The sequence below is a fragment of the Verminephrobacter eiseniae EF01-2 genome (genome assembly GCF_000015565.1).
Taxonomy (GTDB): Bacteria; Pseudomonadota; Gammaproteobacteria; order Burkholderiales; family Burkholderiaceae_C; genus Acidovorax; species Acidovorax eiseniae.
The window spans coordinates 2,384,619-2,497,672 of the sequence record NC_008786.1 but is presented as its reverse complement, the minus strand read 5'-3'; the positions used below and the strand labels follow the sequence as shown (position 1 = coordinate 2,497,672).

The window sequence follows — 113,054 nt, the reverse complement described above, 5'->3', positions numbered from 1 at the left end:
CAATCATGTCCATCAATGCCAACAAAGGAACTATTTTCGACACCGGAATGAAAATAGCCAAGACTGGAGTGGCAATCAGGGCAGTGCCGAAACCGACCATGCCAAAAACAACATACGCAACAGTGACTACTAAAAAAATTAAGATTAGCTGTTGCCATGTCATATTAAAAATCTCATGCATAAGTCAGGTACTCCTCATCAAGCAACGTTTGCTGGTTTTGCGCAGCCCCATCCATGATAGCAATGATGCGTCCATGATCCATATCTGCGTTTGCATGTTCACTAGTCTCAAGAAAAGTTTTGAATTCACGGGGGAAATAAACGTGGTCGTACAAGACTGTGGGGATGTGGTCGAAGGCTGGCGCCATGGACAACTCTGCGAGTTGTCCATGGCGTCGGTCGGTGCGCGTAGCGCATCGTCCACATGTCACAGCCTGGGCTCGACCCGGTTGGTTTAGCGGGGGGCGTGCAGCCCGATGTCTCCTTGTTTCTTCGATGAGGCAGTGTAGCCACTCTATGTAACTTGTGAAAGAATTATTTTTTCATGTGACTAGAGCATATTTGACTTAAAACCAAACAATTCATGATATGATGCGGCGTCTTTTTTCTGAAGGAGTATGCAATGCAAGCGTATTCGCAGGATTTGCGAGATAGGGTGCTGAAGGCGATAGAACAAGGAGATCGTCCTACCGATATTGCCAAGCGTTTTGAAGTCAGTCGAGTATGGGTGTACCAAGTCAAGACGCGTCTTGAAGAAGGTATTCGACATAGTTTCCAGATTGGCGGGCATCGGAAATCTTGCCTTGCTCCAGTGGAGCCTATGTTGCGGGAATGGATTAAAGACAGAGCGGATTTGACACTGCGCGAGATGTGCGAACGGCTGGCCGAGCATGGGATAACGATCAAAGCCCCAGCCCTATGGCACCAACTGAATAAATGGGGTTTGAGCTTTAAAAAAAACTCTGCACGCCAGCGAGCAAGAGCGTAAGGATGTGCAAGCGGATCGGGTTGCATGGAAGGAAAGCCAGCCAGCACTTGACGCAACAAAGCTTGTGTTCCTTGATGAGACGGGCACATCCACCAACATGACCCGCACACGAGGCCGTTCGCCGAAGGGACAGCGTTGCATAGCCAGTGTTCCACATGGTCACCGGAAAATCACCACCTTCATTGCCGGCTTGCGGGTAAACGCCGTGACCGCCCCAATGGTCTTGGATGGCCCTATGGATGGCGAAGCATTCCTGGCCTATATACAGCAATTTCTGTGTCCTACGCTGCACCCTGGTGATATCGTGATCGCTGATAATTTGTCCAGCCATAAAGTCTCTGGTGTGCGTGAGGCCATTGAGGGGGTTGGTGCAACATTGCGTTATCTTCCGCCTTGCTCACCAGATTTGAACCCTATCGAAAAATTCTTTTCCAAACTGAAAGCCCTGCTCAGGCAAGCTGAACAGCGTACTGTCGATGGACTTTGGAATACCATCGGGCACCTGCTTGATTGTTTTACACCACAGGAATTGTCCAACTACTTTTCATCTTCTGGATATGTTTCTACTTAAATCAAAAATGCTCTAATTGTTTTTTCTGGTGACGGCTCGGTTCCCCGAGTCCACCCCCGCCAGGGGTGCCCATGCGCAGGATCAGGGCGGATCGAGCACCTCGAACCTTGCATGGCTGACCCGGGTTTCCGTGTGCGAGCCAGACTTCAGCGTGGCCTGCACCGTCCACACATACTTGCCCGGTAGCTCGGGGGCCAGGATGATGCTGGGCAAGGTGGTGGATGTGCTGGTGCTGTTCGGGCCGAACAACGGTGTTTCCAGGCGCTGCCCAGATTTGCGCGGGCACTTCTGTTCAGGGCAGTTGCGCGCTGTCCATCCGCGCCACGATCGCGCGCGTGCGCCGGGCCAGATACGCCGACGCCGGCGCTTTCTCGAAGCGCTTGGGCGCGGGCAGCATCACGGCCAGCCGGGCGGCCTCGGCGGGGGTGAGTTGGCGCGCGCTTTTGCCAAAGTAATGCTGCGCTGCGGCTTGCGCGCCAAACACGCCTTCGCCCCATTCCACGCTGTTGAGGTAGATCTCCAGGATGCGCCGCTTGCTGAGCAACTGTTCTAGCAGCAGCGCCAGCAGCAATTCCTGCCCCTTGCGCAACATGCTGCGCTCGCCAGAGAGCAGCAGGTTCTTGGCCAACTGCTGGGTGATGGTGGAGCCGCCACGGATGCCGGGCGCGCGGCTGTGCGCCTGCCGGGCGGCCTTGGCATTGCGCTCCCAAGCCTGCCCGATGGCGTTCCATTGCACGCCGTCATGCAGGACGAAGCCGTCGTCTTCGGCCGCGATCACTGCGCGTTTGAGCGGCTCTGACAGCTCAGCGTAGGGCACCCATTGCTGGCGCCAGCGCAACCGGCCCGTGCCGGCGATCTGCGCCCAGGCCTCGGAGCGCTGAAACGTGCTCGACTCGGGATCGATCACCGCCATGGCGGCAATGCGCAGCGCAAAAAACAGTTGCAGCGCCGCCAAGGCCAGCACCAGCAGGGCCAGCCAGCGCATCAGGGCTTTCATCGGACGGCTGGTCCATCCTGGCCAGGAAGCGGCGCGCACTCGGGCGGGCATGGTGCTGCCAGGCGTTGCCGGGCCACAGTCGCGGCAAAGGCCATGGTGAGGGTTACGGCAAGGGCCACGGCAGAAATCACGACGCAATCATGCAGGCGGCTGCACGCCGGATATGCATGGGTTTGAATGCGATGGGCAGGTGTATCGAATCGATCGGGATCGGCGCATGCCGGGTTTCCGGGTTCAGGCCACAGGCCACCGCAGGCCGCCGGCTTGGGCCGGCATCATGCATCACCGGTCGGCTCCGGAGGCCGGCTTGGCTGCCGCCTCTTGCAGTTCGGCCAGCACCTGGGCCGAGGGGGGGCGCAGGCCGCGCCAGAGCCAAAAGGCTTCAGCCGCCTGCTCGACCAGCATGCCCAGGCCGTCGCGTGGCCTGGCGCCATGGCGGCGGGCCCAGTCGAGAAAACCCTGGGCGGCAGGGCCGTACATCATGTCGTAGGCCAGGCTGGCCGGGCGCAGCACGCTGGCGGGCACCGGCACATCGGCACCGGCCAGGCTGCTGGCGCTGGCGTTGATGATGATGTCGAAATCGGCCAGAGGCGCCTGCAGGCCGCACGCTTTGAGCTGTGTTTTCCGTAGCGCCGCCAATGCGCTGTGCGATTGCACCAGGGCCTGCGCCTTGGCCAGGGTGCGGTTGGCCACGGTGATGTGGCGCACGCCGGCGTGCAGCAGCGGCCCGAGCACGCCAGCGGCGGCGCCGCCTGCGCCCACCAGCAGCACATCGCAGCCGGCCAGCGCAATGCCTGCATTGCGCGTGATGTCGGCCACCAGGCCCAGGCCGTCGGTGTTGTCGGCGCTGATGCTGCCGTCCGCGTGCAAGCTCAGCGTGTTGGCGGCGCCCGCCAGTTGCGCGCGTTCACTGCAAGCGGTGGCGCAGCGCAGCGCCTCGGTCTTGAATGGCACGGTGACGCTACAGCCGCGCCCGCCCTGGGCGGCAAAGTCGCGCAGGCCCCGGGCAAAGCCGTCGATGGGCAGCAGGCGGCGCTCGTAGCGGATGCGCTCACCGGTGAGTTCGGCAAAGCGGGCGTGGATGGCGGGCGAGCGGCTGTGCGCTATCGGGTTGCCCAGCACGCAGTACAGGTCGGCGGTTTGGCGCATGGTGCCGCACTATCTGGCGCTGGTTTCCAGCGTCTGCTCACGGGTGAATTTGAAGCGCGCCACCATCGCGATCTGATCGGCCTTTTTGCGCATCTGCGCGTCAAAGGCGCCAAACGGGCCGGCGGCGCGCGCAATGGCCTGGGCGCGGCGGTCGAGCGTGGCGTTGCCCGAGCCTTGCACGACTTCGGTGGCCAGCACCTGGCCGTCGTAGTTGACGGTGACGATCATCGTCAACTCGCCATACAGCTTGTGGCCACCCTGCTCGGGGAAGTTCTCGGTGCCCTTGTCTTCTACCTTGCGGCGCAGCGCGTCGTAGTACACGGCGTAGACTTCTTCGCGGGTGGCGGGGCTGATGTAGCGCTTTTTCGGGCGGGCGTTTTCTTCGTTGATGCGCTTTTCGATCTCGGCCAGCAGTTTGACGAACTGCTGGCGCTTGGCCGGCTCGTCGACCGGCGCGCCGGCCTGTTCGTCGCTCTGGCGTGGATCGGTGGCGGGCAGGCTTGCCAACTGCTGGCGCAACTGGGCCAGCAGTTGCGCCTGTTGCTGCTGCAGCGCGTCCACCTTGCGCTGCGTTTGCTCGAAATCGTCGCCGACGGCCGTCAGCGCCGAATAGGGCAACGGGCTGCTGGCCCGGCCCTGGTCGGCAGCGCCGCCGCCGGCCAATGCGGTCTGCGCAATCGCCTGGGCCTTGTCGGGGCGTTCGTTGGACTTGGCGTTGACCAGGATGACTTCCAGCGGCAGGTCCTGGAACATGCGGCTGACGCCCTCGGGGTCGATGAAGCGCACCGAGAGCAGCGCCGCATGCACGGTCACCGAGATACCGAGCGCCAGTTGCAATGTGCTGCAGGTGCGAAGGAAGGCGGGTAGTTTCACGGGGGCTGATTATCGGTCTTCCCGGCCGCTGGCGGATGGGCCGGGGTCGGGTCCGGGGTCGATATCAGGCTCGTCGACCTGCACCGCAATTGCGATCGGGCCGGCGACGGGGGTCTCGTCCTGCGCGTCCTCGGCCTCTGCCAGCGGGCCGTCATCGCTGCGCTGCGCCGGGTCGTCCAGGCGTTCGAGGACGGTGCCATGGAGGTCCAGCGTGATCTCGTCGATCGCACCAAGCCGAACCTTCAAGCGCGCGCCGCGCGGCAGTTGCTGCGCGCCCAGCACCGGAAAGACCAGCGGGAGCTCGTCCGCCCGCACCAGCGGGCTGCCGCCCTGGCCTTCCTTGATCACCGTGGCATTGATTTCGGCGATGCCGTTTTGCGCCAGGTATTTCAGCGTCCAGAAGCGCTCCATGCTGGCCTGGTGGCCGTTGTAGGCGCTGTAGGCGGCGTCGAAGCGGGTAATGATGGACAGCAACTCGACATCCCTGGGCTTGAAGGGTGCGGCCAGCGCGGCCATTTTGCCGTTGCGCGCGCAGGCAATGATCTGCCACTGGTTGACCAGATCGGTGTAGCGGCGCAGCGGCGAGGTGGCCCAGGAATACGCAGCGACCCCGATGCCCGCATGGGGCAGCGCCTTGGTGCCCATGCGCACCTTCACGCCGGGCGCCATGCTGGCCTGGCTGCGGTAGATGCCGGGCACGCCCAGTTCGGCCATCCAGCGGCCCCAACTGCTGTTGGCCACGATCATGGCCTCGGCCACGATCAGATCGAGCGGCGCTGCGCGCTGGCGCACGCTGATTTGCACCTGCTCGTTGCCGCCAGGCTCGGCGCCTCGTTTGCCGAGCAGGCGAAACAGGTAGTCCGGCCGGTTGAAGTTCTCGGGCTTGCCGCGCACCAGTTCGCGGCGGGCCTTCATGTGCTTCGCCAGACGGTATAAAAATGATAGCTCCGCACGCAGACCGGACACGCACTGCGGGGTCTGTGGGTGCTGAAAGCCGGGGTCGGTCAGCCAGGCCTCGGTGACCACGGTGTCGAGTTGGTCGTGGCGCAGGTTGGCCGCTATGTGCACGCGGTCGAGCCGGGTCTCGGAGTCTTTGAATTCCAGCGTCGCCTCGTCGATGCCGATGTACAGCGACACGGCCGGGCTGGCCCGGCCGGCGTCCAGCGTGCAGGCTTGCACCACCTCGTCGGGCAGCATGGTGATCTTGTGGCCCGGCATGTACACCGTGGACAGGCGTGCGCGGCCGATCTGGTCGATCGCACTGCCCGGCGCGATGGCCAGGCCCGGCGCGGCAATGTGGATGCCCAGCACCACGCTGCCCGTGCCCAGGCCCTGCAGCGACAGCGCGTCGTCGATCTCGGTGGTCTGCGAGTCGTCGATCGAGTAGGCCTGCGCGGACGACAGCGGCAGCGCGTCGGTCATGGCCGCCATGGCCGGCACCGCCGCAAAGCCCGTGCCCTTGGGGAAATGCTCGAACAGGAAGCGCTTGTAGTGGAACTGGTAGGCCGAGTCGATCGCGCCGGCCTTTTGCAGCAAATCCAGCGGCGCGCGGTGCGTGGCGCAACTGGCCTGGACCACGGCCTTGTACTCGGGCGCGTTCTTGTCCGGCTTGAACAAAATTTTGTACAACTGCTCGCGGATCTCTGGCGGGCATTCGGCCCGGCCCAGGGCGGCGGCCCAGTCGCCGATCTGTTGCTGCACCGCCTTTTTCTTCTCGATCGCCGCCAGGGCCTGGCGCAGGATGTCGGCGGTGGCCTTTCTGAAGCGGCCCTTGCCGGCGCGGCGGAAATAATGCGGCGCGTCGTACAGGCACAGCAACGCGCCGGCCTGCTGGGCCAGCGTGGCCTTGGCCGAGAAATAGTCGCGCGCCAGGTCGGCAAAGCCGAATTCGTCGTCGGGGGCGAATTCCCACGCCAGGTCCAACTCGATCGATTCGGCCACCGCCCGGGCCTGGGCCAGCAGTTCGGCCGGGGCCGGTTGCTCGAATTGCAACAAGATGCTGGCGGCCTTGACCTTGACCCGCTTGCCCGAATCGAGCTCGACATGGGCCGAGCCCCCGGCTTCGGACAGGATGCGGCCGGCCATGAACTTGCCGGCTTCTTCAAACAATGCGTGCATGGCGCGGATTGTCCCATGGCAAGCGGACGCGCACGGATATCATCCGCAGCGCCTCTTGGCCGCCTTGGGCCGCCTTGCCCCTGCACGCCCCCGCACGCCACTGCACGCCCATTTCTGCGCCGACATGCCCTTTGCCGCCATTGCCACACCGCCGCGATTGCCGGGATTGCTGACCGTGCTGGCCGTGGCGTCGCCGTTCCTGTTTTGTTTCACGCAGGATCCGATGAGCAACTTCTGGCCGCTGCTCTTTTCCTGGGGCTGTGCCGCGCTGCTGGTTTTGCAGGCCCTAGTGTCGCGTCACCGATCATCTGTCGATCTGCGCTGGCCATCGAAGCGCATCGCGGCGTTGCATCGCTTGCCAATACAGCTCGGTATGGGCAAGCGATGCGCCTTGCGCTGCGCTCCGATGGCTGCGCGCAGCCTACGACATCTGATCGGTGACGCGACACTAGCGCGCCGGCCTGCCGTGGCCACACCCGAAGCCAGGCCCGAGGCCGGATCTGCCTGGGCCATCGTTGCCGCCGGACCGCTGGCGACCGGCTTGCTGTGCGCCGCGCTGCTGGCGAGCGTCATCGGGCTGCTGCAATACTTCCTGGGGGACACCCATATCCCCGGCTTGCAGCCATCGACGCCCGGGCAGGCCATCGGCAACCTGCGCCAGCGCAACCAGCAGGCCTCCCTGATCAGCATGGGCCTGTGGGCCTTGCTATGGCTATTGGAGCACCGGTTCCCGGCGCCGATGGCATGCCGCCGGGTGGCACGGTGGGGGTGCCATGGGTTTGGCGTCGCCGCGCTGGCGCTGCTGGCTGCGGCCAGCGCGGCCACCGCGTCCCGCACCGGGGGGCTGCAGTGGCTGCTCGTGCTGGGCGCATGCGCGCTATGGCCCGGGGCGCAGGGCTGCCGGGGCTTGGCCCGGGGCTGGGCGCCGCTGGCGCTGGCGTCGTATGTCCTGGCCGCATGGGCCATGCCGGTTGTGCTGCTGGCTTGCTGCGGGGCAGTCACCGAAGGGCTGTTCACGCGCCTGATTGCCGCGCCAACCGGTTGCAACAGCCGCAGCGTGCTGTGGTCCAACATGCTCCACCTGATCGCGCAAAAGCCCTGGACCGGATGGGGCTGGGGCGAACTGGACTACGCCCACTACGTCACCCTGTTCCCGGGAGAACGCTTTTGTGCGCTGCTGGACAACGCCCACAACCTGCCCCTGCACCTGGCCGTGGAACTGGGGCTGCCTGCCGCCTTGCTGCTGTGCGGCCTGGTGCTGGCCTGGGTGCTGCGCAGCCGGCCCTGGCGCGAACGCGATCCGGCCCGGCAGTTGGCCTGGGGCCTGCTGGCCATCATCGGCGTGCACAGCATGCTGGAATTTCCGCTGTGGTACGGGCCGTTCCAACTGGCCACCCTGCTGGCCGTAATGCTGCTGTGCCCGTGGCCGCTGCCCCGCCGGGCCTGCGCCTCGGCCCTGCGGCCCGGTGCCGCCCTGATCACGGCGGCCGCCGTGGCGCTGGGCGCCTATATGGGCCGGGACTATTACCGCATCAGCCAGCTCTACATGCCGCTGGCCGAGCGCGATCCGGCGCTGCGCCACGACACCGTCCGCAAGGTCGGTGCCACGCCGTTCTTTACCAACCAGGTCGATTTTGCGCTGCTGACGACCCTTACACCGACACGGCAGAACGCGGGGCAGGTGTTTGCGGTCGCCAATAAACTGCTGCACTTCTCGCCCGAACCGCGCGTGATCCGGCCGCTGATCGAAAGCGCGATGCTGCTGGGCCTCGACGATGAGGCGGCCTTTCACATGCAGCGCTACCAGGCCGCTTTTCCGGCAGATTTTGCGCGCTGGCAGGCGCCCGCTCGGCGCGTTACGGCGCCGCGCTGAAAGCGCTCTGGCCAGTGCAAGATGCGCAGCGATGCATGCCCCCACGGGTGCATGGGAAAGGAGGCGGGCGGTTTTGCTTCAAGCATATCCTTGCCGGCGATATGGCTTCAACCGGATCGCCGGGTGCTCCAGCATGTGCCAAGACAGGTATGCCAACAACAAAGTCACGGCATAAGACATGGAAAACAGCAGCGCATAGCTTGTCGCTGCTCCGATGGCAAACACCATTGCCTGCTGAATCGGGAATGCGTACAAATACAGGCCATAGGAAAAATCGCCATATTTGCCAAAACTCCTCAGGCATGGCGTGCTGCTGCTGCCGAACAGCACCACGGCATACGGCAAGAATATCCAGACCGCCAGGCCGGTCAGTCCGATGGCATGGTATACGATGGCCAATGAGGACACGAGCGCCAGGACCAGTTTCTTGTGCGGCATCCAGTGCATCCTGCCGGCCGACAGGCATACTCCGTAGCAAAAATACAGACCGAATTCGACATACGAAAAAATCTCTTTGGTCAGGATGTGCAGATTGAATGCCAGCGCTATCACGGCGATATGCAATACGACGAACAGGCCGCCGAACCGCGTCATTCCGAGGCTGCCGATGATTACCAGGAAAACATACCAGAACACTTCGATAGGGATGGTCCACAGCGAGCCATTGACAGTCACCGGGTACGGATTTTTTTCAAAAACACCCGGCAAGCCATAAACAATTTTCAGCCACAGGATTTTGAAGTATCGGAGAAAACCCGGATCCGTGTAATACGCTTGCGCATCCATGCTGCTGACCATGGGGCCAATCACCAGCGCGGCAAATATCGTCACCGCCGCCAGTCCGGGCCAGATCCTCAAGAACCTCTTGATGGCAAATCTGAAAACGTTCGGGTCCCTGCGCCAGCTTTCGGCAGTCAAATAGCCGCTGATCGAAAAGAATATATAGACGCCCAATTTCCCGGAACTTCCCACGAAACTCAATTCAACCTCCCCTCGGCCCGCAAGCACCGATTGGTGGCTGATGAAAACCAGGAAGGCGGCCAGCCATCTCAGGAAGTCGAAGTTGTTGCCTTGGTCATTTTTCATTGCGTTGGACATGAATGCCTTGTCTACCCGATCTGCGCCATTTGCCACGGGCTCATGCATGAGCCGCACCATGCCGGCGCCTCCAGCCGGATACTTTTTCATGAATGGTTTTCTCCACGAAGACATGCCAGAGATACGACAAGGCAATGATCGCGGGAATGGTGGCCATCGTGTATGCCGCAAGCAGCGCCTCGGTTTCAAGGGACAGTGCCTCGGTGCCAATGTATCTTGCGCGAATACTGCCAAACACATCCAGCAGGAATGGATGAATCAAATACAGGCTGAAGGAGGCATCGCCAATGGCCACGAGAATGCGCGGCGCCTTGACCGCCAGGGCATTGAGCAACAAAAACACCAGCAATGCCGACAGGCCAAAAATGCCGAAAGTTGCGGCCCTCAGGATTTCGACCCTGTCATGCAACGGCGACATGGTTCCGACGGTGTATGCCAGAACTCCGGTCACAAAGCACAGGAATGCCCCCAATCCTGCCGACCGGGGGCTGATCTTTTTTTCATCAAAGACCATCGCGACAAACACACCAAACAAAAACTCTACGCCCATGCCGGTCAGCGGATAGCGCAGTGGCTGCATGCCGGCAACCACGGTGTCGTATCTTTCTTTCACATAGAAAACATTCCATGCCAACAGCACGAGCATGATCGCTATATAATAGCCTTCCGCATTCCTGAAAAACCGCAAACCCAGCACCACCCAGGCATAGAACCATAGCTCCAAAGCCAGCGACCATGCGGTCGGCATCATGTTGTCCGTCATGACGGGCGACAACAGGAAAAGGTTTTGCAGCACCAGCGACAGCATCAGTGGCTGTTTGCCGGTCAGCCAACCCGGAATCAGGTACAGCAACAAAAAAGCCGGCCAGTATCCGCCGAAAATCCTGATCAGACGGTTCGCGGTAAAATCAGCCACAGACCCCGCCCTTGCGGCCGAGTGGTAAATCACGAAACCGCTCAGCACAAAGAAGATATCGACGCCGCAAAAGAAGAAATCAAACATGCCGGCATGCTGCCTGAGCCAACTGCTGGTCTCGATATGGGGACGGGCGTGAAACAGCAGAACCATTATCGATGCAACCGCCCGCAATACCTGAAGCCAGGAGTTTTTCGTATTCATTGCGATCCTTCCAAATCGGCTGCGCCGCATCGATTCATTATTGTTTGCAATTCATTGCCGGGAATGGCCTGAAACCCCTGCCCTGGGCGTAGCATAGCGGCCCGGCGGCGCCCCTTGGCCGATGAGGGCCATGCAGACGCCCACGCTGCGGGCGGCCCATGCGGGCGGGATGTGCAGAAACTGGGGCCGCCGGGGCCTGGAGCGCCGGCGCCACCGGACGGGTGACAGCATGACAGCATGGCAGCGTGGCAATCGCCGGATAATCGGGCATATGGCCGTCGTTCTCGAAAAACCCACGCTGTCCCGGCGTTTGCAGCCTTTGCTGCGCGGGATGGACCTGCCGCTGGTGCTGCTGGTGTCTCTGCTGGCCTGCGCCGGCTTGCTGGCCATGTATTCCTCGGGCCACGACCACGGCACGCGCTTTGCAGACCATGGGCGCAACATGCTGATCGCCGGCGCCATCTTGTTCGTCGTGGCCCAGGTGCCGCCGCAAAAGATCATGGCCTGTTCCGTGCCGCTGTATGTGCTGGGCGTGCTGCTGCTGGTGGCGGTGGCGCTGTTCGGCATCACCAAGAAGGGGGCGCAGCGCTGGATCGATCTGGGCATCGTGATACAGCCGAGCGAGATTTTGAAGATCGCCACGCCGCTGATGCTGGCCTGGTGGTTCCAAAAGCGCGAGGGCAGCCTGCATCCGCTGGATTTTGCCGCAGCGGGGCTGCTGCTGGCGCTTCCGGTCGGGCTGGTGATGAAGCAGCCCGATCTCGGTACCGCGCTGCTGGTGCTGGCAGCGGGTCTGTCGGTGATCTTTTTTGCCGGCCTGTCGTGGAAGCTGATCCTGCCGCCGGTGCTGCTGGGCGGGGCGGGCATTTTGGCCCTGGTGCTGCTGGCCGACCCGTTGTGCGCCGATGGCGCGCGCTGGGTGCTGCTGCACGACTACCAGCAGCAGCGCATCTGCACGCTGCTGGACCCGACCCGCGACCCGCTGGGCAAGGGGTTCCACATCATCCAGGGCATGATCGCGATCGGCTCCGGCGGCATCTGGGGCAAGGGGTTCATGGCGGGCACGCAGACGCACCTGGAGTTCATCCCCGAGCGCACCACCGACTTCATCTTTGCCGCTTTCTCCGAGGAGTTCGGGCTGGCGGGCAACCTGTTCCTGATCGCCTGCTTCGTGCTGCTGGTCTGGCGCGGTCTGGCCATTGCCGCCGGCGCTGCCAGCCTGTTCGGGCGCCTGATGGCGGCGGCGGTGGCCATGATCTTCTTTACCTACGCTTTCGTGAACATGGGCATGGTCAGCGGCATTTTGCCGGTGGTCGGGGTGCCGCTGCCGTTCATCAGCTATGGCGGCACGGCCATGGTCACCCTCGGGCTGGCGCTGGGCATTTTGATGTCGGTGGCGCGGGCGCAAAAGCCCGGGCCGCAGACCCCGCGTCCGGCGCTGCCCGAAGGCGACGGGCGGGGGCCCCGGTCGGCGGCATCTAGAATGCCGCCATGACTTTGCGCCCCACCACTGCCCTTGCTGCGCCCCGGCGTGCGGCCACCAGCGAGCGCATCGATGTCGCCCGCGCCCTGCTGCTGACCCCTTTCGGGCTTGACGAGGGCCATCTGGCCCGCGCGCTGGCCGAGATCCGCAGCCACCGGGTCGATGACGCAGACCTGTATTTCCAGTACACGCGCAGCGAGGGCTGGAGCCTGGAAGAGGGCATCGTCAAGACCGGCTCTTTCAGCATCGACCAGGGGGTGGGGGTGCGCGCGGTCAGCGGCGAGAGGACGGCGTTTGCCTATTCCGACGACATCAGCGCCGCCTCGCTGCTCGACGCGGCCCGCACCGTGCGCTCGATCTCGTCGCAGGCGCAGGCAGGCAGATTGCGCGTTGCCAGCAAAAAGATAGCTGCCGGGCGCAGCCTCTATCCGGGCCTGGACCCGATCGCCTCGCTGGACAGCAGCGCCAAGGTGGCCCTGCTGGAAAAGATCGAACGGCGCGCCCGCGCCAAGGACCGGCGCGTGGTGCAGGTGATGGCGGGTCTGGCCAGCGAGTACGACGTGGTGCTGGTGGCCCGGGCCGATGGCACGCTGGCGGCCGACCTGCGGCCGTTGGTGCGGCTGTCGGTGACGGTGATCGTCGAGCGCCATGGCCGCCGTGAAATGGGCACGGCCGGCGGTGGCGGGCGCTTTGACCTGGCCCGGTTCGACGACGCGCAAATGGACCGCTATGTCGACGAGGCGGTGCATGCGGCCCTGGTGAATCTGCGGTCGCGCGCTGCCCCGGCGGGCGAGATGACCGTGGTGCTCGGCCCCGGCTGGCCTGGCATCTTGCTGCACGAGGCCATCGGACATGGCCTGGAGGGCGACTTCAACCGCAAGGGCGCGAGCGCCTTCAGCGGCCGGATCGGCCAGCGCGTGGCGGCCAAGGGCGTCACGGTGCTGGACGACGGCACCATCGCCGAGCGCCGCGGCTCGCTCAACATCGATGACGAGGGCCATGCCAGCCAGCGCAATGTGCTGATCGAGGACGGCATCCTCAGGGCCTACATCCAGGATTCGCTCAATGCCCGCCTGATGGGCTGCGCGCCCACGGGCAACGGCCGGCGCGAAAGCTATGCCCACATTCCGATGCCGCGCATGACCAACACCTACATGCTCGGCGGCGACAAGGAGCCTGCCGAGATCATCGCCAGCATCAAAAAGGGCTTGTATGCGCGCAACTTCGGCGGCGGGCAGGTCGACATCACCTCGGGCAAGTTCGTGTTCTCGGCCAGCCAAGCCTACTGGGTGGAAAACGGCAAGATCCAGTACCCGGTCAAGGGCGCCACCATCATCGGCAGCGGCCCCGAAGCGCTCAAGAAGGTCACGCTGATCGGCAACGACATGCGCCTCGATAGCGGCGTAGGCACCTGCGGCAAGGCCGGCCAGAGCGTGCCCGTGGGCGTGGGGCAGCCCACGCTGCGCATCGAGGGCCTGACGGTGGGCGGAACCGCATGACGCCGCGCGGCTGTGCTACATTGGCGGCCATGCAAGTGCTCCGCGCGTTTTATTTCCGGTTCTTTATCTCGCTTCCCGGCGGATGACGAGCGCGTGCACAGCCGATAGCAGGCTCCCCGCAGCAACCGCCGACGCTCCCAAAGCCCGGCGGTTTTTTTCATCCCGCCCGTTTTCCACCCACCACCAGCCACTCCACGAGGATGCAAGCATGACGGCCCACACCACCCCTGCCAGCGATGCCTGGTACCGCAGCGTCGAGAAAACCAGCCAAACCGACGACGAACGTATCAAGGACATCACCGTGTTGCCCCCTCCAGAGCATCTGATCCGCTTTTTCCCGATCCGTGGCACGCCGGTCGAGACGCTGATCACCCAGACCCGCAAGAACATCCACCAGATCATGACCGGCAAGGACGATCGCCTGCTGATGGTGATCGGCCCCTGCTCGATCCACGACCCGGCGGCCGCCGTCGAGTACGCGCGCCGCCTGATGGCCGCCCGCACCCGCTACGCCGGCACCCTGGAAATCGTGATGCGCGTGTACTTCGAGAAGCCGCGCACCACGGTCGGCTGGAAAGGGCTGATCAACGACCCCTACCTGGACGAGAGCTACCGCATCGACGAGGGGCTGCGCATCGCGCGCCAACTGCTGATCGAAATCAACCGCCTGGGCATGCCCGCCGGCAGCGAGTTTCTCGACGTGATCTCGCCCCAGTACATCGGCGACCTGATCAGTTGGGGCGCCATCGGTGCCCGCACCACCGAAAGCCAGGTGCACCGCGAGCTGGCCTCGGGCATTTCGGCGCCGATAGGCTTCAAGAACGGCACCGACGGCAACATCCGCATCGCCACCGACGCCATACAGTCGGCCAGCCGGGGCCATCACTTCCTGTCGGTGCACAAAAATGGCCAGGTCGCCGTCGTCAACACCAAGGGCAACAAGGATTGCCACGTCATCCTGCGCGGCGGCAAAACGCCCAACTACGACGCCGCCAGCGTCGCCGCCGCCTGCCAAGACCTGCAAGCGGCCAAACTGCCCGCGCTGCTGATGGTCGATTGCAGCCATGCCAACAGTTGCAAGCAGCACGAAAAGCAGCTCGACGTGGCCCGCGATGTCGCGGCGCAACTGGCCGCCGGCTCGCGCAGCATCTTCGGCCTGATGATCGAAAGCCATCTGCACGCAGGCGCCCAGAAGTTCACGCCCGGCAAGGACCAGCCCGGCGCGCTCGAATACGGCAAGAGCATCACCGATCCCTGCCTGGGCTGGGACGATTCGCTGCAAGCGCTGGCAGAGTTGTCCGCCGCCGTGCAGGCGCGCAGGTAAGGCGCCAGCCCCGGATCGCCTGCGGCGCCGGCCCACGGCAACGCCGGCCATGCCGGCCTGTGCCGTGGGGTAGCCGAAACCCGCCCGGCCCTGCCTGCCGCAGATGTTCGAGCAGCCGGGCTGCCGCATCGATGGCGGCCCGCTGGTGCGGCTGCAACCCTTGCTGGCCCCAGCAAGAGGCATCTGCCTGCCACGGATCTTCGACGTCAGCACGCCGGGGTTGTCGTAGAAAATCGCCTGCGTTCCATTGCCGCGACGCCATGGGCCGCCCGTCGTGTCACATATGCCGTGCCATCAGGCGCTCGAAGTTGCCCTTGAGGATCACGCCGGCATAGTACACATGCTCGCGCATCAGTTGCTCGGCGCGTGCGGCATCGCGCTCGTCGATGGCATCGACGATGCGGTGGTGGTCGCCATGCGAGCGCAGGATCACCGGGTGTTCGTCCCACAGCACGATGCGGCCGGACGCATAGGGAATGCGCTGCGCCTGCTCGGCAAAGCGGTCCAGCCAGGGATTGTGCGCGGCCTCGATCAGCGTGTTGTGCAGCGCCACGTTGATCTTTTGGTAGGGCTGGTGATCCTCGGGCTGCAGGCCCCCTTTGGACAGTATGCGGTCGCCATCGGCCAGGCAGTCCCTGAGCCGTTGCAACTGCTGCCCGGACAGCCCGCGCTGCGCCGCGCTGCGACAGGCCAGCCCTTCGAGCACCGCGCGCACCTCGTAGGCGGCCAGGATGTCGGCCAGCGCAAACTCCTTGACCAGATAGCCCCGCTTGGGCTGGTGATCGATCAGCCCTTCGCTGGCCAAGGTGGCCAGCGCCGCGCGCACCGGTGTGCGCGATACCCCCATGGTGAGCGCCAGCGGCACCTCCTCGATGCGTTCGCCGGGCTTCAAACGCCCGTGCAGCAGCCAGTCGCGCAAGGTTTCGGTGAGGTTTTGGGACAGTGTCTGCATGCCGCGTGGTGGGTCTGGTCAAAAGGTCTTCGTCTGCTCAGTGCATTGTCGTTCATGTATACGTGCATGCGATAAAAAGCGCATTCATGGTAAATACCGAGTCGATAAAGCCCATCATGTGTACATGATCGGGTCATCGGTCGATCCAGACCCGTTTCAACTTCCAGGAATCGGCATGACTTTCGCGGCAAGCCCGGCGCGTGTGGCTCTGGTGACAGGCGCAGGCAGGGGCATCGGCGCGGCCTTGTGTATCCATCTGGCCCGCAACGGGTTTCATGTGGTGCCGGCCGACATCGATGCGGCCAACGCCGACAAGGTGGCGGCCAGCCTGGGTGACGGGCACCTGGCGCGCGCCGTCGATGTGGCCGACGAAGCGGCCGTGACGGCACTGTTCGATGATGTCGAGACCCGCATCGGCCCGGTCGGGGTGCTGATCTGCGCAGCCGGCCTGCTGCTCCTGCCCGGTGGCGCGCGGCCGCTGATAGCGGATCTGCAGCTCGATACCTGGGAGCGCAGTTTTGCGGTCAACGCCCGTGGCGCCTTTTTGTGCAGCCGTGAATGGCTGCGGCGGCGCAACGCGCTGCCGGTCGAGCATGGCCGCGCGGTGTTCTTCGGCTCGGTCGCGGCGCAGTTGGGCGGCTACCGCTCCAGCGCGGCCTACATTGCTGCCAAGGCGGCGGTGATGGGTTACGCGAAAGCCTTCGCCCGCGAGGCTGCGCCGCTGGGCATGACCGCGAACGTGATCGCCCCCGGTTTGATCGATACCGAGATGCTGCGCAGCACGGTCACGGGCAGTGGCGCGCTGGCCGTCGCCGCGCAGAGCATCCCGCTGGGGCGCATCGGCACGGTGCAGGATGTGGTCGCAGCGGTCAGCTACCTGCTGTCGCCGGCGGCGGCCTACATCACCGGCAGCGTCATCGATGTCAACGGCGGCTACCGGATGCAATGAGTGGAACGCCCGTCACCCGCCGCCTGGCAGCGCCCGTGCCGCGCCCATTCCATGCGTCCCCTCATGCGTCGTTCCATGCGCCCCCTCATGCGCCGTCTCATGCGCCATGGCCTCTGATCTGAAGCGTTCACTGGAGCACCTTCGCCTTCGGGCGGCCGTGCGGCGCTCCTGCGCCACCCTGGCCGGCTGGCTGGCCCATGGCGCCGGCCTGTCGCTGGTCCTGATGATGCTGCATGTCACGCTGGACGTGCTGCTCAAGTACTTCTTCAAACTGCCGATTCCCGGGACGGCCGAGGTGGTGGCCGCTTATTACATGATCGGCGTCGTCTTCCTACCGCTGGCCTACATCGAGGTGCATGGCCGACCGATCATGGTCGAGTTGTTCTACGACCGCCTGCCGCAGCGCCTGCAAGCACCGCTGGATGTGCTGGGCAGCGCGCTGTCCCTGGGTTTTTATGCGTTTCTTGCCTGGCAAAGCACCAAGATGGCATGCGCCGCGCTGGAAAGCGGCGAGTACATCGATGGCTTATGGCAGGTCGTGGTCTGGCCCAGCCGCTTTCTGATTCCGTCGGGCCTGCTGCTGGCCTGCGCCGCCATGCTGCTGCGCCTTGCGGTTTTGCTCCAGGGCGGTCGCGCCGGGCATGGCGGCGACTGCGCCGAACCCCTCTGATGGCCGCCCATGGAACGCAGCGTCATCGGAGCCATTGGCGTTGGTCTGGCGCTGCTGCTGATTTTTCTGCGTGTGCCGATCGGCGTGGCCATGGGCCTGGTGGGGCTGGGCGGCATCGCCGCGCTCAGTTCCTGGAATGCCGCTTTCGGCATTGCCAAAACCATTCCCTACGAGCTCATCGGCGACTGGAACCTGTCGGCCGTGCCGATGTTTCTTCTGATGGGCTATGTGGCCTCGGCCACCGGCCTGACCCATGGACTGTTCGCCTCGGCGCGCATCTTCCTCGGTCATGTGCCAGGCTCGCTGGCCTCGGCCACCGTGCTGGCCAGCGCCTTTTTCGCATCGGCTTCAGGCTCCAGCGTGGCCACGGCGGCAGCCTTTTCGCGCATCTCCGTGCCCGAGATGCTCAAGGCGAAGTACGACCCGGCGCTGGCCACCGGCTGCGTGGCCTCGGCCGGCACGCTGGGCTCGCTGATCCCGCCTTCGATCCTGATGATCATCTTCGGCATCATGGCCGATGTCTCGATCTCGCGCCTGTTCATGGCCGGCGTCGTGCCCGGCATCCTGTCGGCGCTGGTCTTCATCGGCTGCATCACCATCGGCTGCATGCTCAACCCCCGGCTCGCCCCGCCGGTGCATGCGCTCTACAGCCGCGCGCAGAAGCGGGCGGCGGCGCAGGATGTCTGGCCGCTGCCGCTGCTCATCGTCGGCGTGCTCGGCGGCATCTTCTGCGGCGCGTTCACGGCCACCGAGGCCGGCGCGATCGGCGCCGCCAGCGCCTGCGCCATCGCCGGGTTGCGCCGCTCGCTGAACAAAGACAGCTTGCGCAAGGCCCTCGTCGATACCGCCGAAGGCACTTCGGCGATCTTCATCATCGTCGTCGGGGCGGCCATCTTCTCGCGCTACATGTCCTACAGCCAGTTGCCCACGGCCATGTCGCAGTGGCTGCTGGGCAGCCTCGACAGCCAACTGACCATGGTGCTGGCGATTGCCGTGATCTACCTGATCCTGGGCTGCGTGCTCGAAAGCGTCTCGATCATGCTGCTGACCATGCCCTTGCTGCTGCCGCTGCTCACGCAGATGAACGTCGACCTGGTGTGGTTCGGCATCCTGGTGATCAAGCTGCTCGAGATCGGCCTGTGCACGCCGCCCGTGGGCATGAACGTCTACGTCGTCAAGAGCGCGCTGGGCGAGCGCGTGCCGCTGGGCACCATCTTTCGCGGGGTCGCATGGTTCATCGCCGCCGACCTGTCGACGCTGGGCCTGCTGATTGCCTTCCCGCAGATCAGCCTCTGGCTTCCCGATCTGCTGTCCAGGTGAATCCCGGTTTCGTTTCCCTGACCACCCTCTGTCCGAGGTCCCGCGCATGAAACTCCCGAACGACACCCCGATCGCCGCCGCCATCACCACCGCCATCGCTGCCACCGTCATCACCGCTTGCGCACTGCCCTGCGCCGCCCGGCAGCCAAAGCCCCACATGGCCACGAACTGGCTGGCGCCGGGGCATGTGCTGAACGACGCCAGCTATCAGCGATGGTCGGCCGACGTAGCCCGCAGCAGCCACGGTGCGCTCAGGTTCGAGGTGCACTCCAACGGTTCGCTGCTCCCGGCCAAGTCCACGATGCAGGGCATCCGCGACCGTGTGGCGGTGGTCGGTATCGTCTATCCGGGCTACACGCCGGCCGAGTTTCCGCTGAACAACGTGATCAATGACCTGGTCTTCGTCGCCGACGATGACATCGCAGCCGCCTTTGCCTACACCGAGTTGGCGCTGACCCACCCCAAGTTGCAGGCCGAGTGGAAGAAAAATGCCGGCGTTTTCGGCAGCGGCTACTCCACCCCGGTCTATCACTTTGTCTGTGGCAAGGCGATTCGCAAGCTCGGTGACGCCAAGGGTCTGAAAATCCGCACGGCCGGCGGCGCGCAGTCCGAATGGATCAAGGCCATCGGTGCAGTGCCGGTGTCGGTGCCCTCCCCCGACATCTACACCGGCATCGAGCGCGGCTCGATCGACTGCACGCTGAGCGACCCGTCGATGCTGGACAAGGGCGCCAAGCTGTGGGAGGTGGCCAAGTCGGTGACGCTGCTGCCGATGGGCGTGGTGGTCGGCGCCAGCCATGTCTACAACCCCGATTTCTGGCAGAGCCTCCAGCCCGCAGAGCGCCGCATTCTGCTCGATGCCATGGCCCGCGCCACCGCACGGGCGCAGGTGGCCTACCACCTGAGCGTGCAGGCGGCGCTCGACGGCGCGCGCAAGCGCGGCATCGAGTTGCTGGCACCGTCGGACGACCTCAAAGCCAGCCTGGCCGCTTTCAACAAGGCCAGCATCGCCAACCTGCCCAAAGCGGCGATGGCGGCGCGCAAAATCGCCGACCCGAGCGACCTGATCCGCGCCTACCTTGGGCTTGAAGCCAAGTGGAAGGGGCTGCTCGAGGGGGTGGACCGTGGCGATGAGGACGCGGTCTTCAAAGTGCTCGACGACAACCTCTACCGCCAGATCGACGCCAGCCGGTTCGGCCTGTGAATGATGGCCAACAAACCCCTCGCACTCGTCACCGGCGGCGCCAGCGGCATGGGCCTGGCCACGGTGGAACGCCTGGCGCGCGATGGTTTCCGTCTGGCGCTGATCGACCGCGACCGCGCCCTGGCCGACAAGGAGACCGCGCGCCTGCACGCGCTGGGCCTGGATGTCGCCTGCCATGTGCTGGACCTGACCGACGAGGCCGCCGTGCGCGCGCTGGTCCAGGCGCTGCCGCCGATCACGGCCTTGGTGAACAACGCCGGCGCCTTCGACGAGCGCCCGTTCCTTGAAGTCAGCAGCGCCGACTTCCGCCGCGCCTACGAGATCAACCTGATCGCCGTGGCCACGCTGACGCAGGCAAGCGTCCAGCGGATGCCGGGCGGCGGACGCATCGTCAACATCGCCTCGCGCGCCTACCTGGGCGCCAGAAACCACCCGCACTACGTGGCCTCCAAGGCTGCGCTGGTGGGCTACACCCGCGCCAGCGCACTGGAACTGGCGCCGCGCGGCATCCTGGTCAACGCCATTGCGCCGGGCCTGATCGCCACGCCGATGCTGCGCGCACTCAGTCCCGCGCGCCTGCGCGCGCAACTGGCGCTGCAGCCCACCGGCCAGGCCGGCCGGCCCGAGGACATCGCGCAGGCCGTGTCCTTTCTGGCCGCGCCGCAGACCGGCTTCATCACCGGCCAGGTGCTGCTCGTCGATGGCGGCAAATCCCTTGGCGGCATCGCCGCATGACAGCGATGCCATCGCTGCACGACGAGCATGAATACGATGTGGTGGTGGCCGGCTCGGGCGCCGGCGGCATGTCGGCGGCGATCACGGCGGCAGCCGCCGGCTTGCAGGTGCTGCTGATCGAAAAGACCGGCCGCATCGGCGGTTCGACCGCCATATCGGGCGGCGCCTTGTGGCTCCCGCTGAACGCGCAGAGCCAGCCATCAGGCCACCCCGACACCATGGACCAGGTGCAGCGCTACATGCGCAATGTGGTCGGTGACGCGGCTGCGCAGCCTATGCAGCAGGCTTTTCTCGACGCGGCTGCGGCGATGCTCGACTGGTTCGAGGCCCACACCGCCGTCAGGCTGGCCGGGCGCAGCTACTCGCCCGACTACTACCCCGACCGCGCGGGTGCCGCGCTCGGCGGGCGTTCGATGGACCCGGTGATGTTCGATGGCCGCCTGCTGGGAGCGCATTTTTGCCACCTGCGCGACCCGCTGCCCGAGTTCATGGTGCTCGGCGGCATGATGGTCACGATGGCCGATGCCCAGCACCTGTTGTCGGTCACGAAGTCGTTCCAGTCCTGGCGCGCAGGCATGAAACTGGTGCTGCGCCATGCGGCCGACCGCCTGCGCGGCTACCACCGCGGCACGCGCCTGGTGCTGGGCAACGCGCTGGCCGCGCGCCTGTTCAAGAGCCTGATCGAGCGCCGCGTGCCGTACTGGCTGAACGCGCCGCTGGAGCAGATACATGTGGCCGCCGGCAGCGCGCCGGGCGTGACGGGCGTGACGGGCGTGACGGACGTGACGGGCGTGACGGGCGTGACGGTGCTGCGCGCTGGCAAGCCGGTCCGGGTGCGCGCGCGCCGCGCCGTCGTGCTCGCCACCGGGGGCTTTCCCTGGAGCGAAAAGCTGCGCGCCGAACTCTACCCCCGGCCGACCGGGCCATGGTCGATGGCGCCGCAGGGCAACAGCGGCGATGGCATCAGGCTGGCGCTCGCGCTGGGCGCCACGCTGGGCACCGGCCACGCCCATCCGGCCTTCTGGGCGCCGGTGTCGATACTCCGGCAGCCCGATGGCACCGAACTGCGCTACCCCCATTTGGTCTGGGAGCGCGCCAAGCCCGGCTTGATGGCGGTCAACCGCGCGGCGCAGCGCTTCGTCAACGAATCGGCTTCGTACCACGAGTTCGTTCTGGCCATGTACCGCTCGCACCAAGGCGTTCCCGGCATTCCCGCTTACCTGGTGTGCGACGCGCCGTTCATCGAGCGCTGGGGCCTGGGCCTGGCCCTGCCGGGCGGGCGCGCGCGGGCGCGGGCGCGGCTGGTGCGCGCCGGCTATCTGCACCGGGCCGACACCCTGCGGGGCCTGGCGCAGTTGCTCGGGCTCGACCCCGACGCGCTGGAGCGCAGCGCCGAGCGCTTCAGCGGCTTTGCCGCCAGCGGCGAAGACCCCGATTTCGGCAAGGGCGGCAACGCCTACAACCGCTACCTGGGCGCTGCCGACCAGACCCCGAACCCTTGCCTGGGGCCGCTGCAAACCGGGCCTTTTTACGCCGTGAAGGTGTATCCCGGCGATATCGGCACCGCCGTCGGCCTGCGCTGCAACGAAAATGCCCAGGTGCTCGGCGCCGGAGACCGGCCCATCACGGGTTTGTATGCCGTCGGCAACGATCTGCATTCCGTGATGGGCGGCCAGTATCCGGCGCCCGGGATCACACTCGGACCGGCCATGACTTTTGGCTGGATTGCGGCGCGCCACATCGCCCGCCAACCCGCTCGATACGAGACGACAGCATGAAAATCCTCTTTTCGCCCACCTCGCCCTATGTCCGCAAATGCCTGGTGACGGGCCTGGAGCTCGGTTTGAACGAGCGCATCGCGCTGCTGCCGTCCCAGGCCCACCCGATCCAGCGCGACCGCGCGATCATTGCCCACAACCCGCTGGGCAAGGTGCCGACCTTCTTCACCGACGATGGCCAGGTGCTCTACGACAGCCGGGTGATCTGCGAGTATCTGAACGACCTGGCCGGGGGCGGGCTGTTCCCGGCGCCCGGGCCGGCGCGCTGGGCGGCGCTGACGCTGCAAGCGCTGGGCGACGGCATGCTCGACGCCGCGCTGCTGGCGCGCTATGAAGATGCGGCCCGGCCCGAGCCGCTGCGCTGGGAGGACTGGAAAACGGCCCAACTCGACAAGATCGAGACCGCACTGGCGGCTCTGGACGCCGCGCCCGGCCAATTGACGGGCGGGGCCGGTCGGGCCGATATCGGCAGCATCGCCGTCGGCTGCGCACTGTGGTATCTGGACCTGCGGTTTGCCGACCTCGGCTGGCGCGACCGCTATCGGCAGGTCGGCGCCTGGTACGCCGGCTACGGCCAGCGGCCGGCGATGCAGGCCCGTTGGAGCCTGTGATCAGACCCATCAGACCCATCAGACCAGTTGGTTGCGGATGGCATAGACGGTGAGCTCGGCGTTGTTCGTCAGCTTCAATTTCTCCAGCACCCGCGAGCGGTACACGCTGACGGTTTTCGGGCTGAGCATCAGTTCTTCGGCAATGTCCGACAGCCTGCGGCCCGAGGCGATCTTGAGCAAGGTCTGCAGCTCCCGTTCGGACAACGCGCTGTGCGGGGCCTGCGGCTCGGGCTGCGCCAGGCTGTCTGCCAGCAACTGCGCCACTTCTGCGGTCAGGTATTTGCGGCCCTGCATCACGGTGCGCACGGCGGCGATCAGTTCCAGCGGATCGCCCGCCTTGTTGGCATAGCCCTGCGCGCCGGCCTTCAGGCAGCGCAATGCGTACTGGTCTTCCTGGTACATCGACAGCACCAGCACCTTGATGTCGCCATGGGTTTCCCGCAGGCTGGCCAACACGTCCAGGCCGCTGCGGCCAGGCATGCTCAGGTCCAGCAGCAGCACGTCGCAGGCGGCGCTCCTGAGCACCTCGCGCAGTTCGCAGGAATTGCCCGCCTCTGCGGTGACTTCGATCTCGGGCGCCTCTGCCAGGGTGTCGCGTATCCCGCGCCGCAGGACGGCATGGTCATCGCACAAGACCACATGAATCATTGCCTGGCTCCCGGGATGGTTGGTGGCAGCGATGGTAGCGGGATCGACAAGGTGACGCAGCTACCATGGCCGGGCCGGCTGCTGATGTCCAGCCAGCCGCCGACGGTTCGGGCGCGTTCCTGCAGCCCCTTGAGCCCGAAAGCCTGGGGTTTGTCCAGCATCCCGGGGGCGATGCCGAGTCCGTCGTCGGCCACTTCCAATGTCAGCATCCCTTTCTTGTCGGACAGTTCGATCTCCACCCGGCCGGCCTGTGCATGTTTTGACACATTGGTCAGCGCTTCCTGGGCCGTGCGGTAGGCGACCAGGCGGATGTCCGGCGAGGTCTGGATGGCCTCGCCGCTGCTGCGCACGCGGGTGGCTACGCCGGTGCGGCGCTCGAACCCGGCGGCCAGCCATTGGATGGCCGCCACCAGTCCTTGTTCGAGGATCGGCGGGCGCAGGTTCATCATGATGCGCTGGCTCGCCCCGATCGCGTGCTGCAGCATCTCGGCGGCAGAGCGCGCATGTTCGAGCAGCGCCGGGTCGCTGCCGTGGCGGCCGATCCAGGCCACGGCAACGCGCACGGCCGTCAGGGCGCCGCCGATGTCGTCGTGGATTTCGCGCGCAATCGCTGCGCGTTCCTGCTCGATCGATGTTTGCAGGTGCTCTGCCAGCTCTGCCAGCCGGCGCTCGGAGATGGCCAGTTCGGCCACCGCCCGTTCGCGCGCCCGGCGCGCTTCGTGCACCTCGATGGCGCGCGCGATCACCTGGGGCAGGCGCGGCATTGCGTCTTTGAGCAGGTAGTCCGCCACGCCAAGGCGCATCGCGTCGACGGCGGCGGCCTCGCCGATGGCGCCGGTCAGCAAAATGAACGGCGGGTGCTGCGGCTTTTGCGCTACATGCGCCCAGGCATCGAGTGCCGTGAATCCGGGCAATCGGTAATCTGCCAGGATGATGTCGAACGACCCGGCGTCGGTCAGCCGTTGAAATTCGGGCAGGCGGTCGACCTGCCGCAGTTGGCAAGCGACGCCGGATCGGCGCAGTGTCAGCGCCACCAATTCATGGTCCACCGGTGAATCTTCCAGGTGCAGTATCTCCAGGGGCTGATCGCTCGTTGCGCTGACCATCGAAGTGCTCTCGCAAAAATACAAAAGGGAACAAACTGGAACAAACAAGAGCGCTTGCCGGTGGCCGCGTCGGTGTCCAATGGGCGCGGGCGTCGTGGTTTGCACGATGGCCGCAAAAAATCCTGATCCCCTATCGTAATCCTGTGTTTTGCGTGCCGTGCGGCCCCCTTGTGACGGAGAAACGATGCCATCTACGCCAACGACATCCACCGGGCCTGCGGTGCAGGTTCCCGTCATGGTGGCGGCGGAACTGCAGGATTCGCTGCTGGTCGTGATGCATGACCTGCAGCGCCTGGAGGGGCTGCTCAACCATGCCACCGACAATTTGCTGGAGTGCTTCGGTGCGGCCAACGCCTCGTTGACGGATGGCGTGGTCGGCACTTGGCCCGAACTGCGGGCGGCCCGGTCGGCGCTGCGCAACGCCGTGACCGAGTTGCAGTTTCAGGACATGGCCTCGCAACTGATCTGGCACACCACCAAGGTGCTGCAGGGCTGCGCCTTTCGCCTGGCCTCGGACGCGATGGGCCATGAGGAGGGCGAAGACGCGGCGCCCTTTGCCGAGATGGCGCCGGACCGGCCCAACCCGGTCACGCAAAGCGAGATGGACGCAGGTTCCGTCGACCTGTTTTGATGTCTCCCCCTGCAAACCCGTTGGAGCCCTACATGCCATCGATTCTTGCCGTAGATGATTCACCTTCGATGCGGAAAATGGTGGCGTTCACCCTGACCGGCGCCGGCTATCACGTCGTGGAGGCCGTGGACGGGCAAGATGCCCTGGAAAAGGCCGAGACCCACCGCATCGATCTGGTGCTGGCAGACCAGAACATGCCACGGCTCGACGGCCTGGGCCTGACCCGCAAGCTGCGCGAGCTGCCCAAATTCAAGACCATCCCGATCCTGATCCTGACCACCGAATCGAGTGACCAGATGAAACAGGCCGGCCGCACGGCGGGCGCGACGGGCTGGCTGGTCAAGCCCTTCGATCCCCATCGCCTGATCGAGGTGATTCAGAAAGTGATCCGTTGAAGCCCGATGGATCGAAACCAGCGCAGACACAGGAGAGCACCATGGAGCAAACCCGCCAGGAAGTATCGGGTGCAGGCGCCGATTTCGACCTGGGCCAGTTCTATCAAATCTTCTTCGAGGAGGCCAGCGAGAACCTCGACCTGATGGAGCAGATGCTGCTGGAACTGGACCTGCGCAGCGCCAATGACGAGGAACTCAACGGCATCTTCCGCTGCGCCCACTCGATCAAGGGCGGCTCGGCCACCTTCGGCTTCGCGGATGTGGCCGAACTGACGCACCAGATGGAGTCGCTGCTGGACCGCTTGCGCCGCCACGAGGTGCAAGCCGTTGCGCAGATGGTGGACGTGCTGCTGGAGTCTGCCGACGCAGCGCGCCATCTGTTGGCCCGCCATCAGGCCGGCGGCCAGGGCCAGGCCGTGTCCACCACAGCGCTGCTGCGCCGAATCGCTGATCTGGCCGCCGGGCTGCTGCCCGATGATGCGGCGGCTGCGGCTGCGGCTGCGGCTTCTGCTACTGCGGCGGCGACGCCAGCCCCGGCGCAGACCGCCCCGAAGGCGCTGGCGCCGGCGTTTGCCGGGCAGGCCCGGGCGCTGGAAATCCGGATCGGCCCGCTGGAGCGGCCGGAGCAGGCCGACGCGATCAGGGAACTGTTCCGCGACATTCCCGGCCTGGGCAGCATCCGCGACCTTGCCGGCGCACCGGCCAATGCCCGTTGGTTTGCGGTGCAGACGGCGGCCAGCAATGAGGAGCTGCTCGATCTTTTGGCGTTTCATGTCGCCAAGGAGCAAGTGCAGTTGCGTGACGCCGCTGCGGCCCCGGTCGCTCCAAGCGCCGCCAGCCAGGCCCCTTACGAGTTTTTCACCGGCGCGCCCGGCGCGCCGCCCACCGCGCCGGTGGCCCCGGTGCCGGCGCCCGAGGCGGGCGCCGAGATCAAGGCCGATGCCGAGCCGAAGGGCGCCGAGCCGAAAGCGGGCGCTGAGCCCAAGGCCGCAGCGCAGGCGCAGGTGGAGTCAACGACCATTCGTGTCGATGTGAAAAAGGTGGATCAGTTGATCAACCTGGTCGGCGAGTTGGTGATTACCCAGGCCATGCTGGCGCAAAACAGCCGTGGGCTGGACGCCAGCGCTTATCAGCAGTTGCTGGCCGGTCTGGCCGACCTGGACCGCAACACCCGCGATCTGCAGGAGTCGGTGATGTCGATCCGCATGATCCCGATGTCCATCGTTTTCAACCGCTTCCCGCGCATGTTGCGCGATCTGGCCAACAAACTGGGCAAGAAGGTCGAACTGGTGACCTTGGGCGAAGCCACCGAGTTGGACAAGGGGCTGGTGGAAAAAATCATCGACCCGCTGACGCACCTGGTGCGCAATAGCTGCGACCATGGCATCGAACTGCCCGCCGACCGCCTGGCCATGGGCAAGCCCGAGCAGGGCACGATCACGCTGTCAGCGGCCCACCAGGGCGGCTCCATCGTCATTGAAGTGCGTGACGACGGCCGGGGCCTGGCGCGCCGGAAGATTCTGCGCAAAGCGCGCGAGCGCGGGCTGGAGGTCTCCGAGCAGATGGCGGACGCGGATGTCTGGCAACTGATCTTCGCTCCGGGCTTTTCCACCGCCGACCAGGTCACCGATGTGTCCGGGCGCGGTGTGGGCATGGATGTGGTCAAGCGCAATATTGCGGCGCTCAACGGATCGGTCGAAGTCGATTCCGCCGAAGGCTACGGCATGAAGGTCTCGGTGCGCCTGCCGCTGACGCTGGCCATCATGGACGGCATGTCGGTGGGGGTGGGCGAGGAGGTCTACATCCTGCCGCTGTCTTGCGTGGTCGAGTCGTTCCAGGTCGATACCGACGCGGTCAGCACGGTGGCGCAAGGGTCGCAGTTGGTGAAGGTGCGCGACGAATACATGCCGGTGATCGCGCTGGAGAAGATTTTCCAGGTGCCGCGCTTCGACCTGGACAAGTCCAGTTGCATCATGGTGGTGGTCGAAGATGACGGCAGCCGCGTTGCGCTGCTCGTCGATGAACTGCTCGGCCAGCACCAGGTGGTCGTGAAGAATCTGGAGTCGAACTACCGCAAGGTTCCGAATGTGTCGGGCGCCACCATTCTCGGCGACGGTACGGTGGCCTTGATTCTGGACACGGGGGGCCTGGTGCGCCGGGCGCGGCATTGATATGCCATCCCCGGCCCATCGAGGGGCGGCGCCGGCGGCCTGGCGCAGGCGCAGGCCCGCTTCATGCGCGATGAAAAACCGTGATTCCCAAGGAGAAGCCCCATGACTGTGATCGCCAAGACTGCCGATGCCGCGCCGGCGGGCGCGCGCGAGTATCTGACCTTCCGCCTGGACCAAGAGGAATACGGCATCGACATTCTGAAGGTGCAGGAAATCCGCGGCTATGAGCCGCCGACGCGGATTGCCAATGCCCCCGATTTCATCAAGGGCGTGGTCAATCTGCGGGGCACCATCGTTCCCATTGTCGACATGCGCCTGAAGTTCCACTGTGCGCAGGCGGACTACAACAGCTTTACCGTGGTCATCATTTTGAATTTGCGCAGCCGGGTGGTCGGCATCGTGGTCGATTCGGTCAGCGATGTGATGGGACTGACGCCCGACAGCATTCACCCGGCGCCCGATGTGGACAGCGCCATCGACAACGGTTGCATCCTCGGACTGGGCTCGGTCGGCGAGCGGATGCTGATTTTGCTGGACATCGAAAAACTCATGGCCAGCGCGGACATGGGGCTGGCGGCCGCCAACGAATAGCCTTCGGGCGTCAACCACCCGGGCGCCTCACCCCCCCCCTGACCCACACCCACCTGCGGCCGGACCCGTAGCACCATGCCCGAGAGCACCTGCGCCGCCCCATTGCCGATACGGCCTGCGCCCCCCTCGGGACCGCTGGAGCAGGGGCGCGAATTTGCCTGGACCCAGGCCGACTTTGCGCGGGTGCAGGCGCTGATCCATCAGCGCGCCGGGATCAACCTGCATGACGGCAAGCACGCGATGGTGTACAGCCGCCTCTCGCGGCGCTTGCGCGATACCGGGCACCGCAGTTTTCACGACTACCTGGCCTGGCTGCAAACGCACGACGGGCCGGAGTGGCAGGAGTTCGTGAATGCGCTGACCACCAACCTGACGGCCTTCTTTCGCGAGCAGCATCACTTCGGGATATTGGCTGCGCATTTGCGCGCCAAGTCGGCGGCCGCATCGGCGCCAGCGCCGAATTGGCGGCTGTGGTGCAGCGCCGCCTCCACCGGGGAGGAGCCTTACTCGATCGCGATGACGGTGCTGGAGACCCTCGGCGCCCATGCGGCTTTCACGCTCGTCGCCAGTGATATCGACTCGCGCGTGCTGGCCACGGCCGCGCAGGGGGTGTATCGGCTCGATGGCTTGAAGCGGCTTGGCGCCGAGCGTTTGCAGCGGTTCTTTCTTCGCGGCAAGGGTGGCAACGCCGGGATGGTGCGGGTCAAGCCCGAACTGCGCCAGCACATCGACTTCATCAGCGTGAACCTGATCCACGATGACTGGCCTTTCCAGGAGCCTTTCGACATGGTCTTTTGCCGCAATGTGATGATTTATTTCGACGCGCCGACGCAGCAGCGGGTGCTCGCGCGCATCCACCGGGTGCTCAAGCCCGGGGGCCTGCTGTTTGTCGGCCATGCCGAGAACTTCAGCGAGTCGCGCACGCTGTTCGCGCTGCGCGGCAAGACGGTGTATGAGCGCCGCTGACCGGTTCACTGCCCATGTCGTTTTGCCCGGCACACCCATGACCAATCCCCCGCCAGGCCGGCCCGAGCGGCGCCGCGCGCCGCGCATCGCACCGCTGAGCGCCGACATCTACGCGCCGGGCAGCACGGCCGCGCGCGCGTCATCGTTGCAGGAGCTCAAGGCGCGCAGCGGCAAGCCGGGAGAGGCTTCCTTTTTCTATCTGGACCCGCATTTCCAGCACAACGCGGTGAAGATTTTGCCCGGGGAGTATTTCGTCTCCAACGAGAGCATGGTCATCATGACCGTGCTCGGGTCTTGCATCGCCGCCTGCCTGTGGGACAGCCGCGCGCAGGTGGGCGGCATGAACCATTTCATGCTGCCCGATGGCGACCCGGCAGAAGCCCCGGGCCGCTATGGCTCGTATGCGATGGAGCTGTTGATCAACGAGATGCTCAAGCTCGGCGCCCGGCGCGAGACCATGCAGGCGAAGATTTTTGGCGGCGCCCAGGTGATGCACAACTTCGCGACGATGAACGTTGGCGAGCGCAACACCGATTTCGTTTTGAACTACCTGCACACCGAGCGCATTCCGATCGTCTCCGAGGATGTGCTGGACATCTATCCGCGCAAGGTGGTTTTCTTTCCGGTGACCGGCAAAGCCATGGTCAAGCGCCTGGTGCATGCCCATCCGGAAACGCTGGTGGCGCAGGAAATACGCGATGCCGCCGCCGTGGCCAGCAGCAACGCGGGCGGGTCGGTGGATCTGTTTTGAGGAAGGCCCGATGCGATGAGCACGATGGGCAGGAAAATCCGGGTGCTCGTGGTCGACGATTCGGCCTTGGTGCGCAGTCTGCTGACCGGGATCATCAACCGCCAGCATGACATGGCGTGCGTCGGCACGGCCAATGACCCGTTGGTGGCGCGCGAGTTGATCCGCGAGCTCGATCCGGACGTGCTCACGCTGGACGTGGAAATGCCGCGCATGGATGGCATCGATTTCCTCGGGCGCCTGATGCGCCTGCGGCCCATGCCGGTGGTGATGATCTCCACGCTGACCGAGCGCGGCGCAGAGGTCACGCTCAAGGCGCTGGAGCTGGGCGCGGTCGATTTCGTGGCCAAGCCGCGCGTCGGCCTGGCCAGCGGCCTCGACGAGTTGGCCGCGCAGATCGTCGACAAGGTGCGGGTCGCAGCGGTGGCACAGGTGCGCCGGGCCGTTGCGCCCGCTGGCGCTCCCGGCGTGCCAGGTGCACCTGGTGCAGCGGGCGGCGCGGCCCCCGCCCTTCTCGGGCGCCTGTCCACGGAAAAGCTGATCTGCATCGGCGCCTCTACCGGCGGCACCGAGGCGATCAGGAAAGTCCTGCTGCCGATGCCGGCAGATATGCCCGGCATCTGCATCACCCAGCATATGCCGCCGGGCTTTACCACCAGTTTTGCGGCCCGCTTGAACGGGCTGTGCCAGATCACGGTCAAGGAAGCGGTCAACGCCGAGCGCATCTTGCCCGGCCATGCCTACATCGCGCCGGGCGGGACGCAGTTTCATCTCGCCCGCAGCGGCGCCAACTATGTCGCCGTGGTCGATGACGGCCCCCCGGTGAACCGCCACAAGCCCTCTGTCGCGGTGCTGTTCCAGTCGGCGGCAACGGTGCTCGGGCCGAATGCGCTGGGCATCATGCTCACCGGCATGGGCAGCGATGGCGCCGCCGCGATGCGGCAGATGAAGGACGCGGGCAGCTACAACTATGTGCAGGACGAGGCCAGTTGCATCGTCTTCGGCATGCCACGCGAAGCCATTGCCCACGGCGCCGCAGACGAGGTCTTGCCGTTGGGCCAGATTGCGCCGGCCCTGATCGCGCGCCTGCGCGCAGAGACCGGGCGCGGGCACCACCGCATCTGATTTTTTGCTCAGCGGCGCTGCCCGTCGGACAACGCCGTCCAACGCTCCAGCGCCGCCATCAGTTCCTCATCGATGGCCGCGACCCGGCTCGTCAGCGCGACGGCAGCGGCAGGGTCGGTGCGGAAAAGCAGTCCATCGGCCAAGGCCCGCTGCAATCCCTGCTGCTCGGTCTCCAGCGCCGTGATCTGCGCCGGCAGTTGCTCCAGCGCGCGCTGCTCCTTGTAGCTCAGCTTGGCGGGCTGGACCGGCATCTTCGCGCGCTGCGGCGCCTGCGTGGTTGCCGTGGTTGCCGTGGTTGCTGCGGTTGCGGTGGTTGCCATGGCTGCGGGCCTGGCGGCGACGGCCGCAGCACCGGCCGCCCGGCTGCGCCCGGCTTGCAGCAGCCAGTCCTGCACGCCGCCGGCGTATTCGCGCCAGAGTCCGTCGCCCTCGAACGCGATGATGCTGCCGACCACGTTGTCCAGAAAGGTCCGGTCGTGGCTGACCAGAAACACCGTGCCGGCGTAGTTCTCCAGCAGTTCTTCGAGCAGCTCCAGCGTGTCCATGTCCAGATCGTTGGTCGGCTCGTCGAGCACCAGCACATTCGCCGGGCGCGCGAACAAGCGCGCCAGCAGCAGCCGGCTGCGCTCGCCGCCGGACAGCGAGCGGACCGGCGAACGCGCCCGGGCAGGGGAAAACAGGAAGTCGCCCAGATAGCTTCTGACATGCTTGCGCTGCTGGCCGATCTCTATCCATTCGCTGCCCGGGCTGATGAAGTCCTCCAGCGTCGCGTCGAGCGCGATGGTCTCGCGCAGTTGGTCAAAGTACGCCACCTGCAGGTTTGCGCCTTGGCGCACCCGCCCCTGGTCGGGCGGCAGTTCGCCCAGGATCATTTTCAGCAGGCTGGTCTTGCCGGCGCCATTGGGGCCTGTCAAGCCCACCTTGTCGCCGCGCAGTATCGTGCTGCTGAAGTCGCGCACGATGGTCTTGGCGCCAAAGGACTTGCCGACCCCGGTCAGCTCGGCCACGATCTTGCCCTGATAGCCGGCGCCGGCGGCCCCCGCTGTCGCCACCTCCATGCGCACGCTGCCGATGACTTCACGGCGCGCCTGCCGCTGCGCCCGCAACCGCTCCAGGCGGCTGATGCGGCTTTCGCTGCGGGTGCGGCGCGCCTGCACGCCGCGCCGTATCCAGACCTCCTCTTGCGCCAAGAGCTTGTCGGCCTTGGCCGCGCTGCCGGCCTCCTGCGCCAGTTGCTCGTCCTTGTGGCGCAGGTACTGCGCAAAGTTGCCCGGGTAAGAGCGCAGTTGCCCCCGGTCGAGTTCGACGATGCGCGTGGCAACGCGGTCCAGGAACGAGCGGTCGTGGGTGATGGTGACCACGCTGCCGGAAAAGGCCAGCAGCAGGTCTTCGAGCCATTCGATCGCCTCCAGGTCCAGGTGGTTGGTCGGCTCGTCCAGCAGCAACACATCCGGGCGAGCGACCAGGGCTTGCGCCAAGGCCACGCGCTTGCGGGTGCCGCCCGACAAACTGCCCACCAGCGCATCCGGCGGCAGATGCAGCCGCTGCAGCGTTTCTTGCACGCGCTGCTCCCAGTTCCAGGCGTCATGGGCTTCGATCTCGGACTGCAAGGCATCGAGGTCCAGACCAGCGGCGCCGCCCAGGTACTGGTCACGGATCGCAATCACCCGCTGCAAGCCCTCGGACGCGGCCCGGAAAACGCTGGCGCAGGGGTCGAGCACCGGCTCCTGCGCCACCAGGGCAATGCGCAGCCCCGGGGACGAATGCAATGCGCCGTCATCGGCCGGGGCCAGGCCGGCCAGAATCTTCAGCAGCGAAGACTTGCCCGCGCCATTGCGGCCAATCAGGCCGACGCGCTCGGCGCTTTCCAGCACGAAGTCGGCATGGTCCAGCAATGCCACATGGCCATAGGCGAGTTGGGCGTCGAGCAAGGTGATGAGTGCCATAGGGGCGCGATTATCGGTGCTGCACCTGCTACTTTGCGCCTACCCCTGCGCTGCGCTGTGGCGTACAGTGCGGATACGCCAGCGGCAGGCAGCCCTGGCGCTACCCACCCACCAATGGAGGCCCCATGGTCAAGAAACCGCAAAAATCCGACACCGACAAGAAAAAGGGCAAGGCCCAGTTCGCCAGCACCGTCAAAAACTCGGCCCAGCAGATCTGGCTGGCGGGCCTGGGTGCTTTCTCCAAGGCGCAGCAAGAAGGTGGCAAAGTATTTGAAGCCTTGGTCAAGGAGGGCCTGACCATTCAGCGCAAGACCCAGGCCGTGGCCGAAGAAAAGCTCTCCGATGCCAGCCATAGCATGAGCTCGATGGCCAGCGACATCGGCACCAAGGCCCAGGGCCAATGGGACAGGTTCGGCAGCAAGATCGAAAGCATCGTCGAAAACAGCGTGACCAAGGCCCTGTCCAAACTGGGCGTGCCATCGGCGCGCGACCTGGACGCGCTGAACGCCCGCGTGGATGCCCTGGCCCAGGGCGGCGCCAAGGCCCCCGCCAGGAAGACCGCCACCAGGCGGCGTGCCCCCGCCGAGCAGGTCGTCGCCAGCAAAACGACACGCAGGAGAAGGTCTGCTGCCGCAGCGGACCCGGCCAACTACGACGGCACCACCCCATCGGCCTGAAGTGCTTGGCCGGCTCTGCCTGGTGTCGCGTCACCGATCAGATGTCGTAGGCTGCGCGCAGCCCATACCGAGCGTATTGGCAAGCGATGCAACGCCGCGATGCGCTTCGATGGCCAGCGCAGACCGACAGATGATCGGTGACGCGACACCAGTCACATCCCTGACGGGGTGAGGCCGGCGACGCTGGTTTGACGGGCGGCTGCCAGCGTGGCTGGCCCGAAGGGCGACGCTGGCTCGTCGGCGCGCCGGTTTCGTCGCTCGCGGGTGGCGCGCGACGGGGCAATGCTACGCAGCGGCCAGGCGGCGCATCGCGATCTCCAGCAGGCCATCGAAGATCAGGTTTTCCAACAGTTCGAACGGTCGCGTCATGCTCGGCGCCACCTTCCAGCCCGCGCCGCCGGTCATCAGGCAGATCGGCTCTGTGCCGCAGTGCGCAATGACATGCTGCACCATGCGCTCGACCGCGCCGGCAATCGCATAGGTGCCGCCGCTGGTCAGCGCGTCGCTGGTATTGGTGGGAAACAGGCGCACTTCGCCCGTGGGCACATGCAGGCCGGCCGTGCCTGACTCGAGCGCGCGCAGCATGATCCCGTGGCCCGGCAGGATCAGACCACCGATGAAGCGGCCCTGCGCGTCTACGCATTCGACCGTGACCGCCGTGCCCACCATCACCAGCACCAGCGGCCGCGCCGGCCCCCGGGCCAGCACATGCTGGCGCGCGCCGATCATCGCCACCCAGCGGTCGGCGCCCAGGCGCGACGGATGGTCGTAGCCATTGCTCAGGCCCGCCTCCTGCGCCGACGCGACCACCCAGGAGGGCGTCACATCCCAGATTTCCATCTGCTCTTGCACCCGGCGCTTGACCGCATCGCCGGCCACCACGCAGCCGAGCATATGCCCGGGCGGCGGCAACCGCGCCCAACTGCCTTCGGCCAGCCGGTCGATATGGTCCAGGAACTCGACGCCATGCGCGCGCAACGCGGCCCCGGCACGCGGGGCGTCGTACAACGCCCATTTGAGGCGGGTGTTACCGACGTCGATGGCCAGAAAAGTCATGCGGCGGATTATCCCGGGTTTTGCCCGCCGCGCCGCCCGCTCATTCCATTTCCAAACCGTTCGTGAACGCGCAGGCGTAGCGCAGACAGCACGGATGCACGGCAAGCGAAGCCGGCGACGTGCACGGATGATTCAGCAATGGAATCAGCCCTGCCGCCAAGGCAGGCCGCGAAAGCGCCAGCCGCCCCGGTGGCCGCGCTGGCCCTGGGCATCGGCGTCGCCCTCGAAGCCTTCCAGGATGTTGTACGCGCTGATGCCCAAAGCGGTGGCGCGGCGCGCGGCAGCGATCGAGCGCACGCCGCTGCGGCACAGCAGCACGGCACGGCCGCCTGCAGGCACGGCGGCGCGCAGTTGCGCGTCGAAATCCGCGTTCAGCGCCATGCCGGGCCACTGCTTCCAGGCCACGGCCACGGCGCCCGGCACCTGCCCGACCCATTCGCGCTCGGCGTCGCTGCGCACATCCACCAGCACCGCCTGGCCGCTTTGCAGCCACTGCCAGGCCAGTTCGGGCGTGACATCGCCGGCATAGCCATCGGCCGGGCGCGGCATGGCGGCCGAGGCCGAGGCCGAGGCTGGGGTTGGGGTTGTGTGTTCGGTGGTCATCGGCGTCGTTTCCTCGGGCATCGGTTTTCCATCATGCCACGCGATGCATGCAGCGGGCGCGCTCGCGACGGACTCGGCGGCGCCGGCCGGAGCCTGGCCGCTGGCCTGGCCCCGTCGAGGGGGGATGGGTCGTGCGATCACTCCCAGAGCGGCGCAGGCGCGTCGCGCAGATGGCCGCGCAGCCGGGCGTAGTCGGGCACCACGCTGGCCACCGTGTCCCAGAAACGCGGGCTGTGGTCCATCACGCGCAAATGGGCCAGTTCATGCGCCACCACATAGTCGATGATGGCCGGGCGGTAGTGCAGCAAGCGCCAGTTCAGGCGGATCGAGCCGTCGGCCTTGGCACTGCCCCAGCGGGTCTGCGCGCTCGACAGGCGCAGGCGGGACCAGCGCACGCCCAGCAGCGGGGCAAAGTGATCGAGCCGGGCGCTGAAGTGGCGGCGCGCGGCGCGCATCAGCCAAGCCTGCACGGCATCGCGGATCTGCGCCGCCGTCGCGCTGTGGGGCAGGGCTATCTGCAGGCGCGGCGCATCCCCGGATCCGGCGCACGCCAGCAGCACCGCGCCCGGGTCGGAAAAACCATGGCCCGGATCGAGCACCAGTTGCAGCGGCTCGCCCAGGTAGGGCAGCAGCGCGCCATCGGCCCAGACGATGCGCGCGCTTTCCAGGCGCTGCTGACGCTGCCGCGCTTCGGACAGCTTGCGCAGTATCCAGTCGGCCTTCTCGCGCAAGGCCGCATCCACCGCGCCCAGCGTGACCCAGCCCGGCGCGCGCACCGAGAGGCCATCCGGCCCCACGGTAAACCCTATGCTGCGGCGGCGCACGCGCTGCAACGCATAGGCCACCACGGCATCGCCCAAGCGCAGTTCGCGACTGGCCCGGGGGTGGCGAAATTCGACCGGGGCCAGCAGCGAGGCCGGCGCGGTGGCTGCTGGCGCCGTTGGCTTGGCCCTCGTTTTGCCCGCCATGGGCGCATGTCCGGCCTGCGCCGGCGCAATCACGGGCTGCCTGTCGCCGGCCCTTGGAGCGGGGCCGGGCGGCAGCTCGAACAGCGCCAACTGCTGCGACATGGCCGCTTCAGTGGCCGATGGTGTCGGCCCCGGCGCTGGTGCTGCCAGCAACCCCTGCGGCGCTGGCGCTGGCCGCTGCGGTGCCGGCCCCGGCAGGGTAGGCATCGGGGTCCAGGCGGCGCATCTCGGCTTCGATCCAGGTCTGCACCTCGCGCATCAGTTCATCGCTCCGGCGGCCGGTGCTGGCGATGGGTTTGCCGATCGATACCTGCACCACGCCGGGGCGCTTGATGAAGGCCCGGGGCGGCCAGACCCGGGCCGAGGTCACGGCAATCGGCACCACCGGCACGCCGGTGTCTATCGCCAGGCGTGCGCCGCCGGTCTGGTAGACGCCCGTTTGGCCGCGTTCGATGCGCGTGCCTTCGGGGAACATGATGATCCAGATGCCCTCGGCCAGCAGTTGCCGGCCTTGCTGCACCAGTTTGTGGAAGGCGCGCAGGCGCTGCTTGCGGTCGATGTGGATCATCTGGAGCCGGCCAATGGCCCAGCCGAAGAACGGCAGTTGCAGCAGTTCCTTCTTGAACACATAGGCCAGCGGGTGCGGCATGATCGTCGGCAGCAGCAAGGTCTCGTAGGCCGACTGGTGCTTGACCAGCAAGACGGCCCCCTGGCGCGCGCCCTGCGGCAGGTTCTCCAGGCCCGTCACCTCGGTGCGAATGCCCAGGATCACGCGGGCGCTGCTGATGCACAGCGACAGCCAGGCGGCGGCGATGCGGTACAGCCAGGCCGCCCGCAGCCCGAGCAGCGCGCCGAGCAGGATGGCCAGCGCGTAGGGCACCACGGTCAGGCCCATCCACAGCAGGTGAATGACGGAGCGGATCGCGGCCACGGGGTGGGTCTTTCTGCGCACGGGCGCCATCAAATCATGCGCTGTCGGGCCATCGGTCCAACGGACAGGGCAACACTGAAGCCGGCACCGGGTGCAGCGGGCGCCGCAAGCAGCAGGCGGTCGACGAAATCGCCCAGGCTGGCATGCACCTGCGTGCCTGGCGCCAGCCCTGCGGGCACAGGCCCGCCCGGCACCAGAGCGGCCGAGTGGCCGGTGCACACCAGGTGCAGTTGCGCGCCCAGCGCCGCGCCGGCCTGCAAATGGGCCGCGCAGTTGCCCACCACCTGCACGTCGTGCGGCTCGACGCCATAGCGCTCGCAGATCTGTTCGAGCAAACCGGGCGCGGGTTTGCGGCAGTTGCAGTCTTCATCGAGCGCGTGCGGGCAGTAGAACACCGCGTCGATGCGCCCGCCCAGCGCCGCCTGCTGCCGGTGCATCTTGGCGTGGATGGCATGCAGCGCCACCACGTCGAACAGGCCCCGGCCCAGCCCCGGCTGGTTGGTCGCCACCACCACATGCCAGCCCGCATGGTTGAGCCGCGCAATGGCTTCGAGCGCGCCCGGCACGGCCGTCCACTCGTCGGCCGAGGTGATGTAGTCATCCCCGAGCGGGTTCAGGGTGCCGTCGCGGTCCAGGATGGCCAGTTTCATGGTGTGCTTTTAGTGTCCGTGTGTCACGGCCGCCAGCCTATCAGTTTTCCACGCCGGATGAAGCGGACCCGGCCCACGCCAGGGTCGCCGCCTCGAAGGGCCAAAGCCACGGGCTGCCACCCCGGGGCGGGCGCCGCAGACGAGATGGGGGGCGCTTCACGCCATCGCCGGGGTCATGCCGCCAGCCGCGACAGATCGGCCACGCGGTTCATGGCCTGGTGCAGGCTCTTGAGCAGGCCCAGGCGGTTCAGGCGCAGGTCCATCTGCTCGACGTTGACCAGCACATCGTCGAAGAACGCATCCACCGGCGCGCGCAGCACGGCCAGGGTTTGCAGGCTGAGGCTGTAGTCGCCGGCGTCGAACTGCGCATCCGCCTCGGGCACGAAGCGCTGCAATGCGGCGTACAGGTCTTGCTCGGCCTGCTCCCGCAACAACCCGGGGTTGACATGCGGGTCGACGGCATCGGCCTTTTTCAGGATGTTGGCCACGCGCTTGTTGGCGGCGGCCAGCGCGGGGCTTTCGGGCAACGCGGCAAAGGCGCGCACGGCGGCGAGCCGCTTTTCCACCAGCGCCAGGCGCTGCGGGCGCTGTGCCAGCACGGCATCGACTTCCCGGGCGCCATAGCCCTGCTCGCGCAGGCTGCCGGCCAGGCGCTCGTAGATGAAGTCGGTCAGCGCGGACAGGTCCTGGCCGATCTTGTCGCCAAACACGGACCAGGCGCCGGCCAGCAGCGCATGCAGTTCCAGCGGCACCTCCTTTTCGACCAACATGCGGATCAGGCCCAGTGCATGGCGGCGCAGCGCAAACGGATCGCGCTCGCCGGTGGGCAGGTTGCCGGTGCCGAACATGCCCACCAGGGTTTCGAGCTTGTCGGCCAGCGCCAGCACCACGCCGACCCGGTTGCGCGGCAGGCTGTCGCCGGCAAAACGGGGCTTGTAATGGTCTTCGATGGCGTCGGCAATCACCTCGCCCAGGCCGTCGTTGAGCGCGTAGTAGCGGCCCATCGTGCCTTGCAATTCGGGAAACTCGCCCACCATGCCGGTCACCAGGTCGGCCTTGGCCAGCAGCGCGGCCTGGTCGGCCTGCTGCGCCAGCGCGGCGTCGGCCCATGGCCCGGCCGTGGTTTCGGCCATGGTCCTGGCAATCAGCGCCGCGATCGCGCGCACGCGCTGCACGCGCTCGGCCTGCGTGCCCAACTGGTGGTGGTAGACCACCTTGCAGAGCGCATCGACGCGCGCGGCCAGCGGTTTCCTGCGGTCCTGGTCGAAGAAGAACTGGGCATCGGCCAGCCGTGGGCGCACCACGCGCTGGTTGCCATCGATCACCCAATGGGGGTCTTCGGGGCTGATGTTGCTGACCACCAGGAACTGGTGCGTCAGCCGGCCTGCGGCATCGAGCAGCGGGAAGTATTTCTGGTGCGCCTTCATCGTCAGGATCAGGCATTCCTGCGGGATGTCGAGAAAGCGGGACTCGAACTCGCAGACCAGCACCCGGGGGCGCTCGACCAGCCCCGTCACCTCGTCGAGCAGCGCCTGGTCTTCGATCACGCGCACGGCGCGGCCCAGGCTGGCGGCCGCTGCGGCCAACTGGTGCGCAATCTCGGCCCTGCGCTCGGCAAAACTGGCGATCACGGCACCGTCGCTGCGCAGCGTGGCGGCATAGCCGTCGGCATCGGACAGCAGCACCGGCGACACCACGGCCTCGAAGCGATGGCCCTGCGTGCAGTTGCCTGCGGTCAGGCCCAGCGCCTTTACCGGCACCACGGTGCTGCCGTGCAGCGCCACCAGGCCCTGCGCGGGGCGCACGAAGTTCACGCTGCTCCAGCCGGGCAGCGCGCAGTCGGTCTCGAGCTGGTAGCTCATCACCTTCGGGATGGGCAGCTTGGCAATGGCCTCGTCGAGCGCCTGCTGCAGGCCCGCCGCGAGCGTGGCGCCGGGCACGATGCGGTCGTAGAACAGCGCCTGGCCCTTGCCGTCCTGCGCGCGCCGCAGCGCAGCCACGGCGGCGGCCGGGTCGCAGATATCGGCCCCCAGCGCCTGCAGTTTCTTGAGCAGCGCCGGACTGGGCTGGCCAGCGGCATCCAGCCCCACGGCGACGGGCATCAGCTTTTGCTGCACCGCCCGGTCGGGCGCCCGCTCGGCCACGGCGCTGACATGGGCGGCCAGGCGGCGCGGCGAGGCATAAGGCGTCACCACCGACGCCGTGCTGGCCAGGCCCAGGGCCAGCAACTGCTCGCCGAGCACGGCGGCGAAAGCCTCGCCCAATTTTTGCAGCGCCTTCGGGGGCAGTTCCTGCACCAGCAGTTCGACCAGAAGATTGCGGCTCGTCATTTTTCAGAGGCTCCGATCAAGCGACCTTGCTGGCCATTTGTCATTTGTATTTGTTCCACCCAGGCACGCGGCGCCATCGGAAAGCCCAGGCGCTCGCGGCTCTCGTAGTAGCTTTGCGCCACGGCGCGGGCCAGGTTGCGGATGCGCGCGACGTAAGCGGCCCGCTCGGTCACGCTGATGGCGCCGCGCGCGTCGAGCAGGTTGAAGCTGTGCGCAGCCTTGAGCACCTGCTCGTAGGCCGGCAGGGCCAGTTGCTGCCCGATCAGGTGCCGGGCCTGCTTTTCATGCGCGCCAAAGGCGGTGAACAAAAAGTCCGCATCGCTGTGCTCGAAGTTGTAGCGCGACTGCTCGACCTCGTTTTGCAGGTACACATCGCCATAGCTGAGCCGGGCGTCGCCTTCGGTCCAGGTCAGGTCGTAGACCCGGTCCACGCCCTGCAAGTACATCGCCAGACGCTCCAGGCCATAGGTGATCTCACCGGTGACGGGCCGGCAATCGATGCCGCCGACCTGCTGGAAATAGGTCAGTTGCGTCACCTCCATGCCGTTGAGCCAGACCTCCCAGCCCAGACCCCAGGCGCCCAGCGTGGGGTTCTCCCAATCGTCTTCGACAAAGCGGATGTCGTTGCGCTGCAAATCCAGGCCCAGCGCCTGCAGCGAGCCCAGGTACAGATCCAGAATGCCAGCGGGTGCGGGCTTCAAGACCACCTGGAACTGGTAGTAATGCTGCAAGCGGTTCGGATTTTCGCCATGGCGCCCGTCCTTGGGCCGGCGGCTCGGCTGCACATAGGCGGCCTTCCAAGGCTCCGGCCCAATGGCGCGCAGAAAGGTCGCGGTGTGCGAGGTGCCTGCGCCCACCTCCATGTCATAAGGCTGCAAAAGCGCGCAGCCCTGTGCGTCCCAGTAGGACTGCAACTGCAAAATGATCTGCTGGAATGTCAACATGGCATCGGTGGCGCCGACCCGCCAGGGCCGGGCAAGCAAGGGGGAAGGAAGGCGGACTTTGCGTGCCCGCCGTCGAACAGGCAACGGATGACGGGTGTCCCGGGCGCACGCCAGCCGATGATTTTACGGTGCAGCGGCAGGCGCCCCGCAAAGAGCACACCGCCCGGCCGCTGCATGAAAAACCGGCGCCGGGCCACCCGCAGTCGCACCGGGAACGAGGAAACCCAAGGAGCCGCCCTCAGGGGGACTCGGCCAGCACGATCCGAACGCTATCGGTTCCGGGGGCACCGAACTCGACGACCCAGGCCTGTTGGATCGATGCCTGTTTCGGTCTCTCGGGCACACGCGGTGACTCGCCAGGTTGGAATTGCGACCCAAATTTGACGTGCTTCCAAAGCACTCTTTTCAAGAACTCCGTTTCCATGTTGATCCGCTTCCTTGCAATGACAAGGCGTTCCTTTTGGTCGATCACAGTTTTCTCGTTGAACGGGTTGACCGCGTGCAAATGCTGACCCGCTGTGTCGAGAATATTTTTGAACCGATCACGCAACTCTTTTGCAGTGCAACCCCCCTCGCCTTCCTCGAAGTGCGTGGTTCCATCCGCCTGAGACACGGTGGCGCCCAGTGGCTTCGGCAGGCAACGGAGGCTGATCTCTGGCAAGTGATTGAGTATCTTGCCCGGCTTTCTGTCACATCGGTAGTCAACGCTCTGATCTTGGCGGAACGCAGCGTACCGTTCTTTATCGGCAGCGATCGCTGAGTACGTCACGAGCTCAACGATCTGACGCAACTGCAGCCACATGAATTCATCGTCAAACTCGGCCGTCAAGGTTATTGGCTCCTTGGCGCCCAGTATTCGATCAATCGCTCTGAATCGACGCTTTACCTCAACCATGTGACTATGGTACAGGCGGTACGGGACGAGATTCATAGCGACCTACATCCAGGTAACAGCGCAACGATGACCAGGCTACGGAACTTTTCGACCCGGGTGCTCAACGCATTCACGGCGACCGTGTCTGCCTGCATTACCGGTGGTTTAGTCCGTGATTTTTGGTGTTTCATCTGATACTTTCATGAATCCAGCCATGTATATCGCAAGAATCGGCATTATCACCAAAATCAGACAATCGGCCACTCGATTTCTGACTTCTGAACTCTCATTTTGTGATTTTTCATTGAAGCGGTTAATGACTTTTTTGCGCATCGGTATCTCCATCTGATTTGATATTTTTTGGCGCTTGACGGGCAAGTCGAGTCAGTGGTTCGGTATTTTTCATCTGCACTGCATTGATCTGGTTGTCAATTCGCATTTAATGATCGAAATCCACTCCCGACTCACGCGCCGCAGTTCGTCAAGCTGTGCCACCGATGTCACCGGCCCGAAGCGGGGCCCGTGTCAAGCGCAATAGATGACGCAAGGTGGGGCCGCTCGACGAAATCAACACCCATGCGTCCCACGCGCCCACTGCACGGCCTGATCGACATCCGGCGATACAGCAAGGTTCCAGCGCACGGTGTATTCATGCAAGCCCTGCCTACGCGCCGTGCGGCGCGGCGGGTTCCCAGCGGCGCAGCACCAGGCTGGCGTTGGTGCCGCCAAAACCGAAGCTGTTGGACAGCGCCGTGCGGATCGGCGCGTCGCGCGTGGCGCGCACCAGGGGCATGCCCTCGGCTTCGGGTTCCAGCGTTTCGATGTTGGCCGATCCGGCGATGAAGCCCTGGCGCAGCATCAGCAGGCAGTAGATGGCCTCTTGCACGCCGGTGGCTCCGAGCGAGTGGCCGGTCAGCGACTTGGTTGACGAAAACGGCGGTATCGCCGCGCCAAACACGGTGCGGATGGCGCGCAACTCGGGCACATCGCCGACGGGGGTGGAGGTGCCGTGGGTGTTGATGTAGTCGATCGGCTCTTGGACCGTGGCGATGGCCTGGCGCATGCAGGCCACGGCGCCGTCGCCCGATGGGGCCACCATGTCGGCGCCGTCGGAGGTGGCGCCAAAGCCGATCAACTCGCCCAGGATGGTGGCGCCGCGCGCCTGGGCATGCTCCAGGCTTTCGAGCACCACGGCGCCGCCGCCGCCCGAGAGCACGAAGCCGTCGCGCCGGGCGTCGTAGGCGCGCGATGCCTTCTCGGGCGTGGCGTTGTAGGCGCTGGACATCGCGCCCATGGCGTCGAACAGCAGGCCCATGCCCCAGGTGACTTCCTCGCCGCCGCCGGCAAACATCACGTCCTGCATGCCCCAGGCAATCTGCTGGGCCGCCGCGCCTATGCAATGCGCCGAGGTGCTGCAGGCCGAGGTGATGGAGTAGTTGATGCCCTTGATGCCGAAGTGGGTCGACAGGCAGGCCGACACCGTCGAGCCCATGCAGCGCGTGACCTGGTACGGCCCGACGCGGCGGATGCCCTTGCTGCGCAGGATGTCGGCGGCCTCGATCTGGTTGGCCGGCGAGCCGCCGCCCGAGCCCATGATCAGGCCGGTGCGCGGGTGCGACACCTGCCCGGGGGCCAGGCCCGATTCGGCCACCGCGCGGGCCAGCGCAATATGCGCGTAGGCCGCTGCATCGCCCATGAAGCGCAGTTGCTTGCGGTCGATCTGCGCTTCCAGGTCGATCTGCGGCACGCCCGCCACCTGGCTGCGCATGCCCAACTCGCTGAACTGGGGCATGGCGCGGATGCCCGAGCGGCCAGCACGCAGCGACTGCGTGACCGTGGCCATGTCGTTGCCTATGCACGAGACGATGCCCGTGCCGGTGATCACCACACGTTTCATGCTGCGGCTCCTTGTGCTGCGCCGTCTGACCCATGTTTGAACAGGCCCACACGCAGGTCGCTGGCCAGATAGATTTCCTTGCCATCGGCCAGCAGGCGGGCATCGCCAATGGCCATCACCAATTTGCGCCGGATGACGCGCTTGATGTCGATGTCGTAGCTCAGCCGCTGCACGCCGGGGCCTACCTCGCCGGTGAACTTGACCTCGCCCGCCCCCAGCGCGCGGCCGCGACCGGGCAGTTGCAGCCAGGTCAGGTAAAAGCCGATCAACTGCCACATGGCGTCAAGCCCCAGGCAGCCGGGCATCACCGGGTCGCCCTGAAAATGGCAGGCAAAAAACCACAGGTCAGGGCGCAGATCGAGCTCGGCACGGATCTTTCCCAGCCCGTGCGCGCCACCATCGCTGTCGATATGCGTGATGCGGTCGAACATCAGCATCGGCGGCAACGGCAGACGCCCGCTGTCGGCGCCGAACAATCGGCCCTCGCCCGAGGCGATCAGTTGCTCGTAGGAAAAGGAATCTGCCATTTTCAGTTGTGCTCCAAAGCAGCGGTGGCCCCGCCGCAAATCATCGTGGCCGCGCCCCGCCCGCGCAGGCGGGGCTCCATTATCAAGGCATGGCGCGGGCCACGGCCGGTGCCGGCCCGCCGGGCGCCGCCGCCACGGCGCAAGGGCTGATCCCGATCAAGCGCCACGCGCCCTGCGCATCCGCTGCGCGCGCATGGCCCAGGCCAGTGCCAGCGCCGCCAACGCCCACAGCGGCCACAGGCCCCAGCGGGCGACCCACCAGGCGTAGGGCGTGATCGCCCAGCCGCTGTGCGCATCCAGCCCCCGGCCATGCACCTGGCCCCGGAGCACGCCACGGGTGTGGCGCGCCAACTGGTGCGTCACCTGGCCCCGGTGGTCGATGATCGCCGTGGCCCCGGTGTTGGTGGCGCGCACCATCGGGCGCTCGAATTCCAGCGCCCGCATGCGGCTGATCTGCAAATGCTGGTCGATGGCGATGGTGTTGCCAAACCAGCCGATGTTGCTCAGGTTGACGAACACCGTCGGCGCCTGCGCGGGGTCGATGAAGCGGGCGCCCAACTCTTCGCCGAACAGGTCTTCATAGCAGATGTTCGGCGCAAGGCGCTGGCCGGCCCAGGCGAACGAAGCCTGGCCCACCCCTGCCCGGTTGAAGTTGCCGAGCGGTATCTGCATCCGTGCCGTGAACCATTTGAAAAATGGCGGGACGAACTCGCCGAACGGCACCAGGTGGTGCTTGTCGTAACGGTAAGGCATCGCCCCGGTCGCGGGGCTCAGACCCAGCACCGAGTTGGTATAGCCCGTGGCCTGGTCGCCCCAGGGGATGCCGAGCAACGCGGCCTGCGGGCCTTGGGCGTAGTGCCGTGCCAAGCCTTCGAGGTAGCCGGGCATGAGTTGCTGCGGCAGCAGCGGTAGCGCGGTTTCTGGCGCCACCACCAGTTGCGCCCGGGCCGTGCGCAGCGCCTGCCCGTACCACTGGAGCGCCAGCGCCACGCCGCTGCCCGGGCGGAATTTCTCATCCTGCGCGATATTGCCTTGCAGCAGTTCGACGCTCAAGGTCGGGTCCCGACGCCAGGGCGGCGGTGTGTCGCACAGATCGATCGCGCAAGTGCGCTGCACGGCGGCCAGCGCCAGCGCCGCAGCACCGGCCAACAGCAGCAGCCACATCGGCCAATGGCGCAGATCCGCGCGCCGCCATTGCACGCACAGCAGCGCCAGCAGCGCCGCCACGGCACCGATGCCGTACACGCCGACATAGCGCGCCAGCACCCGCAACGGGCCATCGGCATGCGCATATCCGCCGGCCCCCCAGGGGAAGCCTGTCCACAGGCTGCCCCGCGCCAGTTCTGCCAGCAGCCAACAGGCGCCGAAAAGCAGGGCTGCCCCGGCTCTGTGGAGCGGCGCCAACCGGCAAAACAGCCCCATTGCGGCCGCGTAGTAGCTGGCCAAAAAAGCCGCCAGCACCAGCACCGCCGCCGCTGCCAGCGGCGCGGGCAGAGCGCCATAGCGGTGCATGGAGATGAACAGCCACCAGAACGTGCTGGCCAGCCAGGCGGTGGCAAATACGCCGCCGATCAGCGCCGCCCGGTGCCATGCAACGGCCCGATCGGCCCCGGGTCGCAGCAACCACGCCAGCATGGCCATGGATGCCAGTTGCAACCACCACAGCGGCTCGCCGCCCCAGGGCCAGGCCAGCGAGGCGGCCTGCGCCAGCCCCGCGACCAGGGCCCACGGCAACTGCCAGGCCAACGACGGACAGGCCCGTGCCATCAGTCGCCGGCGCCGGTCTCTTCGACCCGGGACACTTTGAACCACCGCACCGCACCGCCCTTGGCGTGCAGCACGACGAAGTGCAGGCCAGCGAGTTGCAACTGATCGCCCCGCGTGGGCACATGGCCGATTTGATGGGCGATCAGGCCGCCAATGGTGTCAAAGCGCGCGTCCGGGTCGCTGCCCAGGATGTTGACGGCAAAAGCCTGCGCCACGCGCTCGATCGGCGTGTCGCCGCTGACACGGTAGCTGTGGTCGGCCAGGCTGAAGATGTCGCCCTCGTCTTCGGGGATGTCGAACTCGTCCTCGATCTCGCCCACGATCTGCTCGAGCACATCCTCGATGGTGATCAGTCCGGCCACACGGCCAAACTCGTCGATGACGATGGCCAGGTGGTTGCGGTTGCTCCTGAATTCGCGCAGCAAATCGTTCAGCCTCTTGCTCTCGGGCACGAACCAGGTCGGCCGCAGCAGCGCACGGATGTTCAGTTCCGGAGCCCGTTGCAGCTTGAGCAGATCCTTGGCCAGCAGGATGCCGATGATGTTCTCGCGCGCCCCCTGGTACACCGGAAACCGCGAATGCGCGGTGCCGATGACCTGTTCCAGCAGCGCATCGGGCGACGCATCGATGTGGATCAGGTCCATGCGGGGCGCCGCCACCATCACATCACCGGCCGTCATGTCGTCCATGCGGATGACGCGCTCGATCATCACGCGCGCGTCGGCACCAATGACCTGGTTGTTTTCAGCCTCGGCCAGGGTGGCGCTGAGTTCCTCCATGGAATCCGGCCCGGGATGGATGAACTCGACCACTTTCTGCAAGAAACTGCGCTTGCCCTCCCTCTCGGGCCAGCGCGCGGGATGCGGGTCAGACACTTCGTGTGTGCGTGCACTGCATGCAATGAGTGGGACAGGCCATCAGGATAACGGATTGTGCTGGCCGCCGGCCGGCGCGCCGGCGCGCACGGCGGCCTGGAACGCATCCGTGGACGGTGTTTGCGTCCAGCGGTATCTAAGCGATGTCGTCGAAGTCGTCGTACCCGGCAAGACCTGCTTTCCACCGGGCCTCGAAAAACCCCGCCTTCTGCCATTTTTTTCCAGTGTGTTCAATATGCTGGCGCGAGCAAAGCAGTCATCACTCACAGGGCCTGCGTAACGGCCCGCAAAAACTGTTGCGTGCGCTCGTGCTGTGGCGCGGAGAAGAATTGCTGCGGCGCTGCCTGCTCGATGACCTTGCCTTGCGAGAAGAAGCACACGCGATCGGCAAACTCCTTCGCAAAACCCATCTGGTGCGTGACCATCAGCATGGTCAGGTTGTGCTCGCTGCCGAGCTTGCGGATGACGTTCAACACTTCGCCGCACAATTCGGGGTCGAGCGCAGAAGTCACTTCGTCAAAGAGCATGATTTTCGGACGCATGGCGAGTGCGCGCGCGATGGCTACGCGCTGCTGCTGGCCACCCGACAACTGTGACGGGTAGTGATGGCATTTGTCGGCCAGACCAACCATGGAAAGAAGCTCGCGGCCGCGCTCGCTGGCCTCCTTCTTCGACATGCCAAGCACGCGCAATGGCGCTTCTATCGTGTTCTCGATGGCGGTCATGTGCGCAAACAGGTTGAAGCTCTGGAACACCATGCCGATCTTGCTGCGCACCTGCCGCACATGGCGTTTGGAAGCTGTGACGAGCTCGCCGCTGCGCCACATGTGCGTGAGCGGTTCGCCGTCCACTTCGATCACGCCATCGGTGAGCGGGTCTAACGTCATCAGCACGCGCAGCAAGGTGGATTTGCCCGAGCCGCTCGGCCCGATGATCGCAAGTTTCTCGTTGCGGGCGACATCGAGATGGAGTGCATCGATCACGGTGAGCGCGCCATAGCGCTTGGTGGCGCCCTTGAAGCGCACCATCGGGGTGGCTGACGCATCTGGTGCAGGCTCTGGTTGCATTTGCTTCTCCCGGTGTTCCATCAGCGTGCCGCGTCGCGGCCCGGATGGGTGCTGCGCGACGATGGCGGACCCGTGTTCATGGCAGCCTCACGCGGTGTTCGAGCTGGCGCAGGCAGGAGGCGCATGTCACGCTGATCAACAGAAAGAATAGTCCGGCCAGCGTGATCGGTTCGAGAAAGCGGAAGGTCTCGGAGCCGATGTTCTTCGCCTGCTGCATCAGTTCGACCACGGTGATGGCGGAGAGCACCGGCGTGTCCTTGAACATCGCCACGAAGTAGTTGCCAAGCGCGGGGAGAATGGGGCGGATGGCCTGCGGCAAGATGATGCCGCTATAGGTGCGCCACGGCGAGAGCGACAGCGCGCAGGCGGCTTCCCATTGCCCGCGCGCCACGCCATTCAAGCCGGCGCGATAGACCTCCGACACGTAACAGGCGTAATGCACGGCGATGCCGAGCGTGCCTGCGGTGAGCGCCGACATCGTGATGCCATACAGTGGCGCGACGTAGAACAGCATATACACCTGAATCAACAGCGGCGTGCTGCGGATGAATTCGATGAAAAATGCGGTCGGCTTCGCGATGAATCGGGTCTCGCTGCGCCGCATGATGGCGAGCATCAGGCCCAGCACGAGCGCGATGGCAAAGCCGGCCAGGGTGATGCCGATGGTGTGCACCGATGCGCGCAACAGTTCCGGCAGGATGCGCAGCGCGTACTGCATGTCGAAGAAGTGCGTCGTCATTTGCCGGGGGCGGCGCCGTGGCCGCTGATGTGTTTGCCCAGGCGCCGCTCGACGTGGCGCATGGCATACGAGATGGTCTGCGCCAGCACGAAGTAGATCACCAGCGTCAGCGAGAAGATTTCGGCGGTCCTGAAGGTGGATTCGTCGAGCTGGCGCGCGCGGAAGGTGAGGTCAGAGAGCGTGATCAGCGAGACTAACGAGGTGCCCTTGAGCAATTCGATCATCAGGTTGGTCGCCGGCGGCAGCGCGTTGAGAAGCGCCTGCGGCAGCACGATGCGGCGCATGCGTGTGGCGGCGCTCATATTGAGTGCGAGCGCTGCTTCGTATTGCCCATTCGGCACCGAGTGCAGCGCGCCGCGCAGAAGTTCCGAGCCATATGCCCCGTAGTGCAGCCCCAGGCCGACGATGGCGACGGTAAAGGGCGTCAGTTCAATATTGAAGGGCGCCAGCGGCAGCACAAAGAAGAACCAGAACAACTGCACCAGCAGGGAAGTGCCGCGGAACACCTCGACATAAATATTGCCGGTCCAGCGCACCACGCGCAGCGGCGCAGTGCGCAGCGCAGTGGCGAGGCCCGCCATCACAATCGCCAGCAGGATGCTGTAGAGGGCGATCTCGATGGTGACGAGGGTGCCCTTCATCAACAGGGGCATGAGTTCACGCATGGCTATTCCTGTCCTGGCTCGAACGGCGGGAGGCGGCGCGTTGGGGAAGGTGTTTTTACCTCAGCCGCCGCAAAGTTCTCCGCTCTTTTTCGCCGACAGATTGCTCTTGTCGAAGCCGAACGGAGCAACCGTCTTCAGATGATCGTCGGTGCCGAGCCAGGCGTGCAGCACCTCGTTGACGGCATCGCGCAGGTCGGCATCTTCGGGGCGGAACGCAAGCGCGCCGTAGCCGGTGTGTTTGGGGTCGTCGATAAAATCGTCGAGGGCTTCGAGTTGCGCGCCGCCTTTTGCCGCGAGGCTCTTCATCGTCAGCGCGGTGCCGACTGCGGCATCGGCGCGGCGTGTGCGCACGGCCTGCAATTGCGCGGTGGTGTCGGGCACCTGCAAAATCTGCCCATCCTTGATGCCGGCCTTGCGCGCATAGCCGAGTTCTGCCGTGCCGGCCATCACGGCAAGTTTGACGTTGGCCTGTCTGGCGATATCGGCATAGCTCTTGAGACCCTTCGGGTTGCCCTTCAATACCAGCAGCGTGTCGGCGATCTGGTATTGCGGATCGGCGAAAGCGACCTGCTTGCAGCGCCCAGGCGTGACATACATGCCCGCTGCGATCACGTCGAAGCGTCCGGCGCGCAAGCCGGGAATGAGCGCGCCCCATTCGGTCAACACGGCATCCACTTTTTTCACCCCCAGTCTGGCGAAGACTTTCCGGGCGATTTCGGGCGATTCGCCAGTGACGACGCCGTCCGGTGTCGTGTAGGCGAAGGGATTTTCGTTGGCATAGCCGATGCGCACCTCGCTGGTGCGCACGATGCGCTGCAAGGTGGTTTCAGCGCTTGCGGCGGAGACTTGCAGCAGCCCCGCTACCATGATGCAAAGTATTCCGAGCATTCCATGCTTGAACTTCATGTCTGGTCTCCTTTGTTTGGCAGCCTGGGCAAAACGGGACATGTGCCCGATTCGAGAGCGCCACGAAACGTAGCATACAGGCCATATAATTTGCTTCTGATTGGACTAGGACAATGTTTTCAAACTGCCGTTTGCGACACTAGGCAAGAGCGGAACCGAAAATGAACCAGCGGTGGCGTGAGGCGGTGCAAACGGGGCAGGGAGTCCAGTCGAAGTACAAGCAACTGGTGAAGGCGATTGCCAGCGATATCGAGAGCGCGGCGCTGCCTTCCGGCATGCGCCTGCCGCCGCAGCGCGAAGTTGCCGCCGACCTGAAAATCAGCGTCCAGACCGTCACCAATGCCTATAAGGAACTGGAGCGGCACGGCCTGATCCGCTGCGAGGTCGGGCGCGGGAGTTTTGTCTCTGCGCGTGTCACCGAGGCGATGTCGAGCTATATGCTGGACAAGGATGAGCGCTCGGTGGTTGATTTTTCGATTGCGCGCATCGTCCATACGCGGGAACACGATGCGATGTGGCGCAAGGTCTGCGCGAGTTTCTCGACCATCGAGGAGCAGCCCTGGATTCGCGCCTGTCGGCCTATCGCCGGTTTCGAGCACCACCGGCAGGCGGGCGTGGCCTGGCTCGCCGCGCTCAACATGCCGGCCAGGGCAGACACCCTGCTGGTCACGAATGGCGCGGCGCACGGCATTTTTCTGGCGCTGGCGTCCGTCGTCGGTCCTGGCGATACGGTGCTGTGCGAGAGCCTGACAGACCACGGCGTGATCGGCCTGGCCAATGTGCTCGGCTTTACGCTCAAGGGCCTCGACATCGACGAGCATGGCATCCGTCCCGATCACTTCGAGGAAATCTGCAACAGCGAACGTGTCAGCGCACTGGTCTGCACCCCCACCTTGAACAACCCCACGGTGGCATTGATGCCCGACTCGCGGCGCCGCGCCATTGCGCGCATTGCCGAACGCTATGGCGTGAACGTGATCGAGGACGATGTTCATGGCGCGCTGCCGGCCAAGGCGCAAACGCCCATCGCAAGCCTGATCCCGGAGCTTGCGTTTTACTGCACGAGCATGACGAAATCGGTGCTGAGCGGGCTGCGCACCGGCTATCTGGCCATGCCGCGGCGCCTCGCGCTGCGCGCCGAGAGCATATTGCGCGTGAGCAGTTGGATGGCCTCTGCGCCGATGGCGGAAATCGCCACCCGCTGGATCATGGATGGCACCGCGCAGCGGCTGGTTGCGATTCAGCGCGAGCGGCTGGCGGCGCGGCAGACCGTGGTGCGCGAAGTGCTCGGCGCCTATGTGCTGGGCGGCCATCCCCATGCGCTATCCGTCTGGCTGCGCGTGCCCGACAACTGGCAGGTCGATCTCATCACACGCGAACTGCGCAGGCGCCGCATCGCGCTCACCTTGCCCGACCCGTTCGTCGTGCATGGCGCCCGCAAGCCCAAGGCAGTGCGCCTGTGCGTGGGCGCGGAGATCAGCGACAGCAGTTTCAAGGCGGCGGTCGAAACGATTCGGGAAGTGTTCGAGCAATATCCGCATGTGCACGACTTCAGTTGAAGGAGGAAGAAGGAAACCCGCCTTGCCGCCCGCCATCACGGAGCAGTTTTCAGCCTTCCTTCTTCATTCTTATCGACGTGTCCTAGGACAATCAAAAAAGTGTATTCGGGACAGTAGACTTGCCTGCCCTGGAATTCAAGGCTGTCGCATGTCCACGCTTGCCCATGTTTATCGTGCGCGTCAACGCATCGCAGGGCGCATTTGCCGCACACCGCTGGTGGCGTCGCCGGCGCTGGCGCGCATGGTGGGCGCACCGGTTTATCTCAAGCTGGAAACGGTTCACCCGACCGGCAGTTTCAAACTGCGCGGCGCCACGAATGCCTTGGTCGCGCTGGCGGAGCAGGGCGTCAAGCGTGTCGTGACCGCCTCGACGGGCAACCATGGCCGCGCGCTGGCTTATGCGGCGCGCGCGCTCGGGATGGAGGCGACGGTGTGCCTGTCGGCGCTGGTGCCGCAGAACAAGGTCGATGCCATTGCCGCGCTCGGTGCCCGCGTCGTGATCGTCGGCAACGGGCAGGACGATGCGCAGGCCGAAGCGCTGCGGCTGGCACGCGAACGAGGCGGCGCATGCGTGCCGCCCTTCGATGATCCGCTGGTGATCGCCGGGCAAGCCACCATTGGCCTGGAAATTCTCGAAGCCTTGCCGGATGTCGCCACCATCGTCGTGCCCTTGTCGGGCGGCGGCTTGTTCAGTGGCGTCGCGCTGGCGGCGAAAGGCATACAGCCGCAAGTCCGGATGATCGGCGCCACGATGGAGCGCGGCGCCGCCATGCACGCGAGTCTGGCGGCGGGAAAGCCGGTGTCCGTCGATGAAGTAAAGACGCTGGCCGACTCGCTCGGCGGCGGCATTGGACTCGACAACCGGCATACCTTCATGCTCACGCGAGCGCTCATCGATCGCGTCCTGCTGCTCGATGAAGCCGCCATCGCACGCGGCATCGTGCATGCCTATCGCGAGGAGCGCCTGGTCGTGGAGGGGGCGGCGGCGGTCGGCATGGCGGCGGCGCTGGAGCGCATGCTCAGCGCGGAGCGCGGAGCGCTCGTGATCATTGTCAGTGGCTGCAATATCGATATCGAATTGCATCGCCATCTCATTGGGGCAGCGTGATATGTCATCCATTTCCATTCTCGGCGCGACGCAATTGCGCGCCTTGGTGCCGCTCGATCTCGCCGCCATCGACCAGGTTGAAGCGGCATTCCGCTCGCTGGCAACGGAAGCGGTGGCGATGCCGCCGATTCTGCGCCTCGATATTCCCGAACATGCCGGAGAAGTCGATGTCAAGACCGCCTGTCTGCCGCGCTTTGAAAGTTTTGCGATCAAGGTCAGTTCAGGGTTTTTCAACAACCCGGCGCTTGGGCTTGCCAGTCTGAACGGGCTGATGCTGGTGTTGTCGGCGCGCACCGGCCTGATTGAAGCGGTGCTGCTGGACAACGGTTATCTGACAGCGGTGCGCACGGCGGCGGCAGGCGCGGTTGCGGCGCGCTGGCTGTCAAGGCGCAATGCCAAGCGTGTCGCCGTCATCGGCGCCGGCGAACAGGCAAGATTGCAATTGCAGGCGCTGATGCTGGTGCGGGACATCGAGCACGCAACGGTCTGGGCGCGCAATCCATACCGCGCTGCGCGTTTTGCCGAGGAAGTCCAGGGTGTGCCATGCGCGCTTGCCGATAGCGTGAATCAGGCACTCCGCCACGCCGATATCGTCATCACCAGCACGCCGAGCAGCACACCTCTGGTCGGCGCGGACGACCTGCATCCAGGCTTGCACATCACCGCGATGGGTTCGGATGCACAGCACAAGAACGAACTCGCGCCTGCCGTGTTCAAGGCGGCAAGCTATGTCTGCGACAGCCTGTCGCAGACACGCGTGCTTGGCGAGCTGCATCACGCCATTCATGCGGGCGTGGTTGCCGCCGATGCGCGCTTTGCCGAACTCGGCCAGGTCATTGCAGGGCAGGCCGGCGGTCGCCGCGGCGATGATGAGGTGACGATCTGCGACCTCACTGGCACGGGCGCGCAAGACACCGCCATCGCCGTGCTCGCCCTTGCGCGGGCGCGGCAAGTTGGCGCCGGAAGCATTTTCAACAATATCTGAAGAGGCGAGCATGCCTGAAACGATGCAACACGCCGTGCGCTTGCCGTTCGAGCGCAGCGAGTACCACGCACGCATAGCCAAGACGCGGCAGGCGATGCAAAAAGCCGGAATCGATCTCCTGATCGTCACCGACCCGAGCAATATGACATGGCTGACTGGCTATGACGGCTGGTCGTTCTATGTGCACCAGTGCGTGTTGCTGGCCATGGATGGCGAGCCGCTCTGGTTCGGTCGCGGCCAGGATGCGAACGGGGCGCGCCGCACCGTGTTCATGCAGCACGAGCAGATCGTCGGCTACCCGGACCACTACGTGCAGTCGGCCGAACGCCATCCGATGGACTACCTCGCGCGCGAAGTGATCGAGGCGCGCGGCTGGCAGTCGCGCCACATCGGTGTCGAGATGGACAACTACTACTTCAGCGCGGCGGCCTACGCCTCCTTGCAGCGCAATCTGCCACAGGCGCAGTGGCGCGACGCCACCGCGCTCGTCAACTGGCAGCGCGCATTGAAGTCGCCGCGCGAGATCGAATACATGCGCATCGCTGCGCGCATCGTCGAAAAGATGCATGCGCGCATCGTCGAGCGGATCGAGCCGGGCATGCGCAAGAACGATCTGGTTGCGGACATTTACGCCTGCGGCATTGCCGGCGTGGAGGGCTACGGCGGCGACTATCCGGCGATAGTGCCGCTGCTGCCAACCGGCGCGGCTGCCGCGGCGCCGCACCTGACCTGGGACGACACCCCGTTTACCGCGAATGCCGGCACCTTTTTCGAGATCGCGGGCTGCTTCAAGCGCTACCACTGCCCGCAGTCGCGCACGGTCTATCTGGGACGACCGCCGCCGCACTTCATCGAGGCCGAGCGCGCCGTCGTCGAAGGGATACAAGCAGGGCTGGCCGCCGCCAAACCGGGCAACACCTGCGAAGACATCGCCAACGCCTTCTTTGCCGTGCTGCGCAAGTCGGGCATGGAAAAGAACAGCCGCTGCGGCTACCCCATCGGCGCGAGCTATCCGCCCGACTGGGGCGAGCGCACCATGAGCCTGCGCCCGGGCGATTTGACGGTGCTGCAACCGGGCATGACCTTCCACTTCATGCCGGGGCTGTGGCTTGACGATTGGGGGCTGGAGATTACCGAAAGCATCCTGATTACCGAAACCGGTGTCGAGACCTTCTGCAATACGCCGCGCCGTCTGTTCGTCAAGGAGTAGTGCGCATGCGCTCGTCCCCCATCACGCCGACGGTCGATTTCGACGCCGACGGCGAACAGCACGGCTTTCTCAAACTGCCGCATTCGCACGATGCTTCCGCATGGGGCGCGGTGATGATTCCGATCACCGTGATTCGCCACGGCGAGGGGCCGACGGTCCTGCTCACCGGCGGCAACCATGGCGATGAGTACGAAGGGCCTATCGTGCTGTCGGAACTGGCGGCCACGCTGCGCGCACGCGATGTGCGCGGGCGCGTGATCGTGGTGCCATTCATGAACTACCCGGCGTTTCGCGCAGGCAGCCGCACCTCGCCGATCGATCGCGGCAATCTGAACCGCAGCTTCCCGGGCCGCGCCGACGGCAGCGTCACCGAAAAGATTGCCGACTACTTTCAGCGCCATCTGTTGCCGCTGGCGGACTATGTGCTCGACCTGCACGCGGGCGGGCGCACGCTCGACTTCGTGCCATTCGCCGCGATCCACGTCTTGCCCGATGCCGCGCAGCAGGCGCGGTGCGAAGCGGCCATGCTCGCATTCGGCGCGCCATATTCGATGCGGATGCTGGAAATGGACAGCGTTGGCCTGTTCGATACCGCCGCAGAGGAAGCCGGAAAAGTCTTCGTGTCGACGGAACTCGGCGGTGGCGGCACGGCAACGGCGGCAAGCATCGGGATTGCGCGGCGCGGCGTGCACGGTCTGCTCGCGCATGCCCGGGTGCTGGCAACGCCTGCTCCACACGGTGCGCACGGTGCGCGCCGCACGACGCTGCTCGACATGCCGGACGGCAGGTGCTACACGAGCAGCGAACACGATGGCTTGCTGGAGCTGTGCAAGAACCTCGGCGACGCAGTCGATTGCGGCGACCTGATTGCGCGTGTGCACGACGCCACGCGCACCGGCGTGCCGCCGATCGCGTATCACGCGCACCGCAGCGGCCTGCTGGCAGCGCGGCATTTCCCCGGCCTGGTGAAGATGGGCGACACGATTGCCGTGGTGGCCGATATCGTTGCAGACAGCGTGGCGACAGCGCCGCCATGAAACTCGACCGCTACGACCTTGCGATTTTGCGCATCCTCGCGGGAGATGGCCGCATCACGAAATCGCGCCTGGCCGAAGCGGTCAACCTGTCGATCTCGCCAGCCTGGGAGCGGGTGAAAAAACTGGAGGCGAGCGGAATCATCAGGGGATACCGGGCCGACCTGGACTGGACATTGGTATTCAAGGGCAGCCGCATCGTCGTGGAAGTGACGCTGGCGCGCCATACCGCGCACGACATGCGGCGCTTCGAGGAGCGCGTGATGGCCGCCCCCGAAATCGTTCAATGCCACGCGACGGGCGGCGGCGTGGACTACGTGCTGCACATCGTCTCACGCGATATCGACCACTACCAGCGCTTCATCGATACGCTGCTCATGGACGAGATCGGCATCGAAAAATACTTCACCTACATCGTCACGAAAACCGTCAAGAGCATGCCGCACGAGGTGCCGGAGTGGGCTTGCCAAGGATGAAGGTGGAAGGATGGAGGCGAAAATCCACCCCGCCGCCCGCCAGCGCGGAGCAGTTTTCATCCTTATTGAAATGCCATGTCATCCGGCCTGAAAAACTGCGTGCAACCGGTGCGCGAATCAGAAAAAAACCTGCATCCAGGGCAGCCACAACAAAAATTCCCATGGCGCTGCGGTCTTAAAGTGGGCTGGAGCAGAAGAACAAACCGGAGCCGTTCATGACCCTGGAGCACCCCATACTTTTCAAATCGCTGTGCCATGTCGATGGCCGCTGGGTTCACGGCGGCGCCACCATCGCGGTGCAAAATCCGGCCGATCAAAGCGTGATCGGCCATGTGCCCATGCTCGATGCCACGCAGATCGAAGCCGCCGTCGATGCCGCCGAGCGCGCATTTGGCGCCTGGCGCTGGGTGCCGCAGGAACAGCGCAGCGCGCTGCTCTTGCGCTGGCATGCGCTGATCCTGCGCCATCAGCACGACCTGGCGCACATCCTCGCGCTGGAACAGGGCAAGCCGCTGGCCGAAGCGCGCAGCGAGATCGTGTATGCAGCCAGCTTCGTCGAATGGTTTGCCAACGAGGCCAGGCGGCTCACGGGACGCACCATCCCGACCCATATCGATGGCGCGCAACTCGGCACGGTGCTGGAACCCGTCGGCGTGGCCGCGCTCATCACGCCATGGAATTTCCCGGTGGCGATGATCACGCGCAAGGCCGCCGCCGCCATCGCCGTGGGCTGCACGACCGTCGTCAAGCCGGCGCAGGAGACGCCATTTTCCGCATTCGCGCTGGCACAGCTTGCAAAGGAAGCCGGCTTTCCCGCAGGCGTGTTCAACGTGGTGCTCGGCGAGCCGCAGATGACGATGGAGACACTGGTGCGCGACACCCGGGTGCGCGCCGTGAGCTTCACCGGTTCGACCCGGGTCGGCGGACTCGTTGCACGCGCGGTGGCGGCGTCGGGCATCAAGAAGCTGGCGCTCGAACTCGGCGGCAATGCGCCGTTCATCGTGACCGAAGATGCCGACCTCGATGCTGCCGTGGGCATTGCGCTGGGCGCCAAATTCCAGACATCGGGGCAGGACTGCTGCGCAGCCAATCGCATCCTGGTTGCCGCGCCGCTGTATGAGCGCTTCGTTGCGCAATACAGCCAGGCAGTGGGGCGACTGAAGGTCGGCAGCGCGTTTGCCGCGCAGGTCGAGGTCGGGCCACTCATCCACCAGGCGGCCTTCGATGCGACGGTCGCCCGCGTGGAAGACGCCCGGGCCAAGGGGGCGCGCATCACCGTCGGCGGCAGGCCGCACGCGCTCGGCGGATGGTTTTTCGAACCGACGGTGGTGGCAGATGCCAGGCCGGGCATGCGCATTTACGACGAAGAGAATTTCGCGCCCATCGCGGCCATTTCCTCATTTGCAACCATCGATGAAGTCGTGGCGCTGGCCAACGACACCGAATACGGTCTCGCAGCCTATGTCTGCGCACAGCGCATCGACACGATCTTCCAACTCGTCAGAAGGCTGGACTTCGCCATGGTGTCGGTCAACGGCGTCAAATTCACCGGCGCGGCCATTCCATTCGGCGGCATGAAGGCATCCGGCCTGGGCCGCGAAGGTGGCGCGGAGGGCTTCGCGCCTTTTGTCGAAACCAAATATTTTTGCCTCGGCAATCTGGGGCTGCCACTGACCAATGTCGCAACCTGTTGAGGCTTTCCTGCAATGGCGACAGGTGCTTGTGATGCATGAGAAATCCTGCGCCGGTCGTGATCGATGCAAGGCTCCACCATCTGTGCGCGTTTATGCGCATCTGTGCGCATCTGTGCGCATCTGTGCAATCTGCGGATGACTTCGTTTTATCCGCAGATGACGCAGGCAACACAGATCCCGGCGTTGCCAGGCAACGCCGGGTTTTATAACCCAAGGAGAATGAAATGATCCAACTCGAGCAACTGTTCAAGCAAGACCGCAGCCACTTCATGCACCCGTCCACGCACGCGCGCGACCACGCAAGCGGCGCGCTGCCGGGCAAGATCGTGACGGGCGCAAAGGGCATTCGCATCGAAGACCATCAGGGCAAGAGCTACATCGATGCGTTCGCGGGACTCTATTGCGTCAACATCGGCTATGGCCGCACCGAAGTGGCCGACGCCATCTACCAGCAGGCAAAGAAACTGGCGTACTACCACACCTATGCGGGACATGCGACCGACACCATCATCGAGCTATCGTCGCGCATCATCGACTGGTCGCCGGCGGGCATGAAGAAGGTGTATTACGGCATGTCGGGGTCGGACGCCAACGAGACGCAGATCAAGATCGTCTGGTACTACAACAACGTGCTCGGACGCCGGAACAAGAAAAAGATCATCTCGCGGCACCGCGGCTACCACGGCTCCGGCATCATGACCGGCAGTTTGACCGGCCTGCCGGGCTTCCACCAGCACTTCGACTTGCCGATCGATTGCGTCAAGCACACGATCTGCCCGCACTGGTACCGCCAGGCGCCTGCCGGCATGAGCGAAACGCAGTTCGCCGCGTATTGCGCCGAGGAGTTGGAAAAGCTGATCGCGCGCGAGGGCGCCGACACCATCGCCGCCTTCATCGCCGAGCCGATGATGGGCACGGGCGGCATCATCACACCGCCGCAAGGCTACTGGGCGGCGATTCAACCAGTGTTGAAGCGGCACGACATCCTGCTGATTTCCGACGAGGTGGTGTGCGGCTTCGGGCGTCTGGGCTCGAAGATGGGCGCGCAGCACTACGGCATACAGCCAGACCTGATCACCGCGGCAAAGGGCATGACGAGCGCCTATGCGCCGCTCTCAGCCGTGATCATCGGCGAGCGGGTGTGGGACGTGATCGAGAAAGGCTCGCAGGAATACGGCGCGATGGGCCACGGCTGGACCTATTCCGGCCACCCGATCTGCGCGGCTGCCGCGCTGGCCAACCTCGACATACTCGAACGCGAAAACATCATGCAGAACGCCGGGGAGGTGGGCAGCTACCTGAACGCGCAACTGCACGCCGCATTCGACCAGCACCCGTTGGTCGGTGAAGTGCGCGGCGCAGGCATGCTGGCGGCGCTGGAGTTCATGGCCGAAGGCGACAAGCCCTTCGACGCTGCGCTGAAGGTCGGGCCGCAGGTCGCGGCGGCGGCGCTCGAACGCGGCGTGATCGCGCGCGCCATGCCGCACGGCGACATCCTCGGCTTCGCACCGCCGCTCATCACGACCCGCGCCGAAGTGGACGAGATCATCGGCATCGTGCGCCAGGCCGTCGATGAAGTGGCCAACCGGGTGGTCACGGTTGCCGGCCGAGGTATCGCATAGGCACTTGCATGAATCATGACAGTGCCGGAATCTGCGTTATCGGTGCCATCTGCGACATTGAACGAAGTCATCCGCAGATGATGCGGATGACGCGGATGGCGCGGATTCCCGCAGGTGCAAATGCAGGCTCAGACAGTTTTCTTGCGACCGGGTTCGCTTTCCGCCTCAAGCACACTTTTGATCAAGGGGCGGTTCTTTCGTACCGCAAGAGTGCACATGTAATAACTGATCTTCACCTCCGCGTCCCGCAGCCGGATCGCTTTCGTTCCCGGTATCGCCGTGTACTCAATCGCCGATACGAAGCCTATGCCAAGGCCCTCTGCAATGGCGTGCATGATGGCTTCCCGGCTGTTGAGTTCCATGACGCAATGGATCGGTATGCCTTGCTTGCCACAGGCATGTTCCAGCAACTCGCGGGTCTTGGAGCCGGACTCGCGCATGATGACCGCTTCATGCCGGATCTGTGTCAAGGGGATGGAGGCTTTGCTCGCCCAGGCATGGTCGTCCCGGACCACGGCGACGATGGGATAGGTGCGATAAGGCGCGACATGCAGGCGTTTGTCGGGGTCGACGTAGGCCAAAATGGCGATGTCGATCCTGAAGTCATAGAGCCGAAAAAGCGTTTCCTTTTCCGGGTTGATCGAGATCGCGAACTCGATGCCGGGATGTTTGCGCATCAGGTCGTAAGTCAGGTTCATCACCACCGGCGGAGAAACAGCGCCGATGCGCAACAGGCCGGTTTTTTGCGAGTGCAGGCTTTGCAGCAATTGCACTGCCTCATCTTCCTGGCCAAAAATCCCTTCCGTGATTTCATACAAGCGCCGCCCGGCATCGGTCAATGCGACATGGCGGCCGCTGCGATGCAACAACTCCACCGCAAAGCGGTCTTCCAATGCCTTGACCTGTTCACTGATGGTTGGCTGGCCGATGCGCAGATAAGACGCCGCAGCAGTAAAACTGTGTGTTTTTGCGACGGCGTGAAACGACCGTATCCACTTATGGTACTGGTACATGGAGACCTCACGAGAGCACCTGCCCTTCCACGTTGTCAGGGCAGCCTGACCTTACTTCGCCGCAGCGACACAGACGACACAAACACATGGCGCATCACATCGGCCGAATCGATAGGAACAGCAGAATAATCGATTCGTCCACCTGCATCGGCGCGCTGACAATCGCTTCCACCAAAACGCACAGGCAACGCCGAACGAGTCCCCACGCGTGGCCATGAAAGGAGACCCGCATGACGCAGCGATTCTTTAATCCTGTCGCAACGCATTTCGGTCCGGGCAGCCTGGCAGAACTCCCGCACATCGTTGGTGCTGCCAAGGTGGTGGTGGTGAGTTTTCCCGAAGCGCGTGCCTTGGGTCTGATCCGGAAACTGGAGCAGTTGCTGGGCAATCGACTGGCTTACGTCATCGAGGAGGTGCGTCCGAACCCGGATGTTGCGCAGTTGGCCGGCCTGTACCAGCGCTTCTGGCAAGACGAGCGCGCCTGCGATACCGTGGTGGCCTTGGGCGGCGGCAGTGCCATCGACACCGCCAAGGCTTTGAGCGTTGGAGCCGGAGAGTTCGAAGAACTACTGGCCTTGCTCGAAGACGGCAAGCCCTTTACGCCCCACCGGCTCAAGACGCTCATTGCCATTCCGACGACTGCCGGCACTGGCAGCGAAGTAACGCCCTGGGCCACCATCTGGGACGCGACGAAACACAAAAAATATTCCTTGCATCTGGACTGCACCTGGCCCAAGGCAGCGATTGTCGACCCTGATCTGATGTCGAGTCTGCCGCGGAACATCACCATTTCGACCGGGCTGGATGCGCTGTCGCACGCGCTGGAATCGATCTGGAACGTCAATGCCAATCCGGTCTCCGATGTGTTTGCCATTTCAGCGGCCAAGGACATCATGCATTGCCTGCCCCTGCTGGCCAGGGATCTCGGCAACCAGAGCTTGCGCTCTGCCATGGCGCTGGCAGCGATGAAGGCCGGCCTGGCATTTTCCAATACCAAAACCGCCCTGGCGCATTCCATCTCTTACGAGATGACCCTGCGCCACGGGCTGCCGCATGGCATCGCCTGTTCGTTCACGCTGCCGCTGGTGCTGAAGATGGCATGGGGGGTGACGCCTGAGCGGGATGCGGTATTGCAAAAGGTCTTCGGCAGCGACTGTCAAGCCGCAGTCGGACGTCTGCGCAATTTCTTGCACCAGTTGGACGTGAAAACCGGGTTTTCCGATCATGGCGTTTCCCCGCCTGAAGCGCTGGCAATGGTGCAAGCCGCAATGCAGGGCGCGCGCGGGAAAAATTTCATCGGCGCCCAAACGATCGCTGCCTTGCCATGAGACCTTGCGTTTTCTTTTGGCGGCAGCCGTCCGACGAGCCAGGAAACTGGCGCGCAAGACCCGAACCGTCGAACCGTCTCGCAAGTTGAATCATTTTTGCCTTTCTGGATGGGGGGCCTGAAATCGGCGGGATCGCAGATTACGTCAATAAAAATCACCTTTTCCAACGACAAGCAGAAGGAAGATTTCCGAGCACCGTCACTCGGTCATCCTCCCGAAAGGAGACATGCAATGGGCTATGCACATACGTCGTCAACCACGTTCGTGGCGGGCAGCACAGGCTTTCGTCGGGCGCAATGGCGCATGCTGTTTGCGGCGATGCTTTGCTATCTGTTCTTTTACACCGGCAGACAGACTTTTGGCTTCGCGATTCCCGGTATCCAGAAAGAGTTTGGACTCTCCAAGGAAATGTTGGGCTGGGTCTCCAGCGCCATGCTGTGGGCTTATGCCATTGGCCAGGCCATCAACGGCAATCTGGCAGACAAATACGGCGGTCGACGGATCATGAGTTCAGGCGCAATCCTTTCCTGTTGCGCCAATTGGGTGGTCAGCTTTTCAGGCGGCTTTGCGAGCCTCATTTTTCCATGGGCAGTCAACGGCTACTTTCAGGCGCTGGAATGGGCCTCAGGCAGTCGTTTGCTGGCAAATTGGTGGAGTGTCGGCGAACGCGGAAAGGTCTATGGCTTCTATGTCTTTGCCGCAGGCTGCGCTTCGATACTGTCTTACGTGACGTCCATCGTGGTGCTCGATGTCTTTCATCTCGACTGGCGCTGGATATTTCGCATTCCCGTTCTTCTGATGCTGGCCGGCGGCATCTTCTTCTATCTGGTTGCACGCGAACGGCCGGAAGACATGGACTTCAAGCCCCTGGATACCGGCGTTGCCAATGAAGACGACAAGGGGAATGCCATCCTGGATGATCAAACGGAATCATCATGGACCCGATACCAGGCCGTGCTCAAAAACTGGCGTCTGGACATTGCCGCCCTTGCGCTTGGTTTTCAAAACGCAGCGCGATACGGCTTGATCGTTTGGGTCCCTGTCCATTTTTTCGGATCGAACTGGGCCAAGGCGCCGGACGCATTCATCAACCCGAAATGGATCAGTGTCGCGCTTCCTGTCGGGATGGCCATTGGCGCCTTGAGCAACGGCTGGATCTCGGATAAGTTGTTCGGCTCGAAGCGATACAAGGCGATCATGCTCTATATGGTATTGGGCGCGGCGACGAGCATGTGGATGTTTACGATTCCAGGCCATTCGATCATCGGTGTTGCCGCCCTGTTTCTCTGCGGATTTTTTGTGTACGGCCCGGCGTCATCGTTCTGGGCCTTGTGCCCGGACCTGGTCGGTTCGCGTCGTGCCGGCACCGCCACCGGCATCATGAATTTCTCATCGTATCTGTTTGCCGGCCTCGCTGAACCGCTCATCGGACGCATTCTGGATACGTCTGGGAACACGGCGCTCGTCTTCCCCATCGTTGCCGTGATCTGTGCAATCAGCGCACTGGTCGCCTTGTTTATCAGGCGCTGACCCGGCGCCGTATTTTCAGGAGGATCAGTGCGTCATCCACGGTGGCGGCTGATCCTTGTCCGATGCGTGAAGCGCATCAGGAAGTGATGATGAACGATGCCAGGATCAAACCGGTTGCAACTCGGCATGATGCGCTTTCACCGCTGTCAGCACAATCTCGTCAAACCCGGAGCCGTCTTCCTGTTCGATGCAGGCCAGCAAGGCGCGGCGCATGCGGGGTTCAGAGCGCCGTGGTGCACGGCGACAAGGTGACGCTGGTCGGGTTTGGCATCCTCGAGGCAATCCTTGCGAAGCCTCGCACCGGCCGCCACCCGCGCACCGGGCAAAAGGTGGACATCGGTGAAAAGTGCCCCCGAAGTTCACCCCACAGATCACCGCCGTTGCCGGTGAACAACGCCCGACCCCTAAAAAAACTTTGCGAGGCGAGGTCAAGGTGCCAATTTTCCCTGTATACTGGCCCTGCACCGTAATCCTGCGGTGCATCGTTACGCAACCCAAAATGGGAGTTTGAAAATGAAAAATCGCAAGAAGAATGCCGAATACCTGGGCACACTGCTCGGTTAAGCGCGCACAAGAAAATTCTGCTCTTCCAGATCTCTGGAAGAGCAGAATTTCTATTTGCATAGAGAATGAAAGGGCGCCATGAAGACAATAATCATTGATCCGGCTCGTATTCGTGCATTTGGCAAACCAGTCGAAACGCACTTCATCGTTGTGACGAATCCATCGCTCCGGGACGATATCATCATCAAAAATAGTGGCAGTTATATCGGGTACCAAACGATGTTACTCGAATCCAAGATACCTTTTGTTGAACTACTGGCCAACCAGATACCGAATCGGGCGCACATTCTGGTGATTTCACCTGATGCCTTCTTTCAATCTCCGCCCCAAGACTCTCTTGGCAATCACCGCAAGCTGTTGGCCATGGCGTGCAATTCCACTCCGGCAGACGTCGACGTCATCAATCATTTTCTTCGTGTGCTTGAGGATACCGATCCCGAGAAGCAACAGCAACACGCGAACCATTTCTTTGAACTTGGTGAAAACGCCGCTTTTCTTGAATTTGTTGACGAAAGGAACGGTACACTTGCCCGATTCAACCATCTCGATGACAGCTACCTCTGGAGTGAGCAAGCAGGAACTCTCGGCGACGGCGAACAGCAACTCGCACCATCCGGTGAAATCAGTGTATTGCCTCTAAAAATCCAGGAGTTCGACGAGACTCTGCGCCTCGACTTCAACGGCACGATTGCTCTGAACGGCACACCCATCCTGCACAACGGCACACCGAGCTTTTTACGTGCCGACCAACAGCGCCTTCATCACGCCCTCAGTGGCATCTCTGATACTGCCTTGATAGCAACAGTGGAAAACGGCGTGATCGTCGACCTGAAGGCGGCTTCGCCCACCGGAGATTCCGCAACTGCGATCTTGCAAGCGCTCTTCACCATCGACTCCAGATACCGAATTCTCTGGGAAATTGGCTTCGGCATCAACACCGCGCATCGTATCCTCCCTGGTAACCATGCAATGAACGAAACGTTTGGAAATACTGACGGTGCTATTCACTTTGGCTTGGGACTGACACCATATACCCAATACCATCTCGACATCATCTGCCCCAATACTGTCGTCAAAACCGACACCGGAGAATATCTGATCGGCAAGCGCAAGAGTGCGATGGAGCGTCATCGCGCCGCAGGATGTCCGTGTATCGAGTGACCAGGAGACCATATGAAATCTGCCTTCATCCGCATCTTGCCGGTCGGGCTTGCGCTATCGCCCATCGGTTTTTTGTTTGGCGTACTGGCTGCGCAAATGAACTGGAGCACGATGGACGTGCTTTTACTCAGCACCATCGGTTTCACCGGCAGCGGCCAGTTCGCCTTTCTCTCGTTCACCCAGCAGGGAATCCAGACCATCGGGTTATTCGTCGTCTTCGTGGTGATCCTCAGCATGAATTTACGCTATATCCCGATGTCCCTTTCGGCGTCGCAACCTCTCGATACCTCCCCCTTTGGCAAGTTCGTCCTGTCCCACTGCCTCGCCGATGAATCTTATGCGACAGAAAAGAAGGACGACGATCTCAAATCCCGAGCAGTCATTCGCATCAGCCTTTTCCTGTTCTGGGTGCTGTCCACCGTCGCTGGTTGCGCGCTCGCCGTTTTCTTGCCGCAATCGATCGGCAACGAACTGGCAGGGTTGACGTTTCCCGTCAACGCGATTCTGTTTGCGCTCAGCCTGATGAATGTGCTCTCTTATATCAGGAACGACATCGTTCAGGCAGCCCGCTGGACGATCACATCCGTCCTGGGGCCGGTCATATCGCTCGCCGTCGCTTTCATTCTCATCAAAACTATTGGCGAACGGTATTTCTGGATACCCAGCATCGTGGCATGTTATTTCATCCTGAGTCGCACCAAAAGGAGCACAGGCAAATGAACCAAGAAGCCTTGATTGGCGCCGCGCTGCTCTTCCTGATAAGCATCGCAGTCCGCATTGTTCCTGCCTTCACCAGAATCAGGCTTTCCGAGCAGCGAAGCGAAGAGATCAAGACCATCCTGCCGATTGCGGTTTTGATCAATCTCATGCTCTATTGTGTGGTCAGCGAAGCCAGCCACCATCAGAGCGCAGCACTGATCGGCTTCGGCGTTCTTGCGGTGCTTGTCTTGCTCAGGCGCGTGAACCTGTTGCTCATGGTGGCACTGGCCTCAGCCGCCTATCTATTCGTGCGCTAGTGTCGCGTCACGGATCAGATGTCGTAGGCTGCGCGCAGCCATCGGAGCGCAGCGCAAGGCGCATCGCTTGCCAATACAGAGCGTATTGGCAAGCGATGCAACGCCGCGATGCGCTTCGATGGCCAGCGCAGACCGACAGATGATCGGTGACGCGACACTGGACACCTTACCGTTCGTCCATACCTGCGTGTCGCAGGTCGCTGCGCATTTCCTGCAGGCGGGCCAAAAAGTCGGAAAACTGCTTGGCCTGCGTTTTGTACTGGTAGTCGAACTCGGCAAACTGCTGCTCGACGATTTCGGCCATGCGCGTGTCCAGGCTCGCCGGCGGGATCTGCAGATAGGCCTCGGACTGCGCGCCATCGCGGCGCACGCTGGCGCCCGCGTTGCGCGCAATCTTGAGCATGGCCTGGTTGTCCGACAACGCATGGATGAACACCATGCGCACGCCCTCATTGCGCGCGTGCATCACGGCCCGCCCGAACAACTGCGTGCCCAGGCCACGGCCACGGGCCGACGGGAGCACCGAAACGCCGAACTCCGCGCAATGCAGATGCTCAGGCTGCCCGGAAAAAGCCAGGTGGGCCATGGCGATCAATTCCAGGCGGTGGTCGTAGATGCCGAAGATCTCGTCGCGCTCGAAATCGAGCTGCTCGACATAGCGGCGCACCTGCTCGTCGCTGGCCGCGTAGCCAAAGCGCAGATAACGGTCCGCAGGTTCGAGCCGTAGCAGATGCCCGGCGATCCGCTCGCGGTGCGAGGGATCCAGGGCGCGGATCGGAGCCATGATGGGCGCTGGCTCCCGGAAGGTGTCTTTGCTGTCGGTCATGCCATGCAATATAAGGGTTTTCCCCAGTCTCCTCCAGCCATCCCCCGTCAGATGGCTGGAAGGACATCCCATCTGGCCGTACAGTACTGGCACACATCAGTGGATTGCCGGAGGCACCATGAACGCAGCATTGCCGCAACCAGCAGCCACGCCCGTCGGCGCCGGCTGGGACAATCCCATGGGCACCGATGGTTTCGAATTCATCGAATTCGCCGCACCCGACCCGCAGGCCATGGGCCGGGTGTTTGTCAGCCTGGGTTTCAGACCCGTGGCGCGCCATCGCCACAAGGCCGTCACGCTGTACCGCCAGGGCCAGATCAACTTCATCATCAACGCCGAGCCCGACAGCTTTGCCCAGCGCTTTGCACGCCAGCACGGCCCCAGTGTCTGCGCCATCGCGTTGCGCGTGCACGATGCCAAGGCCGCTTACGGGCGCGCGCTGGACCTGGGCGCCTGGGGCTATGCGGGCACGGCCGGCCCGGGCGAGTTGAACATCCCGGCGCTCAAGGGCCTGGGCGACAGCCTGATCTACCTGGTCGATCGCTGGCGCGGCAAGAACGGCGCCCAGCCCGGCGACATCGGCGACATCGCCTTTTTCGACGTCGACTTCGAGCCCCTGCCCGGCATCAGCGCCGCCGAAGCCCTGAACCCCAGGGGCCATGGCCTGAGCTATATCGACCACCTGACGCACAACGTGCACCGGGGCCGGATGAACGAATGGGCCGACTTCTACCAGCGGCTGTTCAACTTCCGCGAACTGCGCTACTTCGACATCGAAGGCCAGCTCACCGGCGTCAAGAGCCGGGCCATGACCAGCCCCTGCGGCAAGATCCGCATCCCGATCAATGAAGAGGGCCGGGAAAGAGCCGGCCAGATCCAGGAATATCTGGACAGGTACAAGGGCGAAGGCATACAGCACATCGCCATGGGCGCCGACAACCTCTACCACAGCGTAGACGCGCTGCGCCGCAGCGGCGTGCGCCTGCTCGACACGCTGGACACTTACTACGAGTTGGTGGAGCAACGCATCCCGGGCCATGGCGAGCCGCTGCAAGCCCTCAAGGAGCGCAAGATCCTGATCGACGGCAGCGCCGGCAAACTGCTGCTGCAAATCTTCAGCGAAAACCTGCTCGGCCCGATCTTCTTCGAGTTCATACAGCGCAAGGGCGACGACGGCTTTGGCAACGGCAACTTCAAAGCGCTGTTCGAGAGCATGGAACTCGACCAGATGCGCCGTGGCGTGCTCGGCTAGTGTCGCGTCACCGATCATCTGTCGGTCTGCGCTGGCCATCGAAGCGCAGCGCGGCGTTGCATCGCTTGCCAATACAGCTCGGTATGGGCTGCGCGATGCGCCTTGCGCTGCGCTCCGATGGCTGCGCGCAGCCTACGACATCTGATCCGTGACACGACACCAGGCGCGCCAGACCTGATGCCGGCAGCCACCCGGGGAGCAAACCATGGAACCCGTCGTTTATGGCCAATCCACCCGCCCGCCCCGTGGCGACTATGCGCGCGCCGCAGCCGACTACACCTGCCCACAGAACACGGCCTACAGCGCCGCCGAACATGACCGTTACCGGCGCCTGTACCAGCGCCAGTCGGCACTGGTGCAGGCGTTTGCCTGCGCGGCCTTCATCGAGGCCCTGCCCTGCCTGGGCGCGCAAGAGCGCATTCCCGACTTGCAGCAGATCAACGAGCGCCTGTACCCGGCCACGCGCTGGGAACTGGTCGCCGTGCCGGGGCTGATCCCGGAACTGCCCTTCTTTCGCTTGCTGGCCCGGCGCAAGTTCCCGGTCACGGACTGGATCCGCAGCCCCGGGGAGTTCGACTACATCGTCGAGCCCGACATCTTTCACGACCTGTTCGGCCATGTGCCGCTGCTGTTCGATCCGGTGTTTGCCGACTACGTGCAGCGCTACGGCCAGGGCGGCCTCAAAGCCTGGGAACTGGGGGCCTGCGAACTGCTCAGCCGCCTGTACTGGTACACGATCGAATTCGGTCTGATCCGCCAAGGCAATGGGCTGCGGGCCTATGGCGCGGGCATTCTGAGTTCCGCAGGCGAGTTGCCCTACGCCGTGCAAAGCCCCCAGCCCCAGCGCCTGCCGCTGCAACTGGCGCGCGCCATGCGCACACGCTACCGGATCGACAGCTACCAGCCAACCTACTTCGTGATCGACAGCTTCAGGCAGTTGTTCGACATGACCGCCGCCGACTTCACCCCGATCTACGAGCAACTGCGCGGCCTGCCGGCATGGGCCGCCGACGAGCGCGTGGCCGGCACCTGAGATCACCCAGTCTCATGGATCGCCTGCAAAACATCGAGACCTTCGGCAGGGTTGCGCAGACGCAAAACTTCACCGCAACTGCCCGGCAGTTGCGGATCGCGCGCTCGGTGGTCAGCACACGCATCCAGCAACTGGAGGAATATGTCGGGGCGCCGCTGTTTCACCGCAGCACGCGCGTCGTGCGCTTGACCGAGATGGGGCGCGCGTTCCAGCGCGATGGCAGCGAACTGGTCGCGCGCGCCAACGATGTGGTGGACCAGATGCGCGATGTCCAGGGATCGCCCTCGGGAACGCTGCGCATCCATGCGCTCACCGGACTGGCGCTGGGGCATTTGGCGGCGCTGAAATTGCGCTGGGCGCCCTGGCGGCCGGCCTGATGTCCATCCCGCTGTCCTGAGCAGGGGCTGGCCCTGCTGGCCATCCACGACAACGAGTTGGCGGCCCGCTCACAGGGCATTGCCGTCGGGCGCATGAAGCTGGCGGTGTATGCGGCGGCGGCCTTCGGTGCCGGTTGGGCCGGCGCGCTGTACTTTGTCGGCAACCTGCGCATCAGCCCGGACGCGGCGGCGTGCGCCCCTCGCGGGTGGCGCAGTGGCTGGCGCAGTCCAGACGGCAGCAGGCCGCTGCGTCTGGACTTGGTGCTGAATCCGTCGGCGAATCAGGCCCCGCCGGTTTGAGAATCGTCAAGCCGGGGTAAGCACCCATCGGCCAGGGTTTGCGCGCTGCCTATCATTGGCCGGCGACAGGGCGCCGATATTGGCCGGCGACAGGGCGCCGATGCCGGCCCCCGGCGATGCCCGCCATTTCCACAGCCTTCCAGCACCGCGTTCGATACCCCCGTGAACCAAAGACACCAGGAGATTTGTCCCCATGCCGTTCAACCGCCGCCGCGTTCAGACTGCCTTCATCGCCCTCCTCGCCCTGGTCATTGCCGGCAGCCCGGGCAGCCCCGTCCGGGCACAGGACAAGCCCAAGATCGCGCTGATCATGAAATCGCTGGCCAACGAGTTCTTCCGCACCATGGAAGACGGCGCCCGGGCGCACCAGAAGGCCAACGCCGACGCCTACACGCTGCTGGCCAACGGCATCAAGAACGAAACCGACACGGCAGCGCAGATCAAGATGATCGAGCAGGCCGTGGCCCAGAAGGTCAACGCCATCGTGCTGGCTCCGTCCGATTCCAAGGCCCTGGTGCCGGTGCTCAAGTCGGCCATCGACAAAGGCATCATCGTGGTCAACATCGACAACCGGCTCGATGCCGCAGCGCTGAAGGAAAAGAACATCAACGTGCCCTTCGTCGGCCCGGACAACCGCCTGGGCGCCAAGATGGCGGGTGAATACCTGGCCCGCCGGCTCAAGGCCGGCGACAAGGTCGGCATCATCGAAGGCATCGCCACCGCCTTCAATGGGCAGCAACGCTCCCTGGGCCACCACGAAGCGATGAAGGCCGCAGGCATCACCGTGGCGAGCGTGCAATCGGGCCAATGGGAGATCGAAAAAGGCAACACCGTGGCCGCCGGCATGTTGCGCGAGCACCCCGACCTGGTGGCCCTGCTGGCGGGCAACGACAGCATGGCGCTGGGCGCAGTGGCCGCCATCAAGGCGGCGGGCAAGACCGGCAAGGTGCTGGTGGTGGGCTATGACAATATCGGCGCCATCGCGCCGCTGCTGGCCGATGGCCGGATGCTGGCCAGCGTCGAGCAGTACGCCGCCAAGCAGGCCGTGTTCGGCATCGAACTGGCGCAAAAAGCCATCGCCGCCAAGACCCCCCAGGCCCAGTTGCCCGCCGTGATGCAAACCGACGTGGTGCTGTCCACCAAAGACAGCCGGTAAGACCCTCCCGCTTGGCTGCCCATGCCGGCTCCGCAGGCCCTGCTCGCCATCGACGCGCTGGGCAAGGACTACACCGCCACGGTGCTCGATGGCGTGACGCTGACGCTGAACGCCGGCGAGGTGCTGGCGCTGACCGGCGAGAACGGCGCGGGCAAGAGCACGCTGGCCAAAATCCTGTGCGGCCTGACGCCGCCCACGCGCGGCCACATGCGGCTGGCAGGGCAGGTGTATGCGCCGGCCTCGCGCCGTGACGCCGAGCGCCACGGCCTGCGCATGGTGCTGCAGGAACTGGGCCTGGTGCCCACGCTCACCGTGGCCGAGAACCTGCTGCTCGGCCGCCTGCCGCAGCGCGCCGGCTGGCTGCGGCGCGCTGCGTTGCACAGCGCCGCGCGTGCGCAGTTGGACAGGATCGGCCTGCACCACCTGGACCCGGCCACGCCGGTGGCCCGCCTGGGGCTGGGCCAGCAGCAGATGCTGGAGATTGCGCGCAACCTGCAAGACGACACCCGCATCCTGGTGCTCGACGAGCCTACGGCCATGCTCACGCCGCGCGAGACCAGCTTTCTGTTCGAGCAGATCGCGCAGTTGACGGCGCGCGGCGTGGCCATCGTCTACGTCTCGCACCGGCTCGAAGAACTGCGCCGCGTCGCCGACCGGGTGGCCGTGCTGCGCGATGGCCGCCTGGTGGATCTGCGCCCGATGGCCGGCCTGAGCGAGGACGAACTGGTGCAGCGCATGGTGGGCCACTCGGTCAGCGACCTGGAATACCGCCCGCGCCGCGCCGCCGGCCCGGTGGTTCTGAGCGCCGAGGGCCTGGGCCGTGGCAGCGCCGTTCAGGATGTGAGCCTGCAACTGCACGCCGGCGAGTTGTTGGGCATTGCCGGCCTGGTCGGCTCGGGCCGCACAGAGCTCTTGCGCCTGCTGTTTGGCGCCGACCGGGCCGACCGGGGCTGCATCACGCTGCACCCGCAAGATCGGCCCATACCGCCGCCCATACCGTCTGCGGCAACTGCGACATCTGCGGCGTCCACGGCATCTGCGGCGCACGACGGCTGGCCCGCGCCTGTCGCCATGCAGGAAATGGCCCCTCCCGCGCAATCCCCGGCCCGGCGCCAGACGCCCGGGGTTTTTTCCTCGCCGCTGCAAGCCATTGCCGCCGGCCTGGGGCTGGTCACCGAAGACCGCAAATCCCAGGGCCTGCTGCTGACCCAGCCGATCCGCATCAACGCCACACTGTCCGACCTGGGCGCGATCGCGCGCGGCGGTTGGCTGCAACGCGCTTTGGAGAACCGGCTGGTGCAAAGCCTGGTGCACAGGCTGGGCATCCGCTGCCGCAATGCCGAGCAGCCGGTGGGCCAGCTCTCGGGCGGCAATCAGCAAAAGGTGGTGTTTGCCCGCTGGCTGCACCGGCCCTGCCGCGTGCTGCTGCTCGACGAACCCACGCGCGGCGTGGATGTGGGCGCACGCGCCGAGCTGTACCGCGAGCTCGACCGCATGGCCGCCGAGGGCCGCGCCTTGCTGATGGTCTCGTCCGACCTGCGCGAGTTGATGACCATGGCCGACCGCATCGGCGTGATGCGCGCCGGCCGCCTGGTGGCCCTGTTCGAGCGCGGCCAATGGTCCGAGCAAGCGCTGCTGGCGGCGGCCTTCGCGCACACCGCGTCCAACCCTGCTCCCGTCACCAGATGAACGACCCTGCCCCTGCATCTGCATCTGCCCGCGCCGGCACCCGCGCGCCTGCGCCGCTGTGGCGCAGCCAGTTGGCCACCTACCTGGGCCTGGGCGCCGTGCTGGCGGGCATGGTGGCGCTGTTCTCGTCGCTGTCCGAGTATTTCTGGAGCGCCGAGACCTTCATCACCATCGCCAACGAGATCCCGGCGCTGGCCGTGATGGCCGTGGGCATGAGCTTCGTGCTGATCATTGCCGGCATCGACCTGTCGGTAGGCTCGGTGATGGCGCTGGCCGCCGCCATATCCGCTGCCGCGATCGTGCAATGGGGCTGGACGGTGCCTGCCGCCGCCGCACTGGCGCTGGCCACCGGGCTGGTGTGCGGCACCATCACCGGCACCATTGCGGTGGCCTGGCGCCTGCCCTCGTTCATCGTCTCGCTGGGCATGCTCGAAGCCGTGCGCGGCAGCGCCTATCTGGTGACCGACTCGCGCACGCAGTATGTCGGCGACGCCATCTCGTGGCTGTCCGCCCCATTCCTGGGCGGCATCTTTGGCGGCATCTCGGTGGCCTTCATGCTGGCATTGCTGCTGGTGATCGTGGCCCAGTTGGTGCTCAGTCACACGGTGTTTGGCCGCTGCGTGGTCGGCATCGGCACCAATGAAGAAGCCATGCGCCTGGCCGGCGTGGACCCGCGCCCGATCCGCATCACGGTCTTTGCCGTCACCGGCCTGCTGGCGGGCCTGGCGGGCCTGATGCAATCGGCCCGGCTCGAAGCGGCCGACCCCAACGCCGGCGCGGGCATCGAGTTGCAGGTGATCGCCGCCGTGGTGATTGGCGGCACCAGCCTGATGGGCGGGCGCGGCTCGGTGGTGAACACGGCTTTTGGCGTGCTGATCATCGCGGTGCTGGAGGCCGGCCTGGCCCAGGTCGGCGCCAGCGAACCGAGCAAGCGCATCATCACCGGCGGCGTGATCGTCGCCGCAGTCATCATCGACACGCTGCGCCAACGCATGGACGCGGCGAACCGCTGAATCGAATCACCCATCGAATCGTCCATTGAATCGTCCATTGGATCGCCCATCGCAGCGACAAGCGCCACGCCCAACCATGACCACCCCGTGCACCCGCCGCCCGCGCATCGCCGTCGTCGGCAGCCTGAACATCGACCTGGTGCTGCAAGTGCGCCATGCCCCAGGCCCTGGCGAAACCGTGCTCGCCGACGCGCTGCACCTGCTGCCCGGCGGCAAGGGCGGCAACCAGGCCGTGGCCTGCGTCCGCCAGGGCGCGCAGGTGCAGATGTTTGGCCGCATCGGCGACGACGCCCATGGCCGCATCCTGCGCGCCAGGCTCGATGCCGACGGCATAGACCACAGCGGCGTGCAGACCGACCCGAACGCGGACACCGGCATGGCCGCGATCACGGTCGACGCGGCGGCGCAAAACCGCATCGTCGTGGTGCCCGGCGCCAACGGCCGCTTCATGCTCGACACCGACGCACTGCGCGCCAGCCTGCGCCAGGCGCATTGCCTGGTCATGCAGTTCGAGATTCCGCTGCCCCAGGTGCTGGCCGCCGCAGGCCAGGCGCAGGCAGCGGGCTGCCCGGTGCTGCTCAACCCCTCGCCGATGGCGCCGTTGCCGGCATTGCAAGCCCTGCCCGGGGCGCTGTGGCCGCTGGTGGACACGCTGGTCGTCAACGAAGTGGAGGCCGCCGCCCTGGCAGGCAGCGCCGTCGCCACCCCGGCCGATGCGGCCGTGGCGGCGCAAACGCTGTGCGCGCTGGGGCCGGATCGGGTGGTGGTCACGCTGGGCGCGGCAGGCGCAGTGGCCGCCGATGCCGCCGGCTGCCGCCACCACCCGGGCCAAATGGTCGCAGCCGTCGACACCACGGCTGCCGGCGACACCTTTCTCGGCGCACTCGCCGTGGCGCTGGCGCAGCAGCAAGCGCTCGACGCGGCCGTGCGCCAAGGCATACGGGCCGCCACCCTGTGCGTGTTGCAGGCCGGCGCCCAGCCCTCCATTCCGACCCGCGCCGCCGTAGCGCAAAGCCCGCAGCCGCCGGACTGGATTCGGCTGTGATCTGCGCGCCCGGCAGCCCCACAGCCCGGATCGTTGCAGCCCACGCCAGACCAGCGGCGCTCCGCACCTCGGTCTGCGCCGTCGTCGTCCCGCACACCGCGCGCTGCCCGGTGCGCAGCGCCGGCGCTCGGGCCTGGCCGCATTGCCGCACAACGCCGCACACCGCCGCGCGCAGCCGTTGCGCCGTTGGCGCTGGTGCGCTGGCACGCAAGCCGGCATCGTTCTTGCTCAGGTCTTGCTCCCCGGGCCGGGCGGCTGTGTAAACCCGGTCGCCCGCCCTGCCCTTGCACACCACCGTAGCCCCATGAAGAAACGATCGTTCCTGCAATCGGCCGCATGGCTGGCCGCCGCCGGCATGGCCCCGCTGGCGCAAGCGCAAACCCCGATCCGGTTCCAGCTCGACTGGCGTTTCGAGGGCCCTTCGGCGCTGTTTCTGCTGCCGGTGGCCAAGGGCTATTTCAAGGCCGCCGGTCTGGATGTGACGGTGGATGCGGGCAATGGCTCGGGCGGCGCGGTGCAGCGCGTGGCATCGGGCAGCTACGACATGGGTTTTGCCGACATGGCTGCGCTGATGGAGTTTCACGCCAACAACCCGGATGCGCCGAACAAGCCGGTGGCGGTGATGGTGGTCTACCACGACACGCCGGCCTCGGTGCTGGCGCTGAAAAAAAGCGGCATCCGCAAGCCCGCCGACCTGGCCGGCAAGCGGCTGGGCGCTCCGGTGTTCGACGCCGGCCGGCGCGCTTTCCCGATCTTCCAGAAGGCCAACCAGTTGGGCCATGTGCAATGGGTCACGATGGACCCGCCTTTGCGCGAGACCATGCTGCTGCGCGGCGATGTCGACGCTATCACGGGCTTTGGCTTCACCTCGCTGCTGAACCTGCAGGCCCGTGGCGCCAAGGCGGCCGATGTGCTGCTGCTGCCCTATGCCGATTTCGGGGTCCGGTTCTATGGCAACGTGATCATTGCCTCGCCCCGGCTGATCGCGCAGAACCCGGCGGCGATCAAGGCTTTTTTGCAGGCTTTCACCCGGGGTGCCCGGGAGGTGCTGGCCAACCCTGGCGCCGCCATCGACCATGTGAAGGCGCGCGACGGCATCGTCAATGTGCCGCTGGAAATCCGCCGCTTGCAGTTGGCCATCGACAGCGTGATCGACACCCCCGGCGCGCGTGCCGAGGGTTTTGGCCAGGTGCAGGCCGCGCGCCTGGCGCTGATGGCCTCGCAGGTCTCGGATGCGTTCGGCACCAAGACCCGGGTCCAGGCCGATGCGATGTGGAACGCCAGTTTTCTGCCCGACGCGGCGCAACGCAACATCCTGCCCGGCAAGTAGCCGCCATCCCGCCATCCCACCCCATCCCATCCCACCATCTCCCCATTGCACCGTTCGTTCGATGGCTGCATGCGCCTCGTTTCCATGCGCCTGCGAGCGTCCTGAGCAACCACATCGATGCCCGCTACCGACCCCTGTTTCGTCGATTTCCGCGATGTCTGGCTGGCCTACGGCCAGGGGTTGCGCGGGCCGTTTGCCGTCGAGGCCATCGACTTGCAGGTGCCCCAGGGCGCGTTCAGCGCCATCGTCGGCCCTTCGGGCTGCGGCAAGTCGACCTTCATGAAGCTGGCCACGGGCCTGCAACTGCCATCGCGGGGCCGGATCCTGATCGACGGTCGCGCCGTGACCGGGCCGCTGAAGATATCGGGCATGGCTTTTCAGGCGCCGTCGCTGCTGCCCTGGCGCAACATACTCGACAACGTGCTGCTGCCGCTGGAGATCGTCGAGCCCTACCGCAGCCAGTTCAAGCAGCAGCGCCGGGCCTACGCAGAGCGCGCGCGCCAGTTGCTGCACAAGGTGGGCCTGGCCGGCCATGAGGAGCGATTCCCCTGGCAGCTTTCGGGCGGCATGCAGCAACGCGCCAGCATCTGCCGCGCGCTGATCCATGAGCCCAGGCTGCTGCTGCTCGACGAGCCTTTCGGCGCGCTCGATGCGTTCACCCGCGAAGAGCTGTGGTGCATCTTGCGCGACCTGTGGAGCGAGCAGCGCTTTACCGTGATCCTGGTCACGCATGACCTGCGCGAGTCGGTGTTTCTGGCCGATACCGTGTATGTGATGAGCCCAGGCCCGGGCCGCTTCGTCCTGCGCCAGCAGATTGCATTGCCCCGCCCGCGCGAACTGGAGATCACCTACACGCGGGAATTCAGCAGCATCGTGCACGATTTGCGCGGCCATATCGGCGCGCTGCGCCAGACCGGCGCGCCGATGCAGCCGATGCAGCCGGTGCCGCCGATGCCGCCGATGCCGCAATGAGGCCCCTGCCCATGCACAGCAAAACCCTGGAACGTTGGTCGCCGTGGCTCCTGCTGCTCGGCACCACCGTGCTGTGGCAGATCATCTGCTCGGTGTTCGAGGTCTCCGAATTCATCTTCCCCAGCCCCTGGGCCATTGCCACGCAACTGGCAGAGTTCGGCAGCGTGATCGCGGGCCATGCCTGGCGCACCTTGTGGGTCACGCTGGCCGGGTTTGGCCTGGCCATCGTCGTCGGGGTGCTGCTGGGTTTCGTGATCGGCAGTTCGCGCCTGGCCTATGCCGCGCTGTACCCGCTGATGACGGCTTTCAACGCGCTGCCCAAAGCCGCGCTGGTGCCCATTTTCGTGGTCTGGTTCGGCATTGGCGCAGGCCCGGCCATCCTGACGGCGTTTCTGATCAGTTTCTTTCCGATCATGGTCAACGTCGCCACGGGCCTGGCCACGCTGGAGCCGGAGTTGCAAGACGTGCTGCGCGTGCTCGGCGCCACGCGCCGGGACCTGCTGCTCAAGGTGGGCCTGCCGCGCTCGCTGCCGTACTTTTTTGGCGCGCTGAAGGTGGCGATCACGCTCGCCTTCGTGGGCACCACGGTGTCGGAGATGACGGCGGCCAACGAGGGCATAGGCTATCTGTTGATCAGCGCCGGCGCATCGATGCAAATGGGCCTGGCCTTTGCCGGGCTGATCGTGGTGGGCGCGCTGGCGATGGCGATGTATGCGCTTTTTCACGCCATCGAAACCCGCACCACGGCTTGGGCGCACCGGGGCGCGCAGGGCCGGTAGGGAGTCAGGCGGCCGGGCGCGCAGTGTCTTGCTGCACCTGGGCAAACAGCGCGCGTATCAGGTCTTTGTAGATCAGCGCCTGGGCATAGCGGTCGGATTCTTCGACCAGGCGGCCCTGTGTGTCGGGCCAGCAGCGCGCGTAGTAGTAGGCGCCGGACAGCAGTTCGGGCGCAAACACCAGCACGTCGCCCGCGCCCGCGTGTTGCACGAAACCCCGGATGGCGTGGCTCCACAAGGCGCAAAAATGCGCCAGAAAATCACACTGCCCGTGGGCCTGCGGGGGTCTTCGGGCCAGTTCAGCGGTGATCGGCACCTGCATGCAGCCGGGGCTGGCGATGCGCCCGTGCAAAAAGCCGGTGCGGGCAAAGATGGGCTCCATGAAGGCCAGCTTTGCCGGCCAGTCGCCGTAGGTCATTTCCTGGCCGCAGTAGTAGTGGCTGAAGTCGCCGTTCAAGCGCAGTTCGGGAAAGCGCCGCACCAGTTGCACCGTGCGCCACAGGTCTTGCGTGATCGTTGCGCGGTGGGTTTCCAGAAAGACCGCAAAGCGGTGCTTGTCGGCAGCCGTCAGCAGCGCCTCCACCAGGCGGCTGGCCTGGGCATCGTCTTCCAGGCCAGTGCCGGCGTGCAGCGTCAGACAGCGGTCGCCGCGCGCGACATGGCGCGCCACGATGGCATCGGCCTGCGCGGGCTGGTCGATGCGGCTGGCTCCGCAATGGGGCAAGCAGGTCTGCGGCTGCGCCGGGCCGTCGTCGGTGCGCTGCACGCCTTCGAAGCCGTCCCTGGCCAGCAACGCATCGCGGGCCTGCGGGTCGAGCCGGTCGGCGTGCGACCACAGGCTGTCGGCGCGCAGATCAAGCAAGGTGTCCAGGTTCAGGTAGACGCGCAGCTTGGGCGCATCGGCGCTGCCGTCGTTGAAAAAGCCGCTCATTGGGGTACCTTCGCTTCGGTTGCGGTATCAGCGCCTTCGGGTGGCCGTGCGGTGCTCACTGGGGGACCTTCGCCTTCGGCTGCGGTATGAGCACCTTCGGGTGGCCGTGCGGTGCTCACTGGGGGACCTTCGCCTTCGGCTGCGGTATGAGCACCTTCGGGCGGCCGTGCGGTGATCACTGGGGTGCCTTCGCCTTCGGCTGCGGTATGAGCACCTTCGGGCGGCCGTGCGGTGCTCAGCCCGGGCCGGATCAAAACTCGTCATAGGCGATCTGCTGCCCGGGCACATCCAGCGCCCCGAGCATCCCGCAGCAGGCCCGGACCATCGCCGGGGGGCCGCACAGATAGTATTCACAGGCCCGGGGGTCGGGGTGGGTGCGCAGGTATTGCTGCAACACCACCTGATCGACAGGCCCGGTCAGGCCCGTCCATGCGTCTTGCGCCAGCGGGGCCGACAGGGCCAGGTGAAAGCTGAAGTTGCTGTGCTTCTGCGCCAGCGCGCCGAACAGATCGTCATAAAACAGCTCTTGGCGCGAGCGGGCGCCGTACCAGAAGCTGATTTTGCGCGCGCTGTTTTCCGTCTCCAGCAGATGCGACAGATGCGCCCGCAGCGGCGCCATGCCGGCGCCCCCGCCGATGTAGACCATCTCGCGCCGGGTGGGCTTGATGTGAAAGTCGCCAAACGGGCCGATGGCCGTGACCTGGTCGCCCGGCTTGAGCGCAAACATGTAGGCCGAGCCTATGCCCACCGGGCAGTCCTGGCCGGCAGGCGGTGTGGCGATGCGCACATTCAGGCGCAGCGGGCGCTCCAGTGCGGCGTTGCTGGCCAGCGAGTAGTTGTTGCGCCTGGCGGCAGCAGGCTCCTGGTGCCGTGCCACCAGATCGAACAGGCCCTGCTCTTTCCAGGCTTGCGCGTAGGGCGCGGGAACGTCGAGGTCGCGCAGCGCAATCTCGCCATAGGCGGGGATGTCCAGTTGCAGGTAATCCCCGGGGACGAAGGCCAGGCTCTGCGCGGGATCGACGGGCTCCAATACCAACTCCTTGATGAAGGTGGCGACATGGCGGCTGCCCAACACCCGCAGCGCATGGCTGCCGGGCTTGCGCGCACCGGCGCCGCCGGCTTGCAGCACATTCAGGCACAGGCGGCCGGCCCGCTCTTGCAGCGGATAGGTGGCCAGGCCCCGGCAGACCGGCGCGCGCGCGGGCGAGCCGTCGGTCAGGTTGAAGCGGCCATTGTGCTTGGGGCATTCGATGACGCTGCCCTTGACCAAGCCGTCGGCCAAGTGGTTGTTGCCATGGGTGCAAATGCCGTCGGTGGCATACAGCGCGCCGCTGTCGGTGCGCACCAGGGCGTAGGTTTTTCTGTCGTGGTCGAAGCGCCGCGCTTCGGCCCGGCGCAGGTCGGACGCAGCCCCCGCATCCACCCAGCCCTGGGCATCGGCCGGGCCTGTGCTGCGGCAGCCCGGCGGCGGCTCTGCCGGCTTGGGCGCTGGCGCGGCGGGCAGCGGCCGCCGGACATGGTAGTCGGGGTCTTTGGTCTGGCGCAGCACGGCCGGCAGTATTTCGCGCCAGGCCTGCGCGATCGAGCGGTATGGCGGCGGGCAGTCGTCCTTGATCAGCTCGTGCAGACGCGGCAATGCGTGGTACGGGACCAGCGGGTACTGGTGGTGCTCTACGTGGTAGTTCATGTTCCAGTAGATGAAGCGGCTCAGCGGATTCATGTAGACCGTGCGGCAGTTGAGCCTGTGGTCGAGCGTGTCTTCTGCCAGCCCGGCGTGTTGCGTGGTGTTGTGCACGATCATCAGCCAGTTGCCGAACAGGTGCGGCAGGATGATCAGGAAGATCGGCCCCCAGCTTTGCAGCAGCAGCGCGGCCAGCACAGTGGCGCCATGGATGGCCAGCACGATGCGGGCGTTGCGGTACGCCTTGGGAAATTCGCTGGCCGGAATGAAGGTCTTTTCCGCGTCCGTCATCTGCCCGCCGGCGTGGCGCAGCAGGCTGGGAAAGTAGCTGCGGTAGGTGCCGATGTTGAAAACGCTCAGGCACAGCGCGCGCAGGTCGGGCGGGCGCGTGACCTGGATTTCCGGGTCCCGCCCGACGATCAGCGTGTCGCTGTGGTGGCGGTTGTGGCTCCAGCGCCAGACCACCGACTCGCGCATGACCATGAAAGAGGCGATCTCGTACAGCGCATCGTTCATCCAGTCGGTCTTGAACGCTGTGCCGTGGCTGGTTTCATGCCAGCGCGAATCCGAGGCCGTGGCGTACAGCACCGCATACGCCATGTAGGGCAGCAGCGCCCACCAGGAGCCCCACAACGCCAGGCTGGCCCAGGCGGTCAGCAACAACAGGGCGAACCACAGCATGGTGTCGCGCAGGGCCGGGCCGTCGCGGCGTTCGAGCAGTGCGCGCAGCCGATCGCGCGCGACCGGGCTTTGGTACCACTGGGCTTCGGCCAGACCCCGTTCGATGGCCAGCCTGGCATTCAGCCCGGTCAGGGAGTAGTCGGGATAGCGCGCAGGGGCCGCGCCGCAACTGCTGTCTGTGCTCATTTTTGCCAACCTTCTCAGGAGAAATTCAACGCTTGCAGCCAATGCTGATGGTAGGCCGCGATGCCGGGCAGCGGCACGCGGGCGAGCGGCTCCAGCAGCGCGGCATGGGCGACATGGACCAGGCCCCAGGCGCCCTTGGCCGTGCCTTCGACGCTGTCCGCATTGGTGTGGCAGGCCACGCCGGGCAGCAGCGCTTGCAGCGCCAGCAGGTAGTTGCGATTGCGCGCGAGCGGGCCTTCGACGATCACCGTGCCGGCTCCCGGCGCATCCGCCGTGCCGGCTGCGCCCGGCACATTCCAGAGCGCGCAGATCGACCAGCAACTCATCTGCGCGCAGTACATGGCGGCCAGTGCGGCGCGCTGGCGCGCGGTCAGGGCCTGGGCCAGCGGCGTCGTCAGGCGCTGGCCTTGGCGCAGCACGAAACCCTGGCGCGCGGCAAAGGGGCCGCCCTGGGAGGCGAAGGACGGCACAGCGTGCAGTGGCCCGTCGATCAGCGCTTGCAGATCGGCCCCATCGGCCACGCCGGCCCCATCGGCCGCATCGGCGCTGGCGCCGTCGAGCAGGCAGGCGAACTCGCGCCCGCCCATGAAACGGGCGGTAGGGGTGATGCGGCCCATGACGTCGACATTCGCCAGCATGTCCTGGTGGGCGACCAGATGGCGGGCCGACGCGCCGGGCGCCATCAGCACGGTCCAGGTGCCGGAGGTCACCAGCGTGAGTGCCGGCCCGCTGTGGCGCTGCCGGTCCGGGCGCAGCAGATAGAGGTAGCGCGCCAGGCAGGCATTGCTGTCGTGCACGCCGACATGCACCTGCGCCGCAGGGGGCAGCCCCCACTGCTGCGCCACATCGGCGCGCACCGGGCCCAGGCGCTCGTGCGCCCAGCGCAGCGGGGCGAACAACGGCGCCCAGCCCCGGGCCACGGCCAGACTGGAAAAAGTGCCCCGGTGCGGGTTCCACAGGTGGCTGTGGCAGCCCAGCGCAGACCGTTCGCTGCTGGCCACGCCGCTGAGCAGCCAGGCCCAGTACTGGGCATACGGCATCAGGCAGCGCGTGCGGCGCCAGGCAGCGGGGTGGGTGTTTTGCAGCCACCAGAGCTGGCGCGCCGCGTTCAAGCCGCCCGGCAGATCGGGCGACAGGGTTTCGCGAAAGTCGCAGCCGGCGGCAAAGACCTGCGCCGCTGCGCCATCCAGGGCCAGCTCGAACTCATAGTCCAGCGGCTCCCAGGCCAGGCCGGCGCCGTCCAGCGCCACCAGCGCGGCGCCATGGGTGGAGGCGATCACATGGCCGCAGCGCCGGGCATTGGCGCAGCCGCGCAAGGTGGTCTGCATCCACTGCGCCAGGCCCTGCACATCGAGCGCCGGATAACCCAGCGCCGCCGTCACGCTGGCGTTGGCACGGCTGTGCTGCTCCAGCACCGCGCCATCGGCATCGAACAGCAGCAGCTTGGCGTTGCTCTTGCCAATGTCGATGACCAGGGTCAGGTCCAGCGCGTCCATGGCGGGTCGGTCTCCTCGGTGCGTCGGTGCGTCCGTGCCTCAATCCATATGGAACATGCAGGGCAGCGGCTCCACGATCGGCGTGCCATCGGTGCCGTAGCGCATGATGTCTGCCATATGGGCCCACCAGCGCCGCATCACCGGGTGCGCCGGCAGCGCGTCCATGCCATGCGCCCGGCTGCGCCGCAGCGTCGCGAACAGCACATGGTGTTCCTGGTCGAGATAAATGCTGTAGTCACTGACCCCGGCGGCGCGCAGCAGCGCGGACAGTTCGGGCCAGATGGCAGCGTGGCGCCGCTGGTATTCGGCCGCGCAGCCGGGAATGAGGAACATGCGAAAAGCCACTTTTTCGGTACTCATCTGAAAGCTCCCCGGCGCCGGAACAGGCGCGGCAACACCATCGCGGCAATCAGCACCATGCCGACCACCATCGACATCACGATGCCGGTCACATTCGCCCGGCCCATGCCGAAGGTGAGCAGGCCCAGCAGCAGCACCGCCAGCATGGTGCCGACGATGCTGCCGCGCCCGCCTTCGATGGCCACGCCGCCCAGGATCACCATCGTGATCGCGTCCAGTTCCCAGCCCAGCGCGATGTTCGGGCGCGTGCTGCCGATGCGCCCGGTCAGCAAAATCGCGGCCACCGCAGCCATCAGGCCGGCGAACACGAACAAGGCCAGGCGGTAGCGGTCCACCTCGATACCGGAAAAGCGCGCCGCCACCGGATTGGCGCCAATGGCGTAGATGCGCCGGCCCATGATGGTCCGGTGCAGGAACAAGCCCACCGCCAGCGCAAACAGCAGCAACAGCACGAACTCGATCGGGATGCCAAGCCAGGGCAGGCCCAGCAGTTCGCCCAGATAGGCGTAGCCCAGCGTGGAGAAAATTTCCGGGTAACCCGAGATCGACTGGTTGCCCAGGGCCACCAGGGCCAGGCCGCGGTACAGCGAGAGCGTGCCGATGGTGACCACGATCGATGGCAGTTGGTAGCGCGTGACCAGCAGGCCATTGACGGCGCCGGCCAGCATGCCGGTGAGCAACGCCGCCGCAGCAATGCCCCAAGGCCCGAAGCCGGCGCGCAGGCCGTAGCCCATGGCCAGCGAGCTGAGCGCCAGGATGGCGGCGATCGACAAATCGATTTCGCCACAGACGATGAGCAGCGCCAGCGCCAGCGCCAGCAGCCCCTTTTCGCTGAAGTTGAAGCTGCTGTCGGCCAGGTTCTCGGCGTTGATGAAGCCCGGCTGCAGGCTGCCGAAGAGCACCAGCAACAGCACCAGCAAGGCCAGCAGCACGCGCTCCCAAAGGCCCCATACCGTCATGCCAAGCCCCTTGGATCGGCGGCCTGCGGTTGCAGAATCTGCCGCACCGCGCGCCGCTGCACGCCAGCGTTCAGCGTCACGGAGACCAGGATCACCGCGCCCGATATCGCCTGCTGCCAAAAGGGCGAGACCTGAATCACCGACAGCGCGCTGTTGACCACGCCGATGAACAGCACCCCCAGCGCCGCGCCCGCCACGGTGCCGATGCCGCCGCCGATGCTCACGCCGCCAATCACGCAGGCCGCCACCACCGTCAGTTCATAGCCTGCCGCCAGTTCGGTGTAGGCAATCGAATAGCGCCCCACCCAGAGCAGCCCGGCCAGGCCGGCCAACATGCCCGAGAGCGTGTAGACCAGCCGCAGCCGCGCCAGCACGGGGATGCCGACATAGGTGGCCGCCTGCGGGTTGCCGCCCAGCGCATAGATTTCGCGGCCTTGCTGGCGCAGTTTCAGGAAGACCGCCCCCAAGGCCAGCACCAGCAGCGCCAGCCAAACCAATGCCGGCAAGCCGAGCCAGACCTGGCGCGGCAGGCCCTTGATCACCGGGTGGATGTCCTGCTCCGAGATCGAGGCGCCCTGGCTGGCGACGAAAATGGCGCCACGGTAAGCCGTCAGCGTGCCCAGCGTGACCACGATGGGCGGCAAATCAAAGCCGGTGATGAGCCAGCCATTGAGGCTGCCCAGCAGCGCCCCGACGGCCAGCGCGACGGCGATCAGCAGCACGATGTTCGCGTCCGCAAACGAGCGCCCCAGCAGCGCGCAGGCCATGCCGGTCAGCGCCAGGTTCGAGGCCACCGACAGGTCGATGCCGCGCGTGAGCAGCACCAGCATCTGCCCCATCACCAGGATGGCCAGGATGGCCGAGTCGTTGGCAATGTCCAGGCCGTTGCGCCAGGTCAGGAACACCGGCGCCCTGACGCCGACGGCCAGCACGATCACGACGATGATCGACAGCAGCAGCCACTCACGGCGCAGGTCGCGCAGCCATTGCAGCGGCGCACCGCGCAGCAAATCACGCGGCAAGTCACACAGCAAGTCACGCAGCGAGCGGCGCAGGCGCGGGTTCATGCGGCCACCTGCCGATCCGCCGGGCTGCCCACCAGGCCCGAGGCCGCAGCCACGATCGCCTCGGCATCGATCTGCTGCTGCGCAAACTCGGCCACTTGCAGCCCCCGGCGCATGACGATCACGCGGTGCGCCAGGTGCATCACCTCGGACAGTTCGGAGGACACCAAAATCACGGCCAGCCCCTGGCCGACCATCTCGGCAATCAATTGGTAGACCGCCTGCTTGGCGCCCACATCGATGCCCTTGGTCGGCTCATCGAGAATCACGATTTTCGGCTCCAGCCCGAGCCATTTGGCGATCACCACTTTCTGCTGATTGCCCCCCGACAGGCCCGACAGCGGCATCCGGGGCGACTCGATCTTGATGCGCAGCCGCTCGACCATGCGCCGGCACAGCGCCGACTCCTTGCGGGCCGACAGCCAGGGGCCGGTGGCAAAGCGCGCCAGGCCCGCCAGGCTGATGTTGGCCTGCACCGAAAAATCCAGGATGCCGCCCTGGCGCTGGCGCTCCTCGGGCACATAGGCAATGCCGGCGGCAATCGCCGCGCCGGGCCGCCGGGTGTCGAGCTTTTGGCCCAGCACCTGCACCTGGCCGCTGGCCTGGGGGTTCAGGCCCATGATGGCCAGCATGGCCTGGCTGCGCCCTGCACCGATCAGGCCGTAAAAGCCCAGAATTTCGCCGCGCCGCAGCTCGAAGTTCAGGTTCTGAAATTGCGTCGGGTGCGACAGTTGCCGCACCCGCAACACCGGCTCGCCGGGCGTGGAATGGATCTGCGGGTAGATCTGGTCGATCGCGCGGCCGGCCATCAGGCGCAGCAGTTCCTGCTCGCTGGCCTCGGCCATGGCGCCGCTGCCGACCACCGCGCCGTCGCGCAGCACCAGGTAGCGGTCGGCCAAGGCAAAAATCTCGTCGAACTTGTGGCTGATGAAAATCACGCCCGCGCCCTGCGCGCGCAGCTTGCGCACGATGCCGTAGAAGTCCCGTATCTCGGTCTGCGACAGCGCGGCGGTAGGCTCGTCCAGAATCACCACCCGGGCCTTTTGCGACAGCGCGCGGGCAATCTCCACCAGATGGCGCTCGGCCAGGCTCAGGTCCTTGACCAGGGTGCGGGCGCCAAAGCGCGCGCCGATGTCCGTCAGCGCCGCCTGGGCCTGCGCGTTCATCGCCGGCCAGTCGACGAAAGAGCCGCGCAGCAGATGGCGGCCCATGAAGATGTTCTCGGCCACGCTGAGCTCCTCGAACATCACCGTCTCCTGGTGCACGGCCAAAATGCCGGCGGCCTGCGCGGCATGGGCGTTGGCAAACTGCTGCGCCACGCCTTGCAGCCGGATGCTGCCCGCGTCCATCGGCACCACGCCGGTGAGCAGTTTGACCAGCGTCGACTTGCCGGCGCCGTTCTCGCCCACCAGGGCCAGCACCTGGCCGCAGTGCAGGTCCAGATCGACAGCGCACAGCGCATGGGTCGCGCCGTAGCTTTTGTGCACCCCGCGCAAACTCAGCAGCAGCTCGGACATGCTCAGAATATCTTGGCGAATTTCTCGACGTTGCTGGCGTCGTAAGTGAACGGCTCGGCCATCGCCGCCTCACTGTTGGCGTCCAGCACCACGCTGCCGACCCGGCCCAGCGACACCTTGTCGCCCGGCTTGCCGGTGAACTTGCCCGCGATGAGCTGGCTGGCAGCCTGGATCGAGGAATAGCCCAGGTCGATCGGGTTCCAGATGGCAAAGGACTTGACCGCGCCGTTCTTGACATGGCCGGCCATCTCGGACGGCAGACCCAGGCCGGTCACATACACCGAGCCGACCTTCTTCTCGTCCTGCACGGCCTTGGCCGCCGCCGCCACGCCAATGGTGGTGGGCGCAATGATGGCCTTCAGGTTCGGGTAGCTCTTGAACAGGCCCTGGGTTTCGCGGTAGCTCTTGTCGATCTGGTCATCGCCGTAGGCCACGCTGACCAGTTTCAGCCCCTTGTAGGCCGGCCGGGCCAGCACCTTCCGGATTTCTTCGATCCAGATGTTCTGGTTCGTGGCCTGGGCCGTGGACGAGACGACGGCAATCTCGCCGCTGTCGCCTATCGCCTGCTGCGTCAGTTGCACCAGTTTTTCACCGATCAGCGCGTTGCTCGACGGGCTCAGATGCATCATGCGGCCGTCCTTGCGCACGCCGGAGTCGAACGACAGCACCTTGATGCCGCGCCCCATGGCGCGCTTGAGCGACGGCGCCAGCGCATCGGGGTCATTGGCCGAGATGACGATGGCGGCGACCTTTTGCGAAATCAGCGCGTTGATGATCTCGATCTGGCCCTCGGCCGTGGATTTGGCCGGGCCGGTATAGATGATCTCGATGTTCTTGATCTCTTTGGCCGCCTCCTGCGCGCCCTGGTTCACGGCGTCGAAAAACCCGTTGCCCAGGCTTTTGACAACCACGGCAATCTTGTCTGCGGCCAGCGCCGGGCTGGCCAGCGCGGCGCCCCATGCCACGGCCTGCAAGGCCGCCAGCGCGGTCGCCCGCAGGGTTTTCAGTGGTTTCTTCTTCATCATCATCCGTGTCTCCAACGTTGTCATGGAACAGGCATGGCCATCAGGCTGGATGGCCGGATTCGATCGTGCCGGGGGCAGACATGCTCAAAAGATCTTGGCGAATTTCTCGACATTGCTGGCGTCGTAAGTGAACGGCTCGGCCATCGCCGCCTCACTGTTGGCGTCCAGCACCACGCTGCCGACCCGGCCCAGCGACACCTTGTCGCCCGGCTTGCCGGTGAACTTGCCCGCGATGAGCTGGCTGGCAGCCTGGATCGAGGAATAGCCCAGGTCGATCGGGTTCCAGATGGCAAAGGACTTGACCGCGCCGCTCTTGACATGGCCGGCCATCTCGGACGGCAGACCCAGGCCGGTCACATACACCGAGCCGATTTTCTTCTCGTCCTGCACGGCCTTGGCCGCCGCCGGAACGGCCATGGAGACGGGCGCAATGATGGCCTTCAGGTTCGGGTAGCTCTTGAACAGGCCCTGGGTTTCGCGGTAGCTCTTGTCGATCTGCTCATCGCCGTAGACCACGCTGACCAGTTTCAGCCCCTTGTAGGCCGGCCGGGCCAGCACCTTGCGGATTTCTTCGATCCAGATGTTCTGGTTCGTGGCCTGGGCCGTGGACGAGACGATGGCAATCTCGCCGCTGTCGCCTATCGCCTGCTGCGTCAGTTGCACCAGTTTTTCACCGATCAGCGCATCGTTCGCCGCGCTCAGGTGCATCATGCGGCCGTCCTTGCGCACGCCGGAGTCGAACGACAGCACCTTGATGCCGCGCCCCATGGCGCGCTTGAGCGACGGGCGCCAGCGCATCGGGGTCATTGGCCGAGATGACGATGGCGGCGACCTTTTGCGAGATCAGCGCGTTGATGATCTCGATCTGGCCCTCGGCCGTGGGTTTGGCCGGGCCGGTGTAGATGATCTCGATGTTCGAGAGCTCTTTGGCCGCCTCCTGTGCGCCCTGGTGCACGGCGTCGAAAAAGCGGATGCCCAGGCTTTTGACGAGCACGGCAATCTTGTCTGCGGCCAGCGCCGGGCTGGCCAGCGCGGCGCCCAATGCCACGGCCTGCAAGGCCGCCAGCGCGGTCGCCCGCAAGGTCTTTGGTGGTTTTTCCATCATCCGTGTCTCCAACGTTGTCATGGAACCGGCATGGCCGTCGGACCGGCGCCGATCGTGCCGCTGCCGGGCGCCTCAAACGATGCCGCCGCCGCTGCCCGCGCTGGCCGGGCGGTCTTTGGCCACCCGCTGGCGGTAGCCGCTGGCGCGGTAGACAGCCACCGGGTCGATGGCGCCGCCCGCGTCCAGGCGCACCCGTTGCAGGATCGGGGTGACATCGGTCTCGAAGCCGCGCTTGAGCGTCTGGCTGGCCAGCAGCGCATCGTTGGCCTGCTGCGCGGCATCGAGCAGGCTGCGCTCGACGATCAGCGCCTGGGCGTAGCTGCGCTGCACCTGGGCGGCACTGGTCATCAGGCTCTCGATCGGGTCGGTGACGTTGTGGCTCTGGTCGAGCATGTAGGCCGGCTCGAAGGCCAGTTTCTCATGCGCTGCCGCCACCAGTTCGTTGAACACCAAAAACAACCGGTAGGGCGCGATGCTGCCAGCGTCCAGGTCATCATCGCCGTACTTGCTGTCATTGAAATGAAAACCCGCCAATTTGCCTGCGGCGATCAGGCGCGCGACGATCATCTCGATATTCACGTTCGGGGCGTGGTGCCCCAAGTCCACCAGGCATTGCGCCTTCGGGCCCAGCGCGCTGGCCGCCAGGTAGCTGGAGCCCCAGTCCTGGATCACGGTGCCGTAGAACGCCGGCTCGCAGATCTTGTGCTCGACAAACATGCGCCAATCGTCCGGCAGGGCCGCATAAATCTGGCGCGCGCTGTCCAGATAGCGCTCGAAGGCGCGGCGCAAATGCTGCTGGCCCGGAAAGTTGCTGCCGTCGCCCACCCACACCGTCAGCGCCTTGCTGCCGATGCGCTGGCCAATGGCCACGCATTCGATGTTGTGCGCCACGGCCTGGGCCCGGGTGCCGGCATCCGTGTGGCTCAGGCTGCCGAACTTGTAGCTGTGCGCCTGGCCGGGCTGGTCGGAAAAGGTATTCGAGTTGATCGCGTCGAAGCCCAGGCCGTAGCCATCGGCGACGGCGCGCAGCGCGGGCCAATCGCTGCACTGGTCCCACGGGATATGCAGCGACACGCCGGGGGTGGCGCGGGCCAACTGCCAGATCACGCCGCAGTCTTGCAGCTTGTCGAACACATTGCGCGGCTCGCCCGGGCCGGGAAAGCGCGCAAACCGGGTGCCGCCGGTGCCCACGCCCCAACTGGGGATGGCCACGCCAAAGGCCGCGACTTTCTGGCGCACCGCATCGATGTCGATATGGCGCCGCGCCAGTTGCTCGCCCAGGTGCTCGTAGTCGCTGGCCACATGGCGCAGCAGGCGGTGGTTGTGGTCTTGGATCAGACCGGGGTCCAGCACTGTCATGCCTTGTCTCCGCACGTCATGGTCATTGGCCGTCATCGATCGTCATCGGCCATCATCGGGTGAAAGCCGCCAGGTTGCCGGCATCCACATTCAGGATGTTGCCGGTGCTTTTGGCGCTGAGCCGTTCTGCGGCAAAAAAATAAGCCGCCTCGGCAATGTCCTCGGGCAAGACGCTGCGCTTGAGCATGGAGCGGTCGCGGTAGAAGGCTTCCAGGTCTTGCTCGGCAATCTTGTTGGCCGCAGCGCGCTCGGCGCTCCACTTGCCGCTCCAGATCCTGGAGCCACGGATCACCGCATCCGGGTTCACCACGTTCGAGCGTATGCCCCATGGCGCGCCTTCGAGCGCAAAGCTGCGGCTGAGCTGGATTTCTGCGGCCTTGGCGGCGCAATAAGCACTGGCCTGCGGGCTGGCGACCATGCCGTTCTTGCTGGCGATGACGACGATGCTGCCGCCTGCGCCCTGCGCCTTCATCAGCCGGAAGGCTTCACGGCCGACCAGAAAATAACCGGTGGCCAATACGCCCTGGCTGTGGTTCCACAGCTCGATGCTGGTGTCCTCCAGCGGCGCTGCGGCAGCAATGCCGGCGTTGCTCACCGCAATGTCCAGGCCGCCAAACTCCAGCGCCGCATGGCGGAAGGCGGCGATGACGCTGGCCTCGCTGGTGACATCGCACTGCAAGCCGCGCACATGGTCCGGGCCATGGGCCTGGGCCAGTTCGGCGGTCACCGTCGCCAGCGCGCCCTGGTCGATATCGACCAGCACCACGCAGGCGCCTTCGGCCAACACGCGCCGGGCAATCGCCCGCCCGATGCCGCCGGCGCCGCCGGTGACCAGCGCCACTTTGCCGGCCAGCGGTTTCGGCGGGGGGCTGCGCTGCAACTTGGCTTCTTCGAGCCACCAGTATTCGATGTCGAAAGCCTCCTGCTCGGGCAGGCCCACATAGCGGTCGATGGCATGGGCCTCGCGCATCACGTTGATGGCGTTGACATAAAACTCGGCGGCAATGCGCGCCGTGGCCTTGTCTTTGGCCATGGCCACCATGCCGATGCCGGGCAGCAGGACGATGACCGGGTTGGCATCGCGCAGCGCCGGACTGTCTGCGCGCCGGCAGCGCTGGTAGTAGGCGCCGTAGTCGGCGCGGTAGGCCGCCAGCCGTTCTTGCAGCGCCTGCGCCAGCGCAGCGCCTTGCAGCATGTAGACCGCCGGCTCCAGGATCAGCGGGCGAATCTTGGTGCGCAGGAAATGGTCCGGGCAGGAGGTGCCCAAGGCCGCCAGCGGCGCCAGGTCGCGGCTGTTGACGAACTCCAGCACCGCCGCCTGGCGCTCGACATGCAGCAGCTTGGGGCCGGTCTTGCTGGCCAGGCCGCGCAGCACCGGCAGCACCCGCGCCAGCGTGGCGTCCTGCTCGTCCTGGCTCAGCGCCTGGCGCGCCGGGCCGCCGAAACTGGGCACCTGGCGCACCACCCGTTCGCGGTCGAGCCAGTTCTGGGCCGAGGCGATCAGGCCCACCGTATTGTCATAACAGGCACGGGCATCGTCCCCCCAACTGAACAAGCCATGGCCGGCCAGCACCAGGCCGCGCTGGCCAGGGTGGGCCGCCTGGTAGCGCTGCAGCATCAGGCCCAGCTCGAAACCGGGCCTGCGCCAAGGCAGCCAGCCGACAGTGCCGGCAAAAATCTGCTGCGTCAGCTTTTCGCTATCGGCCATCGCGGCAATGGCGATGACCGCGTCCGGGTGCATATGGTCTACATGCGCAAAAGGCAGGTAGGCATGCAGCGGCGTATCGATGCTGGCGACGCGCGGGTTCAGGTTGAAGGTGCAATGCGGCAGATAGCCCACCATCTCGTCCTCATGCCCGGGGCCACGGTAAATGGCTTGCAGGGCGAGCAACTTGTCCATGTACAGCGTGGAGAAACCGTCCAGCGCCATCGAACCCAGGTCGCCGCCCGAGCCCTTGACCCACAGCACCTGCACCTGCTGGCCGGTGAGCGGGTCGGCCTGCCAGATCTTGGCCGAGGTGTTGCCGCCGCCGTAATTGGTGATGCGCAGATCCGAGCCCAGCAGGTTCGAGCGGTACAGCAGCAGCCGCGCAGCATCGAGCGTGGCAGCATGGTTGGCATCCCAACGCGGAAAGTCTCGTGCAGGAATCGGTGTGGTCATGGAGCTTGGTATGGCAACGCAATGAGGCCCACTGTAGCGACAGGTAACGATAGGGTCAGCTCATAGTTTTTTATCCAACTCATCAATTTCCCTGATGCATGGGACAATCCCGCGCGGCTTGGTATGCCGCCTCCATAGCGCCCCCATAGCGGCACACCGGCGCCGGCATCCGCAGCCAGCCACGGCAACCACACCTGGAGTCAGGGAAAACACCAGCAAAAAGGCGGTGCCCCAGGCCGTGCCAGCCACGCTTTGATCAGGGATATCCCGCATGAAACATTGGAACCTGCGCCAGCTACGCCTGTTCGAGGCCGTGGCCCTGCACCTGAGCTACTCGCGCGCGGCACAGCAAATGAACCTGACGCAACCGGCCGTGTCGATGCAGGTGCAGCAGCTCGAAACGGAACTGGGCCTGCAATTGCTGGTGAAAACCGGCAAGCGGATCCGCCTGAGCCAGGCGGGCGAGGAAATGCTGCGCCAGACCCGCCGCATCCTGAACCAGGTGCGCATGGCCGAAGAAGCCATGGCGGCCTACCATCAGACCGAAGGCGGCAGCGGCGGGCTGCTGCACCTGGGCGTGGTGCCCACCGCCCACTACTTCGCGCCGGCGCTGCTGATGGCCTTTGCCCGGCAATGGCCGGGCGTGAAATTCAAGCTGACGGTGGATCGGCGCGACCAGATCCTGAGCATGCTGCGCGAGCACCAACTCGACCTGGCCATCGCCGGCTACCCGCCATCCGAAGCCGACGTGGAGGCCGAGACCTTCGCCCAGCACCCGCACTGCATCGTCGCCGCAGCCAGCCACCCGCTGGCCCCACAGCGGCGCATCCGCTGGGATGCGTTGCGCGACGAATCCTTCATCTTTCGCGAACCCGGCTCGGCCACCAGGCAGTTTTTCGAGCACCTGCTGCAAGCCCAGGCGCTACAGGTCAAGGTATCGATGGAGCTGTCGGGCAACGAAACCATCAAGCAGGCCGTGATGGCCGGCATGGGCATCAGCTTTCTGTCGGCCCACACCTTCCAGATCGAACTGCAGGCCGCCCGCCTGGCCGTGCTCGACCTGCAAGACATGCCCAAAATGCTCGACTGGTGCCTGCTCAACCGCCGCGACTCCACACTGTCGGGCGTCAACGGCGCATTCAAGGCCTTCGTGCTGGAACAAGGCTCCGATCTGGCCCAATGCCGGCTGCGCTAATGGTGCTCAACCACCACCCGTTGCCACTTGTCCACTTCGCGCCGGATCTGCGCCGCAAACTCCTCGGGCCGATTCGCAATCGGCTGCGCGCCCAGGTCCAGCATCTGCTTGCGGACCTCGGGCTTGTCAACGGCTGCGGCCATGGCCTGCTGGATCAGATCGACGATGTCCTTGGGCGTGCCGGCCGGCGCCAGCAGCCCAAACCAGCCTGCCACCTCATAGCCGGGAACGCCACTCTCGGCCACGGTCGCAATCTCTGGCGCGCCCGGCCAGCGGTGTGCCGTGGTCACGGCGATGGCGCGCAGCTTGCCCGCGCGCACGAAGTTGATCGTTGACGGCAAGTTGTCGAAGCCGATCTGTATCTGCCCGCCGATCAGGTCGCTGAGCATCGGCGCCGCGCCTTTGTAGGGCACATGGGCGATGTCGATCCGGGCCATCATCTTCAAGAGTTGCGCGCTCATGTAGGGCGAGCCGCCCAGGCTGGTTGAGCCGAAGTTGAGCTTGCCGGGTTCGGCCTTGGCCAGCGCGATCAGTTCCTGCAAGTTCTTCACTGGCAGGCCCGGGTTGACGACGATGATGTTGGGCGTGCTGGCAACCATGGTCAGCGCGGCGAAATCCTTCACCGCATCGTATGGCAGTTGCGCGTAGACCGCCGAATTGATGCCGTGCGAACTGGCGGTCGCCATCAGCAAGGTGTAGCCATCGGGCGCTGCGCGAGCCACTTCGAGCGAGCCGATCGCGCCGCTGGCGCCTGCCTTGTTCTCGATCACGAAGGGCTGCCGCAGCCGCTCGCCGAGCTCCTTGGCCGCGATGCGCGCCAGGATGTCGGTGCTGCCGCCCGCCGGATAGGGCACGATCAGCCGCACCGGCCGGTTCGGAAACGGCTGGGCCGCAGCAGCAGCCCACAGCATCGAGACCAGCAGTGCAGCGAGCCAGCGCCGGATGGACTTCATGGCCGCTCCTGCCGGGTTAAAAGATGCCTGCCGCGCAGTTTGTCAAACCATGCCTCGGGCAGCGCGACCTCAAAGCCCAGCACAGCGGCCGAGAGCGCTTTGCCGTAGTTGTCCAGGCACAGGCTGCGCGAGACGCCGCCGCCGAGCGCGCCGTGGCAGACGAAGTTCAGCGCATCGAGGTTGTCGACCTCGTAGCGCAGCACCTGGCCGGTGATCGCTCCCTGGTAGAAAGCCTTGAAGCGTTCGGCGGTCAATTGCGCCTTCAACAGCGGGTAGAACTCCGGTTCGTAGGCGAAGACCGCGATGTTGGCGATATCGCCTTTGTCGCCCGAGCGGGCATGCGCCAGATGCTGCAGTTGGACTTTCATCGTGACCTCTTCAGCTTTCGAAGTAGCAGATATGGGCTGGCACCGCCTCGCGCGGCACCAGCGCCGACCACAGACCTATCACCTCGCGCCAGCGCTCCTGGTGCGGCACGCGCTTGCCCGTGTGCGCAATACCCGACACCGCCATGCCATCGACCTCGCGGCCCACTTTGGCGGCCTCTGCGCGGGTCTTGGTGCGGGCCGCCACGCGCACCGCGACCTCGTAAGGCTCGACGGCATCAGCGGGTGTGGCCGCGCCGTGGATCGCATTCAGACCGAGGAAGTCGATACGGAGCTCCTCGGCCTGCAGTTGCACGATCCTGAAGCGCTCCTGGAGGATCTTCCTGGCCCATTGGGCGCGGCGCAGCGCGCCGGGGCCGGCATAAAAGAACATGTCCTCGCCGATGAAGCCCTCGGCACAGCCTATGGTCACCTTCAGCGTTGGCGTGCGCGGCTTGCCGGTGAGCCCGGTCACGCGCACGCGGTCGGGGCCGATCTGCTCGAGCCGGGCCTGCGTGAAATCGACCACCACATCCGGTGTCAGGTAGTTGGCCGGGTCATGCACCTCGTACAGCATCTGCTCCTTGACCGTCTGTAGCGTGACGCCGCCGCCACTGCCCGCGACCTTGGTGATCACCGCCGTGCCATCGGATTGCACCTCGGCAATCGGGAAGGCGAAGTTCCAGGGTTCGGGCAGTTCCTTGAAGCCGGGGTCGCAGAAGTAGCCACCGGTCACCTGGGCGCCGCATTCCAGCAGATGGCCGATGGCGCTGCCGGCGCCAACGCGCTCGTGGTCCAGCGGATCCCAGCCGAACCCATGCATCATCGGCGCCAGGAAGATCGACGGGTCGGCAACGCGGCCGGTGACCACGATCTGCGCGCCTGCGCGCAAGGCGGCGACGATAGGCTCGGCGCCCAGGTAGACCTCGGCACTGATCAGATCGGGCGCGAGCGAGCGCACGGGCGCGCCGTTTTCCAGCACGCGGTCGGCCAGTTCCAGCACGCGATCGGTGATCAGGCTGCCGCAGACCGCCGCCACCCTCACCCCATGCTGGCCTGCATCGCGCAGCAGTTGCACGATGCGCTCGGCGGCGCCGGTCGGATTGATCCAGCCCTGGTTGGAGATGATGCGCGTGCCATGGCGCATACAGGCGGGCAGCACTGCGCGCATGCGCTCGTCGAGGTAGGTGTCATAGCCGGCAAAACTGCTGTCGCGCCGCAGCCGCACCTGCGCGGCCGATACCGTGGCTTCGGCCATCGTCTCGAAACACAGATAGTCGAGCGCGCCGTGTTCGGCATTCAGCGCAGCCGGCTCGACCCGGTCGCCCCACCAAGCGGCGCCGGAGCCGATACGCAAGGTCTGGTTCATTTCCCTGTCTCCTTTCATCGCCGTTGTATTGCTTGCCGGGTCCACCGGGGCGACGACCCTGCCGGCTCAGGGAGGGTCGTCCCCACCACCCCACCACCCCACCACCCCACCATCCATCCAACCACTGCCCGCAGCAGATCAGCGCTGGCCCCGCACCCTCAGCAACTCATCCAGGACAAGGCAGGCGGCCCCCATGGTGATGGCGGCGTCGGCGAGGTTGAAGGAGGGGAAATACCAGCCGGCGTAGTGCCATTGCAGAAAATCGACCACGTAGCCGCGCATGAGCCGGTCGATCACGTTTCCGACGGCGCCGCCGAGGATGCTCGACAGCGCGAGGCTGAACAGCTTTTGTCCCGGATGGGCGTGCAGTTGCCACAGGATGAAGATCGCGGCGGCAACGCCGATGCCGGTGAACAGCCAGCGCTGCCAGCCGCCTGCGTTCGACAGGAACGAGAACGCGGCCCCGGTGTTGTGCGCCCGCACGATGTTGAAGAAGCCGGTGACGGTGCTGGCGTCGCCCAGTTGGTAGTTGCCCAGGATCAGCGCCTTGGTGGTCTGGTCGGCGATCAGGATGAGCAGCGCCCAGATCAGCCAAGGCCGCATGCTTGCGCCGCTACGCCCGGCCAGCGATGTGCGCGGCATCAGGCATGCTCCCGATGCTCGCCGGAGCCGTACAGGTTGCTGATGCAGCGGCCGCAGAGCCTGGGGTGGGCGCTGTCTTGGCCGATGTCGCTGCGGTAATGCCAGCAGCGTGCGCATTTGCTGTCTGTGCTGGGCCGGACGCTGATCTGCAAATCGTCTCCGGCGAGCAGTTCGACGGCGGATGTGATGAATACGAACTGGAGGTCTGCGCCCAGGCTGGCCAGCAGCGCGTGGTCTTCGGGTGCTGCGCTCAGTCTGAGCCTGGCTTGCAGCGATGAGCCGACCTGGCCGTTGGCGCGCAGGACTTCGATTTCCTTGTTCACTGCATCGCGGATCTGGCGGATGCGCGCCCATTTGGCCAGCAGCCCTGCATCGGCTGCGGCGATGGTGCCGTAGGTTTCCAGGAAGATGGAGTCGGAGCCGCCGAACAGTTTCCAGGCTTCTTCGGCCGTGAAGGACAGGAATGGCGCCATCCAGCGCAGCATGGCGTGTGTGATCCGGTGCAGCGCGGTCTGGGCGCTGCGGCGCGCCAGGCTCTTGGGCGCCGTGGTGTACAGGCGGTCCTTGAGCGCGTCGAGATAAAAGCCGCCCAGGTCTTCCGAGCAATACAGTTGCAGTTTGGCGACCACGGGGTGGAATTCGTAGATTTCGTAGTGCGCCAGCACCTCGGCCTGGAGTTCGGCGGCGCGGGTGAGCGCGTAGCGGTCGATCTCCAGCATCTGCCCGAACGGCACGCTGTCTTGGGCCGGCTCGAAGTCGCTGACGTTGGCGAGCAAAAAGCGCAGCGTGTTGCGGATTCGGCGGTAGGCGTCGACCACGCGCGCGAGGATTTTCTCGTCGCCCGCGATGTCGCCCGAGTAGTCGCTGGCGGCCACCCACAGGCGGATGATTTCTGCGCCCAGCCGCTGGTTGATCTCCTGCGGCTCGATGCCGTTGCCCAGCGATTTGCTCATCTTGCGGCCTTGGCTGTCGACGGTGAATCCGTGCGTGAGCAGACCGCGGTAAGGCGCGCGGCCTTGCAGGGCGCTGGCCAGCAGCAGCGAGCTGTGGAACCAGCCACGGTGTTGGTCATGGCCTTCCAGGTACAGGTCGGCCTCCGGGCCGCTGTCGTGGCGCACATCCGGGTGCGTGCCGCGCAGCACATGGCTGAAGGACGAGCCCGAGTCGAACCACACTTCGAGGATGTCGGTGCTCTTGGTGTAGTGCTGCGCGTCCTCGGCGCCCAGGATGTCTTGCGCCGTCACGCGGCTCCAGGCTTCGATGCCGCCTTGCTCGACGATGCTGGCGGCCTGGTCCAGGATTTCCATCGTGCGCGGGTGCAGTTCGCCCGAGTCCTGGTGCAGAAAGAACGGGATCGGCACGCCCCAACTGCGCTGGCGCGAGATGCACCAGTCGGGCCGGCTGGCAATCATGTCGTGCAGCCGGGCTTTGCCGTTTTCGGGGTAGAAGCGGGTGTGCTCTATGGCCTGGAGCGCGATCTGGCGCAGTGTCTTGTCGGCCTTGTCCTTGGTGAACACGCCCTCGCCTTCGTCCATGCGCACAAACCATTGCGCTGCGGCGCGGTAGATCACGGGCGTCTTGTGGCGCCAGCAATGCGGGTAGCTGTGGCTGATGTCGCAGGTGGCCAGCAGGCGGCCGGCGCCGCGCAGCGCCTCGATGATCAGCGGCACGGCCTGCCAGATCGGCTGGCCGCCGAACAGCGGGAACTCGGCTGCGTAGCTGCCGTTGCCCTGCACGGGGTTCAGGATGTCGGCGAGCGCCATGCCCTGCGCGCGGCAGGAGTGGAAGTCTTCCAGGCCATAGGCCGGCGCACAGTGCACGATGCCGGTGCCGTCGTCGGCCGTGGCGTAGTCCGCCAGGTACACCGGTGCCAGGCGCCGGTAGCCCGCGTCCACGTCATGCAGCGGGTGCTCGAATGGCAGGCCGGCGAGGTTTTTGCCCAGGGTGGTGGCGATCACGCTGCCGGCCAGGCCATAGCGTTCGAGGCACCCGGCCACCAGCGACTCGGCCACGAGCAAGATGCGTTCGCCGGCATCGACCAGCGCGTAGCTGATCGCGGGGTTCAGGTTCAGCGCCTGGTTGGCGGGGATGGTCCAGGCGGTGGTGGTCCAGACGAGCGCGAAGGCATCCTTGGCCAAAGCCGGCAGGCCGAACGCCGCCGCCAGCCTGGCGCTCTCGTGCGCCTTGAAGGCCACGTCGAGCGTGCTGCTGTGCTTGTCGGCATATTCGATCTCGAATTCGGCCAGCGAACTGCCACAGTCGAAGCACCAGTGCACGGGCTTGAGGCCCCGGTACAAGAAGCCGCGCTCGATCACGCGCTTGAAGGCGCGGATCTCGCCGGCTTCGTTGGCGTAGTTCATGGTCTTGTAGGGGTTGTCCCATGCGCCGAGCACGCCCAGGCGCTGAAAGTCGGCCATTTGCTGCGCGATCTGCACGGTGGCGTAGGCGCGGCTCTTGGTCTGCATGTCGTCGCGCGAGAGCTGGCGGCCGTGCATTTTTTCGATGGCGTTTTCGATCGGCAGGCCATGGCAGTCCCAGCCGGGCACATAGAGCGCGTCGAAGCCTTCGAGCTGGCGCGCTTTGGTGATCATGTCTTTCAGGATTTTGTTGACCGCGTGGCCCATGTGGATCTGGCCGTTGGCGTAGGGCGGGCCGTCGTGCAAGATGAACTTGGGTGCGCCCCGGCGGGCGTCGCGCAGGCGCTGGTAGATGCCTTTTTCGTTCCACTCCTCGACCCAGCCCGGCTCGCGCCGGGGCAGATCGCCGCGCATCGGGAAAGGGGTGTCGGGCAGGTTCAGGGTGCTGCGGTAGTCGGTGGCGCTGGCGTTGTCAGACATGGGAAGGACCTTGGAAACGGGGCAATCCGGGCGCGCGCCCGGAACGGAGTACGCATTCGGGGCGCGGTGGCTGGGCCACCGCCTCAAATTCGGTCGCGCGCGGCTGGGCGCCGGGTGGCGGTGTGTGCCGGGGCCTGGCCCGCCGCAAACCAGGCGCGTGCATCGGCGCAGTCTTTGGCAATGCCCGCCGTCAAGGCATCGAGGCCGTCGTACTTCAATTCGTCGTGCAGTTTGTGCAGTAGTTCCACGCGCACGATTTTACCGTAGGCCCCTTCCAGCCCGAGGTCGGCGGGCCATTGCAGGCAATGGGTTTCCAGCAGCACGCGACCGCCGTTCACGTCCTGCGGGTCCAGCGATGGGCGCACGCCCAGGTTGGCCACTCCCGGCAGGGGGGCGCCACCGAGCCCGTGCACCAGCACCGCAAAAATGCCGCTGGCAGCGGGCTTCCAGTGGGAAAAGCGCAGGTTCAGGGTGCGAAAGCCGTTGCCGGCACCGGCTCGGGCGGCGCCCAGTTCGCGCCCGAGCTTGCGGCCATGCACCACATGGCCGGAGATGGCGTAAGGGCGCCCGAGCAGGCGCGCTGCCGCTGGCATGTCGCCCTGGGCCAGGGCCTGCCGCACGGCGGAACTCGATACGCGCAGGCCATGCACCTCGTAGCTGTTCATGCGCGCCACGTCAAAGCCCCGGGCCTGTCCGGCGGCGTCGAGCATGGCGTAGTCGCCGGCGCGTTGGCGGCCAAAGCGGAAGTCGTCGCCCACCAGGACATAGCGGACGCCCAGACCGCGCACCAGCACTTCTTCGATGAAGTCCTCGGGTGATTGCGCGGCCAGCGCTGCGTCAAAAGGCAGCACCACGGTCTGCTGCACGCCGCAGCGCTCGAGCTCGGTGAGTTTGTCGCGCAGGGCGCCGATGCGGGCCGGGGCCAGTTCGGGCTTGTGCCGGACGCCGGCAAAGTAGTCGCGGGGGTGGGGCTCGAACGTGAGCACGCAACTGTCCACCCCCCGGTGCGCAGCCTCGTTGTTCAGCAGGGCCAGCATGGCCTGGTGGCCCCGGTGCACGCCATCGAAGTTGCCTATGGTCAGCGCACAGGCGCCAGCGATGCCCGGGTGGTGGAATCCACGGAAGATTTTCATCGGTTTGTTATCTTTTTGATAGCAGAATGCGAAGGTGCATCAAGCGCAGACGCCAGTTTGTAATGAAAACGGAGTATATTGCGACCCACGCACGGTCGGCGCAGGCCGTGCGCGCAACACCCGCCGTTCCAAACCCTTGCATCCCTGCGCTCCAGGAGGCGTGTTTTGAAGGTCTTGAAGCTGTCCTCCCAGGGACTGCCCCAATCGTGGATTTCGCTCGAGCAGGCGGTGATTCATTACGCCGCTGACGAGGTGCGCTGGGAATCGGGCGGCCAGATCGCCCGGTTCCGCGGCGGCCACAACGCCATCACGGGCGCGCAATCGGTGATCGCCATCAACAGCATCATCGGCACCAAGGGCGTGCCCGGCATCAACCCGTTCGACCTGAAGCCGGGCCTGACCAACGGCAAGCTCTTTGCCCGCGACCGCAATGTCTGCGCCTATTGCGGCGGACATTTCGATGAACAAGACCTGACGCGCGAACATATCGTGCCCTTTGCCCGCAACGGGCAGGACCACTGGATGAACGTGGTCACCGCCTGCCGCCCCTGCAACCACCGCAAGGGGCCGCGCACACCCGAGCAGGCGCGGATGCCGTTGCTGTACGCGCCTTACGTGCCCAGCCTGTGGGAGGATTTCATCCTGCGCAACCGGCGCATCCTGGCCGATCAGATGGAGTTCCTGATGGCCCATGTGCCCAAATCATCGCGCTTGCTGGCCTGAGGCCAAGCTCGGTCATGCTGTTTGGCGATCGCGTCAAAGGGGGCACTTGGCGGGACGCGCATTGCCGGCCCGCCCGCTCACGACGACAGCTTGCGCCAGACCATTCTGGCTGCGGCCTTGCGTGCCGGCATCGACGCAGCCTGAAGGCTCTGAACCTGCGCCACCCCTCGGCGCCCGCTGGCTTGGGCTGACTGCCTGCGGCCCATCGAGGGGTGGCCCGCCGATCACGCCGGTTTATGCGCCGTCACCACGAAGCCTGCCACCGGCTGGTGGTTCTCGTAGCGCAGCACGCTGTCTTCGATCTCCACCGCATCAAAGCCTGCGGCCTGGCACAGCGCCTGGACATGGCTGCGCTTGTGCGCATAACGCCCGGCGGGCAGCAGCACCAGATCAGGCCCGGTTTCGCTGGCGGTCTCGCAAGAGAGTATCAGCAGCCCATCGGCCGTCAGAATGCGGTGCGCGTCGGCAATCGCCAAGGACAGTTCGCCGGCGTAGATGAACACATCCAGCGCCGCGATCACCTGGTACAGCCCCGGCGGCGTGGCACGCAACGCGTCGTGCAGGTTGACGGTATGAAAACGGTCGTACAACTGATGCCGGGCCGCCTGTTCGAGCATCTTCATCGACAGATCGACACCAATGAGGAAGCCGTCCAGGCGTCCGAGGCAAACCCCCAGCAGACCGGTGCCACATCCGAGATCGAGCACATTGATCTTCTTGTCGGGATGGCGGGTGATGATCTTGTCGGCGACCTGCCGGGGCAGTTGGTATTTCAGACTGCGCACCATGTGCTGGTCGTAAGACTCGGCCAGCTCGTCGAACAGCGGGCGCACCAGTTCTGCGGGCTGCCGGTCCGGGGTTTGACCGCCTGCGAGTTGGGCGTAGTACTGGCAGACCGGGTCTTCGGGGGCCTGTGCCAGCAGGGCGGTGCAGCTCTCTTGGGCCTGTGCGGGCTTGCCGGCGGCGATACAGGCTTGCACATGCCCCCGCAGGAAGCCGGAATCGGCCGGATTTTCTGCCACCAAGGCGCTCCAGAGCGCCAGGGCTTCGTCATGCTGGCCCTGCTCGCTCAGATCGCGCGCCAACAGGCGTCGCAGTTCAACATCGCCGGGCACCAGCGCCAGGCCCCGGCGCAGGTGGCGCACGGCCATCGCGGTGTGCCCCGAGCGGTGGGCGATATCCACCACGCCGGCCAACACCTGCAGGTTCCCGGGTTCGAGCAAGGCCAGCCTTTCGGCGATCTCCACCGCTTCCTGAAACTGGTTCTGGCGCGCCAGCAGCAAGGCCAGTTCCAGCAGACCGGGGCCCCAGTCCGGCGCCAACGCAACGGCCTTGCGCAAGGACTCGAAAGCGCCTTGCAGATGGCCGGCTTTCTCTGCCATCAGGCCACCGAGCATGAACACGCGCGGATCCTGCGGCCACCGTGCATTGGCCTGGTTCAGCGTCAGCGCGGCGTTCTTCAGGTCGCCCTTGGCGATCTGCCCACGGGCTTTGATCAGGTGCTTGATATTGGGGTCGCGGGCGATGGCGCTCATGGGCAGGAAGGTGGGCAAGTGCAAAGATCAGGCGGCCTGGCCAAGTGATGGCGGCTGGCGGCCCGAAGCGGGTGGCGGATTATCCTGGTTTTCGCCAGAAAACCCTTGCCACGCGCATTCAGGCAAACACCCCTGCCGTGTCCTGCATGCGGCCTGACACCTCGCCCAGGTGGTGCAGCGTATCGCCAAAGCGGATCTCCAACTGCGTGAGCTTTTTGAAATAGTGGCTCACGATGTATTCGTCCGTCACGCCAATGCCGCCATGCAGTTGCACGGCCTGCTGACCCACGAAGCGCATGGACTGGCCCAGTTGCACCTTGGCGCGGGCCATGGCGGCGCGGCGCTCGGCGGCAGGGGCGCCCAGTTTGAGGCTGGCGTAATAGCTCATCGAGCGTGCCAACTCCATGTGCATCTTCATATCGGCCACGCGGTGGCGTAGCGCCTGGAAGTTGGCGATCGGCACGCCGAACTGCCGGCGCTGGTTCATGTAGGCGACGGTGGCGGCCAGGGTCTTGTCCATCACGCCCACGGCTTCGGCGCAGGTGGCGGCAATGCCGGTGTCCAGCGCCAGTTCCAGCGCGGCCAGGCCATCGGTGGTGATCAAGGTGGCGGGGGCATGGGTCAGCCGTAGCTCGGCGGCGCGGCTGCCGTCCTGCGTGATGTAGCCTTGCGTGCTCAGACCGCTGGCCGTGCGCTCCACCAGGAACAGGGCGATCTTGCCGGCGAGCTGCGCCGGCACGATGCAGGCGTCTGCCTGGTCGCCTGCTGGCACCATGCTTTTCATGGCACTCAGCAAATACCCTGATTGCGCCAGCGCCGCTTTGGCCTCGCAGACATCGAGGTGGTAGCGGGCTTTGCGTTCCTGCTGGGCCAGCACCACCAGCGCTTGGCCGCTGGCCACACGGGGCAACCAGGCCGATTGCACGGCGGCCGGGGCGCTGCGGGTCAGCACGGCGCTGGCGATGAATGCCTGCGCGATCGGCTCCAGCACCAAGCCACGGCCGAGTTCCTCGGCCACCACCATGGCGTCTATCGCGCCCTGGCCCAGGCCGCCATACTCTTCGGGCACGGTCAGAGCCGTCAGGCCCAGTCCGGCCAGTTCGCTCCATGCCTGGCGCGCAAAGCCGCCAGCGGCCACGCCGGCGCGGTAGCGCTCGAAGCTGTAACCCCTGTCGACCCACTTGCGCACAGCATCGCGCAGTTGCTCCTGGTTGTCGGAAAAATCGAAATCCATGGTGTTTGTTCCTGGCGAAATGTTTGAATGGGCCTGGATGGGGCGCGCTTTTGTGGCGCAGCTCAGCCCAGGACGGTTTGCGCGACGATGTTGCGCTGCACCTCGTTGGAGCCGCCGTAGATGGTGGTCTTGCGCAGGTTGAAGTAAGAAGATGCCAGCGGGGCATTGGCCGTGACGCCCCCCGGAAAGTCGCCTTGCCAGCCGGCATCCATCGCCTCCTGGATGAGGGGCATGGCAAACGGGCCTGCGGCCAGCATCATCAGTTCGGCGTAGCGCTGCTGGATCTCGCTGCCACGGATTTTCAGCAAGCCGGCGATGTCCAGCGGGTTTTTGCCGGATTTCTCGGCCGAGAGCACGCGCAGCACCAGCATTTCCAGGGCCACGATGTCCACTTCGAGCAGCGCGATCTGGTCGCGAAAACGGGGCTGCTCCCACAAGCCTTCGGTCTTGGCAATGCGCTTGACGCGCTCGAGCTCGCGCTTGGCGCGGTTCACATCGGCAATGTTGGTGCGCTCGTGCGAGAGCAGGTGCTTGGCGTAGGTCCAGCCCTTGTTCTCTTCGCCGATCAGGTTCTCGGCGGGCACCGCCACATTGTCGAAGAACACTTCGTTGACTTCACACTCGCCATCGAGCAGTTTGATGGGGCGCACGCTGACGCCGGGCGACTTCATGTCCAGCAGCAGAAACGAGATGCCGGTCTGGGGCTTGCCCTCGGTGCTGGTGCGCACCAGGTTGAACATCCAGTCGCCATGCTGGCCCAGCGTGGTCCAGGTCTTTTGGCCATTCACGATGTACTTGTCGCCCACGCGCTCGGCGCGCGTCTTGAGCGAGGCCAGGTCCGAGCCCGCGCCCGGCTCGCTGTAGCCCTGGCTCCACCAAACCTCGCCGCTGGCGATGCCGGGCAGAAAGCGCCTTTGTTGCTCGGCGCTGCCAAAGGCCATGATCACCGGGGCCACCATCACCGGGCCGAACGGGATGATGCGGGGCGCACCGGCCAGCGCGCACTCCTCCTCGAACAGGTGCTTTTGCACGGCGTTCCAGCCGGGGCCGCCAAATTCCTTGGGCCAGCCGTAGCCCAACCAGCCTTTTTGGCCCAGTATCTTGGCCCAGCCCTGCAGGTCTGCGCGGCTCAAGCGCAGGGCGTTGTGCACCTTGCGGGAAAGCTCCTTGGGTAGATGGGCCTGAACCCAGGCGCGAACCTGTTCGCGAAAGGCCTGCTCTTCGGAAGTGAATGCAAGATCCATACGGTGTGTCTCCTTTGTGTGGCACCGTATTTGTAGCACGATCGTTCGTTTCCGTCTCGTCTGTGCCAGAGCCGGATCGGGCAGTTCAGGACCTCGGCGGGCAATGCGCTGCTGAACAGCCCCTTCGACGCGCTGGTGTCCGCCATGGCCGCGCTCGCCCCGCTGCGGATGGGCCAGACCACCCTCTTGCCGGCATACCAGGCGGCGCTGCAGCCGGTGATTGCTGCAAACCGGGTGTCAGCGCCCTGCCCTCCCAAGCCCGGGGCTGCGGCCCTGGCATCTTCCCCCCTCCCCCCAAAAAAAGTCCCCGGAGCACCTGGCCTGGCTTGGGCGGGGCCGTGGTGAGCCCAGCGCGGTGCACCTGCGGCAAGGCGTGGCGTGGCGTCTTTCCGCCCGGGGTCACGGCGTCGGTGCCATGCGGCCAGCGCGCACTGGTGTCGCGTCACGGATCAGATGTCGTAGGCTGCGCGCAGCCATCGGAGCGCAGCGCAAGGCGCATCGCGCAGCCAATACCGAGCGTATTGGCAAGCGATGCAACGCCGCGATGCGCTTCGATGGCCAGCGCAGACCGACAGATGATCGGTGACGCGACACTAGCCACCGCCGTGCACCCGAACCAACACCGGGTGCTGGCGCCCCAGGCGCACCGTCCGCCTGATGGACGCTGGGTTCGACGGGCCGATGTCCGAGACGACCGAGACGACGATCGCTGCGCCAAGCGCCGGACAGATGACCGGCTAAGAACCGGGCGACCCATTGCCTGCCGGCAGTCCGGGCTGTGGCATGGACGCCGGAGCGGGCGTGATGCCCAGCTCCTGGCACAGCCACTGCACCGTGGCCCGCAGGCTGGCCAGTTCGGATTCCAGCGTCCCGATGCGCTCTTGCAAGGTCTCGACGCCCGCCGGCACGGGCTCGACGCCGGCATTGCTGCGGCCGGCATCTACCGGCCCGCACAGCAGATGCGCCCAGCGCTGCTCGCGCGTGCCGGGCGAGCGGGGCAGCGGCACGGCCAGCGGGCCGCCTTTGTCGGCACTGCGCTGCTGCAACTCGTCGAGAAAGGCCTCGACCGAGGAGATGTCGGCAAACCGGTACCAGCGCTCGGCGTTGGTGCGCAACTCGGCTGCGGTCTGCGGGCCGCGCAGCATCAGCAGGCCCAGCAGCACGGCCGATTGCTCTGGCACGCCTGCGCCGCGCTGAAAATTGTGCTCCCAGCGCGGGCTGCGATAGCCGCTGTTCTCGAACACCAGTGCCAGCCGCTCGAGCGCGGCCAGCGCCTCCTGCACCTGGGCCTCGCTCAGGGCCATCACGGGGTCACGGCTGGTCTTTTGGTTGCAGCCCGTCAGCAGGCCGTTGAGCGACATGGGGTAGCTGTCGGGCACGGTGCGGGCTTTTTCCATCAGCGTGGCGAGCACGCGGGCCTGGCTCGGACTCAAGGGGCTGGCGGCGGGGTCAAATGGCATGGCAGGGATAATCCGGTGCAAATGAAGAACATCGTTATTTTGATCTCTGGCGCCGGCTCCAACATGGCGGCCATCGTGCGCGCCGCGCAGCAGGAAGACTGGGCGCAGCGCGATGGCGCCCGGGTGGCAGCCGTGATCAGCCACCGGCCCGATGCGGCGGGGCTGGCGTTTGCGCGTGCGCAGGGCATTGCCGCGCTGGCGCTGGACCACCGGGCCTATGCCAGCCGCGCAGCCTTTGACGCCGAACTGGCCGCCGCCATCGACCGCCAGCAACCCGCGCTGGTGGTGCTGGCCGGGTTCATGCGCATCCTCACACCCGGCTTTGTGGCGCGCTATGCCGGGCGCCTGATCAATATCCATCCCTCGCTGCTGCCCGCGTTCACCGGGCGGCACACGCACCAGCGCGCCATCGATGCCGGCTGCCGGTTTGCCGGTGCCACGGTGCACCAGGTAACGGCCGACCTGGATGCCGGCCCCATCCTGGACCAGGCCGTGGTGCCAGTGCTGCCCGGCGACACCGCAGACAGCCTGGCGGCCCGCGTGCTGACCCAAGAGCATCTGATGTACCCGCGTGCCGTGCGGGCCTGCCTGCAGCGTCTCGCCGCCTTGTCGGACGCCCCCCCGAAGCCGCCAACGGCGGGCTGACAACGGTCGCTGCGGGTCGTCGCCCGGCGTGGGCCACCCGGGGTGGTTCTGCCGCTCCTGGCCTGCCGCGATCTGCTTGGGAGCTTGGGAATCAGCCGGTCGCCAGCGCTGCCGAGCGACGGCCGGCCCGGCACGCGATCCCGGCGGCCGTGCCGGGCTTTCCAGGCAGGCCGGGAGCAGATGGCGCCGGGGCAGAACGAGACGGCATGCCACACGCCGCATGGGGCAACGACAGGCTGCCGGCACCAGACTGCTCCGGGCCGGAGCGCAGCGGGTGGGACAATCCGGCGATGCACCCCGAAGCCCTTCTCGACGCCTGCGCTGAACTGGTGCGGCTCACGCTCCGGCTGGAACATCCGGCCGACGCGGTGGTGTCGCGCTTCTTTCGCGACCACCGGGGGCTGGGGCCGCGCGAGCGCGCCACCTTGGCCGAGACGGTCTACACCGTGCTGCGCAAAAAGCTGCTGTTCGAGCATATGGCCCCGTCCGGCTCGGGCTCCAGGGAGCGGTGTCTGGCGATTCTGGGCTTTGCCGGCACGCGCGATTTTCTCCACGGCGCGCTGACCGGGCAGGAAAAAGACTGGCTGGCGCAGTGCGACGCCGTCAGGCCCGAGGATTTGCCCGAGCGCCACCGCCACCATCTGCCCGAATGGCTGGTGCCGCCGCTGAAGGCGCAACTGGGCGCCGGTTTTTGGCCGCTGGTGGCCAGTCTGGCGCAGGCTGCGCCGCTGGACCTGCGCGTGAATACGCTCAAGGACAAGCGCGCCGTGGTGCAAAAAGAACTGGCCCAGGCCGGCATCCAGGCCCGCGCCACGCCGTATTCACCCTGGGGGCTGCGCATCGATGGCAAGCCGGCGCTGGCCCGGCTGGAGGTTTTCACCCGGGGCGCGATCGAGGTGCAGGACGAGGGTTCACAACTGCTGGCGCTGCTGCTCGATGCCAAGCGCGGCGAGATGGTGCTGGACTTGTGCGCCGGTGCCGGTGGCAAGACCTTGGCCATCGGCGCTTGCATGCGCAGCACCGGGCGCCTGTACGCATTCGATGTTTCCGCGCACCGCCTGGATGCGCTCAAGCCCCGCCTGGCCCGCAGTGGCCTGTCGAATGTGCACCCGGCCGCCATTGCGCATGAGCGCGATGAGCGCATCGGGCGCCTGGCGGGCAAGATCGACCGGGTGCTGGTGGATGCGCCCTGTTCGGGCCTGGGCACCTTGCGGCGCAATCCCGACCTCAAGTGGCGCCAGTCGGACCGGACGGTGCAGGAATTGGCGGCCAGGCAAAGCGCCATTTTGCACAGCGCGGCGCGCCTGCCCAAGCCGGGAGGGCGCTTGGTGTATGCCACTTGCAGCCTGCTGGCGCAAGAAAACGAGGCGGTTGCTGCGGCCTTTGGCGCGGCGCACCCGGACTTCGAGCCGCTCGATGCCGGCGCGCTGCTCGAACGACTCAAGGTCGCCGGGGCCAAGGGGCTGTGCAGCGGCGGCGCCTCAGGCAGCGCCTATTTGCGCCTGTGGCCCCATCTGCACCAGACAGACGGGTTCTTCGCGGCCATTTGGCGCCGCCAGTGAGGCCGGCCCGGTCTGCGCCATCAGGCCCTGTCGCCGGGCCTGCGCGGCCTGCGCTATCCGGCTCGTCTGGTCGCACCGGGGCAGCCCGCCCTGTCACCGGGTTGCCTGCGCTGCCCGGGCCATGGCCACCGCGCGGCCCAGTTCGATCACCGCCAGCGCGTAGTAGCTCGATCGGTTGTAGCGCGTGATGGCGTAGAAGTTTTCGGTGCCCGCGATATAGCTCGGCGCGGCGCCGCCGTTTTGTAGTTCCACCAGGGCCAGCGGACCGGCGTGTTGCGCGCCTGCGGCGTCGGGCATGGCGCCTTGGGCCTGCATCTCGGCCGCGCTGAAGGTGGGCAGGATGTCGGGGGCGAGCAGCGGCGCCAGTTGCAGGCGCGCCGTATCGAAATGCACACCGAAATGCGTGGCCATGCCGGGTGTCCAGCCGTGGCCGCGCAGGTAGTGGGCCACGGAGCCGATGGCGTCGGCGGGGTCGTTGAACAGGTCGATCCGGCCGTTGCCGTCAAAGTCCACCGCGTAGCGCACCCAGCTCGACGGCATGAACTGGCCCAGGCCCATCGCGCCGGCATAACTGCCGCAAGGCTCCGTCGGGGCCATGCCGCTGCGCTGCGCAAGGCTCAGGAACTGTTCCAGCTCACGGCGGAAGAACTCGGTGCGCTCCTGGGCGCGGGGATGGGCTGCGGGGAAGTCGAAAGCCAGCGTGGCCAGCGCGTCGAGCACGCGCCAGCGGCCCTGTTGCTGGCCGTACAGGGTTTCCACGCCGATGATGCCGACGATGATCTCGGCCGGCACGCCGTATTCCCGCTCGGCCCGCGCCAGCGCGCTGCGCTGCGCTTGCCAAAAGCGCAGGCCGGCGCGGATGCGCGCCGGGGTGATGAAGCGGCTGCGATACAGGTGCCAGTTCTTGCTGGCCCGGTCTGCTGCCGGTGGCGGCTGCATCAGCCGTTGCACGGAGGGCAGAAAGCGCGCTTGGCCGATGATCTGGCGCAGCCATTGGCGCTCCAGGTCCCGGCGCGCAGCCAGATCGTCGGCCCATTGCAGGGCTTCGGGCCGCGCTGCGTAGAGCAGCGGCGCCGGGTCGGCATCGGTGCCGCTGGCCTGGCTGGCTTGGCATGAAGCTGCGGATTTCAGCGCCGTTGCGGCGCCGGCAGGGATGGCGCAGGCTGCCATCGAGAGCATCGCCATCACCATCACCATCACCATCGCCAGCGGGCGCAGGGGCTTGGCCATGTTCGCCTGCGGCATTCAGTGCCTGGCCAGCGCAGACCAGGGCAGCGCGCCGAACTCGCGCCGCAGCCGGGCCAGTCCGGTGTCGGGCCGGGCCGCGTAGCGCAGTTGCTCCAGGCGCAGCAGCCATTCGGCCAGCGCCGCAGCGGGCGCCCCGAATCGGGCCAAGGCCCGCTCGGCCAGCGCACGCGGCGGCAGCGTCTCGGGCAGCGCCAGGCCGGCGCGCGCCAGGCGCTGGCGCGCGCGCGCCAGCAGCCGCAGCCAGGGGTCATGCCGGTTGCGCTCCCACAGGCTCCAGGCGATGCCGGCCAGCGCGGCCAGCAGCACCAGCAGGCCCAGCAGCACGATCAGGTCCGGCCAGTCCGGTGTCGCAAAACCCAGCGATTTGAGCAGGTCGAGCTGGCGGCTTTGCGTGTAGTTCAGCACCCACTGGTTCCAGCGGTTGTTCGCCGCCTCCCAGAGGGCGCGCAGGCTTTGCGTCAGGTCCGGGCTGATGACCTGCTCCATCGCCGCAGCCAACGCGCCCGGGGGCACCCGCAGCCGCTGGAAGGCGCCGGTGCGACTGGGCGCAACGGCGCCGGTGGGGTCCACGCGCACCCAGCCGCGCCGGGCGATCCAGACCTCGGCCCAGGCATGGGCGTCGCTCTGGCGCACCGTCCAAAGGCCATCGATCGGGTTGCGCTCGCCGCCCTGGTAGCCGGTGACGATGCGCGCCGGAATGTCCAGCGCGCGCATCAGCAGCACGAAAGCCGAGGCGATATGTTCGCAAAAGCCTTGCTTGTGGTCGAACCAGAACTCGTCGGCGCTGTCTGGCCCATACGGGCCGGGCTCCAGCGTGTAGGTATAGCCGCCGCTGCGCAGGCGCGCCAGCGTGGCCCGGACCAGCGCCTCGGCGCTGCCGGGGTGGTCCGGGCCCATCTGCGGCTGGCTGCGCATCTGCCGGGCCAGCGCCAGGGTGCGCGGATTCAGGCCCGGTGGCAGCGCGGTGTAGACGCGCAGGTCGGCGGCCACGGCATCCAGGCCATAGCTGAACCGGGTGTAGCTGCGGGCCTGGTAGCGCAGCACATTGGTGATGGGCCGGCTGGTGCGCCATTGCAGGTCGGGCGTCATGAAGGTTTGCATGCCCGCCACGACCGGCGGCTCCAGCGCCGCATCGAGCAGCAGCAGCCATGGGCGCTGGTGCGGCGCCAGGGTCACTTCGTAGCGCAGCGGCGTGCCCTG

Annotated in this window: 110 protein-coding genes (2 of these 110 cut by a window edge); 50 read left to right on the top strand and 60 right to left on the bottom strand. The window is 65.6% G+C overall.

Translation table 11 applies throughout. The annotated features are described in order from the left end of the window. Nucleotides 1–181, bottom strand: the 5' portion of a protein-coding gene (locus tag VEIS_RS26020; RefSeq protein ID WP_011809955.1) for a sulfite exporter TauE/SafE family protein. The gene continues 575 nt to the left of window position 1, outside the view; the window shows 181 of its 756 coding nt (coding positions 1–181); its start codon is at nt 179–181; its stop codon lies off the left edge, out of view. Beyond that, nucleotides 174–368, bottom strand: coding sequence for a hypothetical protein (locus tag VEIS_RS10755; RefSeq protein ID WP_041949962.1), 195 nt, complete (start codon nt 366–368; stop codon nt 174–176). Before VEIS_RS10755 ends, VEIS_RS26020 begins: the two co-directional genes overlap by 8 nt. A gap of 254 nt (nt 369–622) precedes the next feature. On the opposite strand from VEIS_RS10755, the gene VEIS_RS31585 reads away from it, so the two are divergent. Further along, nucleotides 623–1,559, top strand: a protein-coding gene (locus tag VEIS_RS31585; protein WP_408644568.1) for an IS630 family transposase whose coding sequence is annotated in 2 segments (ribosomal slippage) — nt 623–949 and nt 951–1,559 — 936 coding nt in all. Because the reading frame shifts where the segments join, the coding sequence is not laid out codon by codon here. Between the two features lie 81 nt (nt 1,560–1,640). On the opposite strand, the gene VEIS_RS31115 is transcribed toward VEIS_RS31585, so the two are convergent. The 5 genes from VEIS_RS31115 to VEIS_RS10730 all read right to left on the bottom strand — a co-directional run bounded on the left by VEIS_RS31115 (nt 1,641) and on the right by VEIS_RS10730 (nt 6,696). Next, a complete protein-coding gene (locus VEIS_RS31115; protein WP_265259639.1) occupies nt 1,641–1,772 on the bottom strand; it encodes a hypothetical protein in 132 nt (43 codons plus the stop codon). A gap of 79 nt (nt 1,773–1,851) precedes the next feature. Beyond that, complete coding sequence (gene mtgA / locus VEIS_RS10745) at nt 1,852–2,556, bottom strand: monofunctional biosynthetic peptidoglycan transglycosylase (protein ID WP_041949961.1); 705 nt, start codon at nt 2,554–2,556, stop codon at nt 1,852–1,854. 282 nt (nt 2,557–2,838) lie between these two features. Then, complete coding sequence (gene aroE, locus VEIS_RS10740) at nt 2,839–3,705, bottom strand: shikimate dehydrogenase (RefSeq protein WP_011809951.1); 867 nt, start codon at nt 3,703–3,705, stop codon at nt 2,839–2,841. Nucleotides 3,706–3,714: 9 nt separating this feature from the next. Continuing rightward, entirely contained in the window at nt 3,715–4,578 is an 864-nt protein-coding gene (locus tag VEIS_RS10735) for a TonB family protein (RefSeq protein ID WP_011809950.1), read from the bottom strand. Between the two features lie 9 nt (nt 4,579–4,587). After that, nucleotides 4,588–6,696, bottom strand: coding sequence for a ribonuclease catalytic domain-containing protein (locus VEIS_RS10730; RefSeq protein WP_011809949.1), 2,109 nt, complete (start codon nt 6,694–6,696; stop codon nt 4,588–4,590). A 124-nt stretch (nt 6,697–6,820) separates the two neighbouring features. On the opposite strand from VEIS_RS10730, the gene VEIS_RS10725 reads away from it, so the two are divergent. Beyond that, nucleotides 6,821–8,569 (top strand): Wzy polymerase domain-containing protein, encoded by a 1,749-nt coding sequence (locus VEIS_RS10725; protein ID WP_011809948.1) that lies wholly within the window; start codon nt 6,821–6,823, stop codon nt 8,567–8,569. Between the two features lie 78 nt (nt 8,570–8,647). Here the strand turns inward: VEIS_RS10725 and VEIS_RS10720 are convergent, their stop codons facing one another. Together VEIS_RS10720 and VEIS_RS10715 are read right to left on the bottom strand one after the other, a co-directional pair. Continuing rightward, nucleotides 8,648–9,757, bottom strand: a complete 1,110-nt coding sequence (locus tag VEIS_RS10720; protein WP_198137983.1) for an acyltransferase family protein — start codon at nt 9,755–9,757, stop codon at nt 8,648–8,650. Further along, nucleotides 9,708–10,787, bottom strand: a complete 1,080-nt coding sequence (locus VEIS_RS10715; RefSeq protein WP_011809946.1) for an acyltransferase family protein — start codon at nt 10,785–10,787, stop codon at nt 9,708–9,710. The genes VEIS_RS10720 and VEIS_RS10715 overlap by 50 nt, the downstream gene beginning before the upstream one ends. 271 nt (nt 10,788–11,058) lie before the next feature. Between VEIS_RS10715 and rodA the strand changes: the two genes are divergently transcribed. The 3 genes from rodA (at nt 11,059) to VEIS_RS10700 (ending at nt 15,093) form a co-directional block, all read left to right on the top strand. Beyond that, complete coding sequence (gene rodA / locus VEIS_RS10710) at nt 11,059–12,282, top strand: rod shape-determining protein RodA (RefSeq protein WP_049773873.1); 1,224 nt, start codon at nt 11,059–11,061, stop codon at nt 12,280–12,282. Beyond that, the gene (gene tldD / locus VEIS_RS10705; protein WP_011809944.1) at nt 12,279–13,769 is read left to right on the top strand and encodes a metalloprotease TldD; all 1,491 of its coding nucleotides are present in this window, start codon (nt 12,279–12,281) and stop codon (nt 13,767–13,769) included. Before rodA ends, tldD begins: the two co-directional genes overlap by 4 nt. A gap of 208 nt (nt 13,770–13,977) precedes the next feature. Then, entirely contained in the window at nt 13,978–15,093 is a 1,116-nt protein-coding gene (locus tag VEIS_RS10700) for a 3-deoxy-7-phosphoheptulonate synthase (protein ID WP_011809943.1), read from the top strand. A gap of 277 nt (nt 15,094–15,370) precedes the next feature. Here the strand turns inward: VEIS_RS10700 and VEIS_RS10695 are convergent, their stop codons facing one another. Continuing rightward, on the bottom strand, nt 15,371–16,045 hold the full coding sequence (locus VEIS_RS10695) for a GntR family transcriptional regulator (protein ID WP_011809942.1): 675 nt from the start codon (nt 16,043–16,045) through the stop codon (nt 15,371–15,373). Between the two features lie 175 nt (nt 16,046–16,220). Between VEIS_RS10695 and VEIS_RS10690 the strand changes: the two genes are divergently transcribed. The 7 genes from VEIS_RS10690 (at nt 16,221) to VEIS_RS10660 (ending at nt 23,312) form a co-directional block, all read left to right on the top strand. Continuing rightward, nucleotides 16,221–16,994, top strand: a complete 774-nt coding sequence (locus VEIS_RS10690) for an SDR family NAD(P)-dependent oxidoreductase (protein ID WP_041949959.1) — start codon at nt 16,221–16,223, stop codon at nt 16,992–16,994. Between the two features lie 106 nt (nt 16,995–17,100). Continuing rightward, nucleotides 17,101–17,664 carry a TRAP transporter small permease subunit gene (locus tag VEIS_RS10685; protein ID WP_083758602.1) on the top strand — a complete coding sequence of 188 codons (564 nt, stop codon included), beginning with the start codon at nt 17,101–17,103 and terminating at the stop codon, nt 17,662–17,664. A 9-nt stretch (nt 17,665–17,673) separates the two neighbouring features. Then, nucleotides 17,674–18,984, top strand: coding sequence for a TRAP transporter large permease (locus VEIS_RS10680; RefSeq protein WP_011809939.1), 1,311 nt, complete (start codon nt 17,674–17,676; stop codon nt 18,982–18,984). Nucleotides 18,985–19,030: 46 nt separating this feature from the next. Beyond that, complete coding sequence (locus VEIS_RS10675; protein ID WP_011809938.1) at nt 19,031–20,188, top strand: C4-dicarboxylate TRAP transporter substrate-binding protein; 1,158 nt, start codon at nt 19,031–19,033, stop codon at nt 20,186–20,188. Beyond that, the gene (locus VEIS_RS10670) at nt 20,189–20,923 is read left to right on the top strand and encodes an SDR family NAD(P)-dependent oxidoreductase (RefSeq protein WP_011809937.1); all 735 of its coding nucleotides are present in this window, start codon (nt 20,189–20,191) and stop codon (nt 20,921–20,923) included. A gap of 5 nt (nt 20,924–20,928) precedes the next feature. Beyond that, nucleotides 20,929–22,701 (top strand): FAD-binding protein, encoded by a 1,773-nt coding sequence (locus tag VEIS_RS10665; RefSeq protein ID WP_041950746.1) that lies wholly within the window; start codon nt 20,929–20,931, stop codon nt 22,699–22,701. Beyond that, on the top strand, nt 22,698–23,312 hold the full coding sequence (locus VEIS_RS10660) for a glutathione S-transferase (RefSeq protein ID WP_011809935.1): 615 nt from the start codon (nt 22,698–22,700) through the stop codon (nt 23,310–23,312). The genes VEIS_RS10665 and VEIS_RS10660 overlap by 4 nt, the downstream gene beginning before the upstream one ends. Nucleotides 23,313–23,330: 18 nt before the next feature. Here the strand turns inward: VEIS_RS10660 and VEIS_RS10655 are convergent, their stop codons facing one another. Continuing rightward, nucleotides 23,331–23,960: a response regulator gene (locus VEIS_RS10655; RefSeq protein WP_011809934.1), complete on the bottom strand. Its 630-nt coding sequence runs from the start codon at nt 23,958–23,960 to the stop codon at nt 23,331–23,333. Continuing rightward, nucleotides 23,957–25,066, bottom strand: coding sequence for a hybrid sensor histidine kinase/response regulator (locus VEIS_RS10650; protein WP_041949958.1), 1,110 nt, complete (start codon nt 25,064–25,066; stop codon nt 23,957–23,959). The genes VEIS_RS10655 and VEIS_RS10650 overlap by 4 nt, the downstream gene beginning before the upstream one ends. 184 nt (nt 25,067–25,250) lie before the next feature. Between VEIS_RS10650 and VEIS_RS10645 the strand changes: the two genes are divergently transcribed. From VEIS_RS10645 to VEIS_RS10615, 7 genes are all read left to right on the top strand, one after another. Further along, a complete protein-coding gene (locus tag VEIS_RS10645; RefSeq protein ID WP_011809932.1) occupies nt 25,251–25,697 on the top strand; it encodes a hypothetical protein in 447 nt (148 codons plus the stop codon). Nucleotides 25,698–25,729: 32 nt separating this feature from the next. After that, nucleotides 25,730–26,092, top strand: a complete 363-nt coding sequence (locus VEIS_RS10640) for a response regulator (protein ID WP_011809931.1) — start codon at nt 25,730–25,732, stop codon at nt 26,090–26,092. Nucleotides 26,093–26,133: 41 nt separating this feature from the next. Further along, the gene (locus VEIS_RS10635; protein WP_011809930.1) at nt 26,134–28,263 is read left to right on the top strand and encodes a chemotaxis protein CheW; all 2,130 of its coding nucleotides are present in this window, start codon (nt 26,134–26,136) and stop codon (nt 28,261–28,263) included. A gap of 102 nt (nt 28,264–28,365) precedes the next feature. Next, on the top strand, nt 28,366–28,854 hold the full coding sequence (locus VEIS_RS10630; RefSeq protein ID WP_011809929.1) for a chemotaxis protein CheW: 489 nt from the start codon (nt 28,366–28,368) through the stop codon (nt 28,852–28,854). Nucleotides 28,855–28,929: 75 nt separating this feature from the next. Further along, nucleotides 28,930–29,820 (top strand): CheR family methyltransferase, encoded by an 891-nt coding sequence (locus tag VEIS_RS10625; RefSeq protein ID WP_011809928.1) that lies wholly within the window; start codon nt 28,930–28,932, stop codon nt 29,818–29,820. 37 nt (nt 29,821–29,857) lie between these two features. Continuing rightward, nucleotides 29,858–30,571: a chemoreceptor glutamine deamidase CheD gene (cheD, locus tag VEIS_RS10620; protein WP_041949957.1), complete on the top strand. Its 714-nt coding sequence runs from the start codon at nt 29,858–29,860 to the stop codon at nt 30,569–30,571. 24 nt (nt 30,572–30,595) lie between these two features. After that, nucleotides 30,596–31,693, top strand: coding sequence for a protein-glutamate methylesterase/protein-glutamine glutaminase (locus tag VEIS_RS10615; protein ID WP_041950744.1), 1,098 nt, complete (start codon nt 30,596–30,598; stop codon nt 31,691–31,693). An 8-nt stretch (nt 31,694–31,701) separates the two neighbouring features. Here VEIS_RS10615 and VEIS_RS10610 read toward each other — a convergent pair whose 3' ends face one another. Continuing rightward, nucleotides 31,702–33,639, bottom strand: coding sequence for an ABC-F family ATP-binding cassette domain-containing protein (locus VEIS_RS10610; RefSeq protein ID WP_011809925.1), 1,938 nt, complete (start codon nt 33,637–33,639; stop codon nt 31,702–31,704). Between the two features lie 125 nt (nt 33,640–33,764). Here VEIS_RS10610 and VEIS_RS10605 point away from each other — a divergent pair, with 125 nt between their 5' ends. After that, entirely contained in the window at nt 33,765–34,316 is a 552-nt protein-coding gene (locus VEIS_RS10605) for a phasin family protein (protein ID WP_011809924.1), read from the top strand. Here the strand turns inward: VEIS_RS10605 and VEIS_RS28590 are convergent. The 18 genes from VEIS_RS28590 to ehuB form a co-directional block, all read right to left on the bottom strand. Then, entirely contained in the window at nt 34,289–34,465 is a 177-nt protein-coding gene (locus tag VEIS_RS28590) for a hypothetical protein (RefSeq protein WP_232287895.1), read from the bottom strand. The genes VEIS_RS10605 and VEIS_RS28590 overlap by 28 nt on opposite strands. Before the next feature lie 136 nt (nt 34,466–34,601). Next, nucleotides 34,602–35,372 carry a type III pantothenate kinase gene (locus tag VEIS_RS10600; protein WP_011809922.1) on the bottom strand — a complete coding sequence of 257 codons (771 nt, stop codon included), beginning with the start codon at nt 35,370–35,372 and terminating at the stop codon, nt 34,602–34,604. A gap of 144 nt (nt 35,373–35,516) precedes the next feature. Continuing rightward, entirely contained in the window at nt 35,517–35,921 is a 405-nt protein-coding gene (locus VEIS_RS10595; protein WP_041950742.1) for a rhodanese-like domain-containing protein, read from the bottom strand. Between the two features lie 191 nt (nt 35,922–36,112). Further along, entirely contained in the window at nt 36,113–37,045 is a 933-nt protein-coding gene (locus VEIS_RS10590) for a M48 family metallopeptidase (RefSeq protein ID WP_011809920.1), read from the bottom strand. A gap of 7 nt (nt 37,046–37,052) precedes the next feature. Continuing rightward, nucleotides 37,053–37,874 carry a lysophospholipid acyltransferase family protein gene (locus tag VEIS_RS10585; RefSeq protein WP_049774062.1) on the bottom strand — a complete coding sequence of 274 codons (822 nt, stop codon included), beginning with the start codon at nt 37,872–37,874 and terminating at the stop codon, nt 37,053–37,055. 29 nt (nt 37,875–37,903) lie between these two features. Further along, nucleotides 37,904–38,524 (bottom strand): D-glycero-beta-D-manno-heptose 1,7-bisphosphate 7-phosphatase, encoded by a 621-nt coding sequence (gmhB, locus tag VEIS_RS10580; RefSeq protein WP_011809918.1) that lies wholly within the window; start codon nt 38,522–38,524, stop codon nt 37,904–37,906. A gap of 173 nt (nt 38,525–38,697) precedes the next feature. Then, complete coding sequence (glyS, locus tag VEIS_RS10575; protein ID WP_011809917.1) at nt 38,698–40,854, bottom strand: glycine--tRNA ligase subunit beta; 2,157 nt, start codon at nt 40,852–40,854, stop codon at nt 38,698–38,700. Further along, a complete protein-coding gene (gene glyQ / locus VEIS_RS10570) occupies nt 40,851–41,798 on the bottom strand; it encodes a glycine--tRNA ligase subunit alpha (protein ID WP_049774061.1) in 948 nt (315 codons plus the stop codon). Before glyQ ends, glyS begins: the two co-directional genes overlap by 4 nt. Before the next feature lie 238 nt (nt 41,799–42,036). Continuing rightward, nucleotides 42,037–42,627 carry a hypothetical protein gene (locus VEIS_RS10565; protein WP_157048469.1) on the bottom strand — a complete coding sequence of 197 codons (591 nt, stop codon included), beginning with the start codon at nt 42,625–42,627 and terminating at the stop codon, nt 42,037–42,039. 210 nt (nt 42,628–42,837) lie between these two features. Next, the gene (locus VEIS_RS28585; protein ID WP_157048468.1) at nt 42,838–43,005 is read right to left on the bottom strand and encodes a hypothetical protein; all 168 of its coding nucleotides are present in this window, start codon (nt 43,003–43,005) and stop codon (nt 42,838–42,840) included. Nucleotides 43,006–43,336: 331 nt separating this feature from the next. Continuing rightward, nucleotides 43,337–44,569 (bottom strand): beta-ketoacyl-ACP synthase I, encoded by a 1,233-nt coding sequence (gene fabB, locus VEIS_RS10560; protein ID WP_011809914.1) that lies wholly within the window; start codon nt 44,567–44,569, stop codon nt 43,337–43,339. Further along, nucleotides 44,566–45,096 carry a 3-hydroxyacyl-[acyl-carrier-protein] dehydratase FabA gene (gene fabA, locus VEIS_RS10555; RefSeq protein ID WP_011809913.1) on the bottom strand — a complete coding sequence of 177 codons (531 nt, stop codon included), beginning with the start codon at nt 45,094–45,096 and terminating at the stop codon, nt 44,566–44,568. The genes fabB and fabA overlap by 4 nt, the downstream gene beginning before the upstream one ends. A gap of 156 nt (nt 45,097–45,252) precedes the next feature. After that, nucleotides 45,253–46,863, bottom strand: a complete 1,611-nt coding sequence (gene lnt, locus VEIS_RS10550; protein ID WP_011809912.1) for an apolipoprotein N-acyltransferase — start codon at nt 46,861–46,863, stop codon at nt 45,253–45,255. Beyond that, nucleotides 46,863–47,738, bottom strand: coding sequence for an HlyC/CorC family transporter (locus VEIS_RS10545; protein ID WP_011809911.1), 876 nt, complete (start codon nt 47,736–47,738; stop codon nt 46,863–46,865). Before VEIS_RS10545 ends, lnt begins: the two co-directional genes overlap by 1 nt. Before the next feature lie 263 nt (nt 47,739–48,001). Next, on the bottom strand, nt 48,002–48,805 hold the full coding sequence (gene ehuA / locus VEIS_RS10540) for an ectoine/hydroxyectoine ABC transporter ATP-binding protein EhuA (protein WP_011809910.1): 804 nt from the start codon (nt 48,803–48,805) through the stop codon (nt 48,002–48,004). A 76-nt stretch (nt 48,806–48,881) separates the two neighbouring features. Beyond that, entirely contained in the window at nt 48,882–49,544 is a 663-nt protein-coding gene (ehuD, locus tag VEIS_RS10535; protein WP_011809909.1) for an ectoine/hydroxyectoine ABC transporter permease subunit EhuD, read from the bottom strand. Beyond that, entirely contained in the window at nt 49,541–50,209 is a 669-nt protein-coding gene (gene ehuC / locus VEIS_RS10530) for an ectoine/hydroxyectoine ABC transporter permease subunit EhuC (RefSeq protein WP_011809908.1), read from the bottom strand. Before ehuC ends, ehuD begins: the two co-directional genes overlap by 4 nt. A gap of 60 nt (nt 50,210–50,269) precedes the next feature. Then, nucleotides 50,270–51,097 carry an ectoine/hydroxyectoine ABC transporter substrate-binding protein EhuB gene (gene ehuB, locus VEIS_RS10525; protein WP_232287935.1) on the bottom strand — a complete coding sequence of 276 codons (828 nt, stop codon included), beginning with the start codon at nt 51,095–51,097 and terminating at the stop codon, nt 50,270–50,272. Between the two features lie 179 nt (nt 51,098–51,276). On the opposite strand from ehuB, the gene ehuR reads away from it, so the two are divergent. From ehuR to VEIS_RS10495, 6 genes are all read left to right on the top strand, one after another. Beyond that, nucleotides 51,277–52,674 (top strand): MocR-like ectoine utilization transcription factor EhuR, encoded by a 1,398-nt coding sequence (gene ehuR / locus VEIS_RS10520; RefSeq protein WP_011809906.1) that lies wholly within the window; start codon nt 51,277–51,279, stop codon nt 52,672–52,674. A 148-nt stretch (nt 52,675–52,822) separates the two neighbouring features. Continuing rightward, nucleotides 52,823–53,782: a hydroxyectoine utilization dehydratase EutB gene (eutB, locus tag VEIS_RS10515; RefSeq protein ID WP_011809905.1), complete on the top strand. Its 960-nt coding sequence runs from the start codon at nt 52,823–52,825 to the stop codon at nt 53,780–53,782. Between the two features lies 1 nt (nt 53,783). Continuing rightward, entirely contained in the window at nt 53,784–54,767 is a 984-nt protein-coding gene (locus tag VEIS_RS10510) for a cyclodeaminase (RefSeq protein WP_011809904.1), read from the top strand. A 10-nt stretch (nt 54,768–54,777) separates the two neighbouring features. After that, nucleotides 54,778–55,977 carry an ectoine hydrolase DoeA gene (gene doeA / locus VEIS_RS10505; RefSeq protein ID WP_011809903.1) on the top strand — a complete coding sequence of 400 codons (1,200 nt, stop codon included), beginning with the start codon at nt 54,778–54,780 and terminating at the stop codon, nt 55,975–55,977. A 5-nt stretch (nt 55,978–55,982) separates the two neighbouring features. After that, nucleotides 55,983–57,014, top strand: a complete 1,032-nt coding sequence (doeB, locus tag VEIS_RS10500; RefSeq protein ID WP_011809902.1) for a N(2)-acetyl-L-2,4-diaminobutanoate deacetylase DoeB — start codon at nt 55,983–55,985, stop codon at nt 57,012–57,014. Further along, nucleotides 57,011–57,487: an Lrp/AsnC family transcriptional regulator gene (locus tag VEIS_RS10495; protein WP_011809901.1), complete on the top strand. Its 477-nt coding sequence runs from the start codon at nt 57,011–57,013 to the stop codon at nt 57,485–57,487. Before doeB ends, VEIS_RS10495 begins: the two co-directional genes overlap by 4 nt. Here VEIS_RS10495 and VEIS_RS28580 read toward each other — a convergent pair. Next, nucleotides 57,441–57,650, bottom strand: a complete 210-nt coding sequence (locus VEIS_RS28580) for a hypothetical protein (RefSeq protein ID WP_157048467.1) — start codon at nt 57,648–57,650, stop codon at nt 57,441–57,443. The two genes, VEIS_RS10495 and VEIS_RS28580, sit on opposite strands and share 47 nt — an antisense overlap. A gap of 52 nt (nt 57,651–57,702) precedes the next feature. Here VEIS_RS28580 and VEIS_RS10490 point away from each other — a divergent pair, with 52 nt between their 5' ends. Beyond that, entirely contained in the window at nt 57,703–59,181 is a 1,479-nt protein-coding gene (locus VEIS_RS10490; protein WP_011809900.1) for an NAD-dependent succinate-semialdehyde dehydrogenase, read from the top strand. A 224-nt stretch (nt 59,182–59,405) separates the two neighbouring features. Continuing rightward, nucleotides 59,406–60,803, top strand: a complete 1,398-nt coding sequence (locus tag VEIS_RS10485) for an aspartate aminotransferase family protein (RefSeq protein WP_011809899.1) — start codon at nt 59,406–59,408, stop codon at nt 60,801–60,803. Between the two features lie 128 nt (nt 60,804–60,931). Here the strand turns inward: VEIS_RS10485 and VEIS_RS10480 are convergent, their stop codons facing one another. Beyond that, nucleotides 60,932–61,816 carry a LysR substrate-binding domain-containing protein gene (locus tag VEIS_RS10480; protein WP_011809898.1) on the bottom strand — a complete coding sequence of 295 codons (885 nt, stop codon included), beginning with the start codon at nt 61,814–61,816 and terminating at the stop codon, nt 60,932–60,934. Between the two features lie 230 nt (nt 61,817–62,046). Here VEIS_RS10480 and psrA point away from each other — a divergent pair, with 230 nt between their 5' ends. The 6 genes from psrA (at nt 62,047) to VEIS_RS10450 (ending at nt 67,415) form a co-directional block, all read left to right on the top strand. Beyond that, on the top strand, nt 62,047–63,144 hold the full coding sequence (gene psrA / locus VEIS_RS10475; RefSeq protein ID WP_011809897.1) for an iron-containing alcohol dehydrogenase PsrA: 1,098 nt from the start codon (nt 62,047–62,049) through the stop codon (nt 63,142–63,144). Nucleotides 63,145–63,375: 231 nt separating this feature from the next. Then, the gene (locus VEIS_RS10470) at nt 63,376–64,674 is read left to right on the top strand and encodes an MFS transporter (RefSeq protein WP_011809896.1); all 1,299 of its coding nucleotides are present in this window, start codon (nt 63,376–63,378) and stop codon (nt 64,672–64,674) included. A 230-nt stretch (nt 64,675–64,904) separates the two neighbouring features. Next, complete coding sequence (locus VEIS_RS31580) at nt 64,905–65,144, top strand: HU family DNA-binding protein (protein ID WP_407831841.1); 240 nt, start codon at nt 64,905–64,907, stop codon at nt 65,142–65,144. Between the two features lie 172 nt (nt 65,145–65,316). Beyond that, nucleotides 65,317–66,399, top strand: coding sequence for a M29 family metallopeptidase (locus VEIS_RS10460; RefSeq protein ID WP_011809895.1), 1,083 nt, complete (start codon nt 65,317–65,319; stop codon nt 66,397–66,399). Between the two features lie 12 nt (nt 66,400–66,411). Next, nucleotides 66,412–67,119, top strand: coding sequence for an AzlC family ABC transporter permease (locus VEIS_RS10455; RefSeq protein WP_011809894.1), 708 nt, complete (start codon nt 66,412–66,414; stop codon nt 67,117–67,119). After that, a complete protein-coding gene (locus VEIS_RS10450) occupies nt 67,116–67,415 on the top strand; it encodes an AzlD domain-containing protein (RefSeq protein ID WP_011809893.1) in 300 nt (99 codons plus the stop codon). Before VEIS_RS10455 ends, VEIS_RS10450 begins: the two co-directional genes overlap by 4 nt. Nucleotides 67,416–67,429: 14 nt before the next feature. Here the strand turns inward: VEIS_RS10450 and VEIS_RS28575 are convergent, their stop codons facing one another. Together VEIS_RS28575 and VEIS_RS10445 are read right to left on the bottom strand one after the other, a co-directional pair. After that, nucleotides 67,430–67,573 carry a hypothetical protein gene (locus VEIS_RS28575; protein ID WP_157048435.1) on the bottom strand — a complete coding sequence of 48 codons (144 nt, stop codon included), beginning with the start codon at nt 67,571–67,573 and terminating at the stop codon, nt 67,430–67,432. An 8-nt stretch (nt 67,574–67,581) separates the two neighbouring features. Beyond that, nucleotides 67,582–68,241: a GNAT family N-acetyltransferase gene (locus tag VEIS_RS10445; protein ID WP_041949956.1), complete on the bottom strand. Its 660-nt coding sequence runs from the start codon at nt 68,239–68,241 to the stop codon at nt 67,582–67,584. Between the two features lie 118 nt (nt 68,242–68,359). Here VEIS_RS10445 and hppD point away from each other — a divergent pair, with 118 nt between their 5' ends. From hppD to VEIS_RS10390, 12 genes are all read left to right on the top strand, one after another. After that, a complete protein-coding gene (gene hppD, locus VEIS_RS10440; RefSeq protein WP_011809891.1) occupies nt 68,360–69,493 on the top strand; it encodes a 4-hydroxyphenylpyruvate dioxygenase in 1,134 nt (377 codons plus the stop codon). Next, nucleotides 69,493–69,645, top strand: a complete 153-nt coding sequence (locus VEIS_RS28570; RefSeq protein WP_157048436.1) for a hypothetical protein — start codon at nt 69,493–69,495, stop codon at nt 69,643–69,645. Before hppD ends, VEIS_RS28570 begins: the two co-directional genes overlap by 1 nt. A 53-nt stretch (nt 69,646–69,698) precedes the next feature. Beyond that, complete coding sequence (gene phhA, locus VEIS_RS10435) at nt 69,699–70,526, top strand: phenylalanine 4-monooxygenase (RefSeq protein ID WP_011809890.1); 828 nt, start codon at nt 69,699–69,701, stop codon at nt 70,524–70,526. 14 nt (nt 70,527–70,540) lie between these two features. Next, nucleotides 70,541–70,903, top strand: coding sequence for a LysR family transcriptional regulator (locus VEIS_RS10430; protein WP_011809889.1), 363 nt, complete (start codon nt 70,541–70,543; stop codon nt 70,901–70,903). A gap of 27 nt (nt 70,904–70,930) precedes the next feature. Continuing rightward, entirely contained in the window at nt 70,931–71,203 is a 273-nt protein-coding gene (locus tag VEIS_RS31335) for an ABC transporter permease subunit (protein ID WP_321161069.1), read from the top strand. Between the two features lie 193 nt (nt 71,204–71,396). Beyond that, a complete protein-coding gene (locus VEIS_RS10420; protein WP_011809887.1) occupies nt 71,397–72,359 on the top strand; it encodes a sugar ABC transporter substrate-binding protein in 963 nt (320 codons plus the stop codon). A gap of 21 nt (nt 72,360–72,380) precedes the next feature. Continuing rightward, complete coding sequence (locus VEIS_RS10415; RefSeq protein WP_011809886.1) at nt 72,381–74,048, top strand: sugar ABC transporter ATP-binding protein; 1,668 nt, start codon at nt 72,381–72,383, stop codon at nt 74,046–74,048. Further along, nucleotides 74,045–75,061: an ABC transporter permease gene (locus VEIS_RS10410; RefSeq protein WP_011809885.1), complete on the top strand. Its 1,017-nt coding sequence runs from the start codon at nt 74,045–74,047 to the stop codon at nt 75,059–75,061. The genes VEIS_RS10415 and VEIS_RS10410 overlap by 4 nt, the downstream gene beginning before the upstream one ends. A gap of 76 nt (nt 75,062–75,137) precedes the next feature. Then, nucleotides 75,138–76,106, top strand: coding sequence for a ribokinase (locus VEIS_RS10405; RefSeq protein ID WP_011809884.1), 969 nt, complete (start codon nt 75,138–75,140; stop codon nt 76,104–76,106). 304 nt (nt 76,107–76,410) lie between these two features. Continuing rightward, nucleotides 76,411–77,436, top strand: a complete 1,026-nt coding sequence (locus VEIS_RS10400) for an ABC transporter substrate-binding protein (protein WP_011809883.1) — start codon at nt 76,411–76,413, stop codon at nt 77,434–77,436. 117 nt (nt 77,437–77,553) lie between these two features. Beyond that, nucleotides 77,554–78,408, top strand: a complete 855-nt coding sequence (locus tag VEIS_RS10395) for an ABC transporter ATP-binding protein (protein ID WP_011809882.1) — start codon at nt 77,554–77,556, stop codon at nt 78,406–78,408. An 11-nt stretch (nt 78,409–78,419) separates the two neighbouring features. Continuing rightward, nucleotides 78,420–79,187, top strand: a complete 768-nt coding sequence (locus tag VEIS_RS10390; protein ID WP_011809881.1) for an ABC transporter permease — start codon at nt 78,420–78,422, stop codon at nt 79,185–79,187. A 4-nt stretch (nt 79,188–79,191) separates the two neighbouring features. Here VEIS_RS10390 and VEIS_RS10385 read toward each other — a convergent pair whose 3' ends face one another. The 12 genes from VEIS_RS10385 to VEIS_RS10335 all read right to left on the bottom strand — a co-directional run bounded on the left by VEIS_RS10385 (nt 79,192) and on the right by VEIS_RS10335 (nt 93,709). Next, nucleotides 79,192–80,115 (bottom strand): hypothetical protein, encoded by a 924-nt coding sequence (locus VEIS_RS10385; RefSeq protein WP_011809880.1) that lies wholly within the window; start codon nt 80,113–80,115, stop codon nt 79,192–79,194. Nucleotides 80,116–80,365: 250 nt separating this feature from the next. Continuing rightward, nucleotides 80,366–82,663, bottom strand: a complete 2,298-nt coding sequence (locus VEIS_RS30460) for a fatty acid desaturase (RefSeq protein WP_011809879.1) — start codon at nt 82,661–82,663, stop codon at nt 80,366–80,368. Between the two features lie 14 nt (nt 82,664–82,677). Then, nucleotides 82,678–84,159 carry an FGGY-family carbohydrate kinase gene (locus tag VEIS_RS24725; protein ID WP_011809878.1) on the bottom strand — a complete coding sequence of 494 codons (1,482 nt, stop codon included), beginning with the start codon at nt 84,157–84,159 and terminating at the stop codon, nt 82,678–82,680. Between the two features lie 39 nt (nt 84,160–84,198). After that, nucleotides 84,199–84,519: an L-rhamnose mutarotase gene (locus VEIS_RS10370; protein ID WP_011809877.1), complete on the bottom strand. Its 321-nt coding sequence runs from the start codon at nt 84,517–84,519 to the stop codon at nt 84,199–84,201. Then, the gene (locus VEIS_RS10365) at nt 84,516–85,478 is read right to left on the bottom strand and encodes an ABC transporter permease (protein ID WP_011809876.1); all 963 of its coding nucleotides are present in this window, start codon (nt 85,476–85,478) and stop codon (nt 84,516–84,518) included. The genes VEIS_RS10370 and VEIS_RS10365 overlap by 4 nt, the downstream gene beginning before the upstream one ends. Further along, nucleotides 85,475–86,545, bottom strand: a complete 1,071-nt coding sequence (locus VEIS_RS10360; protein ID WP_011809875.1) for an ABC transporter permease — start codon at nt 86,543–86,545, stop codon at nt 85,475–85,477. The genes VEIS_RS10365 and VEIS_RS10360 overlap by 4 nt, the downstream gene beginning before the upstream one ends. After that, nucleotides 86,542–88,059 (bottom strand): sugar ABC transporter ATP-binding protein, encoded by a 1,518-nt coding sequence (locus VEIS_RS10355; protein ID WP_011809874.1) that lies wholly within the window; start codon nt 88,057–88,059, stop codon nt 86,542–86,544. Before VEIS_RS10355 ends, VEIS_RS10360 begins: the two co-directional genes overlap by 4 nt. A 2-nt stretch (nt 88,060–88,061) precedes the next feature. Further along, a complete protein-coding gene (rhaS, locus tag VEIS_RS10350) occupies nt 88,062–89,087 on the bottom strand; it encodes a rhamnose ABC transporter substrate-binding protein (RefSeq protein WP_011809873.1) in 1,026 nt (341 codons plus the stop codon). 81 nt (nt 89,088–89,168) lie between these two features. Then, on the bottom strand, nt 89,169–89,852 hold the full coding sequence (locus VEIS_RS10345) for a substrate-binding domain-containing protein (RefSeq protein ID WP_332253985.1): 684 nt from the start codon (nt 89,850–89,852) through the stop codon (nt 89,169–89,171). Then, nucleotides 89,755–90,186: a substrate-binding domain-containing protein gene (locus tag VEIS_RS31330; RefSeq protein WP_332253976.1), complete on the bottom strand. Its 432-nt coding sequence runs from the start codon at nt 90,184–90,186 to the stop codon at nt 89,755–89,757. Before VEIS_RS31330 ends, VEIS_RS10345 begins: the two co-directional genes overlap by 98 nt. A 75-nt stretch (nt 90,187–90,261) precedes the next feature. After that, entirely contained in the window at nt 90,262–91,548 is a 1,287-nt protein-coding gene (rhaI, locus tag VEIS_RS10340) for an L-rhamnose catabolism isomerase (protein ID WP_011809871.1), read from the bottom strand. 52 nt (nt 91,549–91,600) lie between these two features. Then, nucleotides 91,601–93,709, bottom strand: a complete 2,109-nt coding sequence (locus VEIS_RS10335; protein ID WP_011809870.1) for a bifunctional rhamnulose-1-phosphate aldolase/short-chain dehydrogenase — start codon at nt 93,707–93,709, stop codon at nt 91,601–91,603. A gap of 271 nt (nt 93,710–93,980) precedes the next feature. Here VEIS_RS10335 and VEIS_RS10330 point away from each other — a divergent pair, with 271 nt between their 5' ends. Continuing rightward, nucleotides 93,981–94,904 carry a LysR family transcriptional regulator gene (locus VEIS_RS10330; RefSeq protein ID WP_011809869.1) on the top strand — a complete coding sequence of 308 codons (924 nt, stop codon included), beginning with the start codon at nt 93,981–93,983 and terminating at the stop codon, nt 94,902–94,904. Here the strand turns inward: VEIS_RS10330 and VEIS_RS10325 are convergent. The 6 genes from VEIS_RS10325 to VEIS_RS10300 form a co-directional block, all read right to left on the bottom strand. After that, the gene (locus tag VEIS_RS10325) at nt 94,901–95,857 is read right to left on the bottom strand and encodes a Bug family tripartite tricarboxylate transporter substrate binding protein (protein WP_011809868.1); all 957 of its coding nucleotides are present in this window, start codon (nt 95,855–95,857) and stop codon (nt 94,901–94,903) included. The two genes, VEIS_RS10330 and VEIS_RS10325, sit on opposite strands and share 4 nt — an antisense overlap. Next, nucleotides 95,854–96,225, bottom strand: coding sequence for an AtuA-related protein (locus VEIS_RS10320; protein ID WP_011809867.1), 372 nt, complete (start codon nt 96,223–96,225; stop codon nt 95,854–95,856). Before VEIS_RS10320 ends, VEIS_RS10325 begins: the two co-directional genes overlap by 4 nt. A 10-nt stretch (nt 96,226–96,235) precedes the next feature. Then, nucleotides 96,236–97,591 (bottom strand): acyclic terpene utilization AtuA family protein, encoded by a 1,356-nt coding sequence (locus VEIS_RS10315; RefSeq protein ID WP_011809866.1) that lies wholly within the window; start codon nt 97,589–97,591, stop codon nt 96,236–96,238. A 138-nt stretch (nt 97,592–97,729) separates the two neighbouring features. Continuing rightward, nucleotides 97,730–98,233 (bottom strand): signal peptidase II, encoded by a 504-nt coding sequence (gene lspA / locus VEIS_RS10310; protein ID WP_011809865.1) that lies wholly within the window; start codon nt 98,231–98,233, stop codon nt 97,730–97,732. After that, nucleotides 98,233–101,070: an isoleucine--tRNA ligase gene (gene ileS / locus VEIS_RS10305; protein WP_011809864.1), complete on the bottom strand. Its 2,838-nt coding sequence runs from the start codon at nt 101,068–101,070 to the stop codon at nt 98,233–98,235. Before ileS ends, lspA begins: the two co-directional genes overlap by 1 nt. 83 nt (nt 101,071–101,153) lie before the next feature. Then, complete coding sequence (locus VEIS_RS10300; protein ID WP_011809863.1) at nt 101,154–102,203, bottom strand: bifunctional riboflavin kinase/FAD synthetase; 1,050 nt, start codon at nt 102,201–102,203, stop codon at nt 101,154–101,156. 165 nt (nt 102,204–102,368) lie between these two features. Here VEIS_RS10300 and VEIS_RS10295 point away from each other — a divergent pair, with 165 nt between their 5' ends. Beyond that, nucleotides 102,369–102,926 carry an HNH endonuclease gene (locus VEIS_RS10295; protein ID WP_011809862.1) on the top strand — a complete coding sequence of 186 codons (558 nt, stop codon included), beginning with the start codon at nt 102,369–102,371 and terminating at the stop codon, nt 102,924–102,926. 224 nt (nt 102,927–103,150) lie between these two features. Here the strand turns inward: VEIS_RS10295 and VEIS_RS10290 are convergent, their stop codons facing one another. From VEIS_RS10290 to VEIS_RS10275, 5 genes are all read right to left on the bottom strand, one after another. After that, entirely contained in the window at nt 103,151–104,461 is a 1,311-nt protein-coding gene (locus VEIS_RS10290; RefSeq protein ID WP_011809861.1) for a tetratricopeptide repeat protein, read from the bottom strand. 118 nt (nt 104,462–104,579) lie between these two features. Then, nucleotides 104,580–105,695 (bottom strand): acyl-CoA dehydrogenase family protein, encoded by a 1,116-nt coding sequence (locus VEIS_RS10285; RefSeq protein WP_011809860.1) that lies wholly within the window; start codon nt 105,693–105,695, stop codon nt 104,580–104,582. A 62-nt stretch (nt 105,696–105,757) separates the two neighbouring features. Continuing rightward, nucleotides 105,758–106,939 (bottom strand): acyl-CoA dehydrogenase family protein, encoded by a 1,182-nt coding sequence (locus tag VEIS_RS10280; RefSeq protein ID WP_011809859.1) that lies wholly within the window; start codon nt 106,937–106,939, stop codon nt 105,758–105,760. Between the two features lie 399 nt (nt 106,940–107,338). After that, nucleotides 107,339–107,533 (bottom strand): hypothetical protein, encoded by a 195-nt coding sequence (locus VEIS_RS27650; protein ID WP_157048466.1) that lies wholly within the window; start codon nt 107,531–107,533, stop codon nt 107,339–107,341. A 143-nt stretch (nt 107,534–107,676) separates the two neighbouring features. Continuing rightward, nucleotides 107,677–108,399, bottom strand: a complete 723-nt coding sequence (locus VEIS_RS10275) for a YceH family protein (protein WP_011809858.1) — start codon at nt 108,397–108,399, stop codon at nt 107,677–107,679. Nucleotides 108,400–108,420: 21 nt separating this feature from the next. Here VEIS_RS10275 and purN point away from each other — a divergent pair, with 21 nt between their 5' ends. Then, on the top strand, nt 108,421–109,044 hold the full coding sequence (purN, locus tag VEIS_RS10270) for a phosphoribosylglycinamide formyltransferase (protein WP_011809857.1): 624 nt from the start codon (nt 108,421–108,423) through the stop codon (nt 109,042–109,044). A 290-nt stretch (nt 109,045–109,334) separates the two neighbouring features. After that, nucleotides 109,335–110,606: an RsmB/NOP family class I SAM-dependent RNA methyltransferase gene (locus tag VEIS_RS10265; RefSeq protein ID WP_011809856.1), complete on the top strand. Its 1,272-nt coding sequence runs from the start codon at nt 109,335–109,337 to the stop codon at nt 110,604–110,606. Between the two features lie 93 nt (nt 110,607–110,699). Here the strand turns inward: VEIS_RS10265 and mltB are convergent, their stop codons facing one another. Next, complete coding sequence (gene mltB, locus VEIS_RS10260; RefSeq protein ID WP_011809855.1) at nt 110,700–111,797, bottom strand: lytic murein transglycosylase B; 1,098 nt, start codon at nt 111,795–111,797, stop codon at nt 110,700–110,702. Nucleotides 111,798–111,851: 54 nt separating this feature from the next. Next, nucleotides 111,852–113,054, bottom strand: the 3' portion of a protein-coding gene (locus VEIS_RS10255) for a transglutaminase family protein (RefSeq protein WP_041949953.1). The gene runs 843 nt beyond the window's last position; 1,203 of the gene's 2,046 nt are visible here — the last part of the coding sequence; its start codon lies beyond the right edge, outside the window — the gene reads right to left on this strand; its stop codon occupies nt 111,852–111,854.

Coding starts and splice junctions, on each gene's coding strand:
- VEIS_RS10755 (WP_041949962.1), bottom strand. CDS start 368: ATGGCGCCAGCCTTCGACCACATCCCCACAGTCTTGTACGACCACGTT.
- mtgA (WP_041949961.1), bottom strand. CDS start 2,556: ATGAAAGCCCTGATGCGCTGGCTGGCCCTGCTGGTGCTGGCCTTGGCG.
- aroE (WP_011809951.1), bottom strand. CDS start 3,705: ATGCGCCAAACCGCCGACCTGTACTGCGTGCTGGGCAACCCGATAGCG.
- VEIS_RS10730 (WP_011809949.1), bottom strand. CDS start 6,696: ATGCACGCATTGTTTGAAGAAGCCGGCAAGTTCATGGCCGGCCGCATC.
- VEIS_RS10725 (WP_011809948.1), top strand. CDS start 6,821: ATGCCCTTTGCCGCCATTGCCACACCGCCGCGATTGCCGGGATTGCTG.
- VEIS_RS10720 (WP_198137983.1), bottom strand. CDS start 9,757: ATGAAAAAGTATCCGGCTGGAGGCGCCGGCATGGTGCGGCTCATGCAT.
- VEIS_RS10715 (WP_011809946.1), bottom strand. CDS start 10,787: ATGAATACGAAAAACTCCTGGCTTCAGGTATTGCGGGCGGTTGCATCG.
- rodA (WP_049773873.1), top strand. CDS start 11,059: ATGGCCGTCGTTCTCGAAAAACCCACGCTGTCCCGGCGTTTGCAGCCT.
- tldD (WP_011809944.1), top strand. CDS start 12,279: ATGACTTTGCGCCCCACCACTGCCCTTGCTGCGCCCCGGCGTGCGGCC.
- VEIS_RS10700 (WP_011809943.1), top strand. CDS start 13,978: ATGACGGCCCACACCACCCCTGCCAGCGATGCCTGGTACCGCAGCGTC.
- VEIS_RS10695 (WP_011809942.1), bottom strand. CDS start 16,045: ATGCAGACACTGTCCCAAAACCTCACCGAAACCTTGCGCGACTGGCTG.
- VEIS_RS10690 (WP_041949959.1), top strand. CDS start 16,221: ATGACTTTCGCGGCAAGCCCGGCGCGTGTGGCTCTGGTGACAGGCGCA.
- VEIS_RS10685 (WP_083758602.1), top strand. CDS start 17,101: ATGGCCTCTGATCTGAAGCGTTCACTGGAGCACCTTCGCCTTCGGGCG.
- VEIS_RS10680 (WP_011809939.1), top strand. CDS start 17,674: ATGGAACGCAGCGTCATCGGAGCCATTGGCGTTGGTCTGGCGCTGCTG.
- VEIS_RS10675 (WP_011809938.1), top strand. CDS start 19,031: ATGAAACTCCCGAACGACACCCCGATCGCCGCCGCCATCACCACCGCC.
- VEIS_RS10670 (WP_011809937.1), top strand. CDS start 20,189: ATGATGGCCAACAAACCCCTCGCACTCGTCACCGGCGGCGCCAGCGGC.
- VEIS_RS10665 (WP_041950746.1), top strand. CDS start 20,929: ATGCCATCGCTGCACGACGAGCATGAATACGATGTGGTGGTGGCCGGC.
- VEIS_RS10660 (WP_011809935.1), top strand. CDS start 22,698: ATGAAAATCCTCTTTTCGCCCACCTCGCCCTATGTCCGCAAATGCCTG.
- VEIS_RS10655 (WP_011809934.1), bottom strand. CDS start 23,960: ATGATTCATGTGGTCTTGTGCGATGACCATGCCGTCCTGCGGCGCGGG.
- VEIS_RS10650 (WP_041949958.1), bottom strand. CDS start 25,066: ATGGTCAGCGCAACGAGCGATCAGCCCCTGGAGATACTGCACCTGGAA.
- VEIS_RS10645 (WP_011809932.1), top strand. CDS start 25,251: ATGCCATCTACGCCAACGACATCCACCGGGCCTGCGGTGCAGGTTCCC.
- VEIS_RS10640 (WP_011809931.1), top strand. CDS start 25,730: ATGCCATCGATTCTTGCCGTAGATGATTCACCTTCGATGCGGAAAATG.
- VEIS_RS10635 (WP_011809930.1), top strand. CDS start 26,134: ATGGAGCAAACCCGCCAGGAAGTATCGGGTGCAGGCGCCGATTTCGAC.
- VEIS_RS10630 (WP_011809929.1), top strand. CDS start 28,366: ATGACTGTGATCGCCAAGACTGCCGATGCCGCGCCGGCGGGCGCGCGC.
- VEIS_RS10625 (WP_011809928.1), top strand. CDS start 28,930: ATGCCCGAGAGCACCTGCGCCGCCCCATTGCCGATACGGCCTGCGCCC.
- cheD (WP_041949957.1), top strand. CDS start 29,858: ATGACCAATCCCCCGCCAGGCCGGCCCGAGCGGCGCCGCGCGCCGCGC.
- VEIS_RS10615 (WP_041950744.1), top strand. CDS start 30,596: ATGGGCAGGAAAATCCGGGTGCTCGTGGTCGACGATTCGGCCTTGGTG.
- VEIS_RS10610 (WP_011809925.1), bottom strand. CDS start 33,639: ATGGCACTCATCACCTTGCTCGACGCCCAACTCGCCTATGGCCATGTG.
- VEIS_RS10605 (WP_011809924.1), top strand. CDS start 33,765: ATGGTCAAGAAACCGCAAAAATCCGACACCGACAAGAAAAAGGGCAAG.
- VEIS_RS10600 (WP_011809922.1), bottom strand. CDS start 35,372: ATGACTTTTCTGGCCATCGACGTCGGTAACACCCGCCTCAAATGGGCG.
- VEIS_RS10595 (WP_041950742.1), bottom strand. CDS start 35,921: ATGCCGCGCCCGGCCGATGGCTATGCCGGCGATGTCACGCCCGAACTG.
- VEIS_RS10590 (WP_011809920.1), bottom strand. CDS start 37,045: ATGTCGCAGCAGTTGGCGCTGTTCGAGCTGCCGCCCGGCCCCGCTCCA.
- gmhB (WP_011809918.1), bottom strand. CDS start 38,524: ATGAAACTGGCCATCCTGGACCGCGACGGCACCCTGAACCCGCTCGGG.
- glyS (WP_011809917.1), bottom strand. CDS start 40,854: ATGACGAGCCGCAATCTTCTGGTCGAACTGCTGGTGCAGGAACTGCCC.
- glyQ (WP_049774061.1), bottom strand. CDS start 41,798: ATGTTGACATTCCAGCAGATCATTTTGCAGTTGCAGTCCTACTGGGAC.
- VEIS_RS28585 (WP_157048468.1), bottom strand. CDS start 43,005: ATGCGCAAAAAAGTCATTAACCGCTTCAATGAAAAATCACAAAATGAG.
- fabB (WP_011809914.1), bottom strand. CDS start 44,569: ATGAAACGTGTGGTGATCACCGGCACGGGCATCGTCTCGTGCATAGGC.
- fabA (WP_011809913.1), bottom strand. CDS start 45,096: ATGGCAGATTCCTTTTCCTACGAGCAACTGATCGCCTCGGGCGAGGGC.
- lnt (WP_011809912.1), bottom strand. CDS start 46,863: ATGGCACGGGCCTGTCCGTCGTTGGCCTGGCAGTTGCCGTGGGCCCTG.
- ehuA (WP_011809910.1), bottom strand. CDS start 48,805: ATGCAACCAGAGCCTGCACCAGATGCGTCAGCCACCCCGATGGTGCGC.
- ehuD (WP_011809909.1), bottom strand. CDS start 49,544: ATGACGACGCACTTCTTCGACATGCAGTACGCGCTGCGCATCCTGCCG.
- ehuC (WP_011809908.1), bottom strand. CDS start 50,209: ATGCGTGAACTCATGCCCCTGTTGATGAAGGGCACCCTCGTCACCATC.
- ehuB (WP_232287935.1), bottom strand. CDS start 51,097: ATGCTCGGAATACTTTGCATCATGGTAGCGGGGCTGCTGCAAGTCTCC.
- ehuR (WP_011809906.1), top strand. CDS start 51,277: ATGAACCAGCGGTGGCGTGAGGCGGTGCAAACGGGGCAGGGAGTCCAG.
- eutB (WP_011809905.1), top strand. CDS start 52,823: ATGTCCACGCTTGCCCATGTTTATCGTGCGCGTCAACGCATCGCAGGG.
- VEIS_RS10510 (WP_011809904.1), top strand. CDS start 53,784: ATGTCATCCATTTCCATTCTCGGCGCGACGCAATTGCGCGCCTTGGTG.
- doeA (WP_011809903.1), top strand. CDS start 54,778: ATGCCTGAAACGATGCAACACGCCGTGCGCTTGCCGTTCGAGCGCAGC.
- doeB (WP_011809902.1), top strand. CDS start 55,983: ATGCGCTCGTCCCCCATCACGCCGACGGTCGATTTCGACGCCGACGGC.
- VEIS_RS10495 (WP_011809901.1), top strand. CDS start 57,011: ATGAAACTCGACCGCTACGACCTTGCGATTTTGCGCATCCTCGCGGGA.
- VEIS_RS28580 (WP_157048467.1), bottom strand. CDS start 57,650: ATGGGAATTTTTGTTGTGGCTGCCCTGGATGCAGGTTTTTTTCTGATT.
- VEIS_RS10490 (WP_011809900.1), top strand. CDS start 57,703: ATGACCCTGGAGCACCCCATACTTTTCAAATCGCTGTGCCATGTCGAT.
- VEIS_RS10485 (WP_011809899.1), top strand. CDS start 59,406: ATGATCCAACTCGAGCAACTGTTCAAGCAAGACCGCAGCCACTTCATG.
- VEIS_RS10480 (WP_011809898.1), bottom strand. CDS start 61,816: ATGTACCAGTACCATAAGTGGATACGGTCGTTTCACGCCGTCGCAAAA.
- psrA (WP_011809897.1), top strand. CDS start 62,047: ATGACGCAGCGATTCTTTAATCCTGTCGCAACGCATTTCGGTCCGGGC.
- VEIS_RS10470 (WP_011809896.1), top strand. CDS start 63,376: ATGGGCTATGCACATACGTCGTCAACCACGTTCGTGGCGGGCAGCACA.
- VEIS_RS10460 (WP_011809895.1), top strand. CDS start 65,317: ATGAAGACAATAATCATTGATCCGGCTCGTATTCGTGCATTTGGCAAA.
- VEIS_RS10455 (WP_011809894.1), top strand. CDS start 66,412: ATGAAATCTGCCTTCATCCGCATCTTGCCGGTCGGGCTTGCGCTATCG.
- VEIS_RS10450 (WP_011809893.1), top strand. CDS start 67,116: ATGAACCAAGAAGCCTTGATTGGCGCCGCGCTGCTCTTCCTGATAAGC.
- VEIS_RS10445 (WP_041949956.1), bottom strand. CDS start 68,241: ATGACCGACAGCAAAGACACCTTCCGGGAGCCAGCGCCCATCATGGCT.
- hppD (WP_011809891.1), top strand. CDS start 68,360: ATGAACGCAGCATTGCCGCAACCAGCAGCCACGCCCGTCGGCGCCGGC.
- phhA (WP_011809890.1), top strand. CDS start 69,699: ATGGAACCCGTCGTTTATGGCCAATCCACCCGCCCGCCCCGTGGCGAC.
- VEIS_RS10430 (WP_011809889.1), top strand. CDS start 70,541: ATGGATCGCCTGCAAAACATCGAGACCTTCGGCAGGGTTGCGCAGACG.
- VEIS_RS10420 (WP_011809887.1), top strand. CDS start 71,397: ATGCCGTTCAACCGCCGCCGCGTTCAGACTGCCTTCATCGCCCTCCTC.
- VEIS_RS10415 (WP_011809886.1), top strand. CDS start 72,381: ATGCCGGCTCCGCAGGCCCTGCTCGCCATCGACGCGCTGGGCAAGGAC.
- VEIS_RS10410 (WP_011809885.1), top strand. CDS start 74,045: ATGAACGACCCTGCCCCTGCATCTGCATCTGCCCGCGCCGGCACCCGC.
- VEIS_RS10405 (WP_011809884.1), top strand. CDS start 75,138: ATGACCACCCCGTGCACCCGCCGCCCGCGCATCGCCGTCGTCGGCAGC.
- VEIS_RS10400 (WP_011809883.1), top strand. CDS start 76,411: ATGAAGAAACGATCGTTCCTGCAATCGGCCGCATGGCTGGCCGCCGCC.
- VEIS_RS10395 (WP_011809882.1), top strand. CDS start 77,554: ATGCCCGCTACCGACCCCTGTTTCGTCGATTTCCGCGATGTCTGGCTG.
- VEIS_RS10390 (WP_011809881.1), top strand. CDS start 78,420: ATGCACAGCAAAACCCTGGAACGTTGGTCGCCGTGGCTCCTGCTGCTC.
- VEIS_RS10385 (WP_011809880.1), bottom strand. CDS start 80,115: ATGAGCGGCTTTTTCAACGACGGCAGCGCCGATGCGCCCAAGCTGCGC.
- VEIS_RS30460 (WP_011809879.1), bottom strand. CDS start 82,663: ATGAGCACAGACAGCAGTTGCGGCGCGGCCCCTGCGCGCTATCCCGAC.
- VEIS_RS24725 (WP_011809878.1), bottom strand. CDS start 84,159: ATGGACGCGCTGGACCTGACCCTGGTCATCGACATTGGCAAGAGCAAC.
- VEIS_RS10370 (WP_011809877.1), bottom strand. CDS start 84,519: ATGAGTACCGAAAAAGTGGCTTTTCGCATGTTCCTCATTCCCGGCTGC.
- VEIS_RS10365 (WP_011809876.1), bottom strand. CDS start 85,478: ATGACGGTATGGGGCCTTTGGGAGCGCGTGCTGCTGGCCTTGCTGGTG.
- VEIS_RS10360 (WP_011809875.1), bottom strand. CDS start 86,545: ATGAACCCGCGCCTGCGCCGCTCGCTGCGTGACTTGCTGTGTGACTTG.
- VEIS_RS10355 (WP_011809874.1), bottom strand. CDS start 88,059: ATGTCCGAGCTGCTGCTGAGTTTGCGCGGGGTGCACAAAAGCTACGGC.
- rhaS (WP_011809873.1), bottom strand. CDS start 89,087: ATGATGATGAAGAAGAAACCACTGAAAACCCTGCGGGCGACCGCGCTG.
- VEIS_RS10345 (WP_332253985.1), bottom strand. CDS start 89,852: ATGGGGCGCGGCATCAAGGTGCTGTCGTTCGACTCCGGCGTGCGCAAG.
- VEIS_RS31330 (WP_332253976.1), bottom strand. CDS start 90,186: ATGGAAAAACCACCAAAGACCTTGCGGGCGACCGCGCTGGCGGCCTTG.
- rhaI (WP_011809871.1), bottom strand. CDS start 91,548: ATGACAGTGCTGGACCCCGGTCTGATCCAAGACCACAACCACCGCCTG.
- VEIS_RS10335 (WP_011809870.1), bottom strand. CDS start 93,709: ATGACCACACCGATTCCTGCACGAGACTTTCCGCGTTGGGATGCCAAC.
- VEIS_RS10330 (WP_011809869.1), top strand. CDS start 93,981: ATGAAACATTGGAACCTGCGCCAGCTACGCCTGTTCGAGGCCGTGGCC.
- VEIS_RS10325 (WP_011809868.1), bottom strand. CDS start 95,857: ATGAAGTCCATCCGGCGCTGGCTCGCTGCACTGCTGGTCTCGATGCTG.
- VEIS_RS10320 (WP_011809867.1), bottom strand. CDS start 96,225: ATGAAAGTCCAACTGCAGCATCTGGCGCATGCCCGCTCGGGCGACAAA.
- VEIS_RS10315 (WP_011809866.1), bottom strand. CDS start 97,591: ATGAACCAGACCTTGCGTATCGGCTCCGGCGCCGCTTGGTGGGGCGAC.
- lspA (WP_011809865.1), bottom strand. CDS start 98,233: ATGCCGCGCACATCGCTGGCCGGGCGTAGCGGCGCAAGCATGCGGCCT.
- ileS (WP_011809864.1), bottom strand. CDS start 101,070: ATGTCTGACAACGCCAGCGCCACCGACTACCGCAGCACCCTGAACCTG.
- VEIS_RS10300 (WP_011809863.1), bottom strand. CDS start 102,203: ATGAAAATCTTCCGTGGATTCCACCACCCGGGCATCGCTGGCGCCTGT.
- VEIS_RS10290 (WP_011809861.1), bottom strand. CDS start 104,461: ATGAGCGCCATCGCCCGCGACCCCAATATCAAGCACCTGATCAAAGCC.
- VEIS_RS10285 (WP_011809860.1), bottom strand. CDS start 105,695: ATGGATTTCGATTTTTCCGACAACCAGGAGCAACTGCGCGATGCTGTG.
- VEIS_RS10280 (WP_011809859.1), bottom strand. CDS start 106,939: ATGGATCTTGCATTCACTTCCGAAGAGCAGGCCTTTCGCGAACAGGTT.
- VEIS_RS10275 (WP_011809858.1), bottom strand. CDS start 108,399: ATGCCATTTGACCCCGCCGCCAGCCCCTTGAGTCCGAGCCAGGCCCGC.
- purN (WP_011809857.1), top strand. CDS start 108,421: ATGAAGAACATCGTTATTTTGATCTCTGGCGCCGGCTCCAACATGGCG.
- VEIS_RS10265 (WP_011809856.1), top strand. CDS start 109,335: ATGCACCCCGAAGCCCTTCTCGACGCCTGCGCTGAACTGGTGCGGCTC.
- mltB (WP_011809855.1), bottom strand. CDS start 111,797: ATGGTGATGGCGATGCTCTCGATGGCAGCCTGCGCCATCCCTGCCGGC.